This is a genomic window from Nocardioides sp. P4_G10 (assembly GCF_056401175.1).
On sequence record NZ_JBFUJV010000008.1, the window covers coordinates 1 to 113,511 of the forward strand.

Genomic DNA, 113,511 nt, shown 5'->3' on the forward strand with positions numbered 1-113,511 from the left:
GCCCTCGGCGGCCCGCTCGGAGGCGAGCGCGGCGGCAACGGCTGCCTTGTCGGCGGCGGTGGCGCGGGCCTCCGCCAGCAGCGGGGCGGCCTTCTCGCGCGCCTCGGCGCCCTTGACGGCGGCGAGCGCAGCTCCGGCAGCGGCCGCCTCGGTGGCGCGGGTGCGCCCCTCCTCGAGCAGCGGCTGGGCCTTGTCACGCGCGTCGGTCAGCGCGGGTCCGGCCTTCTCCACCGCCTGCTCCCACGCCGACTCCAGCTGGGGGACGACGGTGTCGGTGACGGTCTCCGAGAGCTGCTCCACGTAGTCGTGCGCGCGGTCCATCAGGGACTTCTTGCGGCCGAAAGGCATGCGTGACCTCCTCAGTCAGTGTGGCTCCATCTCACCACGCCCACCCTGACGCGACCAGCCCCGCCCGGGTGGGCCGGACGGACGACGTCGCGCGAGCGCCCTGCCTGGCTCGCGGGTGGGCGCGGCGTGGCAGGATCGAGGCGCACGGCAGCCGTGCCGCGCCACTTTCGACGTACGACAGACCGACAGCTGAGAGGCACATCCCATGGCCGACCCCAAGGCGACCTTCAAGACCAACCGGGGCGACATCGTCGTCAACCTGTTCCCCAACCACGCTCCCGAGACCGTCGAGAACTTCGTCGGCCTCGCCGAGGGCACCAAGGACTACCGCGACGACGCGGGCCGCTCGGGCGAGAAGTACTACGACGGCCTCGGCTTCCACCGCGTCATCGACGGCTTCATGATCCAGGGCGGTTGCCCCCTCGGCACCGGCACCGGCGGCCCGGGCTACACCTTCAAGGACGAGATCCACCCCGAGCTCGTCTTCGACAAGCCCTACCTGCTCGCGATGGCCAACGCCGGCCCGGGCACCAACGGCTCGCAGTTCTTCATCACCGTCGGCGCCACCCCGTGGCTCAACCGCAAGCACACGATCTTCGGCGAGGTGGCCGACCAGGCCAGCCGCGACGTGGTCGACGCGATCGCCACCAGCCCGACCGGCGCGATGGACCGCCCGCAGGAGCCGGTGGTCTTCGAGTCCGTCACCATCGAGCGCTGACCCACCCCGGTCCGCACACCGACCCGCGACGCGATCCACCTTGACCCAGCCACCTGACGGGCCGCCCGCGGACCAGACCGCGGCCGGGGTGCCCACCTGCTACCGGCACCCCGACCGCGAGACCTGGATCCGCTGCCAGCGCTGCGACAAGCCGATCTGCCCCGACTGCATGCGCGACGCCGCGGTGGGCTTCCAGTGCCCCGACTGCGTCAAGGAGGCCAGCAAGGGGTCGCGCCAGAACCGCGCCATGTACGGCGGCGAGCGCAGCGCCGACCCGCGGCTGACGACGTTCGTCCTCATCGGCATCAACGCGGTGGTGTGGCTGGCGATCACCATCACGGGTGGTCGCACCTCGTGGCTGACCCACCTGCTGGCGCTGCGACCCGTCGGGGTGTGCGACCCGGCCAACGGCTCCCTCTACGACATCGAGAAGCAGGTCTGCGAGGCGTCCGGCGCGACCTTCCAGGCCGGCTTCTCCGACGGGGCCTGGTGGCAGCTGGTGACAGCGGCGTTCACCCACGTCGAGATCTGGCACCTCGCGATGAACATGTTCGCGCTGTTCCTCTTCGGCCCCGCGCTCGAAGGCATCGTGGGCCGGGTGCGCTTCCTGGCCATCTATCTCATCAGCGCCGTCGCCGGATCGGTGATGGTGGTGTGGTTCAGCTACGACTTCACCTCCACCGTCGGTGCCTCCGGAGCGATCTTCGGCCTGCTGGGCGCCCTGCTGGTCCTGGCCAGCAAGGCTCGGCTCAACTCGCAGTGGCTCGTGCAGAACCTCGTCCTCGGCGTCGTCATCACCGTGGTGGGCTGGCGCTACATCTCCTGGCAGGGCCACCTCGGCGGCCTCCTCGGCGGAGCGCTGGCCGCGGCGATCATCGCCTACGCCCCGGCGTCCCGGCGCGCGCTCGTGCAGTGGGTCGGCCTGGGCCTCCTGCTGGCCGTGCTCCTCGGGCTCGCCCTCGTGCAGGACGTCGCCCTCTCCTGACGCCTGCCCGGCAGGCTCACCGGCCCCCGCCCCTCGTCGTACGACGGGGAGGCGGGGGCCGTGTCGTTGCGAGGGGGACCGGCCGCCGGGCGTCGTGCTCGATATCCCCAGCTGTGCACACAGGTGTGGATAACTACAGGCGTGTAATTCTCCACAGACGTTGTCCACAGTGGGGATATCTCCCGGGCCCGAAATCGACTCGAGCGGTGAGAGAGACGCCTTCCCTTCCCCAGGAAGGCGCCTCACTCACCGCTCGAGGCGCGAGTGCCGTGGTGACCCGGATCACCGGGCCGAGGGAGAACCTACTCCCACTTGGTCGCGAAGCTGAACCCGACCGCCATGAAGGCGATGCCGACGACGAGGTTCCACTGGCCGAGGTCGTTGAAGATCGGCAGCTTGGAGAGGTCGTCGGAGAAGATGTAGAAGGTGCAGATCCACACCAGGCCGATGAGGAAGCAGCCCAGCATGCCGACCACGACGCCGCGGCCGCGGCCGAGGGGCGTGGAAGGGTGGGCGGAGACCATCAGGCCGACCAGCAGGAGCCCGAAGCCGATGAGGTAGTTCCAGTCACCGAGGTCGGCGATGACCTTGGGCGTGCCCTCGACCGGCGGGAAGGCGAGCGGGTTGCCGCGGGCCTGGACGTAGTAGAAGACCAGCCAGCCGATGCCGGCGAGGATGAGCACCAGGGCGATCACGAACCTCGGGGTGAAGAGCGAGGTCTTCTCCGGGGAGGTGATCGTGGGGGACTTCGACACTGCTGCTCCTGGGGCTGGTCTGTCAGGGTCCCGGCGCGCTCGCAGCACCGGTCACGGGCGGTACGGTGCCCGACGGGGGGTTAGCGTAGTCGTCATGCGGTCACCGTCCCACTCGTCCCCCGGGCGTCGTCGCCTGTGGCGGGTGGCGACGCCGGTCATGATCCTGCTCATCGGGGGCCTGTTCGCGGTCAGCGCGGAGCAGAGCGACGGCTTCGACCTCCGCGGTGGACGGCTCACCGACCTCGCCTCCGTGGTCCGCGCCGAGCGCGACGAGGCGGCGCAGCTCACCGCGCAGGCCGGCTCGCTCAACGCCGAGGTGGAGGCACTCAGCACGCAGCTCGGCGACCGGTCGGTCAAGCGGGCGCAGGACGAGATCGCCACCCTCGTCGACCCCGCGGGGCTGACCGAGAAGACCGGACAGGCCGTGAAGGTCTCCCTCGACGACGCCTCCGAGGAGTCCCGGCTGGCCTACGACGGCGACCCCAACGACCTGGTGGTGCACCAGCAGGACATCCAGGCCGTCGCCAATGCCATGTGGAACGCCGGCGCCGAGGCGGTCACCATCCAGGGGCAGCGGCTGATCTCCACGACCGGCATCAAGTGCGAGGGCAACCAGGTCACCCTCCACGGCATCCCCTACTCGCCGCCCTACGTGATCGTCGGCATCGGCGACCCGGCCAAGATGGAGGCCGAGCTCACCACCGACCCCATCCTCGCGACCTACCGCGACTACACCCTCGTGCCGGGTGGCGGCGTCTCGTGGGACATGGCGCGCCTCGACTCGGCGGTCGCGCCGCCCTACGAGGGCCTGCTCGACCTCACCTACGCGACGCCGATCCCGGAGTAGTCCCCCGCGCCGACCACCGCGATCACGCCGGCGGGGTCTCCGTGGGCGTCTCGGTCGGCGTCTCGGTGGGTGTCTCCGTGGGCGTCTCGGTCGGCGTCTCGGTGGGTGTCTCGGTCGGCGTCTCGACCGGCTCCTCGTAGGCGGAGACGAAGATCGTCACGGTGCTGCCCTGGTCGGCGGTGCCGCCGGCCGGGATCTGGTCGACGACCGTGCCCTTGGGCTCGGTGGAGGCGGCGTCGGTGCGTACGTCCGGGGTGAAGCCCGCGTCGCGGATGGCCCGCTCGGCCTGGCCCTGCTTCAGCCCGCGGACGTCGGGGATCTTCTCGGGGCCGTCGGAGAACACGATCGTGATCGTGGTGCCCTCCTCGACCGACGTGCCGGCGGGCGGGTCGGTGCTGAGGACCTGGAAGCGCGGCTCGTCGGAGTCCTCCTCCTGGAAGCGCACCTTGAGGTCCTGGGCGAGCATCGCGGCCCGCGCCTCCTTGCGCAGCGTGCCGACGACGAAGGGGACCTCGACCTCGGGCTTGCCCAGGGAGAGCACGAAGTCGACCGAGCTGCCGGGGTCGGCGAAGACGTCGCGGTTGGGGTCCTGCTCGATGACCGTGTCGGGGGCCACCGTCTCGGAGGTCTCCCTGGTGATCCGGCCGACCTGGAAGCCGGCATCGGCGATCTGGAGGCGGGCCTCGTCCTCGGTGAGGCCGACGACGTTGGGCACCGGGGAACGCTCGGGCGCGTCGTCGAAGAGCATCCCGTTGAGGACGTACGCACCGCCCGCGAGCAGGGCCACGACCAGGATCCCGGCGAGGACCCACCACCCGGCGCGGCTGCGCGACGGCTCGTCGCGCTGGGGCGGCGGCGAGGCGGCCATGGTCGAGGTGGCGTCGCCCGGCGGGACCGGCGGGACGTACTGCGTCTCCGCCGGCGGCAGGACGGCGGGCGCCTGGATCGGGTGGCCGGCGAGGTAGCGCTCGATGTCGGCCTTCATCGCGGCAGCGCTCTGGTAGCGGTCCTCGACGCGCTTGGCCAGCGACTTCATCACGATCGCGTCGATCTCGGGGTCGAGCTGGTCGTCGAGGTCGGACGGCGGGGCCGCCTGCTCACGCACGTGCTGGTAGGCGACCGCGACGGGGCTGTCGCCGACGAACGGCGGCCGGCCGGTGAGGAGCTCGTAGAGCATGCACCCGGTCGAGTAGACGTCGGAGCGTGAGTCCACCGTCTCGCCGCGCGCCTGCTCGGGGGAGAGGTACTGCGCGGTGCCGACCACGGCCGCGGTCTGCGTCATCGTGGAGGAGGCGTCCGAGATCGCGCGGGCGATGCCGAAGTCCATCACCTTCACGTCGCCCGACGGCGTGAGCATCACGTTGCCGGGCTTGATGTCGCGGTGGATGATCCCGGCGCGGTGGCTGTAGTCGAGGGCCGACAGCACGCCGGCGGTGATCTCGAGCGCCCGCTCGGGAAGGATCTTGCGTCCCTCGCGCAGGATGTCGCGCAGCGTGCGCCCCTCGACGCACTCCATCACGATGTAGGGCTGGGCGACCCCGGACCCGTCGGTGGCCATCTCCTCGCCCGTGTCGTAGGTCGAGACGATCGAGGGGTGGTTGAGGGACGCGGACGACTGCGCCTCGCGGCGGAACCGGGCCTGGAAGGTGGCGTCGCTGGCGAGGTCGGTGCGCAGCCGCTTGACCGCGACCGTGCGGCCGAGGCGCTGGTCCTTGCCCTTCCGGACCTCGGCCATGCCACCTCGGCCGAGGAGCTCGCCGAGCTCGTAGCGGCCGCCGATGAGCGTCGGCTCCGGCTGCGTCATCCCTGGTCGTTCCCTTCGTCGTCTTGTCGCTGGCTCGGCGGGGTCTTGCCCCAGAAGCTGACCGTCACCTGGTCGCCGTCCTGGAGCGCGCCGCTCGGCTCGACCGAGTCCACGATGCCGTCCGGCTGGTCGCCGGGGTTGTCCAGCTCCACGGCGACCGGCTTGAGGCCGAGGTCGCGCAGCTCCTTCTCGACGTCCTTGCGGTCGCGCCCGACGTAGGCCGCGGGGTCGACCTCGACCGTGGCCGGCTCGGTCTCGGTGGGCGTCTCGGTGGGCGTCTCCGTCGGGGTCTCGCTGGGAGTCTCCGTCGGTGTGTCCGTGGGGGTCTGGCTGGGTGACTGGCTGGGTGACTGGCTCGGCGAGTTCCCGGGCGACTGCGACTGACCCTGCGAGGGCGTGTTGTCGCCCGTCGAGCCAGTGGGCTCGTCGTCGCGGGAGCCGAGCCAGACGGCCAGCAGCACGGCGACCAGCACGGCCGCGATGCCGAGGAGCAGCGGCCACGGCGTCGTACGACGACGGGCGGGCGCCGGCGCGGGGGCCGGGACCGGGGTCGGGGCGGGTGCGGGAGCAGGTGCGGCCGCCGGCATCACCTCTGTCGTGCTCCCCGTAGGTGCGACGGGCGGGGCGACGACGGTGGCGGCGCCCGCCCCGGTGACCGAGGCGGGGGAACGCAGCGCCCGGGCGAACGCGGCACCGTCGGGGAAGCGCTCCCCGGGCGACTTGGCCATCCCACGGCGTACGACGGCCGCGAGGTCGGCGGGCACCGTGTCGGGCAGGTCGGGCACCGGGTTGCGCAGGTGGGCGATGGCGGTGCCGACCGGGGTGTCGGCGACGAACGGCTTGCGTCCGGCCAGGCACTCGAAGGCCACGACGGCGAGGGAGTAGACGTCGGACGCCGCGGTGGCCGACGTGCCCTCGGCCTGCTCGGGCGAGATGTAGGCGGGCGTGCCCATGACCTCACCGGTCTGCGTCAGCGCCATCCCCTCGGCCGCGCGGGCGATGCCGAAGTCGGTCACCTTGATCCGGCGGTCGGGGGTCACGAGGAGGTTGGCGGGCTTCACGTCGCGGTGCACGATCCCGGCCGCGTGGGCGACGCCGAGGGCGTCGGCCGCCTGGGCGAGCAGCTCCTGGGTGGCGGCCGGGTCGAGCGGGGCCCCCGGTCGCAGCAGGGCGGACAGCGGCTGGCCGTCGACGAGCTCCATGACCAGGTAGGGGCGGTGGGTCGACGACCCGTCGCGGGGTGCGCCCTGTCCATAGTCGAAGACCGCGGCGATGCCGGGGTGGTGGAGCGCGGCGGCGTTGCGCGCCTCGGTCTCGAAGCGGGTGCGGAAGAGCGCGTCGTCGGCGTACTCGGCCTTGAGCACCTTGACTGCCACCGGCCGGTCCAGGACGGTGTCGCGCGCCGACCACACCTCGCCCATGCCGCCGGTGGCGATGCGCGACTCGAGGAGGTAGCGCTGGGCGTCGTCGACGTGTCCGCCCGGGGTCAGCGCCGTCACTGGTTGATCACCGCCTCCATGACCGCCTTGGCGATCGGGCCGCCGAGGCGCCCGCCGCCGATCTCCGAGCGCGAGGTGTCGCTCGACTGCACCAGCACGGCGACAGCCACCTGCGGGTTGTCGGCCGGCGCGAAGGAGACGAACCAGGCGTAGGGCGGCCGGTCGGCCGTGGACTGCGCGGTGCCGGTCTTGCCGGCGACCTGCACGCCCGGGATCTGTGCCGGGGTCGCGGTGCCGGAGTCGACGGTCGCGACCATCATCGTGGTCAGCTCCTCGGCGGTGGTGCTCGAGATCGCCTTGCTGATGCTCTGCGGGTCGGTGCGGTCGAGCACCGACAGGTTGGCCGCGCGCACCTCGTCGACGACGTAGGGGCGCATCACGTCGCCGTCGTTGGCGATCGCGGCGACGACCATCGCCATCTGCAGCGGGGTGGCGGTGACGCTCGACTGGCCGATGCCCGACAGGGCCGTCTGCGGCGGGTCGAGGTCACGCGGGTAGAGCGACTCGGCCTGGCCGCCGAGGTCCTCCAGCGAGGTGTCGTTGAAGCCGAACGCCTCGGCCTGCTCGGCCATCGCGTCGACGCCGAGCTCGTTGGCCAGGCTCATGAAGGTCACGTTGCAGGAGACCTGCAGCGCCTGGGTCAGCGTGATCCGGCGACCGCCGCAGTTGCCGCCGTCGTAGTTGCCGACCGACGTCGTGGACTGCGGCAGCTTGAAGCGGTAGCCGCCGGGGACCTGCGAGTCGGCGTCGTAGTTGCCCGACTCGATCGCGGCCGCGGCGGTGACGAGCTTGAACGTCGATCCCGGCGGCAGCGTGGTGCCGATCGCGCGGTTGATCAGCGGCTCGCGGGGGTCGGCGTTGAGCTCCTTGCTGAGGTCGGCCACGGCGCCGAAGTCGTGCGAGGCGAGCTTGTTCGGGTCGAACGTCGGCGTGGAGGCCATCGCCAGCACGCGCCCGGTCGTCGGCTCGAGCGCGACGACGGCACCCTGCGCATCGCCCGGCAGGGCCTCGAGACCCTCCCACGCGGCGTCCTGCGCGGCGGCGTTGGCCGCCAGCTGGACGTTGCCGCCCTTGGGGTCGCTGTTGCTGAGCATGTCGACGAGGCGGGTGACGAACAGTCGCGAGTCGTCGCCGGCGAGCACGGAGTTCTGGGAGCTCTCCACCCCGGTCTGGCCGTACCAGGAGAAGTAGCCGGTGATCGGGGCGTACTTCATCGGCTGCGGGTAGACGCGCTGGAACTTGTACTTGTCGTCGGACGGCACGCTGCGGGCGACGGCGTCCTTGCCGACGAGGATCGCACCGCGCTCGCGGGAGAAGGTCGCGGTGATGATCCGCCGGTTGCGGGGGTCGTCGGACAGGGTGTCCGCGCGGACGTACATCAGGTAGGTGACGTTGACGAGCAGCGCCATGAAGAGCACGAGGCAGAAGACCGAGACGACGCGGATGGGCTTGTTCATCGCAGCTTCACCACCTGGGTGGTCTCGCTGTCCTCGCCCGCGTCGTCGACCGGGTCGAGGCGGGGGGTGGGCCGGCGGGCCTGGTCGGAGATGCGCAGCAGCAGCGCGACGACGACCCAGTTGGCGACGAGCGAGGAGCCGCCGTAGGAGAGGAACGGGGTGGTCAGGCCCGTGAGCGGGATCAGGCCGGTGACGCCGCCGATGACGACGAAGACCTGGAGCGCGATGATCGTCCCGAGGCCGACGGCCATCAGCTTGCCGAAGCCGTCGCGCGAGATGAGCGCGATGCGCAGCGCCCGCTCCACGATCAGGCCGTAGCAGAGGATCACCGCCATGATCGCGGTCAGGCCGAGCTCCTCGCCGATGGTCGAGAGGATGAAGTCGGAGTAGGCGAACGGCACCCGCTCGGGGAAGCCGTTGCCGAAGCCGCGCCCGATGAGGCCGCCCCAGCCCTGGCCGAACAGCGCCTCGACGAGCTGGTAGCTGCCGGGCGAGTCGTCGTAGTAGTCCATCGGGTGCAGCCAGAAGTTGAAGCGGTTCTGCACGTTGCCGACGAACGTGTACGCCGCCAGCGCGCCGGCCCCAAACAGGAGCCCGCCGACGACGAGCCAGCCGGGCCGCTCGGTGGCGACGTAGAGCATCGCGAGGAAGAGGCCGAAGAACAGCAGCGAGGACCCGAGGTCGTTCTGCAGGACCAGGATCATCATCGACACGCCGAACATCGCCAGGATCGGGCCGAGGTCGCGCCCGCGCGGCAGGTCGACGAAGACGACCCGGCGCCCGGCGAGCGCCAGGGCGTCGCGGTGGAGGACGAGGTAGCCGGCGAACGCGATCACCAGCATCACCTTGGCGACCTCGCCCGGCTGGAAGCTGAAGCCGGCGACGTTGATCCAGATCCGGGCGCCGTTGATCTCGCGACCGACGAGGGGGAGGAAGGGCAGGATCAGCAGCGCGATGCCGAGCAGCCCCGCGGTGTAGGTGAACCGCTGGAGCACCCGGTGGTCGCGCAGCAGGACCAGCGTGACGATGAACAGGACGACGCCGAGCGTCATCCACGTCAGCTGCTGACGCGCGAAGGTGTGCGGGTCGCCCAACGACTCGTAGGTCAGGTCGAGGCGGCGCAGCACCGCGAGCCCGAGGCCGTTGAGGGCGGCCACGAGGGGCAGCAGCACCGGGTCGGCGTAGGGCGCGACGATGCGCACGGTGATGTGGGCGGCGACGATCAGCCCCGTCAGCCAGCCGCCGTAGCCGAGGATGTCTGCGGGCACGGCTCCCTCGACCCCGAGGCCGACGGCGGCGTAGGCGCCGATGCCGACCGCGAGCGCGAGGATCAGCAGGAACAGCTCCGCGCCCCGGCGGCGCCGGTGCACGAAGCCCATGAGGGTCCCGGTCTGAGTCATCGCAGTCGGCCCGTCAGTCGACTTCCTGGCGCGCGGCGTAGTTGTCCACGGTCAGCCGCGCGTCCTCCAGGTCGTCGGACTCGATGCCCTCGCGGACCTGCTCGGCGTCGATGTCGCTGAGCCGGGTGAGCTCGACGTCGGTGACCTCGTAGGGGTGGGAGAGAGATACGCCGGGCAGGCTGGCGTCGATGCCGCGGAAGATCGCGACCTTGCCGTCGTCCTCGGCGACGTAGAACTGCTGCTGGCTCCACGACCAGCCGGCGGCCAGCACGACCCAGCCCAGGCCGAGCAGCACGGCGGCCACCAGCAGCCGGCGCAGCCAGGCGTGACGACCGGGGTCGCGGGGCGCGTAGCGCGCGGCCTCGGGGTCGATCGGGTCGGCGACGTAGGCGCCCTCGGGGACGTCGTCCGGGACGGGCGGGATCTCGCCGGTGTCACCCGAGCGGTGGCCACGGAACAGCCCGCCGACCGCGCCGCCGAGCGGAAGGCGCCGGGGCAGGTCGGCGGCCGCGCCGACGAGGAGGGGGGTGAGGTCCTCGGGCGGCGCCTCCTCGGAGACGTCGGCGACGAGGCAGGTGACGTTGTCGGTGCTGCCGGCCTCGAGGCTCGCGCGGACGAGCTCCACCGCGGCGAAGTCGGGGGTTCCGGTGCCGAGGATCTCGGCCATCCGGTCGTGGGTGAGCGTGCCGCACGCGCCGTCGCTGCAGAGGAACACGCGGTCGCCCGGCTCGGCGGGGAACTCGAAGAGGTCGGGCTCCTCGTGGCGGATGCCGTCGAGCGCCTTGAGGATGAGGTTGCGGTGCGGGTGGGTCCGCGACTGCTCCTCGGTGATCCGGCCCTCGTCGATGAGCGACTGGACGAACGTGTGGTCGTGGGTGAGCTGGCGCAGCTCGCCGCGGCGGTAGAGGTAGGCGCGGCTGTCGCCGATGTGACCGACCCCGAAGCGGGTGCCGTCGAACAGCGCGACGGTGGCGGTGGTGGAGGTGCCGTTGAGGGCAGGGTCCTCCTCGACCAGCTCGGCGATCCGGTCGTCTGCACGGTGCACGGCACCGGCCACCTGGCCGAGGATGTCGTCGTCCGGCTCCTGGTCGAGCTTGCGCAGCGCCTGCACGGCGGTGCTCGAGGCGAGGTCGCCACGGACCGCGCCGCCGACGCCGTCGCAGACCGTCAGCAGCCACGGACCGGCGTAGCCGCTGTCCTGGTTCTCGCGGCGCACCCGGCCGACGTCGGAGATCGCGGAGTAGTGGAGGTACATCACTTCCGCAGCTCCAGGATCGTCTTGCCGACGCGGACCTGGACACCGAGGCCGATGGTGGTGGGCTGGGTGATGCGGACGGGACCGACGTAGGTGCCGTTGGTCGAGCCGAGGTCCTCGACGAACCACTCGTCGCCGCTCACCGCGACGCGCGCGTGGCGGGTGGAGACGTAGTCGTCGTCGAGCTTGATCGCCGCGTCGCTGCCGCGGCCGATGAGGAGCGGGGCGTCGGCGAGCTCGGCACGGGTGCCGGGGTTCTCACCCTCGACGACGAGGAGATGGGTGGGCGCACCGCGGCGCGGCTTCCTGCTGGCCTTCGCGGCCTTGCCCTTGCGGGCAGGAGCGGGCGCGCCGTTGCGCGCCGTCTCGGGGACCCGCGCGCCGAACATGTCGGAGCGGATCACCGAGATCGCGGACAGCACGAAGATCCAGAGGATGGCCAGGAACGCCATGCGGATCAGGAAGAGGGTCAGCTCAGACATTCCAGCCCCCGGCCTCGTCGCGTCCGCCGTCGATGCGGACCGTCATCTCGGTGTGTCCGATCCGGATCGTCGACCCGTCGCGCAGGCGGGCGCGAGCCACCTTCGACCCGTCGACGAGGATCCCGTTGGTCGAACCGAGGTCGACCGCCTCGACGCCGTCGATGCTCACCTCGAGCTCGAGGTGGCGCCGGCTCACGCCGGGGTCGTTGATCCGCAGGTCGGCCTCGGTGCCCCGGCCGACCACCAGGCCGGGCGGGCGCAGCGGGTGGCGGGTGCCGTTGACCTCGAGGGTGGCGTGGGAGGAGCGGGTGCGGGTCCGCTGGTCGTTGTCGGTGACGCTCGCCTGCGCCTTGGACCTGATCCGGAAGCGGCCGGTGGTCAGGTCGTCGGCGGACTCGAAGGCGATGCTGATGGGCCCCGTGAAGACGTAGCCCTGCGCGTCGGCGTGGTCCTGCAGCTGGTCGACGAGGTCCTGCTCGAGCGCGCGGCCGAGGCCGACGATGCGCTCGAGGTCGGTGGCGGACAGCTCGACGTGGAAGTCGTTGGGCACCAGTCGGCGCTGCCGGCTCAGCACCTGCGCGTTGTTGTCGCACTCGCGCTGCAGCGCGGCGGCGATCTCGACGGGCTGCACGGCACTGCGGAAGGCCCGCGCGAAGACGCCGGAGATCACGGTCTCGAGCCGCTGCTCGAAGCGCTGCAAGGGGTTCATCGTCAGGCCTCCTCTCGTCGAACCGTCGTGGTGGGCAGGCATCAACGACCGCCCGACCGGTGCGGCCGAGCGTACCGGCCGGGTGCTGCTCCGCCACGGTGGCGCCCCGGCGTCCGGCCGATTGGGAGGGCCTGTCGGGGGTGGGGTAGCCTGAGCCCGCTTCTTGCGCGAGTGGCGGAACGGCAGACGCGCTGCGTTCAGGTCGCAGTGTCCGAAAGGGCGTGGGGGTTCAAATCCCCCCTCGCGCACACAGCGATCAGGGCCCCCGACCAGACGGTCGGGGGCCCTGTGCGTTCCCCGGACGAGCGACGGAAACTACTCCGCTCTGGGTGAGGCGCCCCTCCCTGTCGACGCCTACGTTCGAGCCACGGAATCGGCGCGGCAACGTCCGACGTAGACGACAGGAGAGTCGCTGATGACGACGGAGCATGCAGTCCCTGGTGCCGCGAGCCCGACGGTCGATCCGGTCAGCGCCGACGCGGCACAGGTCGCCCAGGCGTTCGGAGTCGCGCCCGAGACCGGCCTGTCCGCGCAGGAGGCGAAGGCGCGGCTGGAGTCGATGGGCGCCAACCGTCTCTCGGAGACCGCCAAGGAGTCCGGCCTGAAGGCCTTCCTGCGGCAGTACCAGGACTTCATGCAGGTGATCCTCCTGGTGGCGGCCGTCGTCAACCAGCTCGTCACGCAGGAGACCGGGACCACGGTGCTGCTGGCCGGCCTGACCGTGTTCAACGCCGTGATCGGGCTGCGCCAGGAGTCCAAGGCGGAGGAGAGCGTCAAGGCGCTGGCCCAGATGATGAAGACGATCGCGCGGGTGCGCCGCGACGGCCAGGCCGTCGAGATCGACGCCCAGGAGCTGGTGCCCGGCGACGTCGTGCTGGTCGAGGCGGGCAACCTGATCCCCGCCGACGGCCGCGTCTACCTCGCGGCGACGCTGGAGATCGAGGAGGCGGCGCTGACCGGCGAGAGCCTGCCGGTCGGGAAGTCGGTCGAGCCCGTGATGGGCGAGGACGTGCCGCTCGGAGACCGGACGTGCATGGCGTACATGAACACCTCCGTCACCCGCGGCCGCGGCGAGATGATCGTGACGGCCACGGGCATGAAGACCGAGATCGGCCACATCGCCAACATGCTCGCCAGCGCCGAGACCAGCAAGACGCCGCTGCAGAAGCAGCTCGACTCGCTGTCCAAGATCATCGCGAGCATCGCCGGCGTGGCGCTGCTCCTCGTCCTCATGCTCGGCCTCGCCCGCGGCGAGTCCTTCGACACCCTCTTCGTCACCGGCGTCGCTCTCGCGGTGGCCGCCATCCCGACCGGGCTGCCGGCCGTGGTGACCGCCCTGCTGTCGATGGGCACCCGGGAGATCGCCAACCGCCACGCCATCGTCAAGCGGCTGCCGGCGGTGGAGACGCTGGGCTCGACCTCCGCGATCTGCTCGGACAAGACCGGCACCCTGACCCTCAACAAGATGACCGCCCGGCAGCTGCTCATCCCCGGCCAGAACCGTTACACGGTCTCCGGCGAGGGCTACAGCACGGCCGGCGACATCACCCATGTCGGCGGGCAGAACCACGACCTCGACCCCTACCTCCTGCCGATGGTGCTGTGCGCGGACGCCGTGCTCGACGGGGAGAGCCTGATCGGTGACCCCACCGAGGGCGCGCTGATCGTGCTGGGAGCGAAGGGCGGGCTGGACATCGCCGGCACCCGGTCGGCGCTGCCACGGGTCGCCGAGGTGCCGTTCGACTCCGACTACAAGTTCATGGCGACGTTCCACGAGATGACGGCGGACGACGGCCGCCCCGTCGTCCGCTGTTACGTCAAGGGCGCACCCGACGTGCTGATCGCGCGAGCGACCACCTTCCGGAGCCCCGACGGGACCCTGGTGCCGATCACCCCGGACAACCAGCACCTGGCCCTCGAGGCGAACGACAACATCGCGAACGCCGGCGAGCGCGTCATGGTCGTCGCCCAGCGCGACCTCGACCCGCAGGTCATCCAGGCCGGGGGCGACCTGATCGACCACGTCCGCGACCTCACCCTGCTCGCCATGGTCGGCATCGTCGACCCGCCGCGGGCGGAGGCGAAGGCGGCGATCGCGGAGTGTCGGGACGCCGGGATCCGGGTCCGGATGATCACCGGCGACCACGCCAGCACCGCGGCGGCCATCGCCACCGAGCTGGGCATCCCCGGTCGGGCGGTGACGGGCCACGAGTTCGCCTCGATGACCGACGAGGAGCTGCTGGGGCAGCTCGACGACATCGGCGTCATCGCCCGGGTGGCGCCGGAGGACAAGGTCCGGCTCGTGACCCTGCTCAAGCGGATGGGCAACGTGGTCGCGATGACCGGTGACGGCGTCAACGACGCGCCGGCGCTGAAGACCGCGGACATCGGTGTCGCCATGGGCATCACCGGCACGGAGGTCTCCAAGCAGGCCGCCGTGATGATCCTGACCGACGACAACTTCGCCACCATCGTCGGAGCGGTGTCCTACGGCCGGACCCTCTACGACAACCTGCTGAAGTACCTGCGGTTCCAGATGTCGACCCTGGTGGCCTACATCGCCGTCTTCCTCGCTGCCGGTGTCCTCGACATCGCCAACGGTTCACCCCTGAACCCGCTGCAGATCCTGTGGCTCAACATGGTGGTGGACATCCCCCTCGCGATCGCCCTCGGCTTCGACCAGCCGGCGCGCGGCCTGATGGCCCGCCCTCCGCGCCCCATGAGTGCGCCGGTCCTCTCGCGCGCCAACTGGATCCGCCTGTGCATCCAGGGTGCCGTGATGACCGTCGGGGCGCTGGTGGCCTACCAGATCGGCGACGCCCAGGAGGGCGCCGTGGTCGCTGCGACGATGCTGCTCACGACGCTGTCGCTGTTCCACCTGGCGGGGGCGCTGCTGTGCCGCGACCAGGTGAACACGATCTTCGACCGGGACGCACTCCCGGCCGTGACCCAGCTGCGACGCTACGGGCTCGCACTCCTGGCCATCATCCTCATCACCAGCATCGACTTCCTGCAACGCATCTTCGGCACCACCGGCCTGACCTTCGCCCAGTGGTGCATCTGCACCGGCCTCGCCGCCACGCTGATCGTCGTCGACGAGCTGATCAAGGTCATCGGCCGACGCCGCCGGCCGGCGTCCGACGTCGTGGCGCTTCCGACGCTGGTCCCCGCCCGCGCGTGAGGCACGGCACCACCGACGCCCTCGAGCACTGAGGCGTCCGGACGGTCGGCATACTCGGCCGCGTGACCGACCGCGCACCCCACCCCACCGCCGCCGGCCTGGCCGAGCCGCTGCGGTCGCGCTGGAGCCCGAGCGTGTACGACGACGCGCACCGGTTGAGCAGCACCGAGGTCGAGACCTTGCTGCGCGCGGCCCAGTGGGCGCCGAGCAAGGGCAACACCCAGCCCTGGGCCTTCTTCGTCTGCGTCCCGGGCACCCCCCAGCACGACACGCTCGTCGCGACCCTGAGCCGCGGCAATGCCGGCTGGGTGCCGCGCGCCTCGGTCGTCTTCGTCGCCACTGCCCAGGTGCGCGAGAGCAACGAGCCGGACGCGGCGCCGTACAGCGACCACGCCCTCTACGACGTCGGCCAGGCCGCGGCCCACCTGACCCTGCAGGCCGGGGCGATGGGCCTGCACACCCACCAGTTCGCCGGCTTCGACCACGACGCGCTCGCCGAGGCGCTCGGCGTTCCCGCCACCCACCGGGTGCTCACCGGCATCGCGGTCGGGGTGCCGGGCGACCCCGCCGAGGTCGACGAGCGCACCGCCGCGCGCGACCGGCGCGACCGCGCACGCAGGCCGCTGGGCGAGTGGGTGTTCGGTGAGCGGTTCGGCGAACCGTTCGTGCCGGCGTCGCTGGCAGACTCTGGGGCATGACCTCTCTCTCCGACTTCTCGGCCGCCGCGATCGACGGCACCGACACCGACCTCGCGCAGTACGACGGCAAGGTCGTGCTGGTGGTCAACACCGCCTCGCAGTGCGGGTTCACCGGCCAGTACAAGGGCCTGCAGCAGCTCCAGGACAGCTACGCCGACCAGGGCCTGGTCGTCCTCGGCTTCCCGTGCGACCAGTTCGGCAACCAGGAGCCGGGCGACGAGGCGGAGATCTCCGACTTCTGCGAGCGCAACTTCGGCGTGACGTTCCCGCTGTTCTCCAAGGTCGACGTCAACGGCGACGACGCGCACCCGCTCTTCGAGTGGCTCAAGGACTCCAAGGGCGGCCTGCTCGGCAGCAAGATCAAGTGGAACTTCACCAAGTTCCTCGTCGGCCGCGACGGCCAGGTCATCGACCGCTACGCACCGCAGACCGAGCCGGAGAAGCTGTCGGGCGACATCGAGAAGGCGCTGTGACCCGGGCCGGCGTCCTCGCCGCGGCGGTCGTCGCCGCGGTGGTGGCGTCGGCGGCGCCCGCGGGAGCGGGTCTCGTGACGGTCGCAGAGCGACCTCCTCGACCGGCGATGAGGACCGCCGACGTGGTCGTCGGCACCGGCACTCCCGCGTCGTGCACCTCAAGCGCGGTCGTGCGCGCCGTGGCCAAGGGCGGCGTGATCGGCTTCGCCTGCGGTCCCGACCCCGTGACCATCGCGATGAAGAAGACTGCCAAGGTGGTCAACACCTCCGCGCGAGTCGTCCTCGACGGCGGCGGCAAGGTGACCCTGAGCGGTGAGGGCCAGCGGCGGATCCTCTACATGAACACCTGTGACAAGTCCCAGGTCTGGACGACGTCGCACTGCAACGACCAGGCGGAGCCGCGGCTCGTGCTGAAGCGGATGCGCCTCGTCCGCGGCAACAGCACGGGGGAGACGACGGACGGCGGCGGTGGTGGCGCGGTCTTCGTGCGCGGCGGCCGGCTCACGATCGTCGACTCGACCTTCGCCGACAACCGCTGCGACCGCACCGGCCCCGACGTGGGCGGGGCAGCCGTCCGGGTGCTCGACCAGCACCGCGACCGGCCGGTCGTCGTACGCCGCTCCACCTTCACCGGCGGCCGGTGCAGCAACGGCTCGGCGCTGAGCAGCATCGGCGTCTCGTGGCGCGTCAGCGGGTCGACGTTCACGGGCAACCGCGCGATCGGGCGCGGCGCCAACCCGGCGCGACCCGGCAGCCCCGGCGGCGGGTCGGGCGGCGCGATCTACCTGGACGGCGACGACATCCACCTGACCGTGGAGGACTCCACGATCACCGGCAACCGCGCCCGCGAGGGTGGTGGCGCGATCTTCTTCGTCTCCAACGACCGCACCGGCACCCTCACCATCGACGGCTCGCGGCTGACCGACAACCCGAGCGACGGCTTCGAGACGATCCCGGGGATCTTCTTCCTCGGGGCGAGCCGGACGATCACCGACTCGGTGGTGCGCTAGCCGCGCTCGGTCGGCGGCTGGCGCCAGACGAGCGACGCCACACGCGGCGCACCGGTGGCCTGCCCGAGCAGCGCGGCGGTGGACCGGGCGTGCGCGAGGGAGAGGAGCGGGTGGTCGCGGTCGCGGAGGTAGGTGTCGTACATCGCGCGGTAGTGGGCGGTCTTGCGGTCGACGGTGCCGTCGTGGCCGAAGTGCTCGACCGGTGTGCCGCCGTCGATCGCCAGCCCGGTCATCGCGGTGTGGTCGAGCAGGACCTCGCGGCCGCCGTCCCACCGCAGCGAGGTCTGCTTGCTGCTGTCGCCGGTGTGCCAGTTGGCGCTCAGGACGCCCGCGCCCGTGGCGAAGCCGACCTCGGTGACCGAGCGCGAGCCGTCGGGCGCCGCGCTGTGCGCGCGCACCTCGCAGCCGCTCACGAACCGGGCGAGCAGGCCGAGCTGGTTGGGCCCCGAGTCGACCCACGTCGAGACGTAGCTCGCGCGGCGGGTCGGCGGCATCGTGACGTAGGGGTCGTTGAAGGTCGACACGACGACGGCGGGCTCGCCCCAGCCTCGCGCCGCCACCAGCCCGACGGCCCAGCCCACCTCGGGGGAGAACGCGAAGTGGTTGACCACCCGGACCCGGGCGGCGGCGTCTCCGCGTGGCTCGAGCGCGTCGAGCGCCACCGGGTCCTCGGTCAGCGGCTTCTCCGACAGCACGTCCGCGTCGGTGTGGCCGAGCAGCCGCTCCACCAGGTCGAGGTGCGTGCTGGTCGGGGTGGCCAGCACGAACAGGTCGGGCTCCTCGACGCCACCGGACCGCAGGTCGGCCAGCACGGCGTCGAGCCCGTCGTACGCCGGGACGCCGGCCGTCTCGCGGGCCGTCGGCGAGGGGTCGACGGCGAGGACGACGGTCGTGTCCGCCCGGGCCGCGAGGGTGCGGAGGTGCACCTGCCCGATGACCCCGAGGCCCAGCAGACCCACGGTGAGCGGGCCGGTGTGTGCGGCTGGCATGGGTCGATGGTGGTGAACGACCGGTCCGCCCGCAACCCCGGACCCGGGCCGACAGGGGCACCGGCAGACTGGCGGCATGGTGGAGCCGACCGAGGACGAGAAGTGGCTGGTCGTCGACGGCCGGAGCTGGCGGCGTACGGACCCGGCGATCCCGGCGGACGCCCTCGCGCGACTGACGTCGCACCTGGGCCGCGGCCGGTCGGGCGTGCGCACGGCGTCGTCCGAGGCCGAGCTCGAGGCCACCCGGCACCGGACCCAGCTGGCCAAGGTCGGGCTCGGCGAGCGGGGCACGCCGTGGTGGGAGCAGACCGCGTCCGAGCGCAGTGAGCGCTGGGAGTCAGCGTTGGGGGGGCTGGACGCGCTGGACGACCAGAGCTAGCCGAGCGAGGGCGCGTCGGGGCCGACGCGCTCGGCCAGCCACTGCGCCACCTGCTCCTCCGACGGTGCGAGCCCGTCGCTGATGACGTGGGGCGCGACGCGGGAGAAGTAGTCGGTGACGAGGTTGTCGGACTCCCGCACGAGCATCCCGGCGGCCTCTCCGTCGACGATCCACGACCCGAGCACCACGCGGTTGCCCTCGAAGCTCGGCAGGTCGGTGTAGGCCTGGTAGACCCAGCCCTCGGCGCCGTACCCACCGGGCATCACGACGTCCTCGAGGGTGTCGTCGAGGTGGATGCGGATGTTGTCGCCCTCGCGCCCGTGCAGCGGCTTGGCGACCCAGCGCTCGAGGTCGCGCGGCTCGTCGAAGTACGCCGGCAGCAGCAGGCGGTGGCGCGGGAACAGCTCCCACAGCACCGGCAGCAGCGCCTTGGTGCTGAGCAGCGCCTTCCACGCCGGCTCGATCCACCGCGTCGGGCGCGACTCCTGCTGCTCGACGACGTGGCGGCCGAACGGCTCGGCCAGCATCTCCTCCCAGGCGTAGAGCTTGAAGGCGTTGCGCAGCGGCTCGTCGTGGACGTCGCGGTAGTCGCGGGTCTCGGGGTTCCAGCCGACCTCGGCCATCGGGTGCGCCATCGTGATCCAGCCGGCCTGCACGGCGGCGTCCATCAGGTAGTGGACGGTCATCTCCATCTCGCCGCCGTCGTAGGAGTCCTCCTCGCCCAGGTCGTAGAGGAAGTGCATCCGGTCGCCGTCGAAGTGCCCGGACCGCCGCAGCTTGCGCCACCCGGCGACCAGCCGGTCGTGGACGGAGTTCCACTGGTCCATCTCCGGCATCACGTCCTCCATCCAGTTCCACTGGACGATCCCGGTCTCCACGAGGCCGGTGGGGGTGTCGCCGTTGATCTCGAGCATCTTGATCGACCCGTCGGCGCCGTACGCCAGGTCGAAGCGGGCGTAGAGCGCCGGGTCGTCGGCCTCGATCGAGCGTCGTACGACACCCAGCGAGCCGGGCGGGAGGCCGAGCCGCTCGTCGGTCATCGTCGTCGCCATGTGGGTGACTGCCTGCAGGCACATCGCCCACAGCTCCTCGGTGGCGGCCTCGAGCGCCTCCACCTCCTCCATGGTCACCTCGTACCAGGCGTCCTCGTTCCAGTAGGGCAGCTCGGAGCCGTCGGGCATCTTCGTGGTCGGGAAGACCAGTCCCTGCTCGACGACGGTGTCGCGCCAGCCCTCACGCGCCCGCGACCGGTGCCGCCACATCTCCTCGACCCCTGCCCGGTCAGGCGATGCTGGCGCACACGATGGCGCCGACCGAGAGGGCGACCGCCGCGGCGACCTGGGCGAGCGGGCGTACGGGCCCCGGGGCGGTGACGATCTGGCGCAGGTCGCCCGGGGTGATCGCCTCGACGGCGAAGAACATGAGGGTGTTGAGGGCGATGCCGACCGCGCCGAAGGCGACGGTCCACACCAGCGCAGAGCCGAGCGACGTCTCGCCGTTGGTCCAGATGGCGGTGAAGAGCACCGCCGCGTTGGAGACCAGCCACGCGGAGGTGACCACGCCCGCGCCCTTGGAGTGGGCGTGCACCGACTCGTTGCCGTTCTCGTCGACGCCGCGGAGGTGGGTGCCGAGGTGGCCGGGCGTGGCGAGGTCCAGCACGTAGTAGGCCACCACGAGCATCGCGCCCCCGACGAGGGCGTAGGCGACGGCGTGGAGGAGGGCGTCGAACAGGTCGGTCACGGAAGTCTCCTGGGAGTGGTGCCTGAGCGGTGCGGTGCAGTGCTGGGTGGTCGGGTGCGGGACGGTCCGGCTCAGCCGAAGCCGCGCGAGCTGCCGCCGAAGCCACCCTTGGTGGTCGCGGACTTCACGGTCGAGCCGCCGGTGGTGGGCAGGCCGCCGCGCTGCACCGTGCCGTTGAGGGTGCGGCCGTTGAAGGTGCCGCCGGTCACCGTCGAGCCGACGCCGGGGACGACCGACCTCGCGGCGAGGTAGTACCAGAAGAAGCCGGCGCCGGTCCCGTTGTAGTCGGAGTCGTCGTCGCACTGGTCGTCGGCGACGCGCTCCTCGGTGTCCGGGTCGACGCACACGGCGGCGTAGTCGGCACTGGAGGCGCACCCGGTCAGGCTGCTGGCCATCAGCGCGGTGATGCCCAGCGAGATGCTGGTCGAGCGCATGCGGCGGCGGGTGGGCGTGGTCATCGGGGTCCTCCCGGACGGTCCTGGTGGGTCGAGCTCGTCGGCGTGCGCGGTCCGGCCTACGCGGCGACGAGGTCGGCGTACTCGGGGTGCTTCTTGATGTAGGACGCCACGTAGGGGCAGTCGGGTCGCACCGTCAGCCCGCGTGAGCGGGCGTCGTCGAGCGCCGAGCGGGCGAGCGTCGAGGCGTGGCCCTGCCCGCTGAAGGCGGGCGGCACCTCGGTGTGGATCAGCCGGATCACGTCGCCGTTGAGGCGGTAGACGAGGAAGCCGACGAGCTGGTCGCCGGATCGCAGCTCGTAGCGGTGGCTGTCGGGAACGTCCACGAACTCTGTGTCCACAACCTGAGCCTAGTCGCAGGTGACTTGCCCGTAACCCCGCCCGGGGGAGAGGGTGCGGGCATGGCAGCAACCGCATCGTCGTACTCGATCACCATGCGGTTGTACACCGCGGCCGACCACAGCGTGGTCGGCGCGGTCGCGACCACCATCGCGAAGAACGGGGGCGTCGTCACCGCGATCGACGTCGCCGAGTCGCGACACGACCGCCTCACCGTCGACGTGACCTGCTCGGCCGCCGACGCCACCCACTCGCAGGAGCTCGTCGCGGCCGTGTCGGGCGTCGAGGGCGTGAAGGTGCACAAGGTCAGCGACCGCACGTTCCTGCTCCACCTCGGCGGCAAGATCAGCGTCCAGTCCAAGGTGCCGCTGCGCACCCGCGACGACCTCTCGATGGCCTACACGCCCGGAGTCGGCCGCGTGTCGATGGCGATCCACGACAACCCCGAGGACGTCCGCAAGCTCACCATCAAGGGCAACTCGGTCGCCGTCGTCACCGACGGCTCGGCAGTCCTCGGTCTCGGCAACATCGGTCCCGGCGCGGCGATGCCGGTGATGGAGGGCAAGGCCGCGCTGTTCAAGCGCTTCGCCGACATCGACGCCTGGCCGATCTGCCTGGCCAGCCAGGACACCGACGAGATCGTCAAGGCCGTCGAGATGATCGCCCCCGGCTTCGGCGGCATCAACCTCGAGGACATTGCCGCCCCGCGCTGCTTCGAGATCGAGGCCAGGCTGCGTGAGTCGCTCGACATCCCGGTCTTCCACGACGACCAGCACGGCACCGCGATCGTGGTGCTCGCCGCGCTGACCAACGCGCTGCGCTGCGTGGAGAAGCAGCTCGCCGAGGTGCGGATCGTCGTCTCCGGTGCCGGCGCTGCCGGCACCGCCATCGTCACGCTGCTCCTCGCCGCGGGCGCGAAGGACGTCGTCGTCGTCGACCGCGAGGGCGCCCTCGCCGCCGGGGACGAGTCGCTGTCCACCGCCCACGCCGAGCTGGCCGCCGCGACCAACCCGCGCCTGGCGACCGGGTCGCTGCGCGAGGTGCTCGTCGACGCCGACGTCTTCGTCGGCGTGTCCGCGCCGGGCATCCTCGACCCCGAGTGGATCCCGACCATGGCGCCCAAGCCGGTTGTCTTCGCCCTCGCGAACCCCGACCCGGAGGTCGACCCGGCCGAGGCCGACAAGTACGCCGCCGTGGTGGCCTCGGGCCGCTCCGACTACCCCAACCAGATCAACAACGTGCTGGCCTTCCCCGGCGTCTTCCGCGGCCTCCTCGACGCCGGCGCCACCGAGGTGACCGTCGACATGCTGCTGCGCGCCGCCCAGGCGATCGCCGACACCGTGAGCGCCGAGGAGCTGCACGCGGCGTTCATCATCCCGAGCGTGTTCCACCCCGACGTGACCAAGCGCGTGGCGTCGGCGATCAGCGGCCGCGAGGGCTGAGCCTGGTGTCGGAGTCCCCGCTCGAGCGGGGACCCCGACAGGCGCGGCGACGCGGCCCGGGCTCAGGTGGGCCCGACCTTCCGCGGCCACCAGAACGTGTCGCCGAGGGTGAGCGCGAGCGCCGGGACCAGCACCGTGCGGACCACGAGCGTGTCGAGCAGCACGCCGACGAAGATGATCGCGCCGAGCTGGGCGAGCACCACGAGCGGCAGCACGCCGAGCACCGCGAAGACGGCGGCGAGCAGGATGCCGGCGCTGGTGATCACGCCGCCGGTGGCGGTCAGCGCGCGGAGCATGCCGGTGCGGGTGCCGTGCTCGCGCGCCTCCTCGCGGGCCCGGGTGACGAGGAAGATGTTGTAGTCGACGCCGAGCGCGACGAGGAACAGGAACGCCAGCAACGGCACCCCGGTGTCCATCGCCTCGAAGCCGAACACCGTCTGGAAGAGCCACCACGACGCACCCATGGCCGCGGCGTACGTCGCCACGACCGTCGCGACGAGCAGCAGCGGCGCCACGATCGAGCGCAGCAGCAGGAGCAGCGCGCCGAGGACGAGCAGCAGGATGAGCGGCAGGATCACCTGCCGGTCGCTCGCGGCGTACTCCTCCGCGTCGATCGACTCGGCGTCACCGCCGCCGACGTGGGTGTCGTCGAAGTCGGCGACCGCCGTGCGGACGTCGAGCACCACCTGCTTGGCCTCGTCGCTGCCCGGGGTCGCGTCGGGCACGGCGTCGATGCGCGCGATGCCGTCACCGGTGCTGGTGATGCGCGCCGAGTCGACGCCGTCCACCTTCTCCACCGTGGCGAGGACCGTCTTCGGCTCGTCCTTGGTGAGGACCTGGACGGGGTCGCTCGTGCCTGCCGGGAACGACTCGCCCAGCCGCTCCGCGGCCGCGATGGCCTCGGGCTGCTGCAGGAACTGGTCGGCCGGGTCGAGGCCGGTCGTGATGGACGTCGCGCCGATGGACAGGACCGCCAGCCCCGCCACCGTCGCCGCGACGAAGGTCCGCGGACGGCGGGAGACGGCGTCGCCGACCCGGCGCCACACGCCGCGGGAGTCCACGAGGACGGCGTCCCCGACGTGGGGGACGCGCGGCCAGAACACCCACCGGCCGAACAGCACCAGCGCCGCCGGCAGCACGACGAGGGCGAACGTCGCGGCGATCACCACGCCGACGGCACACGCGAGACCCAGACCCCGGGTGGTCGGGATCGCCGAGAGCAGCAGGGTGAGCAGGCCGAGCACGACCGTAGTGGAGCTCGAGAGCACCGCCTCGAAGGTCCGGCTGAGCGCGTGCGCCATCGCCTCGTGCCGTGACTCGGTGGTCTTGAGCTCGTCGCGGTAGCGCGATATCAGCAACAGGGCGTAGTCGGTGCCGGCGCCGAAGACGAGCACGCTGAGGATGCCGACGGTCGACTCGTCCCACGCCACGTTGACGGCCTCGAGCACGTTGGTCGACACGATCGCGGCGAAGCGGTCGGCCACACCGACGACCGTCAGCGGCACCAGCCACAGCACGGGGCTCCGGTAGGTGATGATCAGCAGGATCGCCACGACCGCGGCGGTCGCGGCGAGCAGCCGGATGTCGGCCCCGTCGAAGACCTGCCCGATGTCGGCCTGGATGGCCGCAGGACCGGTCACCTGGACCTCCACGCCGTCGGGCGCGTCCTCGCGCAGCTGGTTGCGCAGCTCCTCGACCTTGTCGATGTTGTCGGTGTTGGAGGCGGAGACCACCGGTACGGCGACGATCGCCGCGGTCTTGTCCTCGGACACCACGACGGGGGACTGCTGCCCCTCGCCGCCACCGGGCGGTCCGCCCTGGGACCCGCCCTCAGGCCCGCCCTGGGACCCGCCCGGCTGGCCGGACGCGCCGTCCGGGGCGCCGTCCGGGGCGCCCTCCGGTGCGCCCTGTCCATCGGCCCGCTCGGCGGACTGCGAGAGCAGAGCGGTCCCCTGCTTGGTCAGCTCGTCCTGGGTCGCCTGGTCGAGCTCGCCGGAGTCGGCGGTCCACAGCACGATGGCGACCTGGCCCTCGTCGTCGGGCAGCTGTTCCTCGAGCTCGACCGCCAAGGTGCTGTCGGCGCCGACGGGCAGTGTGTCCAGGGCCGAGCTCTCACGCTCGCCCTCCGGCACGAACGCGATCACGAAGATCGCGAAGAAGATCGGCACGATCGCGAAGAACCAGGCCAGCCTGCGTCCGGCGATCGCCCGAGCGGGCGCGGGGGTGTGGTGGGAGGGCACGACGTCTCCTCGGGGAGATAGCTAGGGAGGGTGATTGCTAACTAAGTTACTTATCAAGTTATCGGTAGTATCATCCCGGGGGCAAGCCGAGACGACGACGGAGGTGGGGCGCCCGTGACGGACGACCAGCACGCTGTCGCGCCCCCGCCCTGGGTGGGCCGCGGCGAGGAACGGCCAGTGCAACCGCCGACGCTGCTCGCGCTGCGCGACCTCGTCGCGGCCGGGAGCCGGGTCAACCACGTCGTGTCGCGACGAGCCGGGCTCAGCGAGTCGGAGCTGGTGACGCTCGAGCACCTCAGCCGCGAGCAGATCGGCCCCGCGGAGGTCGCCCGACGGCTTGAGGTCTCGACCGCCGCCGCGACCGGCATCGTCGACCGCCTCGTCGCGCGCGGCCACGTCGAGCGCCGCCCCCACGAGCTCGACCGCAGGCGCACCGAGCTGCACATCACCGGCTCCGGGCGTGCGGAGATCATCGGTCACCTGATGCCGATGTTCCGCGCCCTCGACCAGCACGACGCGACCTTCAGCGAGGAGGAGAAGGCCGTCGTCCAGCGCTACCTCCGCGGCGCGACGGCGGCGTTCGAGCGGGTGCTGGACGACTGAGGGCAGCGGTGCCTGAGCCACCTTCCACGGCACCTGGAGGTGGCTGGCTCACCGCTCGTCGGCGCGTCGCCGTACGCCACGCCCGGGGGCGGTGCGCCACCCACGTTCGCCGAGCCAGGAAGGTGGCTGGGGCACCGCCCGCCAGCCCAGTCGTCGTCCGGGGTCAGTCCTCGATGCCGGCCATGCGGTGCGCCACGAGCGCGGCGCCGACGATGCCGGCGCGGTTCTGCAGCGTCGCGGGGACCATCTCGGTCTCGGCCTTGATCAGGTGGCCGAACTTGTCCCAGGACTTGCTGACGCCGCCGCCGATCACGAACAGGTCGGGGGAGAACAGCCGCTCGAGGTGGCGGAAGTAGGCCGTCAGGCGCTCCGACCACTCCTCCCAGGACAGGCCCTCGCGCTCGCGGGCGCTGGTCGCCGTGGTCGCCTCCGCGACGGCGCCGTCGAGCTCGAGGTGACCCATCTCGGAGTTGGGGACGAGCTGGCCGTCCCAGATCATCGCCGAGCCGATGCCGGTGCCGAGCGTGATGACCATGACCAGTCCGCCGCGGCCCTTCGCGGCGCCGTACTCCGCCTCGGCGAGGCCCGCGGCGTCGGCGTCGTTGACCACGTGCACCTCACGCCCGAGGGCGGCGGTGAAGATCGCGTCGGCGTCCTCGCCGATCCACGACTTGTCGATGTTGGCCGCCGAGTGCACCACGCCCCGGCGGACGATGCCGGGCACGGTGACGCCGACGGGCCGTGTGGAGGCCGGGAAGCTGTCGATGATCTGGCCGAAGACACCGGCGACCGCCTGCGGTGTCGCGGGGCGCGGGGTGTCGATCCGGATCCGGTCGTGCGCGAAGTCGCCGACCTCGAGGTCGACAGGGGCGCCCTTGATGCCGGTGCCGCCGAAGTCGATGCCGAAGGGGTGTTCCATGGCGACCAACCTATCGCCAGCCGCTCGCGGGTGTGACGGGGGCAACACCGGGCGAGACGAGCCGCCGCACCGGCTTGACAGAAAGACTGGTCTTGTCAACCGAGTTTACACATCCTATGGTCGTGTAAACCCGACGGCAGGAGGTCACGACGATGGCCGGCTACCCCACCCGACCAGCCCCCAGCGGCACCGTCCCCGACGGCACCACCGAGCTCTGGACCGACAGCAAGCGCTACCTCTGGCTCATCGGCCTGGTCGTGCCGAGCCTGGCGTTCGTCGCCTTCGGCGGCTACGTCGCGACCGGCTGGAGCGTGTGGTTCTGGGTAGGACCGATCGTCATCCTCGGCATCGTGCCGGCGATCGACCTCGTCGCCGGCCTCGACCGCTCGAACCCCCCGGACGACGTGATCGAGGCGCTCGAGCAGGACCGCTACTACCGGTGGATCACCTACCTCTTCCTGCCCATCCAGTACGCCGGCTTCCTGGGCGCGATGGCGGTGGTCGGCGGCTGGGACGTCCTCGGCGTGCTCGCCGACCAGCCGCTGTCGACGATCGACCGGGTCGGCCTGGCGATCTCGATCGGCTGCATCGGCGGCATCGGCATCAACACCGCCCACGAGCTCGGCCACAAGAAGGAGGCCCACGAGCGCTGGCTGTCCAAGATCGCGCTGGCCCAGGTCTGCTACGGCCACTTCTACATCGAGCACAACCGCGGCCACCACGTCCGGGTCGCCACCCCCGAGGACCCTGCGAGCGCCCGGCTGGGGGAGAGCTTCTATGCGTTCTGGCCGCGCACGGTCGGCGGATCACTGAGGTCCGCGTGGCGGCTGGAGAAGCGGCGACTCGCACGACGCAAGCAGTCCTCGTGGCGCCTCGACAACGACGTCCTCAACGCGTGGCTGATGACCCTCCTCCTCTGGACGGCGGTGCTGGTCGCCTTCGGCATCGAGGTGCTGCCGTTCCTCCTCATCCAGGCGGTCGTCGGCTTCTCGCTGCTCGAGGTCGTCAACTACATGGAGCACTACGGGATGCTGCGGCAGAAGGTCGGCGCGGGGGACCGCGAGCGCTACGAGCGCGTCCTGCCCGGCCACAGCTGGAACTCCAACAACATCGCGACCAACGTCCTGCTCTACCACCTGCAGCGCCACAGCGACCACCACGCCAACCCGACCCGGCGCTACCAGACGCTGCGCGACTTCGAGGAGAGCCCGGTGCTGCCGACGGGCTACGCCGGGATGATCGTGCTCGCGGCCGTGCCGGCCGTCTGGCGGCGGGTGATGGACCAGCGGGTCGTCGACCACTTCGCCGGCGACGTGTCGCTCGCCAACATCAGCCCGCGCAAGCGCGTGACGTACCTCGAGCGCTACGGCGCCACGAGTCGAGTGCGCAGCCCCGAGGGGACCACGACCGCCTCCGCACTCGACCCGGGGACGGAGGTGCTGGCGGCGCGCTGCCCGGGCTGCGAGTACGTCTACGAAGTCGCGGCCGGTGACGAGCACGAGGGCTTCGCGGCCGGTACGGCCTGGGCGGACGTCCCCGAGGACTGGTCCTGTCCCGACTGCGGGGTGCGCGAGAAGGTCGACTTCGTCCCCTGCCCGCCCCAGCGCTCGGTGGTGTGAGCCTCAGCCCACGACCTCGCGCCGGTCGTCGGCGAGGCGCCGGGTGAGCCCGGCCCGGTCGAGCCGGTCGAGCAGCGGCAGCACCAGCCGGCGCGAGGTGCCGAGGTCCTGACGGGCCGCGCTGGTGGTGAAGGGCTGCTCGAGCAGCGCCAGGCGGGCCGCCGCTGCCTCCGCCGCCCCCGGCAACAGGACGAGTCCCGGGGCGACGCGCCACAGCAGCCCCGCGCGCTCGGCCGCCCCGAGGGCGCGGTCGTCGAGGCCGAGATCGCGGAGCCGGTCGGCGGTGGGAGCGGCGAACGGCGCGGCCTCCAGCTCACGTCGTACGACGTCGACGGCGGCAGCCACGGCCGTCGGGAGGCCCGCCCCGGGCGACCTGACCCGTCCACCGACGACCTGCAGCGGCGCGCGGACCAGCGGCGCGACGAGGTCGGGGCTCGGCAGGCGGAGCCGGTCGGCCAGCACGGTCAGCGGGACGTCGGGGTCGAGTGGATGGGTGCGGGCGTGCTCCTCGACGAGGGGCACCAGTCGCTCCGCCATCGCCCCGACCAGCGCCGGGCTGACCAGCCAGGGTCCGGCCTCGAGGTGGTCGCCGGACGTCACGGGCACACCGATGCGGCGCAACCGGTCGCGGTGCGCGAGCCCACGGCGGGCGAGCTCGTCGGCCAGTCGCGGGGTGCCGTCGGCGCCGGCGAGCTGCGCGGCACGCCGCTCGGCCGCACCCCGTCGACGCAGCCGCGGTGGGTCGGGGTCGAGGACGTCGACGCGCCAGAGCCGGCGGTCGCCCGGGTCCCGCAGCAGCATCCGGTCGCCCACCCGCAGCGGCAGGGCGCGCTCGAGCGTGAGCCTGGCGATGCCGCCGCGCGGGTCGCCGAGCGGGCGGTGCCGGACCGCGACGTCCGCGGCCCCGACGTGCAGCTGCGGGGCGAGCGGAGGACCGGCGTCACCCGTGCCGGGTCCGGGACGCAGGCGTACGTCGACCACCTCGGTGTGGTGCCACGCGTCGGGGGTGGTCAGCACCGTCTCGCGCGCGATCCCGTCGACCTCCCCGGTGAGGTTGAGCGCGACGCGGGCGGTGCCGCTCACCGCGTCGGTGTCCTGCCCGAGCGCCTGCAGTCCGCGCACGCGCACCAGCCGGTCGCCGTCGGCGAGGGTGTCGCCGACCCGGACGGTGCCGGCGGGCAGGGTGCCGGTGACCACGGTGCCCGCGCCCCGCACGGTGAAGCGGCGGTCCACCCAGAGGCGTACGTCGGCGTCCGCGTCGGGTGGTGGCAGCGCGGCGAGCACGTCGGCGAGGGCGGCGCGGAGGTCGTCGAGCCCGGCGCCCGTGCGGCCGCTGACGGCGACGACCGGTGCCCCCGCCAGGCTGGTGCGGGCCACCTCGGCCGTCGCCCGAGCCACGGCGGGCCCGGGGTCGGCGAGGTCGCTGCGCGTGACGGCGACGACCCCGTGGCCGACGCCGAGGGCGTCGAGCGCGGCGAGGTGCTCGGCCGCCTGCGGCATCCACGGGTCGTCGGCCGCGACGACCAGCAGGGCCGCCGGCACCGGACCGATGCCCGCGAGCATCGTGGTGAGGAACCGCTCGTGGCCCGGGACGTCGACGAAGGCCACCTGATCGAGCTCGCCCAGGCCGGGCCACGACGTCCAGGCGTAGCCGAGCTCGATCGTCAGCCCGCGCCGCCGCTCCTCCTCGAGCCGGTCGGGGTCGGTGCCGGTGAGGGCGCGGACCAGGGTGGACTTGCCGTGGTCGACGTGACCCGCGGTCGCGACGACGTGCATCAGGCCCGGCCCGCCCCCGCAGCGCGGCGTACGGCGTCGGAGATGGCGTCGTCCTCGACGGGGTCGACCGCCAGCAGGTCGAGCAGCAGCCGGCCGCGCACCGTGCGACCCAGCACCGGCGGATCGCCGTCGCGCAGTGGTGCGGCAAGGCGCTCGGGCAGCGAGACGGCCGCGCTCGCCAGCTCCACGCCGGGTGCGCCGCCGCCGCCGACCGCGCCCGCGGAGTCGACGACCTCGGCCCCGAGGGCCGCGACCAGGTCGGCGGGCCACGCCCCGACGATCGCGCGCGCCCGTGTCCGGAGGTCCTCGACCGACCGACCGAGCGCGGCCCGCACTGGGGGCACCGGGCCCACCAGGGTCGCCTCGAGGGCGGCCAGGGTGAGCTTGTCGACGCGCAGGGCGCGGGCGAAGGGGTCGCGCCTCAGCCGCTCGACGAGGCCGGCCTCGCCGAGCAGCAGGCCGGCCTGCGGACCACCGAGGAGCTTGTCGCCCGAGGCGGTGACGAGGTCGGCGCCGTCGCGGAGGGCGCGCCCGGCGTCGGGCTCGTCGGGGAGGCGCGGGTGCTGCTCGAGCAGCCCGGAGCCGATGTCGACCACGAGCGGGACCCGTCGCCCCGCGTGCTCGAGGCCGGCGAGCTCGCGGGCCGGCACCGAGGAGGTGAAGCCGGTGACGGCGAAGTTGGAGGGGTGGACCTTGAGCACGAACGCGGTCGAGTCGTCGACCGCCGAGTCGTAGTCGGCGAGGTGCACCCGGTTGGTCGTGCCGACCTCGCGGAGCCGGGCGCCCACGGACTCCATCAGCTCGGGGATGCGGAAGCCGTCGCCGATCTCGACCAGTTCGCCGCGGGCGATGACCACGGTGTCGCGCCCGTCGTCGCCGCGCGCCAGCACCCGCGTGACGAGGGCGAGGGCGGCCGCGCCGTTGTTGACGACGTGGACCCCGCCGGCGTCCGGGACGGCGGCGGCCAGGGCGTCCAGCGCGCCGCGGCCCCGTCGTCCGCGCTGCCCGGTCGCGAGGTCCAGCTCGACGTCGGTGGCCCCGGCCGCCGTGCGGACGGCCTCGACGGCGGCGCCGGACAGCGGCGCGCGGCCGAGGTTGGTGTGGACCACCACCCCGGTCGCGTTGACCACCCGCCGGAGCGTGGTGGCCGACGCCGGGAGTGCCGCGACCGCGGCGTCGGCGACCGCAGCCGGGTCGAGCTCGCCGGCCCGGCACCGCTCCAGCGCCGCGGTGACCGCGTGCTTGACGAGGACCGGCCCCAGCCGGGTCGCGGCGGCCTGCAGGCGTACGTCGGCGAGGACGTGGTCGGTGCGGGGCGTGGCCCGGCGCGGATCTGGCACCCACCCTCCTCGTCCGACGCCCCGGCTCACGGGTGGCTCACGACTGGCTCACGACTGCTCACGACTGGCGGAGGCGGACGGGAATCGAACCCGCCCGACCCAGCTGCTGGGTCGCAACGGTTTTGAGGACCGCGTCCGTCACCAGACGAGAACCGCCTCCACGAGCCAGCCTAGTGCGTCGCGACCCGTCTCGCGGTCGCGATCTCGTCCGCCTGCACCTCCGCGACGTACGCCGACCACGCGGTGAAGCCACCCGCCAGGTCGGTCGCCCGGGGCAGGCCCAGCTGCTGCAGGGTGATGGCCGCGAGGCTCGAGCTGTAGCCCTCGTTGCAGACCAGGACGATGTGCCGGTCGGGGTCGTCGGAGACGGCCAGGCGGTACGGGCTGGTCGGGTCGAGGCGCCACTCGAGCACGTTGCGGTCGACGACGAGCGCGCCCGGCAGCTCACCGTCGCGGAGGCGCTGCTGCACCGGCCGCATGTCGACGACCAGTGCCCCGGCTGCCGCGACGGCCGCGAGGTCCGCGGGCTCGACGCGGTCGAGCGCCTGCTGGCACCGGTCCAGCATGCGAGCGATCGCGGAGTTGTCGCTGTACACGTCTCGACACTAGGCGCGCGTCACGCGCGCCGCCACGGGCAACGGGGTGAGACTGGACGCCCGTCGGCTGCCTACATTGGGCGGGTGAGCACCCGCGCGAGCACGACCGACCAGTCGATCCGCCTCACCCAGTACGCCGCCGGCGGCGGGTGCGCGTGCAAGGTGCCGCCCGGTGAGCTCGAACGCGTGCTGAGCGGGCTCGGTCGGGGACGGGCGTCCGGCGACCTGCTGGTCGGTCTCGACCACGGCGACGACGCGGCCGCCGTACGGATCGATCCGGCCCCCGACGGCACCGGCCGGGCCGTGATCGCCACCGCCGACTTCTTCACCCCGGTCGTCGACGACGCCTACGCCTTCGGGCGCATCGCCGCCACCAACGCGATGTCGGACGTGTGGGCGATGGGCGGCACCCCGGTGGTCGCGGTCAACCTGCTCGGCTGGCCGCGCGACCGGATCCCCTTCGACGTGGCGGCCGAGGTGCTGCGCGGCGGCGACGACGCGTGCACCGAGGCGGGGGCGTTCCTCGCCGGCGGGCACAGCATCGACGACCCCGAGCCGAAGTACGGCCTGGCCGTCACCGGCCTCGCCGACCCCGAGAAGCTGCTGCGCAACGACGCGGCGCAGGTCGGGATGCCGCTGACGCTGACCAAGCCGCTCGGCCTCGGCGTGCTCAACAACCGCCACAAGGCGACCGGCGAGTGGTTCGAGGAGGCGGTCGCGGTGATGACCGAGCTCAACCGCGACGCCAGCCGCGCGGCCGTCGACGCCGGGCTCCGCGCGGCGACCGACGTCACCGGCTTCGGCCTGCTCGGCCACCTGATGAAGATGATGCGAGCGAGCGGGACGACGGCCGTGGTCGACGCGGCAGCGGTGCCGTACGTCGCGGGCGCGCGCACCTCGCTGGCCGACGGCTTCGTGCCGGGCGGCAGTCGCCGCAACCTCGACTGGGTGCGCCCGCACCTCGACGCGTCCGTCGACGAGGACGAGCTCGTGCTGCTCGCCGACGCCCAGACCTCCGGCGGCCTGCTGGTGGTCGGCGAGCTGCCCGGCCACCCGGTGGTGGGCGAGGTCGTGGCTGCCGGCGAGCACGCGATCGTCGTCCGCTGACACGCCCACCCCTCGGGCGGTGGACGCACGTCGTGAGGCGTCCGTAGTCTCATCAGCCACACACACGCGGAGGTGACGGCATGGCGGAGTCGAGGTCCCTCCTCCCGTGGCCCGTGCTCCGCCAACTGACGAGTGGTGACCTCCTCGGACGCGGCAAGGCCGTGCGCTCACGCCGCACCGACGAGGTCGAGCCGCGCACCACGACCGCCGACCGCGTCGCCCGCAGCGTGTGCCCCTACTGCGCCGTCGGGTGCGGGCAGAAGATCTTCGTCAAGGACGAGAAGATCGTGCAGATCGAGGGCGACCCCGACAGCCCGGTCAACCGCGGCCGGCTCTGCCCCAAGGGCTCGGCCAGCAAGAACCTCGTCACGAGCAGCCTGCGCGAGACCACGGTCAAGTACCGCCGGCCCCACGGCACCGAGTGGGAGGAGCTCGACCTCACGACCGCCATGGAGATGGTGGCCGACCGGGTCCTGAAGTCGCGGCGCGACGCGTGGCAGGAGCTCGACGAGAAGGACCGGCGGGTGCGCCGCACCATGGGCATCGCCAGCCTGGGTGGAGCGACGCTCGACAACGAGGAGAACTACCTCATCAAGAAGCTCTTCACCGCGATGGGCGCCATCCAGATCGAGAACCAGGCGCGTATTTGACACTCCGCCACCGTCCCCGGTCTGGGGACCAGCTTCGGACGCGGCGGCGCCACCGGCTACACGGCTGACCTCGCCAACGCGGACTGCATCATCATCCAGGGCTCCAACATGGCCGAGGCCCACCCGGTGGGCTTCCAGTGGGTGGTGGAGGCGCAGCAGCGCGGCGCCAAGGTGATCCACGTCGACCCGCGGTTCACCCGCACCAGCGCGGTCGCGGACAARCACGTCCCGATCCGCGTCGGCAGCGACATCGCGTTCCTCGGCGGCATCATCAGCCACGTCCTGGAGAACGGCCTCGACTTCCGCGACTACGTCGTCAACTACACCAACGCCGCGACGCTCGTCAGCGACAGGTTCGAGGACACCGACGACCTCGACGGGCTCTTCAGCGGCTTCGACCCCGACAAGCGCACCTACGACCCCAGCAGCTGGCAGTACGACGTCGAGGACGGCCCGGGCGAGCAGAGCGCGGCGCAGGCCGACGACTCCGAGGAGACCCACGGACAGCGCGAGTCCGCGGCGGGCCTGCAGCACGAGGCCCACGGCATGCAGGTGGAGGGCAAGCCCCGGCGCGACGAGACGCTGCAGCACCCGCGCTGCGTCTACCAGGTGCTGCGTCGCCACTTCGCCCGCTACACGCCCGAGATGGTGGAGCAGACCTGCGGCGTCAGCCAGGCGGACTTCCTCGAGGTGTGCCGGGCGTGGACGGAGAACTCCGGACGCGAGCGCACCACGGCGCTGGTCTACAGCGTGGGCTGGACCCAGCACAGCGTCGGCGTGCAGTACATCCGCACCGGCGCGATCCTGCAGCTCCTGCTCGGCAACATGGGGCGCCCGGGCGGCGGGGTGATGGCGCTGCGCGGCCACGCGAGCATCCAGGGCTCGACCGACATCCCCACCCTGTTCAACATCCTCCCGGGCTACCTGCCGATGCCCAACCCCGACCAGCACCCGACGCTGACCGACTACGTCGACAGCATCCGCCACCCCGGCAGCAAGGGCTTCTGGTCCAAGGCCGACGCCTACACGGTGAGCCTGCTCAAGGCCTACTGGGGCGACGCGGCGACCCCCGACAACGACTTCTGCTTCGACTACCTGCCCAGGATCACCGGCGACCACGGCACCTACCGCACCGTGCTCGACATGATCGACGGCAAGGTCTCCGGCTACTTCCTGCTCGGGCAGAACCCCGCGGTCGGCTCGGCCCACGGCCGGGCCCAGCGGCTCGGCATGGCCAACCTCGACTGGCTCGTCGTGCGCGACCTCTTCGAGATCGAGAGCGCGTCGTTCTGGAAGGACTCGCCCGAGGTCGCGACCGGCGAGATCGTGCCGGAGGAGTGCCGCACGGAGGTGTTCCTCTTCCCGGCGGCGTCCTACGCCGAGAAGGAGGGCACGTTCACCCAGACCCAGCGGATGCTGCAGTGGCGCGAGAAGGCGGTCGACCCGCCGGGCGACTGCCGCTCGGAGCTGTGGTTCTTCTATCACCTGGGCCGGATGGTGCGTGAGCGCCTGGCCGGCTCCACCGACGAGCGCGACCGGCCCGTGCTCGACCTGGCGTGGGACTACCCCGTGCACGACGAGGGCGTGCTCGGCACCGAGGGCGCGCAGGCCTGGGGCGAGCCCAGCGCCGAGGCGGTGCTGAAGGAGATCAACGGCTTCGAGGTCGCGACCGGCCGCCCGCTGTCGTCGTTCGTGGAGATGAAGGCGGACGGCTCGACGGCCGGCGGCTGCTGGATCTACACCGGCGTCTTCGCCGACGGCGTCAACCAGGCCAACCGCCGCAAGTCGCGCCACGACCAGTCGTTCGTCGCGCCCGAGTGGGGCTGGGCGTGGCCGTTGAACCGCCGCATCCTCTACAACCGCGCGTCGGCCGACCCCGACGGCAAGCCGTGGAGCGAGCGCAAGGCCTTCGTCTGGTGGGACCCGGAGAAGGGCGAGGCGGGGGAGTGGACCGGGCAGGACGTCCCCGACTTCGAGAAGACGAAGCCGCCGTCCTACCGGGCTCCCGAGGGGTCCGAGGGCGTCGAGGCCATCGAGGGCGTCGACCCGTTCATCATGCAGGGCGACGGGAAGGGTGCGCTCTACGTGCCGCAGGGCCTCATCGACGGACCCATGCCCACCCACTACGAGCCGGTCGAGTCGCCGTTCCGCAACCCCCTCTACGGGCAGCAGGCCAACCCGACGCGCAAGCAGTACCGCCGCAACGACAACCAACTGAACCCGGCGCCCCCGGAGGAGCACAGCGACGTCTTCCCCTTCGTCTTCACCACCAGCCGGCTCACCGAGCACCACACGGCCGGTGGCATGAGCCGCTACCTCGAGCACCTCGCCGAGCTGCAGCCCGAGATGTTCGTCGAGGTGTCGCCGGCGCTGGCGCAGGAGCGCGGCCTCGAGCACATGGGGTGGTGCCACGTCGTGACCGCCCGCTCGGCCGTCGAGGGCCGCGTGATGGTGACGGAGCGGCTGCGGCCGCTGCGGATCGAGGGTCGTACGGTTCACCAGGTGTGGATGCCCTACCACTGGGGCGGCGGTGGCCTCGTCACCGGCGACTCGGCCAACGACCTGTTCGGCATCTCGCTCGACCCCAACGTCCTCATCCAGGAGAGCAAGGTCGGCACCTGCGACGTACGTCCGGGGCGGCGGCCCACCGGTGCCGCGCTGCGCGAGCTCGTCACCGACTACGCCCGACGGTCCGGGATCAGGGACGACGTCCACCCCCGGGTCGTCACCGCGTCAGCAGACGCCCAGGCGCGGTCGCTCGCGGCCGCCGAGACCAGCGACGACGACCAGGAGGGCCAGTGATCGGCCGCAACAGTCTCTTCGGGCCGCTCGACCCGGCGCCCGACGCCGGCTACACCGACGCGCCCAAGCGCAAGGGCTTCTTCACCGACACCAGCGTCTGCATCGGCTGCAAGGCCTGCGAGGTGGCGTGCAAGGAGTGGAACGACGTCCCGGAGAACCTCTTCGAGATGCTCGGCACGTCCTACGACAACAGCCACTCGCTCAACGCCAACCAGTGGCGCCACGTCGCGTTCATCGAGAAGCCCGCGTCGAAGCCCGCCGTCGACCTGGGGATGCCCTCGGTCGGCGCGCCGGTGAGCGACGTGCACGAGGACGACAAGCCCGACTTCCAGTGGCTGATGTCGTCCGACGTGTGCAAGCACTGCACGCACGCCGCCTGCCTCGACGTGTGCCCGACGGGGTCGCTCTTCCGCAGCGAGTTCGGCACCGTCGTGGTGCAGGACGACATCTGCAACGGGTGCGGCTACTGCGTCGCCGCCTGCCCCTACGGCGTGATCGACCGCCGCCGCGGGCCCGAGGGCGACCCCAAGGTGGGCATCGCGCAGAAGTGCACGCTCTGCTACGACCGGCTCACCGACGGCCAGCGGCCCGCCTGCGCGGCGGCGTGCCCGACCGAGTCCATCCTGTACGGCGACGTCGAGGAGCTGCGCGAGCGCGCCAACGCGCGGGTGGAGCTGCTCCACGAGCGCGGTGTGATGGACGCCCGGCTCTACGGCAACGACCCGGAGGACGGTGTCGGCGGCACCGGGGCGATGTTCCTGCTGCTCGACGAGCCGGAGGTCTACGGCCTGCCGCCCGACCCCGTCGTGACGACCAAGGACCTGCCCCGGATGTTCACCCGGGCCGGGATGGCGGGCACCGCGCTGCTGGTCGGCGCGGCCCTGTCCTTCGTGAGGAGGCGACCGTGAGCGAGTCGACGGACCGCCACGGCTCCGGAGCCGAGGTCCAGCACGGCGGCAGCCCCGGCCGCTCGCGGGGCAGCTCGCGCGGCGGCGACCGGGTGATGGTGCCCGAGGCCGACTTCACCTCCTACTACGGCCGGCCGATCGTCAAGGCCGCCCCGTGGGAGCGCGACATCGCCTACTACCTCTTCACCGGCGGCGTCGCCGCCGGCTCCTCGCTCCTCGCGGGCGGGGCCGACCTGACCGACCGACCCGGGCTGCGACGTGCGGGCCGGATCGGCTCGCTCATCGCGCTGCTGCTCAGCGTCGTCGCCCTGGTGCACGACCTCGGCAAGCCCAGCCGGTTCCTCAACATGCTGCGCGTGGTCAAGCTGACCTCGCCGATGTCGGTCGGCACCTGGATCCTGTCCCTGCACGCACCCTTCGCCGGCCTGGCGTCCGCGGCCGAGCTGGTGGGGATGCTGCCCACCCGCTGGCACCGCGGGCCGGTGCGCCTGTTGCTGCGCGTCGGACGTCCGGCCGGCCTGATCGGGGCCGTGACGGCCCCGCCGGTGGCGGCGTACACCGCGGTGCTGCTCTCCGACACCGCCACCCCGGCGTGGCACTCGGCCTACGAGGAGCTCCCCTTCGTCTTCTGCGGATCCGCCGCTGCGGCGTCGGGCGGGTGGGCGATGGCCACGGCGCCCGTCGCCGAGGCCGGACCGGCCCGCGCCTTCGCCGTGGGCGGTGCCGCCGTCGAGCTGGTGATGGCCCACCGGATGGAGTCCTCGATGGGCCTGTCCGCCGAGCTGCTGCACACCGGGAAGGCCGGCACGCTGATGCGCGCCAGCAAGGTGCTGACCGCGGCCGGTGCCGCCGGCGCCATTCTCGGCGGCCGCAGCCGGCTGCTCTCCGTCGTCTCGGGCACCGCGCTGATGGCCGGCTCGCTCTGCACCCGCCTGGGCGTCTACGAGGCCGGGATGGCCTCGGCCAGGGACCCGAAGTACACGGTGGTGCCGCAGCGCGAGCGGGTCGAGCGCGGCGAACAGGTGCGCTACCAGGGCTGAACCGCAGGTCGTCCCGGGCAGGCGGCCGCCAGGATGTCGGCCGGGCCGGGACGGCGACCACACCTGACCTGCGAGACTTCCGGCATGCCGACCACGACCCGCGAGCGCATCGTCGCCGCGGCCGTGGAGATGACCACCTCGTCGGGCTGGGCGGCGGTGACGATGGGCCGGCTCGCCGACGCGGCCCGGGTGAGCCGGCAGACCGTCTACAACGAGGTCGGCTCCAAGCCGGCGCTGGCCGAGACGATGATCCTCGAGGAGCTGACGCGGTTCCTGCAGGTCGTCGAGCAGGCCTTCGACGCCGAGCCCGACGACCTCACCCGCGCCATCGAGCGCGCGGTCACCGACGTGCTGACCTACGCCAGCGCCAACAAGCTGCTGCACGCCGTCGTCAGCGCGACCCACGGCGCCGACACCGAGCTGCTGCCCCTGCTGACGACCAACGCCGGCTCGCTGCTCGGCGCGGCCAAGGAGGTCATCACCGCACGCGTGACGCCGTACGCCCCCGGGATCGATGCCGAGCGCCTCGACCCGGCCATCGACATGGTCGTGCGCGTCGTGCTGAGCCACGTCATGCAGCCGTCCGGATCGCCCGAGCGCACGGGCGCCGACATCGCCTGGCTGGCCGGTCAGGTCCTGCGCGGCTGAGCGCTCCGCGACGTCGCCGAGCCCTAGGGTGGGCGCGTGAGCGGAGTCGTCTGGGGTACGCCGACCGCGCGGGGGATCGTGGCTGCGGCCACCCTCGGATCGGGGCTGACGCTGCTCGACGGCACGGTGGTCAACGTGGCGCTGCGGTCGATCGGCGCCGACCTCGACGCGTCGCTGGCGCAGCTGCAGTGGATCACCAACGGCTACTTCCTCTCGATGGCCTCGCTGATCCTGATCGGGGGGTCGCTCGGCGACCGGCTCGGCCGGCGGCGGGTCTTCGTCATCGGCACGATCTGGTTCGCGCTGGCGTCCCTGATGTGCGGCGTGGCGCCGAACGCCGAGGTGCTGATCGCGGCCCGGGTGCTGCAGGGCATCGGCGGCGCGCTCCTCACGCCCGGCAGCCTGGCGATGATCCAGGGAGCGTTCCGCTCGGAGGACCGGAGCCGGGCCATCGGCGCCTGGTCGGGCCTCGGCGGCATCGCCGCGGCGCTCGGACCGTTGGTCGGCGGGCTGCTCGTCGACCACGCGTCCTGGCGCTGGATCTTCCTGATCAACCTCCCGCTCGCGGTCCTGACCGTGTGGCTGGCGCACCAGTGGGTACCCGAGACGCGCGACCCCCGCACGCAGGGGCGCTTCGACATCCCCGGGGCGACGCTCGCCTCGCTCTCGCTCGCCTGCCTCACGTGGGCGCTGACCGATGCCGGAGGGCCGGTGACGCTGTGGGCGGCCGGCGGGGCGCTGGTCTCGGCGGTCGCGTTCGTCGTGGTCGAGCGCCGCTCGCGCGGGCCGATGGTGCCGCTCGGCCTCTTCCACGACCGCACCTTCAGCGCGGCCAACCTGATGACGCTGCTCGTCTACGCCGCGCTCGGCGCCATCTTGTTCTTCCTCGTGCTGCAGCTGCAGACCGTCGGTGGCTACAACGCCCTCGAGGCCGGGCTGGCCACCCTGCCGATCACCATCTGCATGCTCCTCCTCGCCTCGCGCGGCGGCGCCCTCGGCGAGCGGATCGGACCGCGGATCCCGATGACGTTCGGTCCGCTGGTGATGGCGGTCGGGACGTTGTGGCTGCTCCGCGTCGGTCCCGACGTCTCGTGGTGGCGCGACGTCGCTCCGGGGCTCACCGTCTTCGGGCTCGGCCTCGCGCTCATGGTCGCCCCGCTCACCGCGACCGTCCTGGCCGCCGCACCCGACGAGGAGGCCGGCATCGCCAGCGGCATCAACAACGCCGTCGCCCGCGCCGGCTCCCTGCTCGCGGTCGCGGCGCTGCCCACGGCGGTCGGCCTCGCCGGCGACGACTACCGCGACCCGGCGGCGTTCGACACGGCGTACGCCACCGCGATGATCGCCTGCGCGGCGCTCCTCACCCTGGGCGGGCTGATCTCGTGGTTCACCATCCCCAGCCGCGTCCAGACACCGGTTGCCTAGGGTCGGAGCGTGGGCGTACGACGAGGGGCGGGGGTGGCGGCGACAGCCGTCCTGCTCGTGCTGCTCGCCGCGTGCAGCGAGCCGGCCGCGCGCGAGGAGCCGGACCCGGCGCCGAGCCCGACCGCCACGCCGACCGGCAAGGCCTCGACGGTGCCCGTGGCCGACCCCGCCCACGCGGTCGACCCGCCCGGTGAGCGCGACGGGCGGCTGTGGAGCGCCGACATCCTCGTGCAGTGGGACAAGACGATCGACGACGAGCTGCTCGAGAAGATCGAGGGGCTCGAAGGCGTGGCCCACACCGAGCGCATCGGGCTGGGCCAGGTCAGCCTGGAGAACCGCGTGCTCACCGTCGCCTCGGTCGACCCGGGCCGCTACCGCAACTTCACCCAGGCGCAGGTCGCCGACTTCCAGGAGGCGTGGGACCGCGTCGCCGGCGGCGAGCTGGCCATCGACCGCACCGTGGCCAAGCGGCTGGCCGACAAGGCGGGGATGATCCGGCTCGGGCCCGAGGACGACGCGCCGGAGCTGCACGTGGGTGCGTACACACCGCAGGTCCCGACCATCGACATGGTGGTCAACACCGCGTGGGCCGACGACATCGAGATGGCCACCGACAACGGGCTGCTGATCTCCACCGACCGCAAGACGCCGGCGAGCATCCGCAAGCCGCTCGAGCGGCTGGTCGGCAAGGACGCGTCGGTGCAGATGCTCGACGTCGCCTCCCGCATCGGCCTCGACCCCGACGCGAAGCTCACCGCCGTCCCGACCGGCGGCACGCTCGGCAGCGTCGTCGGGACCTTCCGCTACCGCGTCCTCGGCGGCGGCCGCATCGCCCCCGACCCGGCGTGGGTGTCGGCCAACATCCGCACCGAGGTGGTGCCGATCCTCGGCAGCGTCACCTGCCACAAGGACCTCTTCCCGCAGCTGCGCGCGGCGCTGCTCGAGGTGCAGCAGCGGGGGCTGGCCGACGCGATCGACCCCGGCCAGTACGCCGGCTGCTACTACCCGCGCTTCATCGCCGACACGACCACGCTCTCCAACCACTCGTTCGGCCTCGCCCTCGACCTCAACACCCGCGGCAACCAGCGCGGCACGGTCGGCGAGATCGACCGCGACGTGGTCGCGGTCTTCAAGACCTGGGGTTTCGCCTGGGGCGGCGACTGGCGCTGGACCGACCCCATGCACTTCGAGCTGGCCGAGGTGAAGCGGGCCGGCTGAGCGGGACTTGTCGGCCGAAGCTCCCGCTTGGGTGCTGATGCTTCGGCCGACAAGCGGGAACTTCCCCGGATATCCGGGGATCGCAGCGATGGCTAGGGTCGGCGCATGCGCGCAGTCCAGGTCGTCACGCTCACCGGTCCGTCCGACGTCGAGGTGCGCGAGGTCGACCCGCCCACCCAGGGCCACAACGACGTCCTGGTCGAGGTGCACAGCGTCGGTGTCGCGTTCCCCGACCTGCTGCTGAGCCGCGGCGAGTACCAGTTCAAGCCCGAGCCGCCCTTCACTCTTGGCGTCGACTTCGCCGGCGTCGTCCTCGACCCGGGCTCCCCGGAGTCGAGCGCGTTCACCGTCGGTCAGCGGGTGGCCGGGGTGAACCTCAGCGGCGGGGCGGCCGAGCAGGTCGCGAACCCGGCGATCTTCACGTTCGCGCTGCCCGACGCGGTGTCGTACGACGAAGGGGCGGCGCTGCCGATGAACTACCTGACCGCCCTCTTCGCGCTCGAGGAGCGCGGGGGCGTGCGCGAGGGCGAGACGGTCCTCGTCCACGGCGCCGCCGGCGGGGTCGGCACCGCCACCCTGCAGGTCGCCAGGGGCCTCGGCGCGCGGACGATCGCGGTGGTCAGCACCGAGGAGAAGGCAGCGTTCGCGCGGGCCGCGGGCGCGGACGAGGCCGTGGTCGGGCCTGACTTCAAGGACGCCGTCAAGGAGCTCACCGGCGGCCGCGGGGTCGACGTCGTCCTCGACGTGGTGGGCGGCGACGCCTTCACCGACTCCCTCCGCTGCCTTGCCGAGCAGGGCCGGATCCTGGTTGTCGGCTTCGCCTCCGGGCAGGGCATCCCGGAGGTCAAGGTCAACCGGCTGCTGCTCGGCAACACCGACGTCCGCGGCGTCGGCTGGGGGGCGTACGCCATGACCCGGCCCGGCTACATGCAGCAGCAGTGGCACCGCCTGGTCCCGATGATCGAGTCGGGTGTCGTGAAGCCGCCGGTCGGCGCGACGTACGACCTGGCCGGCTTCGGCCGGGCGCTGGTCGACATGGACGAGCGACGCACGCTCGGCAAGTCGGTCGTGCACGTGCGCTGAGGCTGGGACCCCAGCGTTAGGGTCGACCGCGTGACGATCCTCGACGCCGCGCGCGACGGCATGAACCCGGACATCCGACCGCAGGACGACCTCTTCGGCCACGTCAACGGTCGCTGGCTCGACGAGACGGAGATCCCGTCCGACAAGTCGAGCTGGGGCGCCTTCATCGCGCTCGCCGACGCCGCCGAGCAGCAGGTGCGCGACATCATCACCGAGCTGGCCAACCGTCCGGGCGACGAGCTCGCCAGCGATGGACAGAGTGACGCGCGCAAGGTCGGCGACCTCTACGCGTCCTTCATGGACACCGAGACCATCCAGGCCTTGGGCCTCGGCCCGGTCCAGGGCCTGCTCGACCGCGCCCACGGCGTCACCGACCTGACCGAGCTGGCCGCCTTCCTCGGCATGTTCGAGCGCATCGGCGGCCCCGGGCTGTTCGGCTCCTACATCACGCCCGACCGCGGCGACGCGTCGAAGAACATCGTCTACCTCGCGCAGGGCGGCCTCGGCCTGCCCGACGAGTCCTACTACCGCGAGGACAAGTTCGCCGAGATCCGCGAGAAGTACCTCGCCTACCTGACGACGCTGCTCACCCTCAGCGAGCACGACGACCCGGCAGGCGCGGCCGCGCGCGTGCTGGCGTACGAGTCCCGGCTGGCCGAGGGTCACTGGGAGGCCGCCGAGACCCGCGACGTCCAGAAGACGACCAACCACCTGAGCCTCGAGGAGCTGCGCGAGCTCTGCCCGGCCTTCGACTGGATCACCTACGTCACCGGCCTCGGCGGCACCGAGGAGACGCTGCGGCGCTCGATCGTCATGCAGCCCGACTTCTTCTCCCACCTGTCGACGGTGCTGGAGGAGACGCCGATCGAGACCTGGCGCGAGATCCTCCACGTCCGCATCGTGCGGAGCTCCGCGCCCTACCTGCCCGACCCGTTCGTCGAGGCCAACTTCGACTTCTACGGCCGCACCCTCAACGGCACCCCGGAGCTGCGCGCCCGCTGGAAGCGCGGCGTCGACTTCGTCGAGGGCGCCATCGGCGAGGCCGTCGGCAAGGTCTACGTCGAGCGGCACTTCCCGCCGACGTCGAAGCAGATGATGGACGAGCTCGTCGCCAACCTGGTCACGGCCTACCGGCGCTCGATCGAGGCGCTCGACTGGATGGGCGAGGACACCAAGCAGAAGGCGTACGACAAGCTCGACCGCTTCTACCCGAAGATCGGCTACCCGACGGAGTTCCGCGACTACTCCTCGCTGACCGTCTCGGCCGACGACCTGATGGGCAACGTCGCGTCGGCCTCGGCGTTCGAGACCGACCGCCAGCTCGAGAAGGTCGGCCAGCCGGTCGACCGCGACGAGTGGCTGATGCTCCCGCAGACCGTCAACGCCTACTACCACCCGGGCACCAACGAGATCTGCTTCCCGGCCGCCATCCTCCAGCCGCCCTTCTTCAGCCCCGACGCGGACGACGCCGAGAACTACGGCGGCATCGGCGCGGTCATCGGCCACGAGATCGGCCACGGCTTCGACGACCAGGGCGCGCAGTACGACGGCGACGGCAACCTCCAGGACTGGTGGACCGCCGACGACAAGGCCGCCTTCGAGGGCAAGTCGCAGGCGCTCATCGCGCAGTACGACGCCTTCGAGCCACGCAACCTGCCGGGCGAGCACGTCAACGGCAGCCTCACCGTCGGCGAGAACATCGGCGACCTCGGCGGGCTGACCATCGCCCACAAGGCCTACGTCATCAGCCAGGGCGGCGAGGCCTCCCTCGACGACCGGCGCACGCTGTTCCTCAACTGGAGCCACGTCTGGCGCACCAAGCGCCGCAAGGAGCAGGAGCTCCAGTACCTCACCATCGACCCGCACAGCCCCGCCGAGTTCCGCGCCAACATCGTGCGCAACCTCGACGAGTTCCACGAGGTCTTCGAGACCCAGCCGGGCGACGGCCTGTGGCTCGAGCCCGAGGGGCGCGTCCGGATCTGGTGACCACGGTGGGGCCGGGTGATCGGGACCTTCGACCCCTGTCGCCCGGCACGCCGGCTTCCTACGATGGAGCATGGTCCGGAAAGAAGCCAACATCACCGGTGGGATCGTCGTCGGGCACGACGGCTCGCGCGCATCGGGCGCCGTCGTACGTCGCGCGGGTGACCTCGCCAAGCGCCTCGGAGTGACGCTCCACGTCATCCGCGTGTGGAACCTCGCGACCGCACCGAGGCCCGACTCGATGGTCGGCGGCTACGTCCCGCCGTTCGCGGAGTTCGAGCAGGCGGTCATCGCCGACCTCAAGGACGACTGCGCGGCGGCCGGGCTGGGTGACGACGTCGAGATCCAGCTGTACGCGCTGCGCGGGCAGGCCACGGAGTGCCTCGTCGCAGCGGCGTCGAAGGCTGAGATGCTCGTGGTCGGCGCCCGGGGCGCCGGCGGGTTCAAGGGTCTCCGCTTCGGCTCGACGGCCACCCAGGTCGTGCGCCACTCACCCGTCCCGGTGCTCGTGGTGCCCAACATCCCGGACTGACCGGCCGCCGTGTTGGGCGAGCGCCCCACCGGGGCTGTTGAATGGCTCGCGTGACGCTGCCCGGGCACGACCAGTCGACCTACCGGCTCCGCATGGAGTGGGGGCCGACCGGCGCCGAGGCGGTGCCGGCGGACTTCGCCGTCGTGGTCGACGTCCTGTCGTTCACGACGACGCTCAGCGTCGCGCTCGAGCGCGGCATCGAGGTCTTCCCGTTCCGCTGGAAGGACTCCCGCGCCGCCGAGCACGCCGTGCGCCACGGCGCGACGCTCGCCGTCGGCCGGTTCGAGGCCCTCTCGCGCGGCGACGCCCGCCACGTCTCCCTCTCGCCTGCCAGCCTCGCGGAGGTCGACGGTGTCGAGCGCCTCGTCCTGCCCTCGCCCAACGGGTCGACCATCGCCTTCGCGCTCGCCGAGTCCGGCGCCCAGGTCGTCGGCGCGTGCCTGCGCAACGCCGGCGCGGTCGCCCGGTGGCTGGGGCCGCGGGTCGCGGACGGCGCCAGCGTGGTCGTCGTACCCGCGGGGGAGCGGTGGCACGACGACACGCTCCGGCCGGCCGTCGAGGACCTCTGGGGCGCCGGAGCGGTCCTTGCCGCACTCGACGCCGAGGCCGAGGCCGGAGCGAGCCCCGAGGCGCGGATGGCGATCGCCGCCTGGCACGCGGCGGTGCTGCCCCACGACCTGCTCCACTGTGCCGGCGGCCGCGAGCTCACCGAGGCCGGCTTCGTGGCCGACGTGGAGATCGCGGCGCAGCGCGACGTCAGCGAGGTCGTGCCGGTGCTGGTGGGGGAGTCGTTCCGCGACGCCGCCTCGCTGCCGCCGGCCGGCGCCCGGCTGCGGCGCGTCGGCGACTGACCGCCGGAAGGAAACTGACCGATCGGTCTGGTGGAGCGGTCCGACCTGTCCCTAGTGTGATCGAGGCCACACTCGGGTGGCTCTTCTCGGACAGGACCGATCAGATGAATCGAACGACCCGCCTCGCCGTGCTCGGCACCGCCCTCGCCGGACTGCTCACCCCGTTGCTGCTGCAGCCGGCACAGGCCGCCGCCCCGGCCTACGTCGCCCTCGGCGACTCCTACGCCTCGGGCACCGGCACCCGCTCCTACATCGCGGACGGCACCAGCTGCCAGCGCTCCACCTCGGCCTACCCGAGCCTGATCGCCGCGGCCCGCGGCTACGCGCTCAACTTCCGCGCCTGCTCCGGCGCGACCGTCGCCGACGTGACCAACACCCAGCTGTCCGCGCTGACCTCCGCGACGACCTACGTGTCGATCTCGGTCGGCGGCAACGACGCCGGGTTCGCCGAGGTGCTGACCGAGTGCGCTCAGCCGGGCTGGATGAGCAGCTGCGACGGCGCGATCAACACCGCCCAGTCCTTCATCAACGCCACCCTGCCCTCGCGTCTCGCCACCCTCTACTCCGGCATCCGCAGCCGCGCGCCCTACGCCAAGGTCGTCGTCGTCGGCTACCCGCGCATCTTCAACGGCGAGGACTGCAACGCCTTCACCTGGTTCTCCCCGGCCGAGGAGTCGCGCCTCAACCAGACCGCCGACCTGCTCAACTCGCGGCTGGCCACCGCCGCGTCGGGCGCCGGCTTCTCCTTCGCCAACCCCACCAGCCGCTTCGTCGGCCACGCCGTCTGCGACTCCGACGAGTGGATCAACGGCCTGTCCAACCCGATCAGCGAGAGCTACCACCCCAAGGCCACCGGGCACGCGGGCGGCTACACGCCCACCGTGAGCCCGCTGCTGACCGGCGCCACCGTGGCCGTCACCGCCGACGTCGTCGCCGCCTCGTCCGCGAGCGCAGGTGAGCAGGCCGCGCTCCAGCAGCAGTACGTCGACGCCGACCGAACGATCGAGCAGGAGATCTTCGTCGCCCCCGACCTCACCACCCCCGCGGCGCGCCGGGCCGCGCGGAAGGCCGGCGTGGACATCGACCGCTTCATCGCCCGCAGCAACCGCTGACCCGCCGACCCTCCTGGGGTAGTCCACCGGGAAACGGTCGTGCCCGTGGCGTCGGGACGACCGCAAGCCGGTGGACCACCAGGGCGGGTGCCTGTGGATGCGACGGTGCAGCCGTCGGTGCCGGTTGGTAGACAGGGGCCATGAACACCCCACGACGTTCGTCTCCTGCGCTGCGCTCCCCCGAAGAACGCCGCGGGGACCCCGTATGAGCACTGCCACCGGCGCGACCGACGACGTACGCCTCTCCGCCCGGGAGGCCGCGGAGCGGCACCTGCGTGCGCTGGTCGGGCGCGACGACGCGCGACTCCGCGAGGACCAGTGGGCGGCCATCGAGGCGCTGGCCGTCGACCACCGGCGCGCGCTGGTCGTGCAGCGCACCGGGTGGGGCAAGTCGGCCGTCTACTTCGTGGCCACCAAGCTGCTGCGTGAGGCCGGCGCCGGGCCGACGGTGATCGTCAGCCCGCTCCTCGCGCTGATGCGCAACCAGATCGCCGCGGCCGAGCGGGCCGGCATCCGGGCGGTGACGATCAACTCCACCAACATCGATCAGTGGCAGCCGATCCACGACCAGATCCACGCCGGTGAGGTCGACGTGCTGCTCGTCAGCCCCGAGCGGCTCAACAACCCCGGCTTCCGCGACGAGGTGCTCCCGCGCCTGGCAGCGACCTGCGGCCTGCTCGTCGTCGACGAGGCCCACTGCATCTCCGACTGGGGCCACGACTTCCGCCCCGACTACCGGCGCCTGCGCACGTTGCTCGCCGAGCTGCCGTCGGGCATCCCGGTCCTCGCGACCACCGCCACCGCCAACGCCCGGGTGACCGACGACGTCGCCGAGCAGCTGGGGGTGCACGCGCCCTCCTCGGACGAACCGGACTCCTCGACCGACGAGGGTGTCCTCGTCCAGCGCGGCACGCTCGACCGCGAGTCGCTCCGGCTGGGCGTGGTCCAGATGAAGACCCCCGAGCAGCGGCTGGCCTGGCTGGCCGACCACCTTGCAGAGCAGCCCGGCTCCGGCATCGTCTACTGCCTCACCGTCGCCGCCACCCAGGAGGTCGCCGGCTACCTCCGCGACCGTGGCCTCGAGGTCGCCGCCTACTCCGGTCAGACCGAGGCCGACGAGCGGCATGCCCTGGAGCAGGCGCTCGTCGACGGCCGCGTCAAGGCGCTGATCGCCACGAGCGCCCTCGGCATGGGCTTCGACGCCAGCCTCGGCTTCGTCATCAACCTCGGTGCGCCGGCGTCGCCCGTCGCCTACTACCAGCAGGTCGGTCGTGCCGGCCGCGGCACCGACGAGGCCACGGTGGTCCTGCTGCCCCAGATCGAGGACCGCGACATCTGGGCCTACTTCGCCTCGCTCGGCTTCCCCCGCGAGGAGCAGGTGCGCGAGACCCTGGCCGCCCTCGCCGATTCCGAGCGTCCGCTCTCGACGGCCACCCTCGAGACCCGCGTCGAGCTCGGGCGCAACCGGCTCGAGTCGATGCTCAAGGTCCTCGACGTCGACGGTGCCGTCCAGCGGGTGCAGGGCGGCTGGGTCGCGACCGGGCGCCCCTGGTCCTACGACGCCGATCGCTACGCCCGGGTCGCCGAGGCCCGCGAGCGCGAGCAGCAGGCGATGCTCGGCTACCTGCGCACCACCGAGTGCCGGATGCGCTACCTCCGCGAGCAGCTCGACGACCCCGAGGCGACCGACTGCGGCCGCTGTGACAACTGCGGCGGGCTGACCCTGTCGGCGTCGGTCAGCGAGGCGGCTGTCGCCGAGGCCGGCCAGCGGCTGTCCCGCCCCGGCGTCGTGCTCGAGCCGCGGCGCATGTGGCCGACGGCGCTGTCCAACCTCGGCCTCGACCTCAAGGGCAAGATCTCCGCCGGCGCCGAGCCCGGCCGGACGGTCGCCCGCCTCACCGACCTCGGCCACGGCCAGGCGCTGCGCGCGCTGTTCCGGGAGGACACCCCCGACGGGCCCGTGCCGCCGGGCCTCGCGCAGGCCGTGATGGACGTGATGAAGGACTGGTCGCCGGAGTGGACCTCGCGTCCCGACGTGATCGTCGTCGTCGAGTCGGCCACCCGCCCCACCCTGGTGCGCGACCTGGCTGACGGCCTGTCCCGCGTCATGCAGGTCCCGGTGGTCGGCACCTGGGCGATCCGCGACGCCTCCGTCCCGCCGCGTGCCGGCCAGTCCAACTCCGCGCAGCGCGTCGCCGCCGTACGTCGTCGCGGCGGGCTCGACGCCGACGTACCCGCCGGGGCGACCGTCCTGCTCGTCGACGACCAGGTGGCGACCGGCTGGACGCTCACCGTGGCCGCGACCGCGATCCGCGCGGCCGGCGCGTCCGCGGTGCTGCCCCTCGCCCTCGCCGCCCAGGGCTGACCTGCCAGCAGCTTCCAGCCTGACTCCGCCTGGACGAGATATCTGAGGACGTGACGGACGTGGATCGGCGCGAGGTCGGTCCGCCACCTCCTCAGATGTCGCGCGGTCGTCAGGATCCGTCGTCGAGGGGGCGTCGGTGGAGTCGCGTGGCCAGCAGCCGCCGTTCGGCGTCGTTCGTCGTGAGCTCGAGCGCGCGCCGGTTCGCCACCGCTGCCTCGTCATCGCGACCGACGGCGGTGAGGAGCTCGGCGCGAGTGGCGTGGAAGAGGTGGTACTCCCCGAGCGGTTCGGCGAGCCCCTCGAGGCGGGAGAGGGCGTCGACGGGGCCGACGACCTGCGCGTGCGCGACGACCTGGTTGAGGCGTACGACGGGCGACGGGTCGTGGCGAGCGAGCTCGTCGTAGAGCAGGGAGATCTGGAGCCAGTCGGTAGCGGCCCAGCTCGCGCCGGTCGCGTGCACCGCGGCGATCGCGGCTTGCAGCTGGTAGCGCCCGGGCCGCCGGAGCGAGGCGGCGCGCTCGATCAGCCGCTCACCCACGGCGATCGCGTCGTGGTCCCACAGGCTCCGGTCCTGGTCGCGGAGCAGCACCAGGTCACCCTCGGCGAACCGCGCCCGGCTGCGGGCGTGCTGGATGGTGAGCAGGCCGGCGAGGCCCCACGCCTCGGCCTCGTCCGGTAGCGACGCGGCGATGACGTCCGCGAGCCAGACCGCGTCGGCCGCGAGGTCCCGGTCCTGTGTTGGCCCGGTCGACGAGACGAAGCCCTCGTTGAACATGACGTAGACCACCGCCAGCACGTCGTCGAGCCGCGACGTGAGGTCCGCCTGCGTGGGGACGGTCAGGGCGATGCCGACGGAGACGATCTTCCGCTTCGCGCGGACGATGCGCTGGGCGAGCGTCGACTCGTGGACGACGAACGCGCGCGCGATCTGCGGGGTGGTGAGGCCCACGACCGCACGCAGGGTGAGCGCCAGCCGGGCGTCGGGTGAGAGCGCGGGGTGACAGCAGGCGAAGAGCAGCGCGAGCCGGTCGTCGGTCCCCTCGCCGGCCTCGTCGGTGGTCGGTACGTCGGCCCGCGCGGCGAGCGCCCGCTGGCGGTCGCGGTACCGCATGCCGTCCATCGCGTTGCGGGTCGCGGCGACCTGGAGCCAGGCGCCGGGTCGCTGCGGGGGACCGTCGCGACGCCACGACGTCAGTGCCTCGACGACCGCTCCCTGCACCGACTCCTCGGCCAGGTCGAAGTCGCCGAACCGGCGTGAGAGCCGGGCCACCAGCGGGCCGGCCTCCTCGCGCAGGGTCCGCGCAAGGAGGTCGTCCGTGGTGGTCGGCCGCCGGCTCGTCATCCCTCCATGTGGGAGTAGTCCTCGACCATCGGCCGGATCTCCACCGCCACGCCCGGCAGGTCGAGCATCGGCCAGCTCTTCACCACCGCGATCGCGGCGTCCATGTCGGCCACGTCGATGACGCTGAACCCGCCGATGACCTCCTTGGCCTCGTTGAACGGGCCGTCGACGACGACCGCGCCGTCAGCGCCGTGCTTGACGGTGGTGGCGGTCTCGACGCCGAGCAGCTCGGCGCCGGAGTCGGCCATCACGCCGGCGTTCTCGCCGAACCACTCGTAGACCCGCTTGTAGATCGCCTGCGCGGCCTCGGTGTCGGTCTCCCCGGCCAGGTCGGGGCGGGAGGTGTACATCAGGACGTACTTCATGGTCGTGCCTCTCTGTCTCGGCCCCGCTTCTCGGGGCTCGTCACCACCTCGTCGCCGACGACCCCGGGAAATCGACAGCCTCCGCGAGCTTCTCCGCACCATTCTGACCCGGCAGGCACGACAGCGGCCCGCCCTCCGAGCAGGAGGACGGGCCGCGTACGACGTACGACGTCGGGTCAGTGAACCATCATCGCGGTCGGGTCGACCGGGGCGACCTTCTTGCGGGGCAGGAAGGCGGCCGGGATGAGGCAGCAGGCAACCAGGATCGTGGCGACGATGAAGACCGTGCCGAACGCGTCGGCGAGAGCTACCTGGCCCGAGGCGAGCACGGCCTGGAACTGGTCGAGCGGCAGTCCGAACCTCGCCGCCAGCGCGGTGAGGGCCGAGGGATCGCCATCGGCCGACTGAGCCGCCAGGTAGGCCTGGGCGGACTTGCTGCCCGTGATCTCGTTGGTCAGGATCACCGAGAAGAGCGCGGTGCCGATGGAGGCCGCCACCTGCTGGGTGATGTTGAGCAGCGTCGAGCCGCGGGCCACGTTGTGCGCGGTCAGCGTCGCGAGCGCGGCGGTCATGATCGGCATCATCGTGCCGCCCATGCCGAGACCCATGATGAAGAGCGCGCCGAGGATGTAGACGTAGGACGTGTCGGCGCCGATCTGGGTGAACATCGCCATGCCGACGGTGATCACGGTGATGCCGACGAGGACGATCTTGCCGGGGCCGATCTTGTCGGCCAGGATGCCGGCGATCGGCATGGTGATCATCGCGCCGACGCCCTGGGGGGCGAGCAGCCAGCCGGTGGCGAGCGTGCCCTCGCCGCGCACCTGGATGAAGTAGAGCGGGAACAGCAGCGAGGCGCCGAAGAACGCGATCGCGAAGAGCGTCATCGCGATGATCGCGACCGTCAGGTTGCGGTTCTGGAACAGCCGCAGCTCCACCAGCGGGTGGATGTTGCGCTTGGCCAGCGCCCACGGCACGAACGCGGCGATCAGGACGGCACCCAGGATCATCGGGACCAGCACCTTGGGGGCCATCGCGGTGCCCTCCTCGGGGATGGAGCTGACGCCGAAGAGGAACGCGGCAAGACCCGGGGAGAGCAGCAGCATGCCCAGCCAGTCGAAGGTCTCCGACGGCTCGACGTTGTCCTTGGGCAGCACGATCCAGGCGTAGACGATCGCGGCGATGCCGATCGGCAGGTTGATCAGGAAGATCCAGTGCCACGAGGCGCTCTCGATCAGCGCGCCACCGAGGATGGGGCCGAAGATCGGGCCGAGGAGCATCGGGATGCCGAGCACGGCCATCACACGACCGACCCGCTCCGGACCAGCGGCCCGGGTCAGGATCGTCATGCCGAGCGGCATCAGCATGCCGCCGCCGAGACCCTGCAGGACCCGGAAGAGGACCAGCATCTCGAGCGAGGTCGCCGCCGCGCAGAGCACGGAGCCGGCGGTGAAGAGCGCGACCGCGAGGAGGTAGAGGCGCTTCGTGCCGAAGCGGTCAGCGGCCCAGCCGGTCAGCGGGATCACGCTGGCGAGAGCCAGCGTGTAGGCGGTCATCGTCCAGGCGACCTCGGCGGCCGTGGCGTTGAACTCTTCCTGGAAGGTGTTGAGCGCGACGGAGACGACGGTGATGTCGAGGATCGACATGATCGCCCCCAGGACGACCACGCCGGCCACCATCAGGACGCCCTTGTCGAGCTTGTCGGAGTGCTCCGGCTGGGTGGCGCCGGGCTGGGTCTGGGTGTCGGTCACCCGCCAACGGTATTGGTTGCGTCCGACAACGGAGCAATCGTTTTCGCGGTGGCCTGCGTCACCCTCACGGGTGGAGGGGCCTCGGGACAGCGGGTACGCCGTCCAGGTCCTCGATCCGGGCCAGGCTGGGGCCGCGCACGGACTGCAGGTCCGCGGCCACCGCCTCGACGTCGCGCAGCACGCGCAGGGTGTTGCGGCAGGTGAGCCGGGCGAGGTCGTCGGCCGACCACCCGCGCCCGGCCAGCGCCCCCAGCAGGGCGGGATAGGTCGAGACGTCCTCGAGTCCGTCAGGGAGGGTCTCGACCCCGTCGTAGTCGCCGCCGAGGCCGATGTGGTCGATCCCGGCGACCTCGCGCACGTGCTCGCAGTGCGCCACCACGTCGGCGAGGGTGGCCCGCGGCTGGGGATGGTCGAGCGACCAGGTCCGCTCGAAGGCCCCGAACCGTACGCCGTCCGCCTCGGCGATGCCCTCCTGCGCCGCTGCCGCCACGAGCTCGCGGTGGGCGTCGGCGCAGGCGGCGTTCACGAACTTGGGCACGAAGGTGACCATGCACACGCCCCCGCCGCGGGCCATCGCCTCCAACACGTCGTCGGGGGCGTTGCGCGGGCTGTCGGTCACCGCCCGTGCCGAGCTGTGGCTGAAGATCACCGGCGCCTCGGCGACCGTGAGCGCGTCGCGCATCGTGTCGGCCGAGACGTGGGACAGGTCGACCATCATCCCGACCCGGTTCATCTCCCGCACGACCTCGCGGCCGAACGCCGTCAGCCCGCCCGCGACCGGCCGGTCGGTGGCCGAGTCGGCCCAGGGAGTGTTCGCGTTGTGGGTCAGCGTCAGGTAGCGCACCCCGAGTGCGTGCAGCTGGCGGAGCGTGCCGAGGGAGCTGTTGATCGAGTGCCCGCCCTCCGCGCCGGCGAGCGAGGCGATCCGGTCCGCGGCCCAGGCCTCCTCGACCTCGTCGGCGGTCGTCGCCCACGCCAGCTGGTCGGCGTACCGCTCGGTGAGCAGGCGCGCGGCGTCGACCTGCTCGAGGGTGGCGCTGACCGCGTCGTCCCCGGTCAGCCGGGTCGGCACGTAGACCGACCAGAACTGCGCGCCCATCCCGCCCGCGCGCATGCGCGGCAGGTCGGTGTGGGTCGCGGTGCCGCCCGCACCGACGTCGAGGCGGGCGAAGTCGTACGCCGCCTGCTCGCGCGCCTCCCACAGGAGGTCGTTGTGGCCGTCGATCACGGGGTGCGCGGCGAGCAGCGCGGGGACGTCGACCGGGAGGTCGGCGGGGGTGTCGGCGGGGGTGTCCATGACGCACGACCGTAGTCGCCCGGGAACTCCGTGTCGGTGCGAGGCGTTACCGTCCCTGTGCCCGCTGCCGAGCGAGCCAGAAAGGTGCCCATGAGCGAGCGGAGCGAGCGAATCATTCAGCGCCGTGCGACTCGTGCCTCATGCGCGCACGGAGCGAAGCGAGTACGTGCATGAGCTTTGTCCCGGTCACCGGTCCCGCCAGGTTGCTGGTGGGGGAGCCGCCCCGGGAGGGCTCGGTCGAGTTCACCGACGAGCGCCGCACCATCGTGATGCCGATCCGCGGCGCGTTGCCGGTGCTCGGCAAGGTCCGCGACCAGACCGACGTGCATCCCTCGGTCGCGCTGCTCGCCGGGGCTGCGCTGATGGGCCTCCAGCTGGTCGCCTCGGGCCGCTTCGCCCCCGACCCCGAGGGTCGGCACTGGCAGGTCGCGGGGCTCGACGCCGCCGACGAGCGCCGCATCGCCGAGCTGGCGCGCTCCCGGGCCTGGGACGGCTTCGACGAAGCGACCGCCGAGGGCATGGTCCGCGGCCTGCTCGACGCCGTGGTCGACACCATGCCCCGCACCACCCCGGGCCGCTCGCGCCACCGCGGCCCGATCCCCGTCGCTCCCCCGCCGTCGGAGCCGCGCAGCCCCGACGCGTTCAGCGACCAGCTGCAGCAGCGGATCGCCCGCATCCGTGCGCGCGGGCGCGACGACCGGCCGCACCTGGTGTCCATCTCGTTCCGCGTCGAGGCCGACGAGGAGGAGCTGGTCGCCGGCGACGTACGACTGGTGCTGCAGGTCCACGCCGTCGACAACCCCGCCCACCTCGCCGACGCCTCCGAGCTGTGGGCCGAGTCCGGTCCGGAGGCGGCCCACGGCTTCGGCGAGCGGGCGCGCACCCACGCCGCCATAGCGCTGCGCTCCGCGGCCGACGCCTGGCCGGTCCTCGACCGGCTGCTCGACCTGCGGGTCCCCGACGAGATCACCCTCGACTCCGACGAGATCCTCTCGCTCCTCGACGGTGGCGCCGCGGCGCTGACCGAGGCGGGCCATCCGGTCATGTGGCCGAAGTACCTCGACCGCGAGGTCACCCAGCGGGTCGAGCTGGGCCGACGTTCCCCCGCCGGCACCCGCGAGGAGCCCCTGCAGGACGGCCTCTTCGGGCCGCAGGCGCTGTTCGGCTTCGAGTGGCAGCTCTCGTTGCACGGCGAGGAGCTGAGCGACGAGGAGATGGACGAGCTGGCCCGCACCACCAGCCCGATCATCAAGCTGCGCGACAACTGGGTCGCGGTCGACTCCGCGGTGATCAAGCGCGCCCGCAAGCGGCTGATCCGCACCGTCACCCCGGTCCAGGCGCTGGCAGCGACGCTCACCGGTGTCGTCGACATCGAGGACTCTCCCTACGAGGCGGTCGTCGGGGCGAGCCTCCTGGCGGTGCGCGACCGCGTGCGCGAGGCCGCGTCGGGCGAGCTCGTCGAGGTCCCGACCGCGTTGCAGGCCGAGCTCCGCGACTACCAGCGCCGCGGGCTGTCCTGGCTGGCCGAGCTCACGGGGCTCGGCCTCGGCGCCTGCCTGGCCGACGACATGGGGCTCGGCAAGACGATCACGCTGATCGCTCTCCACCTGCACCGCGGTGGCGGGCCGACCCTCGTCGTCTGCCCGGCGTCGCTGCTCGGCAACTGGGAGGCCGAGATCCGGCGCTTCGCGCCGGGCGTCGCCGTACGCCGTCACCACGGCAGCGCGCGCGACCTCGACGGCGTCACCGGCGGCTTCGTGCTCACGACCTACGGCACGATGCGCAACGACGCGGCCCTCCTCGGCGAGGTGTCGTGGGACCTGGTCGTCGCCGACGAGGCCCAGCACATCAAGAACTCGCGATCGGCCGCAGCCCGGGCGCTGCGCACCATCCCGGGCACCGCCCGCGTGGCGCTGACCGGCACCCCGGTGGAGAACGACCTCACCGAGCTCTGGTCGATCCTCGACTGGGCCGTGCCCGGTCTGCTCGGCAGCCGCAACGCCTTCCGCAAGGTCTGGGCCGGCCCCATCGAGTCGGGGCTCGAGCCCACCAAGGCCCGGCAGTTCGCCGACCTCATCGGCCCGTTCCTGCTGCGGCGGCGCAAGTCCGATCCCGGGGTCGCCCCGGAGCTGCCGCCCAAGACCGAGACCGACCACCTCCTCGGCCTGACCCGCGAGCAGGTCGTCCTCTACGAGACGCTCGTGCGCGAGTCGATGCGTCGCATCGAGGAGGCCGACGAGGAGACCCGCCGCGGCCTGGTGCTCAAGCTGCTCACCGGCCTCAAGCAGATCTGCAACCACCCCGCCCACTTCCTCCGCCAGCCCAACCCCAAGCTCCGCGGGCGCTCGGAGAAGATCGAGCTCCTCGACGAGCTCGTCGGCACGGTCATGGCCGAGGACGGTGCCGTCCTCGTCTTCACCCAGTACGTCGCCATGGCTCGGCTCCTCGAGCGCCACCTCGCCGCCGCGGGGGTCCCGCACCAGTTCCTGCACGGCGGCACCCCGGTGCGCGAGCGCGACGCGATGGTCGCCCGCTTCCAGGCGGGCGAGACCCCGGTCTTCCTGCTCTCGCTCAAGGCCGGCGGCACCGGGCTCAACCTGACCCGCGCCGACCACGTGATCCACCTCGACCGCTGGTGGAACCCCGCCGTCGAGGACCAGGCGACCGACCGGGCCTACCGGATCGGCCAGACCCGGCCGGTGCAGGTCCACCGGTTCATCACCCAGGGGACGATCGAGGAGAAGATCGCCGAGCTGCTCGCCCGCAAGCGCTCGCTGGCCGACTCCGTGCTGTCGCGTGGCGAGACGGCGCTCACCGAGCTGTCCGACAGCGAGCTCCGCGACCTTGTCGAGCTGCGGCGATGATCACCCCCGAGGCATCGGCGACCACCCACCCACGGCTCCCTGCCCGCCGCGGCGGTGGGTCCGGCACCTGGTGGAGCAAGGCGGTGCTCCGGGCGGTGGAGGAGGCCGCCTTCGGCGAGAAGGACCTCCGCGTCGGCCGGCGGCTCGCCCGGGCAGGGGCGGTCGGCGCGATCACGGTCAGCGAGGGCGGCGCGGTGGCGGCCGTCAGCGACGGTCAGGACGCCTTCACCGTCGAGGTCACCGTCCCGGTGCTCGACGCGGCCGACGCCGCGGCGTTCGTCGAGCTGGTCGCGGCCGAGTCGGGGCGGATCGGCGCGCTGCTCGCCGGCCAGCTGCCGCACTCGTTCGTCGAGGCGGTGGAGGAGGCGGGCGTCGAGCTGTTGCCCTACGGGGGCGAGCTGGGCTCGGCCTGCTCGTGCGACGCCTGGCTCGACCCGTGCCCGCACGCGCTGGCGGTGCTCACCCAGCTGGCCTGGCTCATCCAGGCCGATCCGTTCGTCCTGATCCACCTGCGCGGGCTCGCGCGCGAGCGGGTGCTGCGCGACCTCCACCGGCTGGTCCGGCCGCCGGCGGGCGACGCTGAGTCTCCGGGAGACTCAACCCCCAGCGGGCCCGACGACGTCGACGACCTGGTCGTCGCCGAGGACGCCGCCGTGCGCGCCGCCCGGCTCCTGCGGCTGGAGAGCCCGTTCGACGCCTGGTGACCGGCGCGACCTGCGGTCGGGCGCGACTCAGGAGAGCCCGAGGGCTCCGTGGGCCATGTCGCGCAGCACGTCGTGCATCTGCGGGTCGGGCAGCCGGCCGCTGTGCGGCGTGGAGTTGAGCAGGCCGAACAGGACGTGGGCGCGGGTGCGCGAGGCCTCCGGGCTGAGGGTGGCGTCGTGGCGGCGGATCTGCGCGGCCCACTCGTCGACGTAGGCGCGCTGCAGGGCGCGGACCCGTTCGCGGGCCTCGTCGGGCAGGCTGCTCCAGTCGCGGTCCTGGACCACGATCAGCGCCCGGTGCTCGAGGGCGAACTCGATGTGCCACTCGACGAGCGCCTCGAGGGCCTCGCGCGGGCCGTCGGCGGTCGCGACCCGTGAGCGTCCCTCGGCGAGGAGCGTCTCGCTGATGGTCACGAGCATCTCGGCGAGCATCGCGTCCTTGGACTGGAAGTGCTTGTAGAGCGCGGGGCCGGAGACGCCGCACGCCGCGCCGAGCTCAGCGACCGAGACGCCGTGGAACCCCCGCGAGGCGAAGAGGTCGGCCGCGATGTCGAGGATCTGTTGGCGGCGGGGAGTCACGACGCCGAGGTTAGTGCCTGCTAACCCCCACGGAGCCCGTGGTCCGGGGAGCGGCATGAGGCGCTCGGGCGCCTCCGAGACTGCAAGCGGAATCATTTCGTGCCTCCCCGTACGTCTGGTGCTGCAGTGGGCCGCACCCCGGCAGCGGCCCACTGATCCCCCGATCCGTGCACCCGACTTGATCGTAGATCCTAGGCGCTACACCCTTTGGAGTGAGTGGTGCCAGCACCACCATCCAGCAAAGGAACCGTCGTCACGGCGTGTCACGACGACGGATTCATGGGCCGAGGGTGTACGGCGCCACGCGTCGGGTGGTGCCAGCCCTACCGACGCCCGGTCGGGCCGTGGTTACAGTGCGCGCATGTCCCGCATCCGCGTCGTCCTCGCCGAGGACGGCGACCTGCTCCGGGCGGGCGTGATGGCGCTGCTCGACGGCGACGACGACATCGAGGTCGTGGCGACGGCGACCAACCTGCCCGAGCTGCTCGCCGCGGTCGAGGAGCACCGTCCGGACGTGGTGCTGACCGACATCCGGATGCCTCCCGACTTCACCGACGAGGGCATCCGGGCGGCCGGTGAGCTGCGGCACACCCACCCCGGGATCGGGGTGGTGGCGCTGACGCAGTACTCCGACGTCGAGTACGCACTGGACCTGGTGCGCGAGGGCAGCGACGGCCGCGGCTACCTGCTCAAGGAGCGGGTGGCCGACGTCGACGAGCTCGTGGCCGCGCTGCGAACGGTCGCCGCCGGGGGCTCGGTCATCGACCAGATCGTGGTCGACGCGCTCGTCGCGACCGGCACCCGCCGCCACGACTCGGTGCTCGACCGGCTGACCCCGCGCGAGCTCGAGGTGCTGGGCATGGTCGCGCGCGGGATGACCAACGCCGCCATCGCGGGCGAGCTCGTCGTCACCGACCGCGCCGTCGAGAAGCACATCAACTCGATCCTGACCAAGCTCGACCTGCCCTCCGACGCACCGGTGCACCGCCGGGTCGCGGCCACGCTGGTCTTCCTCAGCGAGGCTGGTGTCGGTGGCGGCGTCTCGCCCCTCCGATGACGGGCCGACGAGGCGGGGGCGGATGGACGAGTCGATGAGCTCCACCCGGTGAGGGGGATCCTGGCGGGCTGGGACGCCCTGGATCCCGCGCTGCGCTGGCTGATGCGGATCAACCTGATCGCGCTGACCACCGCCACGCTGCTGCTCGCATCGGCGTACGTCCTCGGCTTCCGGCACACCTCGGTGGAGGTCGACCTCGGCGTGATGGCCGTGTCGATCGTGCTGATGCTCGTCACCCCGCCGCTGTGCCGGCGCTACGGCGCGCCGGCGGCGATCGTGGGACTCACGCTGTCCGCCCTCCTCTTCGCCGTCGGGGGCACGTGGGCCACGCCCAACCTCAGCCCGCTGACCGCGCTGTTGACGATGGTGCCGCTGCTGGTGGGCTTCGCCTACCTGGGGCGGTGGTGGATCCAGGTGCTCAGTGTCGTCGCGGTGGCCGGCAGCGCGGGCGTGGCCGCCCTCGCCGAGTGGCGTCGTACGGAGGCGGTCAGCGAGGAGTGGTGGGTGAACGCCGTGGTGATCGCCGCGTCCCTGCCTGCCGGCGTGCTGGTCGTGGTGTTCCTGGTGCGCAGCGCCTACGCCCGCCTCCAGGGCCAGTCGGCCGAGCTCGTCGAGTCGCGTCGCCGGGTCGTCGAGGTGGCCGACGCCGCCCGGCGCAGCCTGGAGCGCGACCTGCACGACGGCGCCCAGCAGCGGCTGCTGGCCTCGAGCGTGACCATCGAGCGGGCCCGCAAGGAGCTGAAGGCCGGGCGACACGAGTCGGCGGCCGACCTGCTCGACCAGCTGGCCGCCGACAACCGGGAGATCGTCACCGAGCTGCGCGAGCTGGCCCGCGGCATCTACCCACCGCTGCTCACCGAGCGCGGTCTCGTCGCCGCCCTGCAGTCGACGGCACGACGCTCGGCGGTGCCGGTGACGCTGGACGTCGCCGACGTGGAGCGGACGGACCCGCAGGTCGAGGCGGCGGCGTACTTCTGCATCCTCGAGGCGCTGACCAACGCCGCCAAGCACTCCGGGGCCACCGAGGTGCACGTGACCCTGCGCGGTCGCCCGCACCTGTCGTTCACCGTCAGTGACGACGGCCGGGGGTTCGACCGCGACGCGGTGGACGCCGGGGGACTCCTGGGGATGGAGGCGCGGGTCGCCGCGGCCGGCGGCCGGCTCACCCTCGACACCAGCCCGGGACGCGGGACGGTCCTGCGCGGGGAGTTCGCGCCGTAGTCGTCGATGGACACCGCAGGTTAACGATCGCTAACCTGACGGGGTGTCCGAGCACCAGACCCCGACGGCAGGGGCGACCCCCACCATGCGCGAGCTCGTCGACGACCTGCGTTCCCGGCTGGCCCGGGTCCGCCAGGGCGGGTCGGAGAGCGCGCGGAAGAAGCACACCGACCGCGGCAAGCTGCTGGTCCGCGATCGCGTGGACCGGCTGCTCGACCCGGGGAGCCCGTTCCTCGAGCTCGCGCCGCTGGCGGCGTACGGCATGTACGGCAGCGGGTCCGCCGACGGGGACGACTACGCGGTCCCGTCCGCCGGCGTCGTGGCCGGCATCGGGCGCGTGTCGGGTCGTGAGTGCGTGATCGTGGCCAACGACGCGACGGTCAAGGGCGGCACCTACTACCCGATGACGGTCAAGAAGCACCTGCGCGCGCAGACCATCGCTGCGGAGAACCACCTGCCGTGCCTCTACCTCGTGGACTCCGGCGGCGCGTTCCTGCCGCTGCAGGACGAGGTGTTCCCCGACCGCGAGCACTTCGGCCGGATCTTCTTCAACCAGGCCAACCTGTCCGCGGCCGGGATCCCGCAGATCGCGAGCGTGATGGGCTCGTGCACGGCCGGCGGCGCCTACGTGCCGGCGATGTCCGACGAAACGGTCATCGTGCGCGACCAGGGCACGATCTTCCTCGGCGGCCCGCCGCTGGTGAAGGCCGCGACCGGTGAGGTCGTCACGGCCGAGGACCTCGGCGGCGGTGACGTGCACGCCCGCACCTCGGGGGTGGTCGACCACCTCGCCGAGGACGACGCGCATGCACTGGCGATCGTCCGCTCGATCGTCGACACCCTGCCAGCCGCGACCCCGGCCCGGGCGCCGCGCGCGGAGGTCGAGGAGCCGCACGAGCCGGCGGAGTCGCTCTATGACGTGGTGCCCACCGACACCCGCACGCCGTACGACGTGCGCGAGGTGATCCGCCGCCTCGTCGACGGCAGCCGGTTCCACGAGTTCAAGAAGCTCTACGGCGACACGTTGGTGTGCGGGTTCGCGCGGATCGACGGCTACGAGGTCGGGATCGTCGCCAACAACGGCATCCTGTTCAGCGAGTCGGCGCTCAAGGGCGCCCACTTCATCGAGCTGTGCAACCAGCGCGGGATCCCGCTGGTGTTCCTGCAGAACATCACCGGCTTCATGGTCGGTCGCGAGTACGAGAACAAGGGCATTGCCCGCGACGGCGCCAAGCTCGTCACCGCGGTCGCGTGCAGTGTCGTGCCGAAGTTCACCGTCGTCATCGGCGGCTCCTTCGGTGCCGGCAACTACGGCATGTGCGGGCGTGCCTACGACCCGCGCTTCCTGTGGATGTGGCCCAACGCGCGCATCTCCGTGATGGGTGGCGAGCAGGCCGCCTCGGTGCTCGCCACCGTCCGCACCGACCTCGAGGACGACGCCGCGGTCGAGGCGTTCAAGGCCCCGATCCGCGAGCAGTACGAGACCCAGGGCTCGCCCTACTACGCCAGCGCCCGGCTGTGGGACGACGGCGTCATCGACCCCGCCGACACCCGGCGGGTGCTGGGCATGGCGCTGGCCGCGACGTCGTACACCCCCATCCCCGAGCCGTCCTACGGCATTTTCAGGATGTGAGGCGCGCAGTGACGAGCGAGGAACGAGCGCGTCGCGTGGGCGCGACCAGGTTGAGCAAGCCCTGCGGCCGAGGCACGAGGTCGCAGCGGGCGCGTCGAAACCCCTTGATGGGAAAGAACTCATGAGAACGCTACTGATAGCCAACCGCGGCGAGATCGCCCTGCGGGTCATGCGCACGGCGCAGCGCCTGGGGTGGCGGACCGTCGCGATCCACACCGACCTCGACGCCGGTGCCCCGCACACCCGTGGGGCGGACCGGGTGGTGCGGGTGGAGTCCTACCTCGACGTCGACGCCGTCGTCGCGGCCGCGCGCGAGTCGGGCGCGGGCTACGTGCACCCCGGTTACGGCTTCCTGTCCGAGCGGGCGCCGTTCGCGCGCGCGCTCGCCGAGGCGGGCATCACGCTGGTCGGGCCGTCGGGCGACGTGATGGACGCGATGGGGCGCAAGGACGCCGCCCGGGAGGTCGCGGTGGCGGCCGGGGTGCCGGTCGTGCCGTCGTACTCCCTCACCGGATCCGAAGCCGTCGACCCGGCCACCTTCTCCTACCCCGTGCTGGTGAAGGCTGCCGCCGGTGGCGGCGGCAAGGGGATGCGCGTCGTGCGGAGCGCGGGCGACTACGACGAGGCCTTCGCCGCGGCGCAGCGCGAGGCGCGGTCCTCGTTCGGCGACGACACGATCCTGGTCGAGAAGTACGTCGAGTCCGGCCGCCACATCGAGGTGCAGGTCATGGGCGACACCCACGGCACGGTGCTCCACTTCTTCGAGCGCGACTGCTCCACCCAGCGCCGTCACCAGAAGGTGCTGGAGGAGGCGCCCGCCCCGACGATCAGCGAGGAGCAGCGCGCGGCGATCACGTCGTCGGCCGTGGCGCTGGCCGAGCAGTGCGGCTACACCGGCGCCGGCACGGTCGAGTTCCTGCTCGACAACGCCACCGGGGAGTTCTTCTTCCTCGAGATGAACACCCGCCTCCAGGTCGAGCACCCGGTCACCGAGGAGGTCGTGCGGGTGCGCGACGAGCGGGTCGACCTCGTCGGGCTCCAGCTCCGCGTCGCGACCGGCGAGCCGCTCGGCATCGCTCAGGGAGACATCACGCTCGAGGGCCACGCGATCGAGGCCCGCGTCTACGCCGAGGACTCCTTCAACGGCTTCCTGCCCCAGGCCGGCCGCACGTCCGTCGTGAGGTGGGCGTCCGGTGACGGCGTCCGTGTCGACCACGCCCTCGAGCCCGAGCAGGAGGTCAGCACGTCCTACGACCCGATGCTCGGCAAGGTCATCGCCTGGGCGCCGACCCGCGACGAGGCGATCGGCGTCCTGGCCGACGCCCTCGGCGAGACCGCCATCCTGGGCATCACCACCAACACGGGCTTCCTGCGCGCGCTGGTGTCGTCCGACGACTTCCGCGGGGCGACGATCGACACCGCCTGGCTGGACCGCAACGAGGTGCCGGCGCCCGACCCGGCCCTGGCGCGCGTGTTCGCCGCCTGGACCGAGGTGCTGCTCGACACCATGCCCGCCCCGGCGAGCAGCCCCGGCCCGTGGCGGGCCGACGGCTGGCGGATGGGAGCCGACCCGGCCCCGGACACGGTGGTCCTCGGCGACGACCTGGTGGTGGTCGACCGGCACCGCGGGCAGGTCACCCACGCCGGCGCCACCCACGACGTACGCCTGGTCTCCGCCGCCGACCACACCGTCCACCTCCTCGTCGACGGCCGTCCCGAGCACGCGGTGCTCAACGTCCAGCGCGGCGCCGTCGACGTCGTGCACCGCGGCCAGCGGTGGGCGTGGGAACGGCCCGACCCGTTCGGCGACCACGCCGTGGCAGCCGGCGACGGCACCCTGCTCGCGCCGATGCCCGGCACGGTCCTGGCGGTCAACGTCACCGAGGGCCAGGACGTGGCCGAGGGTGAGACGCTGGGGGTGATGGAGGCGATGAAGATGGAGCTCGCGCTCAAGGCGCCCTTCGCCGGCACGGTCACCACGGTCGGTGCGACCACCGGCGACCTCGTCAAGCTCGGTGCCGTGCTGTTCACGGTGGAGGAGTCCACATGAACGACCTGCCGATGACCGTCCGCGCGGACGGCCTTCCCGAGCGCGTGACGATCTACGAGGTCGGTCCCCGCGACGGCCTGCAGAACGAGCAGGCGATCGTCCCGGTGGCGGTCAAGGCCGAGTTCGTACGACGCCTCGTCGCGGCCGGCCTCCCGATCGTGGAAGCGACCAGCTTCGTGCACCCCCGCTGGGTGCCGCAGCTCGCCGACGCCGCCGAGCTGATGACCGAGCTCGGTGACGAGGGCCGCGACCTCCCGGTGCTCGTGCCCAACGAGCGCGGCCTCGACCGGGCCCTCGAGCTGGGCCTGCGGCACGTGGCGATCTTCGGCAGCGCGACGGAGACCTTCGCCGGCAAGAACCTCAACCGCACCTTCGACGAGCAGTTCACGATGTTCGAGCCGACCGTGGCGCGCGCCCGGGAGGCCGGTCTCGACGTGCGGGCCTACGTCTCGATGTGCTTCGGCGACCCCTGGGAGGGCGCCGTCCCGATCGAGCAGGTCGTCACCGCCGGCACCCGGCTGCTCGACCTCGGCGCGAGCCAGCTCAGCCTCGGCGACACCATCGGCGTCGCGACCGCGGGCCACGTCACGGCGCTCGTCGCGGCGTTCGCCGACGCGGGCGTCGGCACCGACCGGCTCGCCATGCACTTCCACGACACCTACGGGCAGGCGCTCGCCAACACCTTCTCGGCGCTGCAGGCAGGCATCACCACCTTCGACGCCAGCGCCGGCGGGCTCGGCGGCTGCCCCTACGCGAAGTCGGCCACCGGCAACCTCGCCACCGAGGACCTGGTGTGGATGCTGACCGGCCTCGGGATCGAGCACGGCGTCGACCTCGACGCCATGGTGGCCACCAGCACGTGGATGGCCGCGCAGCTCGGCCGCCCCAGCCCCAGCGCCGTCGTACGCGCCCTCGGCGGGGCCAGCGCGGCGGGGTAGTCCAGTGACGAATGGTCGTCCCGGACGCTCTTCGGCAGCCACTTTCCACTGGACTACCCCGGCTCGGGCACAATCAGCGACATGAGCCGTGTCGTCCACCTGCACATCGGCGCCCCGAAGACCGGCACCACCTACATGCAGGACCGGCTGCGGCTCAACACCGCCGCGCTGGGCCGCCACGGGGTCACCGTCCCGGCAACGCGTTCGGGACGCTCGGACATGTTCCACTTCCGGGCCGCGCTCGACCTGCTCGACCAGGACTGGGGCGGCCGACCCGGGCACGCCAAGGGCGCCTGGGACGCGATGGTCCGACGCGTCGACCGCGCGCAGGACAACGTGGTGATCAGCCACGAGATCCTCGCCGGCGCCAAGCCCGACAAGATCGCCAAGGCGCTCAACGACCTCGCCGGCAACGAGGTGCACATCGTCTACTCCGCGCGCGACCTCGGCCGCCAGCTGCCCGCGGCGTGGCAGGAGTCGATCAAGCAAGGCCGCAAGTGGCCCTTCCGTCGCTTCCTCGACCGCTACGAGTCCGGCACGTCGTTCTTCTTCCGGCAGGCGTTCGACCTGCCCGCCGTCCTGGGCGCGTGGGGCGCCAAGCTCCCGCCCGAGCGGCTCCACGTGGTCACGGTGCCGCACGACCGGGGGCCCAACGGCGACGAGCTGTGGCTGCGTTTCTGCCGGGCGTTCCGGATCGACCCGGCGTGGGCGCCGCTCGACTCCGAGCGCGACAACCGGTCGCTGGGGATCGCGGAGACCTCGCTGCTGCGCAAGCTCAACCGGCGCCTCGAGCTGGGCGTGTGGCGCGACCCCGTGTACGACGCCCTCATCCGCGAGCTGCTCGCCCAGGAGGTGCTGGTCGCCCGCGACGCCGTGCCCGTCCGCCTCCCACCCCACCGCTTCGACTTCGCCGAGCAGGAGGGCGAGGTCTGGATCGACTGGATCAAGAGCAGCGGCATCGACGTGGTCGGTGACGTGGACGACCTCCGCCCGCGCCGCCCCGCCGAGGACGAGAAGTGGAAGGACCCGGACCGGGTGCGCGCCAAGCTCGAGCTCGGAGCCGCCCTCGACGCGTTGTCCGAGATGACGCAGGAGGCCGCCAGCCGGGCCTCGACCGACACGGTCGCCGGCCGGCTCCGCGGCACCGCCCGTCGGCTGCGGGACCGGTGACCGCCCCCTCGAGCGCCACCCGACCGGCGGCATCGGTGCACGGCTGGGTCGCCCACCTCCGTTCCGGGGGTACGACGCCGTGGCTGGAGTGGACCGACCCCGGTGCCGGCGACGAGCCGGCGGGTCGCGCGCTGCCCGGGGCCCAGCAGCTCGAGCTCCTGCGCCGCATCAACCTCGCCCGGCCGTCGAGTGCGCGGCCCCGTGGCGATGACGACCGCGAGCGCACTCGACTCGCGGACCGGGTGCTCGCCGCGCCCGCCGCCGGTCGTGGCAAGGCCGACCTCCCCCTGATCGGCGCCGGGACCACCGGTTTCGGCGCGCGGCCCGTCGACCCCTCCTCGGTCGACGCCCACGAGCTGCTCCGGGTCGCGAGCACGCTGCTCGCCGACGACCTCGTCGCGCTCGGACCGGACCCGGTGCGCCGGGGGATGCCGCGGCCGTGGCGGCGACGCTTCCGACTCGTCGGCGACCCGGTCGTCGCCACCGCAGCCCGCGAGCACCTGCTGGGCCGCGGTCGTCCCGAGGGCGGCCCGCGCCCCTTCGTCGTGGCGGTCGGCGGCCCGCTCGACGACCTGCTCGCCCACACCTGGACGCAGCGCTGCTTCGAGCACGGCAGCAGGCCGTGGGGCGACTGGCTGCGCTTCTGGCGCGAGCGCGACCAGCTGCCGGCCCGCGTGGACCTCGACGACTCCGTACGCCGCTGGGGCGGGCGTCGGCCGTTCGTCCGGATCGTCACCGACCTCGACCGCCTGCCCGAGCACCTCGGGGTCCGTCGGCTGCCGCCGGTGCAGGTGCCCGGCGCCGACCAGGCCGAGCTGGCCAGACGGATCTCGGCCGTCGTCGGCATCCGGGTCCCGGTCGCCGAGCGGCCCGCGCTGATGCGGACGCTGCAGACCCGGATGCCCGACAGCGGCGTCGCGCCCGTCGTCGTACCCGCAGCGGAGCACGAGTGGGTCGCGACGTCCGCGGCACGCATGGAGCGGCGACTGACCCGCGCTGGCTACCCTGTCGTCGGCGACCTCGCCGACCTCGCGCCGCGCGCCGCGGCGGACCGACCCGGCCCGTCCCGGCCGGCCGGGCAGGCGGGGGTGGACGGCCAGCAGGTGCTGGACCTGGCGATCCGGATGATCGTCGACCCGGGCTGGCGCACGGGCCGGGAGAGGAGCGTGGAGCAGTGAGCAGGCGAGTGCTGCTGCACGTGGGCTGCCCGAAGACGGGCACGTCCTACCTCCAGGACGTCCTCTTCCGCAACCAGCCCGTGCTGCGCGAGCACGACATCCTCTACCCCGCCGACCGGTTCGACGCTCACTTCCTCGCCGCGCTCGACCTGATGACGCTGCCGTGGGGCGGCATCGAGACCGAGGCCGTCGGTGCCTGGGACCGGCTCGCCGCCGAGGTGCGGGACTGGCACGGCACCTCGATCGTGAGCCACGAGATCTTCGCCCGGGCCACGCCGACGCAGGTCGAGCGGGCACTCGCCTCCCTCGGGGACGCCGAGGTGCACCTCGTGCTGTCGGTGCGCGACCTGGTGCGCCAGATCCCCGCCGAGTGGCAGGAGAACGTCAAGCACCGCAGCCACATCACGTACGCCAAGTTCCTGCGCACCATCCGCGACCCGGCCCGCGACTCCCGCATCGGCTCGTGGTTCTGGGCGGTGCAGGAGATCCCCGACATCCTCGAGCGGTGGGGCTCCTCGCTGCCGCCCGAGCGCGTGCACCTGGTGACGCTGCCCCCGCCCGGCGCCGACCGCGGCGAGCTGTGGCGCCGGTTCTCCCGGACCTTCGGGCTCGACGGGCTGCCCCTCGACCTGACCGCCGAGCGCGAGAACCCGTCCCTCGGCGTCCCGGAGACCTCGCTCCTGCGCACCATCAACGAGCGGGTGACCTCGATCATCGCGCCCCCCGACTACCGACCCCTGGTCCGCGAGACGCTGGCCCACCAGACGCTGTCGCGCAGCGTGGCGTCCGCACGGCTCGGCCTCGCGCCCGAGGACCACGCCTGGGCACGCGAGCTGTCGGAGCGCTGGATCGAGGTGCTCGCCGCGCGGGGGTACGACGTCGCCGGCTCGCTCGACGACCTGCTCGGGCCCGACGCCGGCACCTTCGCCGACCCGGACTCCGCGACGGCGGACGAGCTGCTGCCGCCCGCCCTCGACGCGATCAGCGCGCTGCTCGTGGAGGCTGCGCGGCTGCGGGCGGTGGAGGAACGGCTGCACGGCGAGGTGCGCGAGGCTCGCGAGGAGCTCGACCGGGCGCGTGCGACCCCGGCCTACCGCGCCCGGCGCAAGGTGGTCACGACCCTCGAGAACAGCCCCGCCGGCAGGGGCTCGCTCGACGCCTACCGGCGACTGCGCGGGCACAAGGACTGACCCCGGGCCGCCCGGTTCGCCCGCCGAGGGCGACGGGTCGAGGCCAGGACTACCGCCGACGCGGCAGCATCTCGCGGTCGGCGTAGCGACCGATGCGCCAGGTCGCGTAGCCGTCGGCGCCCATGCCGACCACGCCGCCGACCACGGGGATCTTCCGACCGAGGGTGGTTGCCAGCCGCTTGCCGGCGACCCTCGCGACGATGTCGGTCGCGACGACCGCAGAGATCACCCGGTCGATGGTCGGGTCGTGGACCGGGGCCGTGGCGATCGCCATGGGCGTGCTGGGCAGCTTGCGCTTCCCGACCAGCTCGTGCACCTGCTCCTCGCCCAGCAGGAGGGAGAGGATGGCGTTGCGGACGCGCGGGTCGGCGAGGTCGTGGCCGCGGAGGTGGGCGATGCCGGCGACCATCCGGCACTGGATGATCGCGAGCCCGGTGACGTTGGCGGGGATCATCACCGCCATGGTGATCATGCCGCCGACGTTGGTGGCGAAGCCCTGCGCGCCGGCGATCCGGACGTTGTTCTCGATCACCTCGTGGATCGCCCGCTCGACGTTGCCGCGCTGCTCGTGCAGCTGCTTGTCGGCCGCCTGCGCGGCCGGGGCGAGCGGGCCCACGCCGTCGATCGCACGGTTGAGCGCCTCGCGCACGAACCCGCCGGTCAGGGTGGGTGCGATCTCGGTGATCCGCGGGGCGAGCTGTCGCTCGACGGTCTCCTTCAGGCCCATGCCACCGATCGTACGGGCGCCCGGGCGAGATCCCCCGCCCTTGGGTCCGAGGAAGGTCGGACCGGAGACGGCGGTCCCGGGCGGTTGGGTTGTTCGCTAGCGTGCGAAGGGTGCCCATCGCCCCCGCTCCGACGCCCTGGGCCTTCCCGGCGTGCTCGACGTGGGACCCCGACGACGACCTCGTCGCGCTGGGCGCCGACCTGGAGCCGGGCACGCTGGTCACCGCCTACGGGCTGGGCCTGTTCCCGATGCCGGTGACCCTCGACGGCGAGGAGCACCTCGGCTGGTTCTCCCCCGTGGAGCGGGGCGTGCTGCCGCTCGACGGGCTGCGGGTGTCCCGGTCGCTGCGGCGTTCCGCGCGCGAGTTCGAGATCCGCATCGACACCGTCTTCGACGAGGTCGTCGGCGCGTGCGGCAGCCCGGACCGGGCCGACGGCTGGATCACGCCGGAGTTCCGGCACGCCTACGGCCGCCTGCACCGCCTCGGGTGGGCCCACTCCGTCGAGGCCTGGCGCGACGACCGGCTCGCGGGCGGGCTCTACGGCGTGAGCGTCGGCGGGCTCTTCGCTGGGGAGTCGATGTTCCACCGCGAGCGCGACGCCTCGAAGGTCGCGCTGCTGGCGCTCGTCGATCTCCTCAACGACCGGTACGCCGACCGGAGGCTGCTCGACGTGCAGTGGCAGACCCCCCACCTCGAGTCGCTGGGCGTCGTACGACGTCCGCGCGCGGACTACCTCGACTCGCTCAGGCGCAGCCTCGACGTGCCGCTGCCGGATCCCTTCCGAGTGGACGACTAGGGACGCCTCACGGGAGGGTGGGCGCGATCGCGACGTGGTCCCGACGGGGGACGCGTCCCACCAGAGGGGGATCCCATGACCATCCGTGCCCGCTTGACCCTGACCAGCGCCGTGCTGCTGGTCGGCACCGTCACCTCGGCCTGCGGAGGAGGCGGCGGCGCGCCGAGCGACGCGAGCAAGGACGGCTTCTGCGATGCGGCCAACAGCCTGATGTCCGACCTGATGCCCGAGGACCTGAGCACCGCCGAGCTGCCCAGCGACCAGGACATGGCCAAGGCGGTCAAGGACTGGGGGTCGCGGATGGAGGAGGTCGGCACGCCCGAGGACATCTCCGACGACGCGCGCAAGGGATTCGAGTCGGTCGTCGACCAGGCCAAGGAGATCGACGCCTCGGACTTCTCGATGGACAACCTCGAGGACCTCGAGAAGGGCGGCGCCGACGCGTCGGCGGAGGAGAAGAAGCAGGCCGAGGCTTTCGGCACCTACCTCACCGACACCTGTGGCAACCCGATGGACGACATGGAGATGCCGGAGCTGCCGGAGATCCCCGAGTCGACCAACTGACGGTTCGCCGCGCCTCCCCGGCGCGGCGCCAGTCGGCGACGTACGATGGCGGGCGGTGCTGCAGAGGGAGGACGCGCCAATGGCGATCACGCGCGAGGGCAGGATCTGCTCCTTCTGTGGCGAACCCGGAGGACCGGGCACCGAGCTGCGCCTGATCGGCGGTCTGGGCGCCCAGGTGTGCGAGCGGTGCGTCGACGACTTCCACGGCATCCTCCACGACGAGGCCACCTACGCGGCGGTCCGCGGGCCGTTCCCGTGGGAGCGGATGGACGACGCCGAGCTGCTGGCGACGCTGCCGCAGATCCTCGCGTCTGCGGAGCAGAACACCGCGTTCGCCCACGAGTGGGTCGACCTGCTCCGCAGCCGCAACATCTCGTGGGCGGAGATCGGGCGCGCGCTCGGCGTCTCGCGCCAGGCGGCCTGGGAGCGGTTCTCGCGCCGGTCGTCGGGCGACAAGGGCGCCACTGCGTGAAATCAGCAGCGTTGTCAGGGTAGGCTTGACGGGCGAGGCGCTGGCCGGGCTGTCACGGGGGTGAGCCCAGCCGGCGCCTCCGCCGTGTCCGGCTCGGTCGGCAGCTACTTCAGCAGCTTGGACATCCGCCGGTCGGCCAGGGGCTTCCCGCCCGTCTGGCACGTCGCGCAGTACTGCAGGCTGGAGTCCGCGAACGACACCTCGCGCACCACGTCGCCGCACACCGGGCACTTCTGGCCGGTGCGCCCGTGCACGGCGAGGTTGCTCTTCTTCTCGCCCTTCAGCTCGCTGGCGGCGAGCCCGCTCGAGCGCTGGACCGCGTCGCCCAGCGTCGTGCGCACGGCGTCGTACAGCGTCTGCAGGTCGGCCTCGTCGAGGCTGTTGGACGGCTTGAACGGCGACATCCGCGCGGCGTGGAGGATCTCGTCGGAGTAGGCGTTGCCGATGCCGGCGACGATCGACTGCATCCGCAGCACGCCCTTGATCTGCTTGCGCCCCTCGCGCTCGAGGATCTGCTGGAGCACCTCGCGCGTGAAGTCGTCGGAGAGCGGGTCGGGGCCGAGCCGGGCGATGCCCTCGACCTCCTGCGGGTCGCGGACGACGTAGATCGCGAGGCCCTTGCGGGTGCCGGCCTCGGTGACGTCGAGGCCGGGTCGGGTCTCGAGGTCGGGGTCGTCGATGACGATGCGGGCGGCGAGGGGGTTCTTGGTGCTGGGCTTGGCCGGCAGCGCCGGCACCTCGTCCCGCCACCGGATCCAACCGGCCCGGGCGAGGTGGATGACGAGGTGCACCCCGCTCGCGTCGATGTCCAGGAACTTGCCGTGCCGGGTGACGTCGTCGACGAGCGTCCCGTGGAGGGCGTGAAGCGGCGGGTCGAAGGTCTTGAGCGCGCTGAAGGCGGCCAGGTCGATACGGCTGATCGCCCGACCCACGAGGCGACCGCGAAGGTCCTGGGCGAGGGCTTCGACCTCGGGCAGCTCGGGCACGGATCAGAGTCTAGGCAGGAACTTGTGGGGCGGGTCACAATGGGACATGGCCCGTCAGCACCTTCCTCGCACCGGAGCGGTCTTCCTCGACCCCCGCGGTGAGGACCGGTCGCTGCGCGTGACCTGGCACCACGACCAGCAGCTGGTGGTGCTGTCGCTGTGGCGCGACAACGTCTGCGCCGGCACCTTCCGGCTCGGTGCCGACGAGGTGCCCGACCTCATCGCACTGCTGCGGCGTGGGCTCGACGAGGCCTACGACGCCGCCCGCGAGCGCGTCGAGCGGCTCGACCGGCCGAGCGAAGCGGGCTGACTCGCCGACTATCCGGCAATCTAGGGCGCGACCTAGATTGCTGAATAGGGTCTGATCGTGGACCCGATCCGGAACCCCTATGCCCCCGGCGCCGGGCAGCGCCCGCCCGAGCTCGCCGGCCGCGACGAGCAGCTCGCCGCGTTCGGCGTCGTCCTGGAGCGGGTCGCCAACGGCCGTCCCGAGCGCAGCCTCGTGCTCACCGGGCTGCGTGGCGTCGGCAAGACCGTCCTGCTCAACGCGCTGCGGGGTGCGGCCGTGCGCAAGGGCTGGGGGACCGGCAAGCTCGAGGCCCGACCCGGCCAGGGGCTCCGTCGTCCGCTGAGCAGCGCGCTGCACCAGGCGGTGCGCGAGCTCGGGCACCGCGACGAGGACTCGGTCGACCACGTCCTCGGTGTCATCAAGTCCTTCGCGCACCGCGACTCCGGCGCGGGGGCCAGGCTCAAGGACCAGTGGAGCCCCGGCATCGACGCCGCCGCCGTTCGCGGTCGTGCCGACTCCGGCGACATCGAGATCGACCTCGTCGAGCTCTTCACCGACCTCGGCGGACTCGCCGCCGACGTCGGCAAGGGCATCGGCATCTTCATCGACGAGATGCAGGACCTCGGCCCCGACGACGTGTCCGCGCTGTGCGCCGCCTGCCACGAGCTCAGCCAGTCGGGCCTGCCCGTCATCGTCGTCGGCGCCGGCCTCCCGCACCTGCCCGCCGTGCTGAGCGCGAGCAAGTCCTACAGCGAGCGGCTCTTCCGCTACCAGCGCATCGACCGGCTCTCCCGCGAGGCCGCCGACCGCGCGCTCGAGGCGCCCGCCGCGGACGAGGACGCCGCGTACGAGGCCGACGCACTCGCCGCGATGTACGACGCCACCGGCGGCTACCCCTACTTCATCCAGGCCTACGGCAAGGCCGTGTGGGACCTCGCGCCCCGCTCGCCGATCACCGCCGCCGACGTCGCTGTCGCCGCGCCCGAGGCCGAGTCCGAGCTCGCCGTCGGCTTCTTCGGCTCACGCTACGAGCGCGCGACGCCGGGGGAGCGCGACTACCTGATGGCGATGGCCGACGTCGCGCTGCGCCAGGCCGGTGCCGGCGGCGACGAGGACTCCGTCCCCAGCTCCGACGTGGCCGCGTCCCTCGGCAAGAAGCCCCAGTCGCTCTCCCCTGCCCGCGACTCGCTGCTGAAGAAGGGCCTCGTCTACTCCGGGGAGCGGGGCCGGATCGCCTTCACCGTCCCCCACTTCGGGCGCTACCTCCGCGAGCGCGGCTGAGCGCTCCTCTGCTGGCCGGCGATCCCCGGTCAACCGGGGATCGCTGAGGTTGTCGGCCCGTGCAAGGCCTGACAAGTTCAGGGAGTGCCGGTCAGCCGGGGATCGCTGAAGACGCGAACAGTCAGGCGGGCGGGGGAGTCCGGAAGGACGGCGGCAGCTCCTCGAGGAGCCGGAGCCAGAGCTCCGAGGCGGTGGGGTACGACGGCACGGCGTGGCGCAGCACGTGCACCGGCACGCCGCCGGTGATCGCCACGGTCGCCGCGTGGAGCATCTCCCCGGCACCGGGGCCGACGAAGGTGGCGCCGAGCAGCAGGCGGGTGTGGGCGTCGACGACGAGCTGGGACTCGCCGGCGACGTGGTCGCGCAGCAGGCTGGTGCCGGCGGCCGAGCTGGTCGGGACCCGGGTCACCACCACCTCGTGACCCTCGTCGCGGGCCTGGGCCTCGGTGAGCCCGACGCTGGCGACCTCGGGCTCGGCGAAGACGACCTGGGGCACCGGCGCCTCGCGGTCGGGCTCCCACGCGACCTCGCCCGCGGCGCGGGCCGCGATCCGGGCCCCGACCACCCGGGCCTGGTGCTTGCCCCAGTGGGTGAGCGGCGGGCCGCCGGTGGCGTCGCCGACGGCGTACAGCCACTCGGGCAGCCGGCCCCCGGTGACGTGGTCGGCTGTCAGGTCGACCGACGACAGGCCGAGGTCGTCGAGCCGCGGGCTCCGGCCGATGGCGAGCAGCACCTCGTCGGCCTCCAGCTCGCCGTGGGTGGTGGTCAGTGTGACGGGGCCGCCGTGGATGCGCCCGGTGCCGGTGGCATCGGGGTCCGAGCGGCGTACGTCCTCGACGGAGGTGCCGAGGAGGACGGTCACGCCGCGCTCGCGCAGCCCGGCGAGCACGGCCTCGCCGGCGAAGGGCTCGGTCCGGCTCAGCAGCTGGTGGCCGCGCACGACCAGGGTCACCGACGATCCGAGCGCGGCCATCCAGGTCGCCGCCTCGCAGGCCACGACTCCGCCGCCGACGACGACCAGGCGCTCGGRCACGTCGACGACACCGGTGGCGTCGCGCGAGTCCCACGGGAGCGCGTCGGCGTACGCCTCGGGGACGTGCGCGGCGCTGCCGGTGGCGATCACCACGGCCCGCCGCGCCCGGACGACGACGTCGCCGTCGGCCGAGGAGACGCGCACCGTCCGCTCACCGGTGATCCGGGCGTCGCCGCGCAGCACCGCGAGACCTGCACCCTTCGCCCAGTCGGCCTGGCCGGAGTCGTCGTAGTGGGAGACCCACGTGTCGCGGCGCTCGAGCAGCGCCTTGGGTGCGACGTGCGCCGTCGAGACGCCCGGGAGGTCGGCGGTCACGTCGGCGACCGCGATCGGGCGCAGCAGCGCCTTGCTGGGGATGCACGCCCAGTAGCTGCACTCGCCGCCGAGCAGCTCGCGCTCGATCAGGACCGCCGTCATGCCGGTGCCCTCCACGGCGTACTGCGCGGCGTTCTCCCCGGCGGGGCCGGCACCGATGACCACGACGTCGTACTCGAAGGTCTCCATGCCGGGACCCTACGGGTGCGGGACACCGATGCGGGCTCCGCTTGCCCGTTCAACTAAACTCTGCCGCGAGGGGAGTACCCCACCAACCTCCGTCGGTCACTACGGCGCCTCAGCAGGCGCCCCGGCGGGGACCGGCGCCAGCACGCGGAGCCGGCGGGAGAGACCTCAGGAATTCACACCTGAGGAGATCCATGTCGTCCATCGCGTCCCCCACCCTGTGGTTCGTCACCATCGGAGTGGTGCTCGCCCTGCTCGTCGTCGACTTCATCGCCACCCGCCGTCCGCACGAGGTCTCGATGAAGGAGGCCATCGGCTGGTCGGCGTTCTACGTCGCGCTGCCGCTGGCCTTCGGCCTCTACGTCTGGAACGTCCACGGCGGCGACCGCGGGCTGGAGTACTACACCGGCTACCTCGTCGAGAAGACGTTGAGCGTCGACAACCTGTTCGTCTTCATGCTGCTCCTCGCCGCCTTCGCGGTGCCCGAGGTGCTCAAGCAGCGGGTGCTGCTCTACGGCATCATCGGCGCGCTCGTGCTGCGCGGCATCTTCATCGCCCTCGGCGCCGCCGCCCTGTCCCGCTTCGACTGGGTGTTCCTGATCTTCGGCGCGGTTCTGCTGCTCACTGGCGTCAAGCTGCTGCGTGACGCGATCCGCGGCCAGGAGCACGACGTCGACGTGGCCGAGATGCGCATCGTCAAGCTGCTGCGCCGCTTCATGCCGGTCAGCGACGAGTACGACGGCGCGAAGCTCACCGTGGTCAAGAAGGGCGTGCGGATGCTGACGCCCTTCGCGCTCGTGACCGCCGCCGTGTTCGCCACCGACATCGTGTTCGCCGTCGACTCGGTGCCGGCGGTCTACGGCATCACCGGCGACCCCTACCTCGTCTTCGTCACCAACGCGTTCGCCCTGCTCGGCCTCCGGGCGCTCTACTTCGTGCTCGAGGGCGCACTCAGCGCCCTGGTGCACCTGAGCTACGGCCTGGCCGCGATCCTGGGCTTCATCGGGTTCAAGCTGGTGCTGCACTGGGCGCACCTGGTGTGGCCGTCGGTCCCCGACGTGCCGACCCTCGCCTCGCTGTTCGTGATCGTCGGCATCCTGGCCGTCACGATCACCACGAGCCTGGCCGCCAGCCGCCGGCAGAAGGCGCGCGAGCTGGAGTCCGTGGGCTGACCTCGTCGCGACCCGGCCTCACCACCAGGGCTACTCGACGGCGAGCATGGTCGCGCCGAGGCCGACCATCATCGTGCCGCCGGTGGCGCTGAGCGTGTCGAGCCGGGTGGGACGGCGCGCGAACCACGTGCGTGCCGTCCCCGCGGCGATCGCCCACGTGCTGTCGGACACGACGGCCAGGACCCCGAAGACGAGGCCGAGCAGCATCGTCTGCAGCGCCACCGGCCCGCTCGGGTCGGTGAACTGCGGCAGGAAGGCCACGAAGAACACGATGGTCTTCGGGTTGGTCGCCCCGACGGTGAAGCCGATCCGCACGGGGTGCCCGCGCCGGACCGGCGCCTCGGCGGCCATCGAGAGCCGGGCGTCGCTGCGGTGCCGGATCGCCTGCACGCCGAGCCACACGACGTACGCCGCGCCGAGGACTTTCACCGCGGTGTACGCCGTCGCGCTCGCGGCCACGACGGCACCGAGCCCGACCGCGACCAGGACGACCTGGGCCACCAGCCCGAGGGCGTTGCCGACGACCGAGAGCAGCGCCTCGCGCCGGCCGACGGTCAGTGCGCGGCCGATGGTGAAGAGGAGGCTCGGGCCCGGCACCTGGATGAACAGGATCGAGGCGACGAGGAAGGCGGCCCACTGGTTCGACGACGGCATGGCCACAGTGTGGGGCCGCGATGGTGCGAGGGGAAAGTGCTTTGCCGTGGCCGGTGAGTCTCTGGGAGACTCAGGGCACAGGGCGCCGTCCACCGCCCAGCCCGACGCGCCGGCCCCAGTCCGCGCACACGGCGAAGGGGAGCAGATCCTCGGGCAGCCACGAGTCAGGTTCGTCGACGCCCGCTGCAGCGGCGTACTGGGGGCGCAGCGCAGTCGAAGGTGATCGAGCCATGACCAGGAACAGTGACTTCAAGCAGGTCGTCCGCGCCCGCATGGCCGCGACCGGCGAGGGCTACACAGCCGCGCGTGCGGCGCTGGAGCAGGAGGCGTACGACGCCGCCCGTGCCGAGCAGGAGCGACTCGTCGGCCGGCTCTTCACCGACGGGCGCATCGAGCGGGTGCCGGCCAAGCGCAAGGTGCGCGCGGCCGTGCTGCTCGAGGTGCTCAGCCGCTTCGAGCCCGGCCGCGACTACTCCGAGCCCGAGGTCAACGAGGTGCTGCTCGGGGTGCACGACGACTTCGCCTACCTGCGCCGCGAGCTGGTGAACTACCGCTACCTCGAGCGGGCGGACGGTCGCTACCGGACCGTCGCGCAGGCACCGGCGCGCTCGGTGATCGAGCGGCAGGAGATCCCGGCCTGGGAGGCGCACTGGCTCCCCGGCTTCCTCGCGGGGGACTTCCGCCGCGAGGGGTGACGCGGCAGGCTGGGGCCATGACGGCAGGCATCGATCCAGAGGCAGGCCCCTCGGGCACCGGGTGCAAGGAGTGCGACAACGCCGGTGGCTGGTGGGTGCACCTGCGCCGGTGCGCCCAGTGCGGGCACATCGGGTGCTGCGACTCCAGCCCCTCCCAGCACGCGACCGCGCACTACGAGGCGACCGGTCACCCGGTGATGCAGAGCTTCGAGCCGGGCGAGGACTGGTTCTGGGACTTCAGCCGCTCCGTGGGCGTGTCCGGCCCCCGGCTGGCCGACCCCCAGAGCCGGCCCGACGACCAGACCGTGCCGGGGCCCGTCGACCGGGTGCCGGACGACTGGCGGGACCACGTCCACTAGGTTTTTCCGTCCCCTGGGGTGCCGTGTCGCGCGCCCCGCGCATGTCAAGGTGTGCCCATGCGACGTACGCCGCGCGCCCGCCGCGACCGTCCGGTCGTGGACCGACCGCAGGTCGTGGCCCACCGTGGCAGCAGCCACGAGACCGCCGAGCACACGCTCGGCGCCTACGTGAAGGCGCTCGACGAGGGTGCCGAGGCACTGGAGTGCGACGTCCGGCTGACCGCCGACGGGCACCTCGTGTGCATGCACGACCGCAACCTGAGGCGTACGACGGCCACGCCCGGGATCGTGTCGACGATGAACCTCGCCGAGCTCGACGAGCTCGACTTCGCCTCGTGGAAGAACCCGTGGGCCGAGCTCGACGACGACGCCCCCGCCCGCGACCCGGAGGCCGGGAAGGTGCTCACGCTGCGCAAGCTCCTGGAGACGGTGGCCGACTACGACCGCCGCGTCGAGCTGGCCGTGGAGACCAAGCACCCCACCCGCTACGGCGGGCTGGTCGAGCGGCGCCTCGTCGAGGTGCTCGGCGACTTCGGGTGGGACCGGGCCGGGTCGCCGGCGCGGGTGATGAGCTTCTCGCTCAGCGCCGTGAACCGGGTGCGCCGGCTCGCGCCGGAGCTCGACGTCGTGATGCTGGTCGAGAAGGCGCACCACTGGCCCGTGCTGCGCCCGGTCGTCGGTGACGACTGGGTCATCGGCCCCGGGATCAAGGAGCTGCGCGAGCACCCCGGGCTGGGGCGGCACCTGGTCAAGGAGGGGCGCGAGATCCACGTGTGGACGGTCAACACCGCCGAGGACCTCGACCTCTGCCTCGACCTCGGCGTCACCGCGGTCATCAGCGACCGGCCCGGCTACATGCTGGAGCTGCTGGGGAGCTGATGCCTCGCTGGCCGCCCTCGGCGGCCCGAGGGGCGGACAACTAGGGTTCGGCCATGGCCAAGAAGTCCCGCAACCGCACCCAGTCCGCACCCGCCGCCGGCGAGGTCGGCCCCCGCCAGCCCTGTCCGTGCGGCTCGGGCAAGCGCTACAAGGCCTGCCACGGTGCGGCCGGCGGCGCAGCACCCACCTTCGTCGCCCGTCCCTTCGAGGGCATGCCGAGCGAGTGCGACGTGATCGCGCTGCGCGAGCTGGTCCCGGCCGCCACGGCCCCCCTCACGCTGAAGGAGGGCGACCGGACCGTTCGCCTCGCCACCCTGCTGCCCGGCGCCGCGCCGGCGATGGTGCGCGAGTCGGGCGACATCTGGCTCGGCCTGCAGGTCCAGCACTCCTACGGCAACCCGGCCCGCGACCTGGGCGCCGTCCTCGAGGCCGCGCTGGCCACCGAGGAGCCGGGCATCGTCGGCCTGATGACCGCGCCCGGTGACGGCCCCAGCATCCAGGACCTGATCAGCGACTCCAGCCTCGACATCACCGTGCACGACGGCTTCGAGTACTGGATCGACGACATCCCCGATCGTGACGCGACCATGGAGGCGGCGCTCGAGCAGGCCAACGACGGCGTGATGCCGACCAGCCGGTTGACGTCGGTCGAGGCGGCGTACTGGACCAACGTCGGCACCAAGGAGCACCTGCGCTGGGTGATGCCGCACCCCGAGGACGAGCTGCTCGACGCGCTCGCCCGCCTGCACGCCGCCGGTCAGGATTCCGTGGCCGAGGACTCCCGGTTCGTCGGGATGTTCCGCGCGCACGGTCTCCTCGCGCCCGTCTGGGACCTCCCGGTCGGCACCGGCGCCGAGGTGCTGGAAGGGCCGGCCGCGACGTTCGCCGCGGACCTGGACGAGGCGCTGAAGGGCGGGGAGCTGAGCGCAGCCGAGCGGTCTGCGCGTGCAGGACTCGCCAACCGTCAGGTGACGATCCGGTAAGTCCCGGTCCACCATCTGACCACGGCTCGAACACAACGGATTCAACGGTTGTGCCCGCCCTTCCGGGCGGAGTAGATTCGCCTCTGCCCGGTCGTTGTTGTTTCCCCCGTCAACAACGACCGGGCTTCTATTTCCCGGGGTCACCAGGCCGCATGTCGGCCGGCCCCGCTCAGGCGCCGGGTGATCGCCGAGCCCCACCAGACGATCGCTGCGAGCAGGGCGGCGACCACCCACGCCCGGATGTCGTACGTCGCCAGGACGAAGGCGACGATCGCTCCGCAGCCGCCCGTCGACGAGCACGGGGTGCGTGCCGGTCAGCGCCGGGTGCACGTGGTCCCGGCCGGTGGTGTCCGACAGGGCCACGATGGTGCCGTCGACCCGGTGGGCGACTCAGTCCGCCGAGCGAGCCCGGACGCGCCAGGCCTCGAGGTGGGTGAACCCCTTGGCCGTGATCCGGCGAGCGCGGCGGAAGCGCCACGGCGCCTCGCCGTCGTCCTCCGCGATGTCCTCGCTGCCGTTCTTGCCGTCGAGCGCCTCGTGGACGCCCGCGTCGACCAGCACGCTGCCGGGCCGGGCGGCCGACGTCAGGCGGGAGGCGGCGTTGACCGTCGAGCCGAACACGTCGCCGAGGCGTCGTACGACGGCCCCGTGGGCGATGCCGGCCCGCACCGCCGGGAAGGGGTCGTCCTCGTCGGCTCCCCGGGAGGCGAGCTCGAGCGCGACCGCCACGGCGGCGGCCGGGTCGGCGACGGTGAACAGGACCTCGTCGCCGATCGTCTTGATGACCTGCCCGCCGTGGTCGACGACGACCGCGGTGGTCCCCTGCTCGAAGCCGTCCACCCACTGCACGAGCGCGGCGCCGTCGAGGCTGCGGCTCTGGGTGGTGTAGCCGACGATGTCGACGAAGCAGACCGACAGCTGCGACTCGGTGGCGGTCAGGGTGCTGGCGTCGTCGAGCAGGTGCTCCGCCGCGCTGGCGAGGTGCCGGCGCCAGACGTAGCTCTGCAGTGCCTCGACGCGGGGGAGCACGTCGCCGGCGAGGTCGGCCAGTCCGCCTGCCGGGTCGGCCGGGTCGCCGCCGTCGGCGACCAGCCCGGCGAGCAGGCTGGTCTGCCACTCGGCGAGCCGGGCGTAGCTGCGACCCCAGGTGCGGACGAGCGCGGCCTGCGAGTCCGGCGGCAGGATCCCGATCCGGACGAGCTCGGCCGACAGCCGCAGCGCCTCCACGTCAGCCTCGACGAACGCGACGTCGTCGTCGGCCCGGTGCGGGAAGCCGAGCTGGTGCCAGAGCGTGATCGCGAGGTCGAGCGGCACACCGGCGCGCTCGGCCACCTCGACGCGGGTGAGGCCCGGCTCCTCGCCGAGCAGGAACGCGCCCAGCGCGCGTCCGGTGTCGGGCCCGGCGTCTGGATCGGCTTCGCCCACCCGGTCAGCCTCCCTCGAGGCGCCCCGCCGCGGCGGCGCGGAGCGCGGTGCCGAAGGACGGGACCTGCTCGACGAGGTCCTCGATCGTGTCGCGGGTGAAGTGGACGACCTTGAGCGGCGTCAGCGCGACGACGCTGGCCGACCGGAGGGTGCGGTTGACGATCGCACCCTCACCCACGACGGACCCGGGGCCGAGGATGGCGATCTCGACGCCGCCCTTGCGGACCGACACCTCGCCCTCGGTGATGAGGTACGCCTTGTCGGCGGGGGTGCTCTCGGCGATGGGCGACCAGCCCTGCGGGAGCGTCAGCGCGCGACCCGCTGCGAGCACCCGCCGGGCGTCGGCGGGGTCGAGGGCGTCCAGGATCGATTCGGTCATGCCCCCTCAACGATCCACGGGCGTGAACGTGATGCCTCCGCGGACGATCGGGTCAACGGGTGTGCACCGAGCGCACACCCCGGCCCGGGTCAGTCCTCGTGCAGCGGCTCGCGCGAGACCGGGCAGCTCATGCAGCGCGGGCCACCGCGACCCGACCCGAGCTCCGAGCCGGCGATCCGGACGACCTCGATGCCGGCGTCCTCGAGCCGGTCGTTGGTCTCGTCGTTGCGCTCGTAGGCGACCGCCACCCGCGGCGCCAGGGCCAGGGTGTTGTTGCCGTCGTCCCACTGCTCGCGCTCGGCGGTGACCGGGTCGAGGCCGGTGTCGATCTGGTGGAGGGTGTCGATCTGCATCGCCTTGGCCGCAGCGACGAGGAAGGGCTCGGAGTCGCTGACGCTCAGGGTGAGGTCTGACTCGCCCGAGCCCGGGTCGTCGAGCGTCACCGTCACGGCGCGGAGGTTGTCGGCGACGTTGGGGTACATCACGACCTTGTCGACGTCGACCATCGTGCAGACGGTGTCGAGGTGCATCGTCGCCCGCTCCTGGGCGATCGGCACCGCGAGCACCGTGTGGGCGAGGTCGGCGTGGAAGACCTGGCGGGCGAGCCGCTCGACGCCGGCGGGCGTCGTACGCTCCCCGACGCCGACGGCGATCACGCCCGGCGCCAGGAGCAGGACGTCGCCGCCCTCGACGTGCTCGTTGTGCCAGCCGTGGATCTTGCGGGTGCCGGCGAAGCGCGGGTGCTCGGTGTAGATCAGCTCGGTCAGCTGGGTCTCGCGCTTGCGCGCCGGCATCGCGAGGCTGGTGACGGCCACGCGGTCGCGCACCCACACGCTGGAGTCGCGGGTGAAGAGCAGGTTGGGCAGCGGGTCGATGAGGAAGTCGTGCGGGTCGAGCAGGCTGGTGACCAGGCCGTGCCCGCCCTTGACCTCGTCGTTGCGGATGCCCGCGGTCAGCACGTCGGTCAGCTCGGCCGGCGAGAGGTCGCGCAGCGCCTGCGCGAGGTAGCGCCGCATGGTGTCACCGAGGTGCAGCCCCGACAGCGCGCTCGTGATCGCGTGGTTGCGGGCCATCTCGCTCTCGAGCGTCTCGGTGAGCAGCTCGGTCAGGTAGAGCACCTCCACGCCACGGGTGCGCAGCGTCTCCGCGAACGCGTCGTGCTCCTCCTGCGCCCGGCTGACCCACGGGATGCCGTCGAAGAGCAGGCGGTCGTTGTTGCGGGGCGTGAGCCGCTTCAGCTCGTTGCCGGGGCGGTGGAGCATGACGGTGGCCAGGCGGCCGACCTCGCTGTCGGCTCCGTGCGGGGTGGTGACCATAGGCGGGACTCTAGCGCTCGCCCGAGGCTCCGACGTACGCGGAAGCAGCGGCCGCAGGCCGGTCAGGACTGCCCGCGCCACTCCTCGCGGAGGAGGGCGTACTCGTAGGAGTCGGTCCACCGGCCCTTGGACCAGAAGTCCCCGAGCCGATGGGTCTCGCGGCGCATGCCGAGGCGCTCGCAGAGGGCGGCGGAGCGGTCGTTGCGGGCGTCGAGGTTGGCGACGATGCGGCGCAGGCCGTAGTGCTCGAAGCCGAGGTGGAGCACGGCCCGCGCCGCCTCGGTGGCGTAGCCGCGACCGGCATGCTGGGGGAGGATCGTCCAGCCGATCTCGCCCTCGCTGAGGCCGGTGCCCTGGAGGATGAGGATCGAGTCGCCGACGACCTCGCCGTCGTGCTCGACGACCAGCCCGACGAAGTGCCCGTCGCCCGGCTGGGTGCGGCGGCGCACCATCTCGCGCACCTCGGACTCGTTCATCGTGCGGGTGAGCAGGAGGCTGGCGTAGCTCTCGTCGGCCCACGCGTCGATGAAGGCGTCGCCGTCGCGCGGCTCGAAGGGGCGCAGCACCAGCCGTTCCGTGCGCAGCGGCCAGACGGGCGGGACCGGCGTCAGGTACTCGGCACGGGGGGCGTCGACCCACCGTTCGCGCGACGTGGGGCCACCGAACCGCAGCCGGTCGTACGCCGTCATCGGCAGCAGGAGGGAGTCGAGGCCCGGCACGGCCAGCACGCCGTCGACGGCCTGGCCGAGCAGGCCGCGCCCGATCGGGTCGTGCGGGTCGTCGCGCAGGATCTCGATCGCCTCCGACGCCTCGGCGACGCGCTCGGTCTTCTGCCGGATCCGCACCGGCGAGACCTCCTCGAGGCAGACGTACTGCCCGGACAGGTACGCCGCCCACTCCTGCTCGCCGACGTCGGGCTCGCCCTCCCAGAACGCGACGAACCACCTCCGCAGCCGGTCGATCCCGCCGGCGACCTCCGCGAGCTCGCCGTGTGCGGCGGGCACCATCGGTGTGCCGTCGGAGAGGACGTACGACGGCAGCGGCAGGCGGCCGGCCAGCATCTGCTCCAGCGCTGCGGGCGTGGCCTCGACGAAGTGCTCGCGGACGTAGGCGTCGTCCTCGGCGGTCATCGGGTGGTCACCGTTGACGGCGACGAATCGGTCCCGGACAGCCGCGACCAGAGGGCCGCTCAGCGCGTCATCTCCCACACGGTCAAGGCTGCCATGAAGACGCACACGGCCGCACCCACGTAGTGCAGGACCGAGAGCCTGATCCGCTGGAGGAGCAGCCGGCCGACGATGACGGCCAGGCCGGAGAYGGCGAGCAGCGCGCCCCAGGCGCCGAGGAACACCGACACCGGGTCGTCGTACTTGGCGACCAGGGAGATGGTCAGCAGCTGCGACAGGTCGCCCCACTCGGCGGCGAAGAGGACCAGGAAGGAGGTCACCACGACCTTGAGGCCGTGGGCGGCGGAGTCGGACTTGGCGGCGAACTCGTCCTCCTGGGCGGCCTCGTCGGCGTCGGCGGTGCGCGCGGCGCGGAAGAGGATGATCGCGCCGATCACGAACATCACGGCGGCGACCGTGTGGATCAGCTGCTCGGGCAGGAACGACGCGGCCTTGCCGATGCCGACCGCCACGGCCGTCTGGACCATGAAGGCCAGCCCGACGCCGATCCAGACGAAGAGCGGCCGCATCTTCGTCGACATCACCAGGGTGGCGATGAAGGTCTTGTCGGGGAGCTCGACGACGAAGATGGCGCCGAAGGCGAGGGCCACCACGAGGGGATCGATCACCGGCTGAGTGTCGCAGTCAGCCGCCGCGAGCTCTCAGTCGGCCCGGAAGGCGTCGGCGGGGTAGACGCCGAGGACCTTCACCTCGGTGGTGAAGAACGCCAGCTCCTCCAGCGCGTTGCGCACGCCCGGGTCGTCGGGGTGGCCGTCGACCTCGGCGAGGAACTGGGTGGCGGTGAAGTGCCCGCCGACCATGTAGCTCTCCAGTTTGGTCATGTTGACGCCGTTGGTCGCGAAGCCGCCGAGCGCCTTGTAGAGCGCGGCGGGGAGGTTGCGCACGTTGAAGATGAACGTCGTCACGACCGGACCGTTGCCCGCAGGCGCCTGCTCGAAGTCGCGGGACAGCACCACGAAGCGGGTGGTGTTGTGGTCCTCGTCCTCGATCTCCTCGCGCAGCACCTGCAGGCCGTAGATCCCGGCGGCCAGCGGCGGGGCGATCGCCGCCTGGGTCGGGTCGCCGGACTCCGCGACCTCGCGGGCGGCCCCCGCGGTGTCGCCCGCCACGACGGGCGTCAGGCCGAGCTCGCGGATCACGCCGCGGCACTGGCCGAGGGCGTGGACGTGGCTGTGCACGGTGCGCAGCGAGTCGAGGCTCGCCTCCGGCAGCGCCATGAGGGAGAACTGGATGCGCAGGAACCGCTCGCCCACGATGTGCAGGTCGGAGGTCGGCAGGAAGTGGTGGATGTCGGCCACCCGCCCGGCGATCGAGTTGTCGATCGGGATCATCGCCAGGTCGGCCTCGCCGCCCTCGACGGCCGCGAAGGCGTCCTCGAACGACGCGCACGGCAGCGGCTCCCAGTCGGGGTAGGCCTGCTGGCACACCAGGTGGGAGTTGGCTCCGGGCTCTCCCTGGTAGGCGATGCGTCGAGTCACGTCGGCGAGTGTGTCACCTCCGGCCGTGTCCGCCGGGCCGTGACCAGTCGCCGAACATAGGGTCAGCCCATGCTCGATGTGGTCGCTGTCGTCCTTGCTGCCGTCGCCTGCGCGCTCGCCGCGCTCGCCCTCCGTCGTACGACGACACGCACGGGCGGCGAGGGGGTCGACGCGCTGCCCGAGGACGTGCACGGCCTGCGGCAGGAGGTCGCGGCCCTCAAGGCGGAGAGCGCCGACGCGCTGAGGCACCTCTCGGTCGTTCGCTACGACGCGTTCGGCGACGTCGGCGGGCACCTGAGCTGGAGCCTGGCGGTGCTCGACGACGCGGGTCACGGGGTCGTCCTGACGTCGATCCACGGCCGGAGCGAGGCCCGCACCTACGCCAAGTCCATCTCCTCCTGGTCGTGCGAGCAGCAGCTCTCGCCCGAGGAGGAGGAGGCGATCGAGCACGCCCGCCCCTGACGGGTCAGCGAGGGCGCGACAAGTGGGCGTCAAGGGCCGCTAAGACGGCGTCAAGACCGGCCCGGGGAGCCCGGCACGGGCTGAGGCTGGAGGCATGTCCTTCCCCAGCAGCCTGCTCGTGGTCGCGGTGGTCGTCATCGCGCTCTACGTCCTCGCGGCCCTGATCTTCCCGGAGCGCTTCGAGTGAGCGACACCGCCTCCGGCCTCCTGACCATCGCGGCCCTGGTCGCACTCCTCGCCGCGGCCTACGTCCCGGTGGGCGACTTCATGGCGCGCGTGTGGACCAGCACCCACCACCTCCGCGTCGAGCGCGCCGTCTACCGCCTCACCGGTGTCGACCCCGACGCCGAGCAGGGCGCCCGGTCCTACGCCACCAGCGTGGTCGGCTTCAGCCTCGTGGGGGTCGTGGTGCTGATGGCTGTCCAGCTCGGCCAGGCCGCGCTGCCGATGGATCGGGGGCTGCCGGGCGTGCCGTTCTGGATGTCGTTCAACACGGCCGTCTCCTTCGTCACCAACACCAACTGGCAGTCCTACGCGGGCGAGTCGACGCTCGGTTTCACCACCCAGATGGCCGGCCTCGCCGTGCAGAACTTCCTCTCCGCCGCGGTCGGGATGGCCGTCGCCGTGGCTCTGATCCGGGGGTTCGTCCGCTCGCGCAGCGCCACGCTGGGCAACTTCTGGGTGGACCTGACCCGGGGCACGATCCGGGTCCTGCTGCCGCTGTCGTTCGTCGCGGCGGTCCTGCTGGTCGCCGGTGGGGTGGTGCAGAGCTTCGCCGACTCCACGATGACCACCCTGGCGGGCCACTCGCAGGTCCTCACCGGCGGACCGGTGGCCAGCCAGGAGGCGATCAAGGAGCTCGGCAACAACGGCGGCGGCTTCTTCAACGCCAACTCCGCCCACCCCTTCGAGAACCCGACCGGGCTCACCAGCTTCTTCGAGGTCTTCCTCATCCTGCTGCTCCCGGTCGCGCTGACCCGCACCCTCGGCACGATGCTCGGCAACCGCCGGCAGGGCCTGGCGGTCCTCGGCGTGATGGGCGTGCTCTGGTCGGTGGCGCTGGCCGTCACGACCTGGGCCGAGGTCGGCGCCCACTCGGCCGCGGCGCAGGCGGCCGGCGCCGCGATGGAGGGCAAGGAGACCCGCTTCGGCGAGTGGGCCTCGGCCCTCTTCGCCGTGGCCACGACGGGTACGTCGACGGGTGCGGTCAACGCGTCCCACGACTCCCTCACCCCGGCCGGCGGCGGCACGGTGCTGGTCAACATGATGCTCGGCGAGATCGTGCCGGGCGGCGTCGGAGCCGGCATCTACGGGATCCTGGTGATGGCGATCCTGGCCGTGTTCGTCGCCGGCCTCATGGTCGGCCGCACGCCGGAGCTGCTCGGCAAGAAGATCAGCGCCCGGCAGATGACCTACGTCGCCCTCTACACGCTGACCACCCCGGCCCTCGTCCTCGTCGGCACCGGCGTCGCCATCGGCCGCGGCGAGACCGCCGACGCGATGGGCAACGCCGGGGGCCACGGCTTCAGCGAGGTGCTCTACGCCTACACCTCCGCGGCCAACAACAACGGCAGCGCCTTCGGCGGCCTCACGGTGACCTCGGACTTCTTCCAGGTCACGCTCGCCCTGGCGATGCTGCTCGGCCGCCTGCTGCCCATCGTGCTGGTCCTGCTGCTCGCCGGGTCGCTGGCCCGTCAGGGAACGGTGCCCGTCACCGCGGGCACGCTGCCCACCCACACACCCCTGTTCGTCGGGATGCTCGTCGGCGTCATCGTGGTGATGACCGGCCTCACCTACTTCCCGGCGCTCGCCCTCGGACCGATCGCAGAGGCACTCGCATGAACACCCCACGACGTTCTTCTCCTCCGCTGCGCTCCGACGAACAGCGCCGCGGGGACCCCGCAGGACACGCGCTCCTCACCCAGGCCGGGCAGCAGCTGCCCCAGGCCCTCCGCAAGCTCGACCCGCGTCACCTGTGGCGCTCGCCGGTGATGTTCCTGGTGCTCCTCGGCTCGGTCGCGACGACGGCGGCCGCGGTCGCCGATCCGAGCGTCTTCACCGCCTCGATCGCCGTCTGGCTGTGGCTGACCGTGCTCTTCGGCAACCTCGCCGAGGCCGTCGCCGAGGGCCGCGGCAAGGCCCAGGCCGCCTCGTTGCGGGCCACCCGCACCGACACCGTCGCCCGCCTCATGACCGGCGACGGCGAGACCCCGGTGCCGGCCACCCGGCTCCGCGTCGGCGACCTCGTGGTCGTCGAGGCCGGCGAGGTCGTCCCCGGCGACGGCGACGTGGTCGAGGGCATCGCCTCGGTCGACGAGTCGGCGATCACGGGCGAGTCCGCGCCGGTGATCCGCGAGGCCGGCGGCGACCGCAGCGCCGTCACCGGGGGCACGCGCGTGCTGTCCGACCGCATCGTCGTACGCATCACCGCCGCGGCGGGCGACACCTTCCTCGACAAGATGATCGGGCTCGTCGAGGGCACCTCACGGCGCAAGACCCCCAACGAGATCGCCCTGTCGATCCTGCTCGCCAGCCTCACCCTGGTCTTCCTCGCCGCCGTCGCGACCCTCGCCCCGATGGCGACCTACGCCGGCGCGCCGCAGGACCTCGTCGTCCTGGTCGCGCTGCTCGTCTGCCTGATCCCCACCACGATCGGCGCCCTGCTGTCGGCGATCGGCATCGCCGGCATGGACCGGTTGGTCCGCGTCAACGTGCTCGCCATGTCGGGCCGCGCGGTCGAGGCGGCCGGGGACGTCAGCACGCTGCTGCTCGACAAGACCGGCACCATCACGTACGGCAACCGGCAGGCCAGCCGGTTCGTCGCGGCGCCGGGCGTCGGGCAGGACCTGCTGCGAGACAACGCCCGTCTGTCCAGCCTCGCTGACCAGACGCCGGAGGGTCGCTCCATCGTGGCGCTGGCCCTCCAGCGGGGCGCTGACGACCACGACCTGCCCAGAGGGGCGACCTTCGTGGAGTTCACCGCCCAGACCCGGATGTCGGGCGTCGACCTCGCCGACGGCACCCGGGTCCGCAAGGGCGCGGGCTCGGCGATCGGCGCCTGGCTGGGCATCGAGCAGCCGCCGGAGGTGCGCGACACCGTCGACGCGATCGCCCGCGACGGAGGTACGCCGCTCGTCATCGGCCGCAAGGACTACGCGGGCTGCGGCAGCGTGCTCGGCGTCGTCCACCTCAAGGACGTCGTCAAGGAGGGCATGGCCGAGCGGTTCGCCGAGCTGCGGTCGATGGGCATCCGCACGGTGATGATCACCGGCGACAACGCCCTCACCGCCGAGGCCATCGCCGCGGAGGCGGGGGTCGACGACTTCCTCGCCGAGGCCACGCCCGAGGACAAGATGGCCTACATCCGGCGGGAGCAGGAGGGCGGCCGGCTCGTCGCGATGACCGGCGACGGCACCAACGACGCGCCGGCACTGGCCGCCGCCGACGTCGGCGTCGCGATGAACAGCGGCACGGCCGCCGCCAAGGAGGCCGGCAACATGGTCGACCTCGACTCCGACCCGACGAAGCTCATCGACGTCGTCGAGATCGGCAAGCAGCTGCTCATCACCCGCGGCGCCCTGACGACCTTCTCCATCGCCAACGACGTCGCGAAGTACTTCGCGATCATCCCGGCGATGTTCGTCGCGGCCTACCCTTCGCTGGACCGGCTCAACGTGATGGGGCTGTCCTCGCCGCAGTCCGCGATCCTCTCGGCGGTCGTCTTCAACGCCCTGGTGATCGTGGCCCTCATCCCGCTGGCCCTGCGCGGCGTGCGGTTCCGCGCGGCGTCGGCGACGTCGGTGCTGCGCCGCAACATCCTCGTCTTCGGCCTCGGCGGCCTCGTCGTGCCGTTCGTCGGCATCAAGCTCATCGACCTGCTCGTCTCGACCGTCCCGGGCCTGAGCTCCTAGAAAGGGGATGCGCCATGACCCACCTGCTCACCGACCTCTACCGCCAGTCCCTCGCCGGGCTCCGGCTCCTGCTCGTGATGACCGTCCTGCTGGGCGTCGGCTACCCGGCCGCCGTCTGGGCTGCCGGCCAGGCCTTCGGCGACCGCGCCGACGGCCAGCCCGTGCGGCTCGACGGCCGCGTCGTCGGCTCCCGGCTGATCGGCCAGGACTTCCGCGGCGACCAGTGGTTCCACTCCCGGCCCTCGCCCCACGGGTACGACACCCTGGCCTCGGCCCCCAGCAACCTCGGGCCCAGCAGCCCCGAGCTCCTCGCCGCCATCGCCGACCGGCGGGCCGAGGTCGCGGCGCGCGAGGGCGTCGACCCCGCCGACGTACCCCCCGACGCGCTCACCGCGTCCGGCTCCGGCCTCGACCCGCACATCTCACCCGCCTACGCCGAGCTGCAGGTGGCCCGCGTCGCGGCGGCCAACGGGCTGTCGGCGAGGGCGGTCGAGCGGCTGGTCGCGGAGCACACCGACGGCCGCAGCCTCGGCTTCCTCGGCGAGCCGGGTGTCGACGTGCTCGAGCTCAACCTCGCGGTCGCGACCGCTGGTGGAGACTGACGCCATGCCCCTGCCCACGGATCGCGGACGGCTGCGCGTCTACCTGGGCGCGGCGCCCGGCGTCGGCAAGACGTTCGCCATGCTCGACGAGGGGCACCGGCGTCTGGAGCGCGGCACCGACCTCGTCGTGGGGTACGTCGAGACGCACGGCCGCGCGAAGACCGAGCGGGCCGTCGACGGGCTCGAGGTGGTGCCGCGACGGCTCCTCGCACACGGCGGAGCGAGCCACGAGGAGATGGACCTCGAGGCGGTCCTGGCGCGCAGGCCCGAGGTGGTGCTGGTCGACGAGCTCGCGCACACCAACGTGCCCGGCAGCACGCACGCGAAGCGGTGGCAGGACGTCGAGGCGCTGCGCGACGCGGGCATCGAGGTCGTCACCACGGTCAACATCCAGCACCTCGAGTCGCTCAACGACGTGACCGAGGCGATCACCGGGGTCCGGCAGCGGGAGACCGTGCCCGACCACGTCGTCCGTTCCGCCGACCAGATCGAGCTGGTCGACATGAGCCCGCAGGCCCTCCGTCGACGGATGGCGCACGGCAACGTCTACGCCGCCGACAAGATCGACGCGGCCCTCTCGCGCTACTTCCGCGAGGGCAACCTCACCGCGCTGCGCGAGGTCGCCCTGCTCTGGCTGGCCGACCGGGTCGACGAGGGGCTCGAGCGCTACCGGGCGCAGCATGACATCGAGGCGACCTGGGCGACGCGCGAGCGGGTCGTCGTACCCGTCAGCGGTGGCCCCGAGTCGGCGACCCTGATGCGACGGGCCGCGCGGATCGCGAGCCGGCGGTCCGGGGGCGAGTGGCAGGCGTTGTACGTCACCCGGCAGGACGGGCTGCGCAGCACGTCACCCGACGGCCTCGCCGCCATGGCGACCAAGGCCGAGGAGCTCGGCGGCACCTTCCACACCGTGGTCGGCGACGACCCGGCCGACGCGATCCTCGCCTTCGCGCGTGCCGAGAACGCCAGCCAGGTCGTCATCGGTGCCAGCCGCCGCGGCCGTGTCTCGACAGTGCTCCGGCCGGGGGTGGGGGAGCGGGTCGTCGCCGGATCGGGTGACATCGACGTCCACATCGTCTCGCACGAGCACGCGCGCCGGCGGTCGGCGAGCCGCCGGCCCGTCACCCACGACCTCGGCCGGCGGCGCCGGCTCGCGGGCTTCGTCGTCGGGCTCGCGGTGCCGGCGGTGGTGAGCCTGCTGCTCTACGCGACGCAGGACCTGCACGGCCTGCCCATCGAGGCGATGTCCCTGATGATGGTCGTCGTCGCGACCGCGCTCGTGGGTGGGCTCGCGCCGGCGGTCGTGTCGGCGCTGGCGAGCGCGCTGCTGCTCAACTACCTCTTCACGCCGCCGCTCTACACGCTCACCGTCGCCGAGCCGGAGAACGTCGTCACCATCGCGATCTTCGTGGCGGTGGGCATCGCCGTCGCGTCGGTCGTCGACAACGCGGCCCGCCGCACGGCCGAGGCGCGGGCCGCGCGCGCCGAGGCCGACGCGCTGACGGTGCTCGCGCACAGCCTGCTCACCTCCGGCGACGACCTCGACGGCCTGCTGTCCTCGGCCTGCCGGCTCTTCCGGGCCGACGGCGCGGCCGTGCTCCGGCGCGAGGCGGCGGAGGAGGTCGTGGTGGCGAGCTGCGGCACCCCGCCCGCGTCGGTCGAGGAGGCCGACATGTCCGCGGCGATCGACGAGCACAGCACGCTGGTCCTCGGCGGCGCGACCCTGCCGGCCACGCAGCGCGGCCTGCTCAACGCGTACGCCGCCTATGCCAAGGTGATGGAGGAGCGCCGCGTCGCGACCGTGGCCGAGCTCGAGCGCCTGCGGTTGACCGAGCTCGACCGCACCCGGACCGCGCTGCTGGCCGCGGTCTCCCACGACCTGCGCAACCCGCTCGCGGCGATGAAGGTGTCCGTCGACAGCCTGCGCAGCACGGACGTGACCTGGTCGCCCGAGGACGAGGACGAGCTGCTCGCCACCATCGAGGAGTCGACCGACCGGCTCACCGCGCTGGTCACCAACCTGCTCGACATGAGCCGGATCAGCACCGGTTCGGTGCGCGTGGTCCTGCGCGACGTCGGCCTGGCCGACGCCGTCCGCACGAGCATCACGCCGCTGCCCGGCGGCGAGCGGATCGAGGTCGACGTCGACCCCGAGCTGCTGGTGCTCGCGGACGCAGGGCTGCTCGACCGGGTGCTGGCCAACATCTGCGAGAACGCCCTCAAGTACACGCCCGTCGACGCCCGCGTGCGCATCGACGCGGCTGCGGACGGCGACGGGGTCGTCGTACGCATCGCCGACTCCGGGCCCGGCGTGGCAGACCAGGACCGGGACCGGCTGTTCGCGCCGTTCCAGCGGTTCGGCGACGTGCCGCAGCAGGACGGCGTCGGGCTCGGGCTGGCCGTGGCGCACGGGCTGACCGAGGCGATGAGTGGGACGATCGCCACCGAGGAGACCCCCGGCGGTGGGCTCACGTTCGTGCTGGAGCTGCAGAGGGGCAAGGGGGCCTGATGACGTTCGTCCTGGTCGTCGACGACGACCCCGCGATGCGGCGCACGCTCTCGATCAACCTCCGCGCCCGCGACTACGAGGTCGAGACGGCGGGCGACGGCCGGTCGGCCTTGCAGGTCGTCGACGAGCGGATGCCCGACCTGGTCCTGCTCGACCTGGGGCTGCCCGACCTCGACGGGGTCGCGGTGCTCACGCAGCTGCGGTCCTTCACGCAGGTCCCGGTGATCGTGGTCTCGGCCCGCACCGAGTCCGACGACAAGGTCGAGGCGCTCGACCTCGGCGCGGACGACTTCATCACCAAACCGTTCTCGATCGAGGAGCTGCTGGCGAGGATCCGGGCCACCTCGCGCCGGGCGGGCCGCGAGGAGCCCGACCTGGTCGTCGAGGCCGGCGGGCTTCGCCTCGACCTCACCGACTCCCGTGCCACCCGCGACGGCGAGGAGGTCCACCTGACGCCGACCGAGTGGCGGATCGTCGACGTGCTCGTCCGCCGGCGCGGCCGGCTGGTCCGCCAGGCCGAGCTGCTGACCGCCGTGTGGGGACCGGCGTACGACACCCAGACCAACTACCTCCGGGTCCACATGGCCAGCATCCGGCGCAAGCTCGAGGCCGACCCGGGTCGCCCGGTGCTCTTCCTCACCGAGCCGGGGATGGGCTACCGGTTCACAGCCGGGGGCTGACCGCTCAGCGCGGGACGCGGACCAGCAGCCGCCCGTGGATGCACTCCATCCGCAGCTCTCGGCCCTCGCCGATGGAGTCGCCGTCGAGCTGGCGGGGGGTGTCGGTGGCGGCCTTGATCCGGACCCGTGACCCGGTGCGGCGGTCGATGAGCTCGTCGACGGTCTGGCTCTTGGCCAGCACGCGAACGGCGAGCGGGATCCACGACAGGAACTTGCGGGGGTGCAGGATCACCACGTCGAGGACGCCGTCGTCGATGGTGGCGTCGGGCAGCAGCGGCATGCCGGCCTGCAGGAAGCCGACGTTGCCGACCAGGACCGTGCGCGCCCGGTGGACCGTGGGATCGTCGTCGTCGATCTGGATCTCGACCCTGACCGCGGGGAACATCAGCGACTTCAGCCCCGAGATGACGTAGGCGACCCAGCCGATCTTCTTCTTGATGTCCTCGTTGACGCCCTCCATGATCGCGGCGTCGAAGCCCATGCCGGCCATCACCATGAAGTGGGTGTCCTCGATGCCGTCGCCACCGACCTCGACCATGTCGATGGCCCGGTCCTGGCCGTTGAGGGCGATGTCGATCGCCGAGCGGATGTAGAGCGGGATGCCGAGGTTGCGGGCGAGCAGGTTGCCCGTGCCTGCCGGGATGATGCCCACCGGGATGCCGGTGCCGGCGAGCTCGGCGCACACCTCGCGCACGGTGCCGTCACCACCGCAGACGATGACCAGGTCGGCCCCGGACACGGCGGCGCGCTCGGCCATGCCCGTGCCGGGGTCCTCGACGGTCGTGTACTGCCACGTCGGCTCGGACCAGCCTGACTCCATGGCCATCGAGGCGACGAGCGAGCGGAACTGGCCGACGTCCTCGACCTTGATCGGGTTGAGGATGACGGCGAGCCGCTTCTCCGAGGCGTACACCTCCGGGAGCGGCTCCGACTTCGCCGCGATCGATCGTGGGCGGGGGTCGATGAAGGCGAGGGCGAGGAAGAACACCGCCAGGCCCAGCAGCGAGCCGGCGATCACGTCGGTGGGGAAGTGCCGGCCCAGGAGCACCCGGTCAAGGCAGACCAGCAGCCACCACCCGACGACGACCGCGATGCCGAGGCGGCGCAGGCTCGTGCGACGTACGAACAGGACGAGCAGCATGACGAGGAGCGCGGCGAAGGCCGCCGTCGACGAGGCGTGGCCGGACGGGAAGCTGAAGTTGCGGTGCAGGCCGAGCGTGTCCTGCCAGTCCGGCCGGTCGCGACCCAGCCAGACCTTGAGCCCCGTGGTCGCGATCGAGGTCACCGACATCACGACGACGACCAGCAGGGCCGCCCAGCGGTGCCGGCGGAGCAGCAGCACGCCCGCCAGGACGATGGTGAGGACGGTCATCCCGATCGTCCCGAAGGCGGCCTCCACGAACCGCAGGACGTCGATCAGCACGGCGTGGTCGTCGGCCCAGTCCTCCAGCTGCCGGCCCTCGGTGTCGAAGGCGTCGAGGGGAGCCCGGTCGCGGGTCACGAAGAAGGCGAGCACCGCGAAGAGGGCGGCCGAGATGGCTGCCCCGCCGAGGGCGCGGTTGCGGGAGGCGGGAGTCACCTGCGCAGTATGCCCACACCGGAACTGGCCCCCCACGCCCGGACGGATAGCCTTGCGTCGTGATAGATCCGCGCCTGCTCCGTGACGACCCCGACCGCGTCCGCGCCGCCCAGGCGAAGCGTGGTCTGTCCGACGACGTGGTGGACACGGCGCTGGCCGCGGACTCCGCCCGCCGGCAGGCGATCGCCGACTTCGAGACCAAGCGGTCCGAGCAGAAGGCCAGCGGCGCGCTCGTCGCCAAGGCGCAGGGCGAGGAGAAGCAGGCCCTGCTCGCGCAGGTCAAGGAGCTGGCCGCGAGCGTGAAGGAGGCCGAGGCCGCCCGCAACGCCGCCGAGGCCGAGTGGGACGAGGCGATCAAGGCCATCCCCAACATCGCCGCCGACGAGGCACCCGCCGGTGGCGAGGACGACTTCGTCACCCTCGAGCACGTCGGTACGCCGCGCGAGTTCGACTTCGAGCCCCGCGACCACATCGAGCTCGGCAGGATGCTCGGGGCCATCGACCTCGAGCGCGGCGCCAAGGTCAGCGGCTCGCGCTTCTACTTCCTCACCGGCGTCGGCGCGCAGCTCGAGTTCGCGCTCGTCAACCTGGCGATGGACCAGGCCCGCAACGCCGGCTTCACCCAGGTGATCGCCCCGTCGCTGGTCAAGCCGCGCGCCATGGAGGGCACCGGCTTCCTCGGCCAGGCCGCCGACGACGTCTACCGGATCGAGGGCGAGGACCTCTACCTCGTCGGCACGAGCGAGGTCGCGATGGCGGCCTACCACTCCGACGAGATCCTCGACGCCGGCACGCTGCCGCGCCGCTACGCCGCCTTCAGCCCGTGCTTCCGCAAGGAGGCCGGCAGCCACGGCAAGGACACCAAGGGCATCATCCGGGTGCACTGGTTCGACAAGGTCGAGATGTTCGTCCACACGACCGTCGAGGAGTCGTACGCCGAGCACCAGCGGCTGCTGGCCTGGGAGAAGGAGTTCCTCGACAAGCTCGAGCTCGCCTACCGCGTGATCGACACCGCCGCGGGAGACCTCGGCCTCAGCGCCCAGCGCAAGTTCGACTGCGAGGCGTGGATCCCGACGCAGGGGAAGTACCGCGAGCTCACCTCGACCTCCAACTGCACCGACTTCCAGGCCCGCCGCCTCGACATCCGCACGCGCGACGGGAAGGGCCAGACCGTGCCGGTCGCGACCCTCAACGGCACTCTCACGGCGATCCCGCGGGCCATCGTCGCGATCCTCGAGACCCACCAGAACGAGGACGGCTCGGTCACCGTGCCGCAGGCGCTCCGCCCCTACATGGGCGGACTGGAAGTGCTGAAGCGCGTTGGCTGACTGGACTCCCCGGGTCGTCGCGCTGGACATCGACGGCACGCTGCTCAAGTGGGTCGACGGGCAGACCGAGGACTACGAGACCATCACCGAGCCGGTGCACGACGCCGTGCACCGTGCGCTCGACGCCGGCGCCCACGTCGTGCTGGCGAGCGGTCGCTCGCCCCACGGGATGACGACCATCGCCGACCTCCTCCACCTCCCGCGTGAGAACGCCGACCGGCTCTGGGTGGTCGCGTCCAACGGAGCCGTGGTCTTCCGCTACCCGCCGATGGAGGTCGTCCACGAGGAGACCTTCGACGCCGCTCCCGCGGTCGCCGCGGTGCTGGAGCACCACCCGCGCGCGCTGGTCGCGGTCGAGGAGCGCGAGGTCGGCGGCTACCGCGTCAACCGCGTCTTCCCCGACGGCGAGCTCTCCGGTGAGCAGCTGATCACCCACGTCGACGACATCGTCGGCGAGCCCGTGAGCCGCGTGATCGTCCGCGACCCCGAGGCCACCGCCGACGACTTCATCGAGCTCGCGGCCAACCTCGGCCTGCACGGCACCGACTACGTCGTCGGCTGGACCGCCTGGCTGGACCTCTCCCCGGTGGGCGTCTCGAAGGCGTCGGGCCTCCAGCACGTCTGCGACAAGCTCGGTCTCACCGCCGCCGACGTGCTCGCGATCGGCGACGGCCGCAACGACATCGAGATGCTGCGCTGGGCCGGGCGCGGCGTGGCGATGGGGCAGGCCGTCGAGGAGGTCATCGCCGCCGCCGACGACGTGACCGCCACCGTCAACGACGAGGGCGCCGCCGTCGAGATCTCGCGCTGGTTCCCGCAGGACTCCTGACCGTGGACGAGGGCGTCACCTTCACCGCCGAGCTGTGGCGGTGGACGGCGCGCAAGGAGTCCACCGACGCGGGCGCGTGGTGCTTCGTGACCCTGCCGGTGGACCTCGCCGACGAGGTCCGCGAGCGCGCCGGCGAACCGCGGGGCTTCGGCTCGGTGCGGGTGCGTGCCCGTGTCGGATCCACCACCTGGGACACCAGCGTCTTCCCCGACGCCGGCTCCGGCAGCTTCGTGCTCCCGGTCAAGAACGCGGTGCGCACGGCCGCGGGAGTGACCGAGGGTGACCTGCTGACCGTCACCGTGTCTGTCCGGGATTCCTCGTGAGCGCGCCACGGCTGGTGGCCACCGACCTCGACGGCACGCTGCTCGACTCGGAGGGGCGGGTCTCGGCGCGCACCCGCGCGGTGCTCGACGAGCTCGACGCCGCCGGCGTACCCGTCGTCTTCACCACCGGTCGCCCCATCCGCTGGATGGAGGAGCTGTGGGAGGCGGTCGGCGGGCACGGCCTCGCGATCTGCAGCAACGGCGGGATCGTGTACGACGTCGCGCGCCGGGAGGTGCGCACCGCCCGGACCATCCCGGCCGACGTGCTCCTCGCGGTCGCGGCGCGGCTGCGCGCGGGCCTGCCGGGCACCGTCTTCGCGCTCGAGAAGACCACCGGCTTCGCCAAGGAGCCCGACTTCATGCCCCGCCTGGCGGTCAACCTCGCCCGCGACGTCCCGACGGCCCCCCTCGAGGAGCTCGTCGACGACGACGTCGTCAAGCTGCTCGCCCGCCACGAGGACCACGAGCCCGAGCCCTACTGGGAGCTCGTGGCCGGACTCCTCGGCGAGCAGGTCGTCACCACCTGGTCGTCGGTCGGCACGCTCGTGGAGATCAGCGCGGCAGGCGTCACGAAGGCGTCGACATTGGCCACCGTCGCGGCCGGGATGGGCCTGGGCCCCGACGACGTCGTGGCCTTCGGCGACATGCCCAACGACCTGCCGATGCTCGAGTGGGCGGGCACCTCCTACGCCATGGCCAACGCCCACCCGACCGTGCGCGAGCTCGCCGACCACCTCGCGCCCCACCACGACGAGGACGGGGTGGCCACGGTGCTCACCGAGCTCTTCGACCTCTCTCGCTAGGCTTCCCGCCATGATTCGCGCCGTCCAGCTCGCCGCCGCACTGCTCCTCGGGTGCCTCGGCCTCGTGACGACGGTCCAGGCCCCGGCCGCCGCGGCCGACTGCACCTGCAAGCAGAGCGGTCAGCTCGAGCAGCAGGTGAAGCGCGCCGACGCCGTCTTCATCGGCACGGTCGACAACGTGGAGGTCGCCGACAACGACCACACCTACGACGTGACCGCGTCGCGGGCCTACCAGGGCTCACCCGAGCGCTCCACGCAGGTCTTCTCGGCCGGTGGCAAGAACGCCTGCGGCCTCGGCGAGCTGGCCGTCGGCACCTCCTACCTCTTCCTCGCCACCGGCACCGAGGCGCCCTTCGAGGCCGACACGTGCGGTGGCACCAGCGTGGCCAACCCGACCAAGGTCGCCAAGATCGAGGCCCTCCTCGGCGAGGGCACGTCAGTCGAGCCGCCCCCGCCCCCGACCGCCCAGCGCACGCTGGTCGAGGAGTCGCCGCCCGCCGGCTTCGCCCGCGCGGCGGCCCCCGGTGCGGCCGTCGCGATCATCAGCCTCCTGGGCCTCGTCGTCGTACGACGCCTCGCGCGCTGACGTCGTGCTCGCCCGCCTGCTCGCCGTCCCGGCGGTGCTGGCGGTGCTGGCCAGTGGCCTGGTGCTCGGGCCGGGGGCCCCGGCCGCGGCCTGCAGCTGCGTGACGAACGACCCCGTCGAGCTCGCCGACCACGCCGACGTCGCCTTCGTGGGCGTGCTGACCAGCCAGCGCTCGGACGCCGAGGTCGTCGCCCACCTCTTCACGGTCGTGGACGTCCTCGCCGGCGACGTACGCCGCGGCCAGGACGTCGTCACGCCCAACGCCGGCCAGGCGTCCTGCGGCGTCGAGTGGGCGACCGGGACGACGATGGTGGTGCTGGGGCGGTTCGACGAGCGCGGCAGGGTCGCCTCCGACCTGTGCAGCGGCTCGTTGCCTGCCGACGCTGCGGCGTACGACGCCACGGTGGAGGCGCTGGGCGAGCCCCGGGACCCGCTGCCCGGACGGTCGATGGTCGCCCTCGACCCGGCGGACGCTCAGGACGTGCTGTGGGCGGCCGCGCTGGTCGGTGTCGTCGGCGCGCTCGGGATGGTCGTCGTACGACGCCTCACGCGCCGGATGAGCTGAGGGTCAGAGGTACATGCCGCCGCGCGTGCCGGCGGGGTCGTCCTCGCCRCCCCCGGGGCTCGGCATGTTGGGCATGCCGGTCGGCGGCTGCGGGGCGTGGCCGCTGTGGCCGGCCGGGAGCGCCCGACGCATCTGCTCGAGCTGGGCGCGCGAGGCCATCTGCTGGGCGTAGATCGCGGTCTGGATGCCGTGGAAGAGGCCCTCGAGCCAGCCCACGAGCTGGGCCTGCGCGATCCGCAGCTCGCCCTCGGACGGCGTGCCCTCCTCGGTGAACGGCAGCGACAGCCGCTCGAGCTCCTCGACCAGCTCGGGAGCGAGACCGGTCTCCAGCTCCTTGATCGAGGCGGCGTGGATGTCCTTGAGGCGGTTGCGGCTGGCCTCGTCGAGGGGCGCGGCCTTCACCTCCTCCAGGAGCTGGCGGATCATGCTGCCGATCCGCATCACCTTGGCCGGCTGCTCGACCAGCTCGGTGATGTGGCGCTCACCGTCGCCGTCCTCGTCGTCACCGTCGCCCGCGGCCTGCGTCATCGCCGGCAGCGCGCTCGCCGGGATGGTGCCGATGGGCTGGCCGTCGGGACCGACGACCACGACCTGGTCCTCGACCTCCCCCTGGCTGCTGGGGCCGCCGGTGGGCTCGGGCTGCTGCTGGTCGGTCATGGCCCCAACCCTATGACGCTCCCGGTGGTGGTCCTGTGGCGAGCGGTGGCTGAGCCACCATCGCCGCCTGCCGAATGTGGGTGGCGCACCGCCCGCGGGCGTGCCGGCGGGGACGCGCCGTATGGGCGGTGGCTGAGCCACGGTCCGGGCGAGCGGAATGTGGGTGGCGCACCGCTCGCCGGAAGCTCAGAGGGTGAGGACGATCTTCCCCGCGCGCCCGCCGTCCTCCATCAGCTGGTGGGCGCGGGCGACGTCCTCGAGGGGGAGGGTGGTCTCGACGATGGGGCGGACCTGGCCGGAGGCGACGAGGGGCCAGACGTTCTCGACGACCCCGCAGCAGATTTGGGCCTTCTCGACGAGGGGCCGCGCCCGGAGCGAGGTCGCCGTCACCGACGACCGCTTGCGCAGGAGCGCGTTGATGTCGAGCTCGCCCTTGGAGCCGCCCTGCATCCCGATGATGACGAGGCGCCCGGCGGTGGCCAGGGCGGAGACGTTGCGGCCGAGGTAGGTCGCGCCCATGTTGTCGAGGATCACGTCGGCACCGCCGGCCTCCTTGAGGACCTCGACGAAGTCCTCGTCGCGGTAGCTGATCGCCCGCGCCGCACCCAGCGACCGGCACAGCTCGAGGGTCTCCGGGGAGCCGGCGGTCGTGTAGACCTCTGCGCCGCGGGCGGCCGCGAGCTGGATCGCCATGGTGCCGATGCCGCCACCGCCGCCGTGCACGAGGAACCGCTCACCCGTGTCGAGGTGGGCGGTCATGAAGACGTTGGACCAGACCGTTGCCGCGACCTCGGGCAGGCAGGCCGCCTCGAGGAGGGAGACGCCGGACGGGACCGGCATGACCTGCCCGACCGGCACGGCCACGCGGGCGGCGTAGCCCCCGCCAGCCAGCAGGGCGCAGACCTCGTCGCCGACCTTCCAGCCCTCGACGCCCTCGCCGAGCTCGGCGATCCGGCCGCTGCACTCCAGCCCGAGGATCTCGGAGGCGCCGGGCGGGGGCGGGTAGAAGCCCTGCCGCTGCAGGGTGTCGGCCCGGTTGACGGCCGTGGCGACGACGTCGAGCAGCACCTCCCCGGCGGCCGGGCGCGGGTCGTCGACCTCGCCGACGGACAGGACGTCGGGTCCACCGGACCCGGTGGTGACGGCAGCGCGCACGTGATCAGTCCTCGTAGAGGTCGCTGGAGTGGTCGACCGACGAGTCGTCGGGCACCTCATCGTCCACGTCGTCGGGATCCTTCGCGTCGGCGGGCCGGTCCCAGCTCTCGGCCAGCTGCTGGGCGCGTGCGGCGAGCCGCTCGACCTGCTCGGGGTTCGCGTCCCCCGCGCCGACGGCGACACCAAGGAGGTAGGTGGTGATGGGCGCCGCGGTCTTCTGCACGTTCTGTGCGGCCACGCGGGCGAGGTCGAGGAGCAGGCCCTCGTCGACCTCGGTCTCGACGTCGAGCACGTCGGCGAGCTCGTCGATCCAGTCGTGGAGGTTCACGTAGCCAATGTCTCGCACCCCACCCGGGTGCGGCAAGGGAGCCGACGTCAGGGGCGGAGGTCCCGCAGGTCGGCCCACGAGTCGACGTCGACGGCCTCCTCGCCGCTCGCCGGCACCTCGGCGAGGTCGAGGGGTGCGAGCAGGCGGTGCAGCGCCATCCCGTGCTGCCCCTCCAGGTCAGGACGTACGCCGTCGAGCCGGGCCGCGTCGAGCACCCCGGCCAGTTGCCGCCGGCCGTCGCCGTCGACCAGGAACGCCCCGTCCCGGCCCACTGCCGCCTCGCGCAGGCGCCGCATCGTCGACGCGGTCACCCGCGGCATGTCCACCGCCAGCACGCCGAGGAGGCGCGGCGCGCGCAGGAGCGCGTCGACGCCGGTGAGCAGCCCGGCCACCGGCCCGCCGCGGGGCGGGTCCTCGACCACGAAGGTCACCGGCCGCGCGGTCCGCACGGCCGGTCCGACGACCACGACCTCGTCGGCGTCGAGGAACGCGTCGACGGCGTACTCCAGCAGCGTCCGGCCGGCCAGCTCGACGGACGCCTTGTCGATCCCGTCCATCCGCGCGGCCGTGCCGCCGGCGAGGACCACGCCGCAGAAGCCACCGGCGGTGAGGTCGAGGTCCATGCCGGCATCCTCGCAGCCGCACTCGTGCCGGACCGCGGCCGCCGCGTGGCCGCTCTAGGCTGGGTGGCATGGACTCCACCCCACGGCGGACCGACCGGCTGCGTGTGCGCGTCCACCAGTGGGCGAGCGGCCTCGACACCGACGACAACCGCGCCCGCCTCGCCGAGGTGGCGCCGGGGGCCGACCTGGTGGTCCTGCCGGAGGCCTTCGCCCGCGACTTCGGCCAGGCCGGGTCCGACGTCAGCCCCTTCGCCGAGCCGGTCGACGGCCCGTTCGCCCGCGAGGTGGCCCGCGTGGCCGACGCGACCTCGTCCACCGTGGTGGCGGGGATGTTCGAGGTCGCCGACGACCCCGCCCGGCCGTACAACACCCTCGTCGCCGGCGGTCCCAGCTCGGCGACGTACCGCAAGATCCACCTCTACGACTCCTTCGGCTACCGCGAGTCCGACCGCCTGACCGGCGGCCCGGTCGAGCCGGTGGTCGTCGACGTGGCGGGCTGGCAGGTAGGGCTGATGACCTGCTACGACCTGCGGTTCCCCGAGCTCGCGCGGCGTCTGGTCGACGCCGGGGCCGAGGTCCTCGTGGTGCCGGCGGCGTGGCTGCCCGGTGACCGCAAGGTCGCGCACTGGCGCACCCTGCTCGCCGCCCGGGCCATCGAGAACACCTGCTTCGTCGTAGGCGCCGGGCAGCCCGAGCCGCGCTACGTCGGGCACTCCGCGGTGATCGGCCCGCTGGGTGACGTCCTCGCCGAGGCCGACGGCGCCGAGCAGGTCATCGACGCCGTCCTGGACCGTGCCGACCTCGACGAGGCCCGCCGCACCAATCCGTCGCTGGCCAACCGTCGGCTGTAACCTCCTCCGTCGTGCCTTCCTCCTCCGACAGCCCCCGCGGGTCCTCCCGCGGCAAGCGGGCTGCCGAGCGCCCGCCCTCGCGGCTGAGGCTGAAGCGGAAGGCGCAGGGGCCCGACGCGGCGCCACCCCCGGAGCAGGACGAGACCGCTGCCCCGACCTCGGCCGCTTCGGTCGCTCCCGCTCCGCCCGCCACGACGCGTACGCCGGTCACGGAGCCGACTCCAGAGCGGGCTCCCGAACCAGCTCCCGAACCAGCTCCCGAGCCGACCGTCGCCCCCTCGGCATCCGAGGCGGCCCCCCGTCCCACCGAGCAGCCCGAGCAGCCCGAGCAGGTCGCGCGCGCCGCGCCTGCCGAGCCGGACGAGACCGCCCCCGACGGGCCGCGCCGGTCGCTGCTCGCCTTCTGGTTCGGTGTCCTGCTCCTCGGCGCGGCAGCCCTGGGCTGGTCGGCACTGAGCGGCACGTTGAGCGACATCCCGGCCGTGGGCGACACCGGCACCGCGCCGGCGTGGCTCGACGGCGTCGGCGCGGCCGCCGTGGTCACCGCGCTCTCTTGGTTCCTGGCGACCCGGACCGCGGGTCGGGCGCTCGTCTCCGCCGGCCTCGCGCTGGTGCTGGCCGTGGCCAGCCTCCTCGTCGGCGGGCGGGTGCTCCCGACGGGCGCGGCCGTGATGACCTGCGTGGTCGGCAGCGTCTACGCCGTCATGGTGACCGTGCCGGCGGTCACCGGCTGGAAGGCGATGCGAGAGGCGCTGATCGCCGTGCTGGTCGCCGCGGTCACCGCTTTCGCTGCGGTGGGTTTCGAGCCCACGGTCGCGACCGAGCGCTTCGAGATCGTCACGCTCCTGCTCGCGCTCGGCCTCGTGCTCGCGATCGTCTACCGCCTCGGCGCCGGCCTGCACGGCCTCGGACGTCGCGGGATGATCGTCGTCGCCATCGGCCTCGGCGTCCTCTTCGCGACGCTGGCGTACGCCGAGCTGCTCCGGCGCTACGGCGCCCAGAGCTTCGTGTCGTCGGTCCTCGACTTCGCCGACTGGACCTCCGCCCGCATCGGCGCGTTCCCGCGGCCGCTCGTGGTCCTGCTCGGCATCCCGGCGCTGGTGTGGGGCACCCACGTGCGCGCCCGCCGGCGCCAGGGGTGGTGGTTCTGCGCCTTCGGCGTCGCCGCCACCGTGCCGCTCGCGACGGGCCTCGTCTCGCCGGACACCTCCTACCTCGAGGCCGGGCTGCGGGCGGCGTACTCCCTCGTCCTGGGCCTGCTCATCGGCTGGCTGGTGATCCGGGCCGACCTGGCCCTGACCGGGCCGAAGGGTCGTGGCGGTCGCCGTGCCGAGGAGGCCGGACCGCACCGGCCCGAGCCGCGTCGCTTCGCCGAGCTCTGAGGCGGCTGCGGGTCGGCGTCGCGATCAGCGGCTACGCCCGGGTAACCGATAGCGTCGGGGCCATGGCCCGCCCCACCTCCCTCGAGATCGTCTCCGAGCTGGTCGCCAACGTGCTCTCCATCGAGGTCGCCGAGGGTGACCGCGTCGAGGCCGGCGACACCGTCGTGCTGCTCGAGTCGATGAAGATGGAGATCCCGATGCTCGCCGAGCGGGGTGGCACCGTCACCGCGATCAAGGTGACGGCGGGTGACGTCGTGCAGGACGGCGACGTCCTGGTCGTCCTCGACTGAGCATCTGCAAGGTGGGCGGGAGCCCTACGCTCCAGCCATGACTCGCGAGCGCGCCCGGGCGGTGCACCTGGTTGTGGCCGTCGTCGCGTGGTTCGCGCTGGTCCTGCAGCTCATCCTGGTGCTCCAGGGCGGACGGGTCCTCGACGAGGTCGATCCTCCCGGGCTGGTGGCGCGGATCTACCGCTACTTCGCGTACTTCACGATCCAGAGCAACATCCTCGTCGCCGCCACCTCGACCATGCTGGCGCGCGACCCGGCCCGTGACGGCCCGGGCTTCAGGGTGGCCCGCCTGGCCGCGCTCGTCGGCATCACAGTCACCGGCCTCGTCCACTTCGTCCTGCTCCGACCGCTGCTGGACCTGCAGGGCGCGGACTGGATCTGCGACAAGCTGCTGCACATGGTCGTGCCTGTGGCGGCCGTCGCTGCCTGGGCCCTGGTCGGTCCCCGCCCGCGCGCCGGCCTCCGCGTGGCGGCGTACGCCCTCGCCTGGCCGGTGGCGTGGCTGGGCTGGACGCTCGTGGTCGGCCAGGTGGACGGCTGGGTGCCCTACCCGTTCCTCGACGCCGGCGAGGAGGGCTGGGGAGCGGTCGGGATCGCCTGTGCCGGGATCACCATTCTCTTCCTCCTGCTCGTCGCGCTCTACGCGTGGCTCGACCGGAGGCTGCGCCCGGCGCCTCGCTAGTGTCGGAGGAATGGAATTCCGATACCTCGGCAACAGCGGACTGAAGATCTCCGAGATCACCTACGGCAACTGGCTCACCCACGGCTCCCAGGTCGAGAACGACGTCGCCACGCAGTGCGTGCGCGCCGCGCTCGACGAGGGCATCTCGACCTTCGACACCGCGGACGTCTACGCCAACACCGCGGCGGAGACCGTGCTCGGCGAGGCGCTGAAGGGCGAGCGCCGTGAGTCGCTGGAGATCTTCACGAAGGTCTACTGGCCGACCGGACCGAAGGGCAAGAACGACACCGGCCTGTCGCGCAAGCACATCATGGAGTCGATCAACGGCTCGCTGCAGCGGTTGCAGACCGACTACGTCGACCTCTACCAGGCGCACCGCTACGACGTGGAGACCCCGCTCGAGGAGACGATGCAGGCCTTCGCCGACATCGTCAGGCAGGGCAAGGCGCTCTACATCGGCGTCAGCGAGTGGACCGCCGACCAGATCCGCGACGGCGTCGCGCTGTCGAAGGAGCTCGGCTTCCAGCTGATCTCCAGCCAGCCGCAGTACTCCATGCTCTGGCGCGTCATCGAGGACGAGGTGGTGCCGACGTCGAAGGAGCTCGGCGTCTCGCAGATCGTGTGGAGCCCGATCGCGCAGGGTGTGCTGTCCGGCAAGTACAAGCCCGGCCAGGCCCCGCCGGAGGGCTCGCGCGCCACCGACACCAAGGGCGGCGCCGACATGATCTCGCGCTTCATGCGCGACGAGGTGCTCACCGCCGTGCAGGACCTCGAGCCGGTCGCCAAGGACTGCAACCTCACGATGGCCCAGCTCGCGATCGCCTGGGTGCTGCAGAACGACAACGTCGCCGCCGCCCTCGTCGGCGCCTCCCGCCCCGAGCAGGTCGCCGACAACGTCAAGGCCGCCGGCGTGAAGCTCGACGCGGACGTGATGTCCCGCATCGACGACGCCCTCGGCTCCGTCGTCGTACGCGACCCGGGGAAGACCGCCGAAGGCACGCCGAAGACCCGCGCCGTCTGAGGCGACCGCCGCACGCGCGGCGGATGGTGCCCTTGATCCGTCGATTCGAGGGCCACATCCGCCGCACGTGCGCACGTGTCCGTGAGATCGCCCTCGCAACCCGCGATCAGGGGCCGTTTCCCGGACACGTGTCCGAGCCGAGGTCTCAGACCGCGACCCGGGTCACCCGGTAGCGCACGAAGGCGGGCACGGCGAGCGCGGCGAGGACGGTGCCGATGATCACGAGCACCCCGCCACCGGCGGCTGCGACGGCGGCGCCGGTCACCGCGGCTGTGGCGCCGTGGAGGACGTCGGCGACGCGGGGGCCGCCGGCGACCACGACGATGAAGATCCCCTGCAGCCGCCCGCGCACGGAGTCGTCGGCCGCGGCCTGGAGCATCGACGTACGGAAGGCGGCGGACGCCATGTCGGCGGCGCCGCCGATCGCGAGCATCAGCACCGCGATGCCGAGGAACAGGGCCGGTGCGAGCGGCGCGAGCATGGCGGCGACCCCGAAGCCGACCATCGCGGCGCCCCACACGAGGATCGCCACGATCACTGCCAGGCCCTGCCGCTCGACCCGCGACACCCAGCCGGACAGGACGCCACCCACGACGGCGCCGGCCGGGATCGCCGCGAAGAGCAGCGCGAACGCGACGCCGCCCTCGTTGGGACCGCTGAAGGCGACGTCGGCGAGCTCGGGGAACAGCGCCCGCGGCATGCCGAAGACCATGGCGATGATGTCGACGACGAACGACATCATCAGCACCGGTTTCGTACGCAGGTAGCGGAAGCCGTCGATGACCGCCCCGATCCCCGGCGTCACGGTGACGCCCAGGATCGGCAGGGGTGGGAGGCGTACGACGGCGCCGAGGGTCGCGAAGAGCGTGATCGTGTCGAGCAGGTAGAGCCACGAGAAGCCCATGAGCGGGATCAGCGCGCCGCCCACCAGCGGCCCCGCGATGCCGCCGGCCTGCATGACGGTCATGTTGAGCGAGTTCGCCGCGGGCAGGAGCTCCTCGTCGAGGAGGCGTGGCAGCAGCGCCGACCGGGTGGGCTGGTTGACCGCGAAGAACGCCTGCTGGACCGCGAACAGGGACAGCAGCAGCCACACGTCCTCGGCGCCGAGCACGGCCTGGAGCCAGAAGCCGGCGCTCGTCGCGATGAGGCCGCACGTGGTGATCAGCAGCAGGGTCCGGCGGTCGAAGACGTCGGCCAGTGCGCCGCCCCACAGCCCGAAGACGACCAGCGGGACGAGGCCGAAGATGCCGGTGAGCCCGACGTACGCCGACGAGCCGGTCATCGCGTAGATCTGGGCGGGCACCGCCACGACGGTGAGCTGCGCTCCGACGACCGTGACGATGTTGGCGCGCCACAGCCGCTTGAAGTGCGGGTTGGCGAGGGGGCGGGTGTCCGCCAGCAGTCGCCTGTCCACCCGCGCAGGCTAGGTCAGGTGGGTCGGGTCCCCCTCCGGGTGGTGTCCGTCGGTCGGACGAGGAACTGCGGTCAGGCACGTCCGGTCGGGTCAGGACGGGACAGCGGGCAGGTACGGCGATCGGCTCAGGAGCCGGGTGACGATGACGCCGGTGATGGTCATCGCCAGTGCGATGCCGGCGAGCACGACGAGCTGGAACTGCGCCGCGACCGCCGGACTGGCGCCACCGAACAGTGCGCCGACGAAGGCGCCGGGCAGGGTGACGAGACCGGTCGAGCGGGTCTGGTCGAGGTTCGGCAGCAGCGACTCGCGCACGGCCTCCTGCCCGATCTCGAGGTGCGCGCGGGACGGCGACGCGCCCAGGGACAGCCACGCCTCGACCTCGTCGCGGCGGTGCCGGACACCCCGCAGGAAGTTGCGCCCCGACAGCGTCGCCGCGCTCATGGCGTTGCCGATGATGATGCCGGCGACCGCCACGAGGTAGCGCGGCTCGAGGGCGACCAGCTGCAGGACGAACACCAGCGACAGGGCGACGCCCGCGCCCGCCACCACGCCGATGATGGCCGCCCGGCGGCCGTGCCAGAGCTCGCTGAGCCGTCCGGACGCGGTGACGGACGCCGTCGTGAGCATCAGTGCGAGGAAGGCGACGACCGTCCACGGGACGGCCAGGATCCCGCGGAGCAGGAGGGCGACGATGCTGAGCTGGACGACCGCGCGGGCCAGCGACGTCAACGGCGTCCAGCCGAGGCCGATCCCTGATCGCCAGGCGAGCAGCACCGTCGCGAGCACGACGACCAGCAGGCCGGCGCCGAAACGGGCGTAGTCGAGGACGTCGTGCACCACGCGGCCGACGGTAGCCGGGCGGGGGCCGCCTACGGCTAGCATCGTCGGGTGGCGATGAGATCGGAGGCGACCGGGCTGGCGGCCGAGGCGGCCCTGTTCCATGCCCTGTCCGACCCGTCGCGGCTGCTGATCGTGCGGCACCTGTCGCTGGGCGAGCACCGCGTCGTCGACCTCACCGCGCACCTCGGGTTGGCGCAGAGCACGGTGTCGAAGCACCTGGCCTGCCTCAAGGACTGCGGCCTGGTGGCCTCGCGCCCCGAGGGCCGGGCGTCGGTGTGGTCGCTGACCCGCCGCGAGGAGCTGCTCGAGGTGGTCGCGACCGCCGAGCGCCTGCTGGCGCTCACGGGGGTCGGCCCGGAGCACCACTACGAGGAGCGGCACCCCTGAGCCGCGGTATTCAGAGCAGCGTCGACCAGTAGGACCAGAAGCGCTCGAGGACCAGCAGCAGGACCACCAGGTAGGTGCCGAACACCAGCGGGCCGCGCCAGTCGCGCAGGCCGTCCGCGAGCCGTCCGTCCGGACCGGCCCCGAGCGCCCCCGCGGCGACGTTGCGCGCCGTGACGTACCAGAAGAGCGGGATGACGACGGCCCACACGACCATGCAGTAGGGGCACAGGGCGCCGATGCGGTAGAGGCTCTGGAAGACCAGCCAGCAGATGAACGCGAAGGCCGTGGTCACCCCGGCCTGCAGCCCGAGCCAGTACCACCGCGCCAGCCGGCCGCCGGCGAGCAGCGCCGCGCCCGTCGTGACGATCACCGGGAAGGCGGCGACACCGATGATCGGGTTGGGGAAGCCGAGCAGGGCCGCCTGCGCCGACTCCATCACGTTGCCGCAGCTGAGGACCGGGTTGATGCTGCAGGTCGGCACGTAGTCGCTGTCCTCCGCGAGCCGGATCCGCTCGACGAGCAGCACGGCCGAGGCCACGAAGCCGATGAGCCCGCCCACCAGCAGTCCGAACGCGAGCAGACGCTCCTGTGGCTCGGCGACGCCGGCAGGGTCGTCGACGGTGGAAGGGGTGCTCATGGCGGGTGTCTCCTGGGGACGGGGCAGGTCGGGCCCATCCTCCGGCATCACCCAACCGTCCCAGGAGACCGGGTTTGACCCGGCATCGCCAATTGGCGATGATGTGGACGGACGACGATGGAGGTACGCCATGGGTGCGGGACACGGGCACGGCCACGCAGGCGCCCGGCACAGGTGGCGGCTCGCCGTCGCCTTCGGCCTCGTCGCCGGCTTCTTCGGCGTCGAGCTGTCGGTCGGCCTGGCGACCGGATCGCTCGCGCTGATCTCCGACGCGGGCCACATGGCCGCGGACGTGGTCGCGCTCGGCGCCGCGCTCGTCGCCACGAAGATCGCCACCCGCCCCGACGGCACGGGCCGGCGCACCTACGGCTCCTACCGCGCCGAGGTGTTCGCCTCGGGCCTGACCGTCCTGATCATGCTGGGGGTCTCGGCCTACGTCGTCGTCGAGGCCGTACGCCGCATCGGCGAGACCGTCGAGGTCTCCTCGGGCCCGCTCCTGGTGGTCGGCGCGATCGGGCTGGTCGTCAACCTGGTCTGCCTGGTCCTGCTGCGCGGCGGCGCCTCGGAGTCGATCAACGTCAAGGGTGCCTACCTCGAGGTGATGGCCGACGCCGCCGGCAGCGTCGGCGTCCTGGCCGCCGGGCTGCTCGTCCACCTCACGGGCGACGGCTGGTGGGACACCGTCGTCGCCGTGGCGATCGGCGTCTTCGTGGCCGTCCGGGCGCTCGTGCTCGGCCGCGAGGTGCTKGCCGTGCTCGGCCAGCACGCGCCCCACGACGTCGACCTCGAGGCCGTCGTCCGCGACCTGGAGGCGGTCTCCGGCGTGGCCGAGGTCCACGACCTGCACGCCTGGACGCTGACGTCCGGGATGAACGTCGCCACCGCACACCTCGTCCTGCGGGTGGGTGCCGACGCCCAGGTCGTGCTCGCCGCGGCCGGCGCCGCGCTCCGTGAGGGCCACGGCATCGAGCACGCAACCCTGCAGGTCGAGGCACTGCCCGCCCAGGAGTGCCACGCGGCCACCTGGTGAGCGTGCCGGGCGCTGCTGACACACTGGCCCCGGCCGCCCGACCGTCGAGGCGCCGAGGATGGGGGACCGGGTGACCGAGGCAGCAACGATCGAGCACCCGCTGACGCCCACACTGGCCAAGACGGCCAACGTCCTCGCGAAGGGCGCGCTGGTCCTGCTGCTGGTCTTCGCAGTCATCTATCCCGACCAGGCCAACCTGCGCGACAAGGCCGCTGGCATGCGCGCCGTGGGCTACCCGCTGATCTCGTTCACCGTGCCGGTCCTGTGGTGGGCGCTGTGGCGCGACCGCATCTCGTTCCCGTGGCTGCCGGACCTGCTCATCACCATCACCTGCTTCACCGACATCCTCGGCAACCGGATGGACCTCTACGACACGGTCGTGTGGTTCGACGACTGGATGCACGTCATGAACACCGGCCTCCTCGCGGCGGCGTTCATCCTGCTCACCCTGCCGCGTGACGTCGGGTTCGGACGCGTCCTGGAGCGGGCGCTCGCCTTCGGTGCGACCTCAGCGATCGCGTGGGAGGTCGCGGAGTACTTCGCCTTCATCAGCCGCTCGACCGAGCGCGAGTTCGCGTACGCCGACACGCTGGGCGACCTGTCGCTCGGCACCGCCGGGGCCGTGCTCGCGGCCGTCGTCCTCCACCGCGCGTGGCGGCACGGGTACCTCGTGCACCCGCGGCCGCTCACCTCGGAAGGTCGGCCGGCGGCGGCTGCGACCGCCTGAGGGCATAGTCGAGCGCGCCGCTTGACTTAACGGCCGCGACGCGGTTCGGTGCTGCCATGTCCGCCTCCACCGGGACTTCGCGCGACGTCATCCCGCTGCGCGAGGCCGCCAAGGCCTGGTTCGCCATCTCGCTGCAGACCTTCGGCGGACCGGCGGGCCAGATCGCCGTCATGCAGCGCACCCTCGTGGAGGAGAAGCGCTGGATCGGGCAGCAGCGGTTCCTGTTCGCGCTGTCCTACTGCACGCTGCTGCCCGGGCCGGAGGCGCAGCAGCTCGCGACGTACGTCGGCTGGCTCCTCAACGGCGTCAGGGGCGCCCTCGTCGCGGGCATCCTGTTCGTGCTGCCCGGCGTCGCCGCCCTCCTCGTCCTGTCGGCGGTCTACGTCGCCTACGGCGACACCACCCTCGTCGAGTCGCTGTTCCTCGGCCTCGCCCCCGCGGTCATCGCGATCGTGGTCCAGGCGGTCGTCCGTGTGGGCCGGAAGGGGCTGGGCCATCCCGCGCTGGTCGCGCTGGCCGTCACGTCGTTCGTCGCCCTGACCTTCTTCGGCGCACCGTTCCCGGCCGTCGTGCTCGTCGCGGCGCTCGCAGGGTGGGTGCTCGGCCGCCACCTCCCCGGGCTGACCAGGCCGCCGAGGTCGGCCGTCGACGACGGACCGCCACCGCTCATCAGCGACGACCAGCTCCACACCGAACGACCGTCCGGCCGTCGGGCCGCGCTCACCCTCGTCGTCGGTCTGGTGGTGTGGTTCGCCCCGGTCGCCGGCGCGGCGCTCCTGTTCGGCCGGTCGAGCACGTTCGTCGACCAGGGCCTGTTCTTCTCGGGCGCCGCCGTCGTCACCTTCGGCGGTGCCTACGCCGTCCTGGCCTACGTCGCGCAGCAGGCCGTGGAGGTCTACCACTGGCTGCTGCCGGGCGAGATGGTCCGCGGCCTCGCGCTCGCCGAGACCACCCCCGGGCCGCTGATCATGGTCGTCCAGTTCGTCGCCTTCGTCGGCGCCTACCGGGC

General features: G+C 72.5%; 108 protein-coding genes, 2 tRNA genes and 1 pseudogene (1 of these 111 only partly in view). 68 read left to right on the top strand and 43 right to left on the bottom strand.

Annotation, left to right across the window (positions count from 1 at the left end):
• A partial coding sequence (locus tag AC1DP1_RS10595; RefSeq protein ID WP_477506830.1) for a hypothetical protein occupies window positions 1-348 on the bottom strand: 348 nt, incomplete at its 3' end.
• A 205-nt stretch (window positions 349-553) separates the two neighbouring features.
• On the opposite strand from AC1DP1_RS10595, the gene AC1DP1_RS10600 reads away from it, so the two are divergent.
• A complete protein-coding gene (locus AC1DP1_RS10600) occupies window positions 554-1,066 on the top strand; it encodes a peptidylprolyl isomerase (RefSeq protein WP_191193831.1) in 513 nt (170 codons plus the stop codon).
• A gap of 40 nt (window positions 1,067-1,106) precedes the next feature.
• Complete coding sequence (locus tag AC1DP1_RS10605; protein WP_477506831.1) at window positions 1,107-2,051, top strand: rhomboid family intramembrane serine protease; 945 nt, start codon at window positions 1,107-1,109, stop codon at window positions 2,049-2,051.
• Between the two features lie 302 nt (window positions 2,052-2,353).
• On the opposite strand, the gene AC1DP1_RS10610 is transcribed toward AC1DP1_RS10605, so the two are convergent.
• Entirely contained in the window at window positions 2,354-2,806 is a 453-nt protein-coding gene (locus AC1DP1_RS10610; RefSeq protein WP_477506832.1) for a cell division protein CrgA, read from the bottom strand.
• Window positions 2,807-2,900: 94 nt separating this feature from the next.
• Between AC1DP1_RS10610 and AC1DP1_RS10615 the strand changes: the two genes are divergently transcribed.
• Window positions 2,901-3,653, top strand: a complete 753-nt coding sequence (locus AC1DP1_RS10615; RefSeq protein WP_457186296.1) for a DUF881 domain-containing protein — start codon at window positions 2,901-2,903, stop codon at window positions 3,651-3,653.
• 22 nt (window positions 3,654-3,675) lie between these two features.
• On the opposite strand, the gene pknB is transcribed toward AC1DP1_RS10615, so the two are convergent.
• Genes pknB through AC1DP1_RS10650 form a run of 7 tightly spaced genes read right to left on the bottom strand, consistent with a single transcriptional unit; the run spans window position 3,676 to window position 12,259 of the window.
• Window positions 3,676-5,457, bottom strand: coding sequence for a Stk1 family PASTA domain-containing Ser/Thr kinase (pknB, locus tag AC1DP1_RS10620; RefSeq protein WP_457186298.1), 1,782 nt, complete (start codon window positions 5,455-5,457; stop codon window positions 3,676-3,678).
• Window positions 5,454-6,956 (bottom strand): serine/threonine protein kinase, encoded by a 1,503-nt coding sequence (locus AC1DP1_RS10625; RefSeq protein ID WP_477506833.1) that lies wholly within the window; start codon window positions 6,954-6,956, stop codon window positions 5,454-5,456. Before AC1DP1_RS10625 ends, pknB begins: the two co-directional genes overlap by 4 nt.
• Entirely contained in the window at window positions 6,953-8,413 is a 1,461-nt protein-coding gene (locus AC1DP1_RS10630; RefSeq protein ID WP_477506834.1) for a peptidoglycan D,D-transpeptidase FtsI family protein, read from the bottom strand. The genes AC1DP1_RS10625 and AC1DP1_RS10630 overlap by 4 nt, the downstream gene beginning before the upstream one ends.
• Window positions 8,410-9,813 (bottom strand): FtsW/RodA/SpoVE family cell cycle protein, encoded by a 1,404-nt coding sequence (locus AC1DP1_RS10635; protein WP_477506835.1) that lies wholly within the window; start codon window positions 9,811-9,813, stop codon window positions 8,410-8,412. The genes AC1DP1_RS10630 and AC1DP1_RS10635 overlap by 4 nt, the downstream gene beginning before the upstream one ends.
• Before the next feature lie 13 nt (window positions 9,814-9,826).
• Entirely contained in the window at window positions 9,827-11,068 is a 1,242-nt protein-coding gene (locus AC1DP1_RS10640) for a PP2C family protein-serine/threonine phosphatase (protein ID WP_477506955.1), read from the bottom strand.
• Window positions 11,068-11,550: an FHA domain-containing protein FhaB/FipA gene (locus AC1DP1_RS10645; RefSeq protein WP_457186307.1), complete on the bottom strand. Its 483-nt coding sequence runs from the start codon at window positions 11,548-11,550 to the stop codon at window positions 11,068-11,070. The genes AC1DP1_RS10640 and AC1DP1_RS10645 overlap by 1 nt, the downstream gene beginning before the upstream one ends.
• A complete protein-coding gene (locus tag AC1DP1_RS10650; protein ID WP_378546155.1) occupies window positions 11,543-12,259 on the bottom strand; it encodes an FhaA domain-containing protein in 717 nt (238 codons plus the stop codon). The genes AC1DP1_RS10645 and AC1DP1_RS10650 overlap by 8 nt, the downstream gene beginning before the upstream one ends.
• Before the next feature lie 165 nt (window positions 12,260-12,424).
• Between AC1DP1_RS10650 and AC1DP1_RS10655 the strand changes: the two genes are divergently transcribed.
• The 5 genes from AC1DP1_RS10655 to AC1DP1_RS10675 all read left to right on the top strand — a co-directional run bounded on the left by AC1DP1_RS10655 (window position 12,425) and on the right by AC1DP1_RS10675 (window position 17,621).
• Window positions 12,425-12,507: transfer RNA gene (locus AC1DP1_RS10655), tRNA-Leu, on the top strand.
• A 167-nt stretch (window positions 12,508-12,674) separates the two neighbouring features.
• The gene (locus tag AC1DP1_RS10660) at window positions 12,675-15,440 is read left to right on the top strand and encodes a cation-translocating P-type ATPase (protein WP_477506836.1); all 2,766 of its coding nucleotides are present in this window, start codon (window positions 12,675-12,677) and stop codon (window positions 15,438-15,440) included.
• 62 nt (window positions 15,441-15,502) lie between these two features.
• Entirely contained in the window at window positions 15,503-16,138 is a 636-nt protein-coding gene (locus AC1DP1_RS10665) for a nitroreductase family protein (RefSeq protein ID WP_477506837.1), read from the top strand.
• On the top strand, window positions 16,135-16,611 hold the full coding sequence (locus tag AC1DP1_RS10670; protein ID WP_300053792.1) for a glutathione peroxidase: 477 nt from the start codon (window positions 16,135-16,137) through the stop codon (window positions 16,609-16,611). The genes AC1DP1_RS10665 and AC1DP1_RS10670 overlap by 4 nt, the downstream gene beginning before the upstream one ends.
• The gene (locus AC1DP1_RS10675; protein ID WP_477506838.1) at window positions 16,608-17,621 is read left to right on the top strand and encodes a right-handed parallel beta-helix repeat-containing protein; all 1,014 of its coding nucleotides are present in this window, start codon (window positions 16,608-16,610) and stop codon (window positions 17,619-17,621) included. The genes AC1DP1_RS10670 and AC1DP1_RS10675 overlap by 4 nt, the downstream gene beginning before the upstream one ends.
• Here AC1DP1_RS10675 and AC1DP1_RS10680 read toward each other — a convergent pair.
• Window positions 17,618-18,610, bottom strand: a complete 993-nt coding sequence (locus AC1DP1_RS10680; RefSeq protein ID WP_477506839.1) for a Gfo/Idh/MocA family protein — start codon at window positions 18,608-18,610, stop codon at window positions 17,618-17,620. The genes AC1DP1_RS10675 and AC1DP1_RS10680 overlap by 4 nt on opposite strands.
• Window positions 18,611-18,686: 76 nt before the next feature.
• On the opposite strand from AC1DP1_RS10680, the gene AC1DP1_RS10685 reads away from it, so the two are divergent.
• On the top strand, window positions 18,687-18,989 hold the full coding sequence (locus tag AC1DP1_RS10685) for a hypothetical protein (RefSeq protein WP_477506840.1): 303 nt from the start codon (window positions 18,687-18,689) through the stop codon (window positions 18,987-18,989).
• Here AC1DP1_RS10685 and AC1DP1_RS10690 read toward each other — a convergent pair.
• The 4 genes from AC1DP1_RS10690 to AC1DP1_RS10705 all read right to left on the bottom strand — a co-directional run bounded on the left by AC1DP1_RS10690 (window position 18,986) and on the right by AC1DP1_RS10705 (window position 21,525).
• Window positions 18,986-20,251, bottom strand: coding sequence for a glutathionylspermidine synthase family protein (locus AC1DP1_RS10690; RefSeq protein ID WP_477506841.1), 1,266 nt, complete (start codon window positions 20,249-20,251; stop codon window positions 18,986-18,988). The genes AC1DP1_RS10685 and AC1DP1_RS10690 overlap by 4 nt on opposite strands.
• Window positions 20,252-20,270: 19 nt before the next feature.
• A complete protein-coding gene (locus AC1DP1_RS10695; RefSeq protein ID WP_477506842.1) occupies window positions 20,271-20,729 on the bottom strand; it encodes a DUF350 domain-containing protein in 459 nt (152 codons plus the stop codon).
• 71 nt (window positions 20,730-20,800) lie between these two features.
• Window positions 20,801-21,187: a hypothetical protein gene (locus AC1DP1_RS10700; protein ID WP_477506843.1), complete on the bottom strand. Its 387-nt coding sequence runs from the start codon at window positions 21,185-21,187 to the stop codon at window positions 20,801-20,803.
• A 56-nt stretch (window positions 21,188-21,243) separates the two neighbouring features.
• Window positions 21,244-21,525, bottom strand: coding sequence for a GNAT family N-acetyltransferase (locus AC1DP1_RS10705; protein ID WP_477506844.1), 282 nt, complete (start codon window positions 21,523-21,525; stop codon window positions 21,244-21,246).
• A gap of 60 nt (window positions 21,526-21,585) precedes the next feature.
• Here AC1DP1_RS10705 and AC1DP1_RS10710 point away from each other — a divergent pair, with 60 nt between their 5' ends.
• Window positions 21,586-22,965 carry an NAD-dependent malic enzyme gene (locus AC1DP1_RS10710; protein WP_477506845.1) on the top strand — a complete coding sequence of 460 codons (1,380 nt, stop codon included), beginning with the start codon at window positions 21,586-21,588 and terminating at the stop codon, window positions 22,963-22,965.
• Window positions 22,966-23,027: 62 nt separating this feature from the next.
• Here the strand turns inward: AC1DP1_RS10710 and AC1DP1_RS10715 are convergent, their stop codons facing one another.
• Window positions 23,028-25,205 (bottom strand): MMPL family transporter, encoded by a 2,178-nt coding sequence (locus AC1DP1_RS10715; RefSeq protein ID WP_477506846.1) that lies wholly within the window; start codon window positions 25,203-25,205, stop codon window positions 23,028-23,030.
• A 177-nt stretch (window positions 25,206-25,382) separates the two neighbouring features.
• Here AC1DP1_RS10715 and AC1DP1_RS10720 point away from each other — a divergent pair, with 177 nt between their 5' ends.
• Window positions 25,383-25,808 carry a MarR family winged helix-turn-helix transcriptional regulator gene (locus AC1DP1_RS10720; protein ID WP_477506847.1) on the top strand — a complete coding sequence of 142 codons (426 nt, stop codon included), beginning with the start codon at window positions 25,383-25,385 and terminating at the stop codon, window positions 25,806-25,808.
• Window positions 25,809-25,971: 163 nt separating this feature from the next.
• Here AC1DP1_RS10720 and ppgK read toward each other — a convergent pair whose 3' ends face one another.
• Window positions 25,972-26,727, bottom strand: coding sequence for a polyphosphate--glucose phosphotransferase (ppgK, locus tag AC1DP1_RS10725; RefSeq protein WP_477506848.1), 756 nt, complete (start codon window positions 26,725-26,727; stop codon window positions 25,972-25,974).
• Window positions 26,728-26,879: 152 nt separating this feature from the next.
• Between ppgK and AC1DP1_RS10730 the strand changes: the two genes are divergently transcribed.
• On the top strand, window positions 26,880-28,346 hold the full coding sequence (locus AC1DP1_RS10730; RefSeq protein WP_477506849.1) for a fatty acid desaturase: 1,467 nt from the start codon (window positions 26,880-26,882) through the stop codon (window positions 28,344-28,346).
• Between the two features lie 3 nt (window positions 28,347-28,349).
• Here the strand turns inward: AC1DP1_RS10730 and AC1DP1_RS10735 are convergent, their stop codons facing one another.
• From AC1DP1_RS10735 to AC1DP1_RS10750, 4 genes are all read right to left on the bottom strand, one after another.
• Window positions 28,350-30,122, bottom strand: a complete 1,773-nt coding sequence (locus AC1DP1_RS10735) for a SelB domain-containing protein (RefSeq protein ID WP_477506850.1) — start codon at window positions 30,120-30,122, stop codon at window positions 28,350-28,352.
• Window positions 30,122-31,462 (bottom strand): L-seryl-tRNA(Sec) selenium transferase, encoded by a 1,341-nt coding sequence (gene selA / locus AC1DP1_RS10740; protein ID WP_477506851.1) that lies wholly within the window; start codon window positions 31,460-31,462, stop codon window positions 30,122-30,124. The genes AC1DP1_RS10735 and selA overlap by 1 nt, the downstream gene beginning before the upstream one ends.
• Window positions 31,463-31,527: 65 nt before the next feature.
• A tRNA-Sec gene (locus tag AC1DP1_RS10745) sits at window positions 31,528-31,622 on the bottom strand.
• A gap of 10 nt (window positions 31,623-31,632) precedes the next feature.
• The gene (locus AC1DP1_RS10750; RefSeq protein WP_457186346.1) at window positions 31,633-32,058 is read right to left on the bottom strand and encodes a rhodanese-like domain-containing protein; all 426 of its coding nucleotides are present in this window, start codon (window positions 32,056-32,058) and stop codon (window positions 31,633-31,635) included.
• 84 nt (window positions 32,059-32,142) lie between these two features.
• On the opposite strand from AC1DP1_RS10750, the gene selD reads away from it, so the two are divergent.
• The 14 genes and pseudogenes from selD to AC1DP1_RS10820 all read left to right on the top strand — a co-directional run bounded on the left by selD (window position 32,143) and on the right by AC1DP1_RS10820 (window position 49,782).
• Complete coding sequence (selD, locus tag AC1DP1_RS10755; RefSeq protein ID WP_477506852.1) at window positions 32,143-33,165, top strand: selenide, water dikinase SelD; 1,023 nt, start codon at window positions 32,143-32,145, stop codon at window positions 33,163-33,165.
• Between the two features lie 80 nt (window positions 33,166-33,245).
• On the top strand, window positions 33,246-33,815 hold the full coding sequence (locus tag AC1DP1_RS10760; protein WP_477506853.1) for a hypothetical protein: 570 nt from the start codon (window positions 33,246-33,248) through the stop codon (window positions 33,813-33,815).
• Window positions 33,816-33,827: 12 nt separating this feature from the next.
• Window positions 33,828-36,617: pseudogene (gene fdh / locus AC1DP1_RS10765) on the top strand (formate dehydrogenase); the annotation flags it as partial.
• Complete coding sequence (locus AC1DP1_RS10770; protein ID WP_477506854.1) at window positions 36,614-37,525, top strand: 4Fe-4S dicluster domain-containing protein; 912 nt, start codon at window positions 36,614-36,616, stop codon at window positions 37,523-37,525. The pseudogene fdh and the gene AC1DP1_RS10770, both read left to right, overlap by 4 nt.
• Window positions 37,522-38,565, top strand: a complete 1,044-nt coding sequence (gene nrfD, locus AC1DP1_RS10775) for an NrfD/PsrC family molybdoenzyme membrane anchor subunit (protein WP_477506855.1) — start codon at window positions 37,522-37,524, stop codon at window positions 38,563-38,565. Before AC1DP1_RS10770 ends, nrfD begins: the two co-directional genes overlap by 4 nt.
• An 84-nt stretch (window positions 38,566-38,649) precedes the next feature.
• Entirely contained in the window at window positions 38,650-39,213 is a 564-nt protein-coding gene (locus AC1DP1_RS10780) for a TetR family transcriptional regulator (RefSeq protein WP_477506856.1), read from the top strand.
• Between the two features lie 36 nt (window positions 39,214-39,249).
• Window positions 39,250-40,638 (top strand): MFS transporter, encoded by a 1,389-nt coding sequence (locus tag AC1DP1_RS10785; protein WP_477506857.1) that lies wholly within the window; start codon window positions 39,250-39,252, stop codon window positions 40,636-40,638.
• Between the two features lie 9 nt (window positions 40,639-40,647).
• Entirely contained in the window at window positions 40,648-41,856 is a 1,209-nt protein-coding gene (locus AC1DP1_RS10790; protein WP_477506858.1) for a M15 family metallopeptidase, read from the top strand.
• A 105-nt stretch (window positions 41,857-41,961) separates the two neighbouring features.
• The gene (locus tag AC1DP1_RS10795; RefSeq protein ID WP_477506859.1) at window positions 41,962-42,939 is read left to right on the top strand and encodes an NADPH:quinone oxidoreductase family protein; all 978 of its coding nucleotides are present in this window, start codon (window positions 41,962-41,964) and stop codon (window positions 42,937-42,939) included.
• Window positions 42,940-42,969: 30 nt separating this feature from the next.
• On the top strand, window positions 42,970-44,925 hold the full coding sequence (locus AC1DP1_RS10800; RefSeq protein ID WP_477506860.1) for a M13 family metallopeptidase: 1,956 nt from the start codon (window positions 42,970-42,972) through the stop codon (window positions 44,923-44,925).
• Between the two features lie 70 nt (window positions 44,926-44,995).
• Window positions 44,996-45,454: a universal stress protein gene (locus AC1DP1_RS10805; RefSeq protein ID WP_457186366.1), complete on the top strand. Its 459-nt coding sequence runs from the start codon at window positions 44,996-44,998 to the stop codon at window positions 45,452-45,454.
• Between the two features lie 50 nt (window positions 45,455-45,504).
• Window positions 45,505-46,305, top strand: a complete 801-nt coding sequence (locus AC1DP1_RS10810; protein WP_457186368.1) for a 2-phosphosulfolactate phosphatase — start codon at window positions 45,505-45,507, stop codon at window positions 46,303-46,305.
• 104 nt (window positions 46,306-46,409) lie between these two features.
• Window positions 46,410-47,417, top strand: a complete 1,008-nt coding sequence (locus AC1DP1_RS10815) for an SGNH/GDSL hydrolase family protein (protein WP_477506861.1) — start codon at window positions 46,410-46,412, stop codon at window positions 47,415-47,417.
• A 205-nt stretch (window positions 47,418-47,622) separates the two neighbouring features.
• Window positions 47,623-49,782, top strand: coding sequence for a RecQ family ATP-dependent DNA helicase (locus tag AC1DP1_RS10820; RefSeq protein WP_477506862.1), 2,160 nt, complete (start codon window positions 47,623-47,625; stop codon window positions 49,780-49,782).
• 109 nt (window positions 49,783-49,891) lie between these two features.
• On the opposite strand, the gene AC1DP1_RS10825 is transcribed toward AC1DP1_RS10820, so the two are convergent.
• The 4 genes from AC1DP1_RS10825 to AC1DP1_RS10840 all read right to left on the bottom strand — a co-directional run bounded on the left by AC1DP1_RS10825 (window position 49,892) and on the right by AC1DP1_RS10840 (window position 54,537).
• Entirely contained in the window at window positions 49,892-51,124 is a 1,233-nt protein-coding gene (locus tag AC1DP1_RS10825; RefSeq protein WP_477506863.1) for an RNA polymerase sigma factor, read from the bottom strand.
• Window positions 51,121-51,489 (bottom strand): YciI family protein, encoded by a 369-nt coding sequence (locus AC1DP1_RS10830; RefSeq protein ID WP_457186376.1) that lies wholly within the window; start codon window positions 51,487-51,489, stop codon window positions 51,121-51,123. Before AC1DP1_RS10830 ends, AC1DP1_RS10825 begins: the two co-directional genes overlap by 4 nt.
• 176 nt (window positions 51,490-51,665) lie before the next feature.
• Window positions 51,666-53,240 (bottom strand): DHA2 family efflux MFS transporter permease subunit, encoded by a 1,575-nt coding sequence (locus tag AC1DP1_RS10835; protein ID WP_477506864.1) that lies wholly within the window; start codon window positions 53,238-53,240, stop codon window positions 51,666-51,668.
• A gap of 64 nt (window positions 53,241-53,304) precedes the next feature.
• A complete protein-coding gene (locus AC1DP1_RS10840) occupies window positions 53,305-54,537 on the bottom strand; it encodes a dipeptidase (RefSeq protein ID WP_477506865.1) in 1,233 nt (410 codons plus the stop codon).
• 170 nt (window positions 54,538-54,707) lie between these two features.
• Here AC1DP1_RS10840 and AC1DP1_RS10845 point away from each other — a divergent pair, with 170 nt between their 5' ends.
• Together AC1DP1_RS10845 and AC1DP1_RS10850 are read left to right on the top strand one after the other, a co-directional pair.
• Window positions 54,708-57,401, top strand: coding sequence for a DEAD/DEAH box helicase (locus AC1DP1_RS10845; protein WP_477506866.1), 2,694 nt, complete (start codon window positions 54,708-54,710; stop codon window positions 57,399-57,401).
• Window positions 57,398-58,105 carry an SWIM zinc finger family protein gene (locus AC1DP1_RS10850; protein WP_477506867.1) on the top strand — a complete coding sequence of 236 codons (708 nt, stop codon included), beginning with the start codon at window positions 57,398-57,400 and terminating at the stop codon, window positions 58,103-58,105. The genes AC1DP1_RS10845 and AC1DP1_RS10850 overlap by 4 nt, the downstream gene beginning before the upstream one ends.
• 27 nt (window positions 58,106-58,132) lie before the next feature.
• Here the strand turns inward: AC1DP1_RS10850 and AC1DP1_RS10855 are convergent, their stop codons facing one another.
• Complete coding sequence (locus AC1DP1_RS10855) at window positions 58,133-58,684, bottom strand: SACE_7040 family transcriptional regulator (RefSeq protein WP_477506868.1); 552 nt, start codon at window positions 58,682-58,684, stop codon at window positions 58,133-58,135.
• A gap of 361 nt (window positions 58,685-59,045) precedes the next feature.
• Between AC1DP1_RS10855 and AC1DP1_RS10860 the strand changes: the two genes are divergently transcribed.
• The 8 genes from AC1DP1_RS10860 to AC1DP1_RS10895 all read left to right on the top strand — a co-directional run bounded on the left by AC1DP1_RS10860 (window position 59,046) and on the right by AC1DP1_RS10895 (window position 69,121).
• The gene (locus tag AC1DP1_RS10860; RefSeq protein WP_477506869.1) at window positions 59,046-59,741 is read left to right on the top strand and encodes a response regulator transcription factor; all 696 of its coding nucleotides are present in this window, start codon (window positions 59,046-59,048) and stop codon (window positions 59,739-59,741) included.
• A gap of 48 nt (window positions 59,742-59,789) precedes the next feature.
• Complete coding sequence (locus AC1DP1_RS10865; protein WP_477506870.1) at window positions 59,790-60,962, top strand: sensor histidine kinase; 1,173 nt, start codon at window positions 59,790-59,792, stop codon at window positions 60,960-60,962.
• 43 nt (window positions 60,963-61,005) lie between these two features.
• On the top strand, window positions 61,006-62,595 hold the full coding sequence (locus tag AC1DP1_RS10870) for a carboxyl transferase domain-containing protein (protein WP_477506871.1): 1,590 nt from the start codon (window positions 61,006-61,008) through the stop codon (window positions 62,593-62,595).
• 121 nt (window positions 62,596-62,716) lie between these two features.
• The gene (locus AC1DP1_RS10875) at window positions 62,717-64,645 is read left to right on the top strand and encodes an acetyl/propionyl/methylcrotonyl-CoA carboxylase subunit alpha (RefSeq protein WP_477506872.1); all 1,929 of its coding nucleotides are present in this window, start codon (window positions 62,717-62,719) and stop codon (window positions 64,643-64,645) included.
• Window positions 64,642-65,583, top strand: coding sequence for a hydroxymethylglutaryl-CoA lyase (locus AC1DP1_RS10880; protein ID WP_477506873.1), 942 nt, complete (start codon window positions 64,642-64,644; stop codon window positions 65,581-65,583). Before AC1DP1_RS10875 ends, AC1DP1_RS10880 begins: the two co-directional genes overlap by 4 nt.
• Before the next feature lie 81 nt (window positions 65,584-65,664).
• On the top strand, window positions 65,665-66,753 hold the full coding sequence (locus AC1DP1_RS10885) for a hypothetical protein (protein WP_457186398.1): 1,089 nt from the start codon (window positions 65,665-65,667) through the stop codon (window positions 66,751-66,753).
• Window positions 66,750-67,931, top strand: a complete 1,182-nt coding sequence (locus AC1DP1_RS10890; protein ID WP_477506874.1) for a hypothetical protein — start codon at window positions 66,750-66,752, stop codon at window positions 67,929-67,931. Before AC1DP1_RS10885 ends, AC1DP1_RS10890 begins: the two co-directional genes overlap by 4 nt.
• On the top strand, window positions 67,928-69,121 hold the full coding sequence (locus AC1DP1_RS10895; RefSeq protein ID WP_477506875.1) for a hypothetical protein: 1,194 nt from the start codon (window positions 67,928-67,930) through the stop codon (window positions 69,119-69,121). The genes AC1DP1_RS10890 and AC1DP1_RS10895 overlap by 4 nt, the downstream gene beginning before the upstream one ends.
• Before the next feature lie 49 nt (window positions 69,122-69,170).
• Here the strand turns inward: AC1DP1_RS10895 and AC1DP1_RS10900 are convergent, their stop codons facing one another.
• On the bottom strand, window positions 69,171-69,848 hold the full coding sequence (locus tag AC1DP1_RS10900; protein ID WP_477506876.1) for an EcsC family protein: 678 nt from the start codon (window positions 69,846-69,848) through the stop codon (window positions 69,171-69,173).
• 110 nt (window positions 69,849-69,958) lie between these two features.
• Between AC1DP1_RS10900 and aat the strand changes: the two genes are divergently transcribed.
• The 3 genes from aat to AC1DP1_RS10915 all read left to right on the top strand — a co-directional run bounded on the left by aat (window position 69,959) and on the right by AC1DP1_RS10915 (window position 71,681).
• The gene (gene aat / locus AC1DP1_RS10905) at window positions 69,959-70,645 is read left to right on the top strand and encodes a leucyl/phenylalanyl-tRNA--protein transferase (protein WP_457186406.1); all 687 of its coding nucleotides are present in this window, start codon (window positions 69,959-69,961) and stop codon (window positions 70,643-70,645) included.
• Between the two features lie 75 nt (window positions 70,646-70,720).
• Window positions 70,721-71,209, top strand: a complete 489-nt coding sequence (locus tag AC1DP1_RS10910; RefSeq protein WP_457186408.1) for a hypothetical protein — start codon at window positions 70,721-70,723, stop codon at window positions 71,207-71,209.
• Between the two features lie 79 nt (window positions 71,210-71,288).
• Window positions 71,289-71,681, top strand: coding sequence for a ClpX C4-type zinc finger protein (locus tag AC1DP1_RS10915; RefSeq protein WP_300053908.1), 393 nt, complete (start codon window positions 71,289-71,291; stop codon window positions 71,679-71,681).
• Between the two features lie 104 nt (window positions 71,682-71,785).
• Here the strand turns inward: AC1DP1_RS10915 and AC1DP1_RS10920 are convergent, their stop codons facing one another.
• The gene (locus AC1DP1_RS10920; RefSeq protein ID WP_477506877.1) at window positions 71,786-72,667 is read right to left on the bottom strand and encodes an Fpg/Nei family DNA glycosylase; all 882 of its coding nucleotides are present in this window, start codon (window positions 72,665-72,667) and stop codon (window positions 71,786-71,788) included.
• Window positions 72,668-72,713: 46 nt separating this feature from the next.
• On the opposite strand from AC1DP1_RS10920, the gene AC1DP1_RS10925 reads away from it, so the two are divergent.
• The gene (locus AC1DP1_RS10925) at window positions 72,714-72,977 is read left to right on the top strand and encodes a hypothetical protein (RefSeq protein ID WP_457186412.1); all 264 of its coding nucleotides are present in this window, start codon (window positions 72,714-72,716) and stop codon (window positions 72,975-72,977) included.
• Between the two features lie 57 nt (window positions 72,978-73,034).
• Window positions 73,035-74,237 carry an ATP-binding protein gene (locus AC1DP1_RS10930; RefSeq protein WP_477506878.1) on the top strand — a complete coding sequence of 401 codons (1,203 nt, stop codon included), beginning with the start codon at window positions 73,035-73,037 and terminating at the stop codon, window positions 74,235-74,237.
• Between the two features lie 121 nt (window positions 74,238-74,358).
• On the opposite strand, the gene AC1DP1_RS10935 is transcribed toward AC1DP1_RS10930, so the two are convergent.
• Window positions 74,359-75,774: a dihydrolipoyl dehydrogenase family protein gene (locus AC1DP1_RS10935; protein ID WP_477506879.1), complete on the bottom strand. Its 1,416-nt coding sequence runs from the start codon at window positions 75,772-75,774 to the stop codon at window positions 74,359-74,361.
• Window positions 75,775-75,965: 191 nt separating this feature from the next.
• Here AC1DP1_RS10935 and AC1DP1_RS10940 point away from each other — a divergent pair, with 191 nt between their 5' ends.
• Entirely contained in the window at window positions 75,966-76,943 is a 978-nt protein-coding gene (locus AC1DP1_RS10940; protein WP_477506880.1) for a TerC family protein, read from the top strand.
• A 30-nt stretch (window positions 76,944-76,973) separates the two neighbouring features.
• On the opposite strand, the gene AC1DP1_RS10945 is transcribed toward AC1DP1_RS10940, so the two are convergent.
• Window positions 76,974-77,597 (bottom strand): LysE family translocator, encoded by a 624-nt coding sequence (locus AC1DP1_RS10945; protein WP_477506881.1) that lies wholly within the window; start codon window positions 77,595-77,597, stop codon window positions 76,974-76,976.
• Window positions 77,598-77,827: 230 nt separating this feature from the next.
• Here AC1DP1_RS10945 and AC1DP1_RS10950 point away from each other — a divergent pair, with 230 nt between their 5' ends.
• The 4 genes from AC1DP1_RS10950 (at window position 77,828) to AC1DP1_RS10965 (ending at window position 80,513) form a co-directional block, all read left to right on the top strand.
• Window positions 77,828-78,292 (top strand): DUF2087 domain-containing protein, encoded by a 465-nt coding sequence (locus AC1DP1_RS10950; protein WP_477506882.1) that lies wholly within the window; start codon window positions 77,828-77,830, stop codon window positions 78,290-78,292.
• 17 nt (window positions 78,293-78,309) lie between these two features.
• A complete protein-coding gene (locus AC1DP1_RS10955; protein ID WP_457186426.1) occupies window positions 78,310-78,651 on the top strand; it encodes a UBP-type zinc finger domain-containing protein in 342 nt (113 codons plus the stop codon).
• Window positions 78,652-78,747: 96 nt separating this feature from the next.
• Window positions 78,748-79,530 carry a glycerophosphodiester phosphodiesterase family protein gene (locus AC1DP1_RS10960; RefSeq protein ID WP_477506883.1) on the top strand — a complete coding sequence of 261 codons (783 nt, stop codon included), beginning with the start codon at window positions 78,748-78,750 and terminating at the stop codon, window positions 79,528-79,530.
• 53 nt (window positions 79,531-79,583) lie between these two features.
• Window positions 79,584-80,513, top strand: a complete 930-nt coding sequence (locus tag AC1DP1_RS10965) for a DUF5926 family protein (protein ID WP_457186430.1) — start codon at window positions 79,584-79,586, stop codon at window positions 80,511-80,513.
• Window positions 80,514-80,903: 390 nt separating this feature from the next.
• Here the strand turns inward: AC1DP1_RS10965 and AC1DP1_RS10970 are convergent, their stop codons facing one another.
• The 6 genes from AC1DP1_RS10970 to AC1DP1_RS10995 all read right to left on the bottom strand — a co-directional run bounded on the left by AC1DP1_RS10970 (window position 80,904) and on the right by AC1DP1_RS10995 (window position 86,298).
• On the bottom strand, window positions 80,904-81,938 hold the full coding sequence (locus tag AC1DP1_RS10970; protein WP_477506884.1) for an adenylate/guanylate cyclase domain-containing protein: 1,035 nt from the start codon (window positions 81,936-81,938) through the stop codon (window positions 80,904-80,906).
• A 4-nt stretch (window positions 81,939-81,942) separates the two neighbouring features.
• The gene (locus AC1DP1_RS10975) at window positions 81,943-82,317 is read right to left on the bottom strand and encodes a cyclic nucleotide-binding domain-containing protein (protein WP_457186436.1); all 375 of its coding nucleotides are present in this window, start codon (window positions 82,315-82,317) and stop codon (window positions 81,943-81,945) included.
• 89 nt (window positions 82,318-82,406) lie between these two features.
• Window positions 82,407-83,633 (bottom strand): arginine deiminase, encoded by a 1,227-nt coding sequence (locus AC1DP1_RS10980; protein ID WP_477506885.1) that lies wholly within the window; start codon window positions 83,631-83,633, stop codon window positions 82,407-82,409.
• 62 nt (window positions 83,634-83,695) lie between these two features.
• Complete coding sequence (locus AC1DP1_RS10985) at window positions 83,696-84,841, bottom strand: GNAT family N-acetyltransferase (protein ID WP_477506886.1); 1,146 nt, start codon at window positions 84,839-84,841, stop codon at window positions 83,696-83,698.
• A complete protein-coding gene (locus AC1DP1_RS10990; protein WP_477506887.1) occupies window positions 84,823-85,428 on the bottom strand; it encodes a TMEM165/GDT1 family protein in 606 nt (201 codons plus the stop codon). The genes AC1DP1_RS10985 and AC1DP1_RS10990 overlap by 19 nt, the downstream gene beginning before the upstream one ends.
• A gap of 33 nt (window positions 85,429-85,461) precedes the next feature.
• Entirely contained in the window at window positions 85,462-86,298 is an 837-nt protein-coding gene (locus AC1DP1_RS10995) for a prephenate dehydratase (protein ID WP_457186444.1), read from the bottom strand.
• 69 nt (window positions 86,299-86,367) lie between these two features.
• Between AC1DP1_RS10995 and AC1DP1_RS11000 the strand changes: the two genes are divergently transcribed.
• The 7 genes from AC1DP1_RS11000 to AC1DP1_RS11030 all read left to right on the top strand — a co-directional run bounded on the left by AC1DP1_RS11000 (window position 86,368) and on the right by AC1DP1_RS11030 (window position 94,462).
• Entirely contained in the window at window positions 86,368-86,760 is a 393-nt protein-coding gene (locus AC1DP1_RS11000; protein ID WP_299930552.1) for a DUF4446 family protein, read from the top strand.
• Window positions 86,761-86,854: 94 nt separating this feature from the next.
• Window positions 86,855-86,947 (top strand): potassium-transporting ATPase subunit F, encoded by a 93-nt coding sequence (locus AC1DP1_RS11005; protein ID WP_477506888.1) that lies wholly within the window; start codon window positions 86,855-86,857, stop codon window positions 86,945-86,947.
• Entirely contained in the window at window positions 86,944-88,602 is a 1,659-nt protein-coding gene (kdpA, locus tag AC1DP1_RS11010) for a potassium-transporting ATPase subunit KdpA (RefSeq protein WP_477506889.1), read from the top strand. Before AC1DP1_RS11005 ends, kdpA begins: the two co-directional genes overlap by 4 nt.
• Window positions 88,599-90,671 carry a potassium-transporting ATPase subunit KdpB gene (gene kdpB, locus AC1DP1_RS11015; protein ID WP_477506890.1) on the top strand — a complete coding sequence of 691 codons (2,073 nt, stop codon included), beginning with the start codon at window positions 88,599-88,601 and terminating at the stop codon, window positions 90,669-90,671. The genes kdpA and kdpB overlap by 4 nt, the downstream gene beginning before the upstream one ends.
• 14 nt (window positions 90,672-90,685) lie before the next feature.
• Window positions 90,686-91,273, top strand: coding sequence for a potassium-transporting ATPase subunit KdpC (gene kdpC / locus AC1DP1_RS11020; RefSeq protein WP_477506891.1), 588 nt, complete (start codon window positions 90,686-90,688; stop codon window positions 91,271-91,273).
• Between the two features lie 4 nt (window positions 91,274-91,277).
• Complete coding sequence (locus AC1DP1_RS11025; RefSeq protein ID WP_477506892.1) at window positions 91,278-93,782, top strand: DUF4118 domain-containing protein; 2,505 nt, start codon at window positions 91,278-91,280, stop codon at window positions 93,780-93,782.
• Window positions 93,782-94,462, top strand: coding sequence for a response regulator (locus tag AC1DP1_RS11030; RefSeq protein WP_477506893.1), 681 nt, complete (start codon window positions 93,782-93,784; stop codon window positions 94,460-94,462). The genes AC1DP1_RS11025 and AC1DP1_RS11030 overlap by 1 nt, the downstream gene beginning before the upstream one ends.
• A gap of 4 nt (window positions 94,463-94,466) precedes the next feature.
• Here the strand turns inward: AC1DP1_RS11030 and AC1DP1_RS11035 are convergent, their stop codons facing one another.
• Entirely contained in the window at window positions 94,467-96,041 is a 1,575-nt protein-coding gene (locus AC1DP1_RS11035) for a bifunctional phosphatase PAP2/diacylglycerol kinase family protein (protein WP_477506894.1), read from the bottom strand.
• Window positions 96,042-96,100: 59 nt separating this feature from the next.
• On the opposite strand from AC1DP1_RS11035, the gene serS reads away from it, so the two are divergent.
• The 6 genes from serS to AC1DP1_RS11065 are packed head-to-tail and all read left to right on the top strand — an operon-like array spanning window position 96,101 to window position 100,475.
• On the top strand, window positions 96,101-97,369 hold the full coding sequence (gene serS / locus AC1DP1_RS11040) for a serine--tRNA ligase (RefSeq protein ID WP_477506895.1): 1,269 nt from the start codon (window positions 96,101-96,103) through the stop codon (window positions 97,367-97,369).
• The gene (locus AC1DP1_RS11045) at window positions 97,362-98,198 is read left to right on the top strand and encodes an HAD family hydrolase (RefSeq protein WP_477506896.1); all 837 of its coding nucleotides are present in this window, start codon (window positions 97,362-97,364) and stop codon (window positions 98,196-98,198) included. Before serS ends, AC1DP1_RS11045 begins: the two co-directional genes overlap by 8 nt.
• 2 nt (window positions 98,199-98,200) lie before the next feature.
• Window positions 98,201-98,521: a DUF1905 domain-containing protein gene (locus AC1DP1_RS11050; protein ID WP_477506897.1), complete on the top strand. Its 321-nt coding sequence runs from the start codon at window positions 98,201-98,203 to the stop codon at window positions 98,519-98,521.
• The gene (locus AC1DP1_RS11055) at window positions 98,518-99,324 is read left to right on the top strand and encodes an HAD family hydrolase (protein ID WP_477506898.1); all 807 of its coding nucleotides are present in this window, start codon (window positions 98,518-98,520) and stop codon (window positions 99,322-99,324) included. The genes AC1DP1_RS11050 and AC1DP1_RS11055 overlap by 4 nt, the downstream gene beginning before the upstream one ends.
• A 10-nt stretch (window positions 99,325-99,334) precedes the next feature.
• Complete coding sequence (locus AC1DP1_RS11060; protein WP_477506899.1) at window positions 99,335-99,910, top strand: hypothetical protein; 576 nt, start codon at window positions 99,335-99,337, stop codon at window positions 99,908-99,910.
• 4 nt (window positions 99,911-99,914) lie between these two features.
• Complete coding sequence (locus tag AC1DP1_RS11065; RefSeq protein ID WP_477506900.1) at window positions 99,915-100,475, top strand: hypothetical protein; 561 nt, start codon at window positions 99,915-99,917, stop codon at window positions 100,473-100,475.
• Window positions 100,476-100,478: 3 nt separating this feature from the next.
• On the opposite strand, the gene AC1DP1_RS11070 is transcribed toward AC1DP1_RS11065, so the two are convergent.
• From AC1DP1_RS11070 to mobA, 4 genes are all read right to left on the bottom strand, one after another.
• Entirely contained in the window at window positions 100,479-101,132 is a 654-nt protein-coding gene (locus AC1DP1_RS11070; protein ID WP_477506901.1) for a bacterial proteasome activator family protein, read from the bottom strand.
• A gap of 186 nt (window positions 101,133-101,318) precedes the next feature.
• Window positions 101,319-102,287, bottom strand: a complete 969-nt coding sequence (locus tag AC1DP1_RS11075) for an NAD(P)H-quinone oxidoreductase (protein ID WP_477506902.1) — start codon at window positions 102,285-102,287, stop codon at window positions 101,319-101,321.
• 4 nt (window positions 102,288-102,291) lie between these two features.
• A complete protein-coding gene (locus tag AC1DP1_RS11080; protein WP_191193917.1) occupies window positions 102,292-102,615 on the bottom strand; it encodes a DUF6457 domain-containing protein in 324 nt (107 codons plus the stop codon).
• A 47-nt stretch (window positions 102,616-102,662) separates the two neighbouring features.
• On the bottom strand, window positions 102,663-103,238 hold the full coding sequence (mobA, locus tag AC1DP1_RS11085) for a molybdenum cofactor guanylyltransferase (RefSeq protein ID WP_477506903.1): 576 nt from the start codon (window positions 103,236-103,238) through the stop codon (window positions 102,663-102,665).
• 68 nt (window positions 103,239-103,306) lie between these two features.
• Here mobA and AC1DP1_RS11090 point away from each other — a divergent pair, with 68 nt between their 5' ends.
• The 5 genes from AC1DP1_RS11090 (at window position 103,307) to AC1DP1_RS11110 (ending at window position 107,464) form a co-directional block, all read left to right on the top strand.
• Complete coding sequence (locus AC1DP1_RS11090) at window positions 103,307-104,089, top strand: carbon-nitrogen hydrolase family protein (RefSeq protein ID WP_477506904.1); 783 nt, start codon at window positions 103,307-103,309, stop codon at window positions 104,087-104,089.
• Window positions 104,090-104,100: 11 nt separating this feature from the next.
• Window positions 104,101-105,471: a hypothetical protein gene (locus AC1DP1_RS11095; RefSeq protein WP_477506905.1), complete on the top strand. Its 1,371-nt coding sequence runs from the start codon at window positions 104,101-104,103 to the stop codon at window positions 105,469-105,471.
• A gap of 62 nt (window positions 105,472-105,533) precedes the next feature.
• A complete protein-coding gene (locus AC1DP1_RS11100; protein ID WP_477506906.1) occupies window positions 105,534-105,761 on the top strand; it encodes a biotin/lipoyl-binding carrier protein in 228 nt (75 codons plus the stop codon).
• A gap of 37 nt (window positions 105,762-105,798) precedes the next feature.
• Complete coding sequence (locus AC1DP1_RS11105) at window positions 105,799-106,443, top strand: Pr6Pr family membrane protein (RefSeq protein WP_477506907.1); 645 nt, start codon at window positions 105,799-105,801, stop codon at window positions 106,441-106,443.
• Between the two features lie 10 nt (window positions 106,444-106,453).
• Window positions 106,454-107,464 carry an aldo/keto reductase family protein gene (locus AC1DP1_RS11110; RefSeq protein ID WP_477506908.1) on the top strand — a complete coding sequence of 337 codons (1,011 nt, stop codon included), beginning with the start codon at window positions 106,454-106,456 and terminating at the stop codon, window positions 107,462-107,464.
• Between the two features lie 145 nt (window positions 107,465-107,609).
• Here AC1DP1_RS11110 and AC1DP1_RS11115 read toward each other — a convergent pair whose 3' ends face one another.
• Window positions 107,610-108,878, bottom strand: coding sequence for an MFS transporter (locus AC1DP1_RS11115; RefSeq protein WP_477506909.1), 1,269 nt, complete (start codon window positions 108,876-108,878; stop codon window positions 107,610-107,612).
• A 90-nt stretch (window positions 108,879-108,968) separates the two neighbouring features.
• The gene (locus tag AC1DP1_RS11120) at window positions 108,969-109,721 is read right to left on the bottom strand and encodes an ABC transporter permease (RefSeq protein WP_477506910.1); all 753 of its coding nucleotides are present in this window, start codon (window positions 109,719-109,721) and stop codon (window positions 108,969-108,971) included.
• A gap of 54 nt (window positions 109,722-109,775) precedes the next feature.
• Here AC1DP1_RS11120 and AC1DP1_RS11125 point away from each other — a divergent pair, with 54 nt between their 5' ends.
• Window positions 109,776-110,108, top strand: coding sequence for an ArsR/SmtB family transcription factor (locus AC1DP1_RS11125; RefSeq protein ID WP_300054216.1), 333 nt, complete (start codon window positions 109,776-109,778; stop codon window positions 110,106-110,108).
• 10 nt (window positions 110,109-110,118) lie between these two features.
• Here the strand turns inward: AC1DP1_RS11125 and AC1DP1_RS11130 are convergent, their stop codons facing one another.
• Window positions 110,119-110,745 carry a vitamin K epoxide reductase family protein gene (locus AC1DP1_RS11130; RefSeq protein WP_477506911.1) on the bottom strand — a complete coding sequence of 209 codons (627 nt, stop codon included), beginning with the start codon at window positions 110,743-110,745 and terminating at the stop codon, window positions 110,119-110,121.
• A gap of 130 nt (window positions 110,746-110,875) precedes the next feature.
• Between AC1DP1_RS11130 and AC1DP1_RS11135 the strand changes: the two genes are divergently transcribed.
• From AC1DP1_RS11135 to chrA, 3 genes are all read left to right on the top strand, one after another.
• Window positions 110,876-111,775, top strand: a complete 900-nt coding sequence (locus tag AC1DP1_RS11135; protein WP_477506912.1) for a cation diffusion facilitator family transporter — start codon at window positions 110,876-110,878, stop codon at window positions 111,773-111,775.
• A gap of 70 nt (window positions 111,776-111,845) precedes the next feature.
• A complete protein-coding gene (locus tag AC1DP1_RS11140) occupies window positions 111,846-112,502 on the top strand; it encodes a DUF2238 domain-containing protein (protein WP_477506913.1) in 657 nt (218 codons plus the stop codon).
• Between the two features lie 56 nt (window positions 112,503-112,558).
• A protein-coding gene (gene chrA / locus AC1DP1_RS11145; protein ID WP_477506914.1) for a chromate efflux transporter crosses the window boundary here: on the top strand, window positions 112,559-113,511 show its 5' portion. It continues 412 nt past the right edge of the window; only the first 953 of its 1,365 coding nucleotides appear in the window; the start codon lies at window positions 112,559-112,561; its stop codon lies beyond the right edge, outside the window.

Coding starts and splice junctions, on each gene's coding strand:
- AC1DP1_RS10885 (WP_457186398.1), top strand. CDS start 65,665: ATGAGCCGTGTCGTCCACCTGCACATCGGCGCCCCGAAGACCGGCACC.
- AC1DP1_RS10795 (WP_477506859.1), top strand. CDS start 41,962: ATGCGCGCAGTCCAGGTCGTCACGCTCACCGGTCCGTCCGACGTCGAG.
- AC1DP1_RS10635 (WP_477506835.1), bottom strand. CDS start 9,813: ATGACTCAGACCGGGACCCTCATGGGCTTCGTGCACCGGCGCCGCCGG.
- AC1DP1_RS10830 (WP_457186376.1), bottom strand. CDS start 51,489: ATGAAGTACGTCCTGATGTACACCTCCCGCCCCGACCTGGCCGGGGAG.
- AC1DP1_RS10940 (WP_477506880.1), top strand. CDS start 75,966: ATGTCGTCCATCGCGTCCCCCACCCTGTGGTTCGTCACCATCGGAGTG.
- AC1DP1_RS10980 (WP_477506885.1), bottom strand. CDS start 83,633: ATGGTCACCACCCCGCACGGAGCCGACAGCGAGGTCGGCCGCCTGGCC.
- AC1DP1_RS11025 (WP_477506892.1), top strand. CDS start 91,278: ATGCCCCTGCCCACGGATCGCGGACGGCTGCGCGTCTACCTGGGCGCG.
- AC1DP1_RS11110 (WP_477506908.1), top strand. CDS start 106,454: ATGGAATTCCGATACCTCGGCAACAGCGGACTGAAGATCTCCGAGATC.
- AC1DP1_RS10880 (WP_477506873.1), top strand. CDS start 64,642: ATGAACGACCTGCCGATGACCGTCCGCGCGGACGGCCTTCCCGAGCGC.
- AC1DP1_RS10640 (WP_477506955.1), bottom strand. CDS start 11,068: ATGTACCTCCACTACTCCGCGATCTCCGACGTCGGCCGGGTGCGCCGC.
- AC1DP1_RS11090 (WP_477506904.1), top strand. CDS start 103,307: ATGGACTCCACCCCACGGCGGACCGACCGGCTGCGTGTGCGCGTCCAC.
- AC1DP1_RS10685 (WP_477506840.1), top strand. CDS start 18,687: ATGGTGGAGCCGACCGAGGACGAGAAGTGGCTGGTCGTCGACGGCCGG.
- AC1DP1_RS10825 (WP_477506863.1), bottom strand. CDS start 51,124: ATGACGAGCCGGCGGCCGACCACCACGGACGACCTCCTTGCGCGGACC.
- AC1DP1_RS10780 (WP_477506856.1), top strand. CDS start 38,650: ATGCCGACCACGACCCGCGAGCGCATCGTCGCCGCGGCCGTGGAGATG.
- AC1DP1_RS10910 (WP_457186408.1), top strand. CDS start 70,721: ATGACCATCCGTGCCCGCTTGACCCTGACCAGCGCCGTGCTGCTGGTC.
- AC1DP1_RS10645 (WP_457186307.1), bottom strand. CDS start 11,550: ATGTCTGAGCTGACCCTCTTCCTGATCCGCATGGCGTTCCTGGCCATC.
- mobA (WP_477506903.1), bottom strand. CDS start 103,238: ATGGACCTCGACCTCACCGCCGGTGGCTTCTGCGGCGTGGTCCTCGCC.
- kdpB (WP_477506890.1), top strand. CDS start 88,599: ATGAACACCCCACGACGTTCTTCTCCTCCGCTGCGCTCCGACGAACAG.
- AC1DP1_RS10730 (WP_477506849.1), top strand. CDS start 26,880: ATGGCCGGCTACCCCACCCGACCAGCCCCCAGCGGCACCGTCCCCGAC.
- ppgK (WP_477506848.1), bottom strand. CDS start 26,727: ATGGAACACCCCTTCGGCATCGACTTCGGCGGCACCGGCATCAAGGGC.
- AC1DP1_RS11000 (WP_299930552.1), top strand. CDS start 86,368: ATGCTCGATGTGGTCGCTGTCGTCCTTGCTGCCGTCGCCTGCGCGCTC.
- kdpC (WP_477506891.1), top strand. CDS start 90,686: ATGACCCACCTGCTCACCGACCTCTACCGCCAGTCCCTCGCCGGGCTC.
- AC1DP1_RS11130 (WP_477506911.1), bottom strand. CDS start 110,745: ATGAGCACCCCTTCCACCGTCGACGACCCTGCCGGCGTCGCCGAGCCA.
- AC1DP1_RS10600 (WP_191193831.1), top strand. CDS start 554: ATGGCCGACCCCAAGGCGACCTTCAAGACCAACCGGGGCGACATCGTC.
- AC1DP1_RS10840 (WP_477506865.1), bottom strand. CDS start 54,537: ATGGACACCCCCGCCGACACCCCCGCCGACCTCCCGGTCGACGTCCCC.
- AC1DP1_RS11100 (WP_477506906.1), top strand. CDS start 105,534: ATGGCCCGCCCCACCTCCCTCGAGATCGTCTCCGAGCTGGTCGCCAAC.
- AC1DP1_RS11005 (WP_477506888.1), top strand. CDS start 86,855: ATGTCCTTCCCCAGCAGCCTGCTCGTGGTCGCGGTGGTCGTCATCGCG.
- AC1DP1_RS10950 (WP_477506882.1), top strand. CDS start 77,828: ATGACCAGGAACAGTGACTTCAAGCAGGTCGTCCGCGCCCGCATGGCC.
- AC1DP1_RS10965 (WP_457186430.1), top strand. CDS start 79,584: ATGGCCAAGAAGTCCCGCAACCGCACCCAGTCCGCACCCGCCGCCGGC.
- AC1DP1_RS10875 (WP_477506872.1), top strand. CDS start 62,717: ATGAGAACGCTACTGATAGCCAACCGCGGCGAGATCGCCCTGCGGGTC.
- AC1DP1_RS10700 (WP_477506843.1), bottom strand. CDS start 21,187: ATGACCACGCCCACCCGCCGCCGCATGCGCTCGACCAGCATCTCGCTG.
- AC1DP1_RS10900 (WP_477506876.1), bottom strand. CDS start 69,848: ATGGGCCTGAAGGAGACCGTCGAGCGACAGCTCGCCCCGCGGATCACC.
- AC1DP1_RS10820 (WP_477506862.1), top strand. CDS start 47,623: ATGAGCACTGCCACCGGCGCGACCGACGACGTACGCCTCTCCGCCCGG.
- AC1DP1_RS10975 (WP_457186436.1), bottom strand. CDS start 82,317: ATGACCGAATCGATCCTGGACGCCCTCGACCCCGCCGACGCCCGGCGG.
- AC1DP1_RS10760 (WP_477506853.1), top strand. CDS start 33,246: ATGGCGGAGTCGAGGTCCCTCCTCCCGTGGCCCGTGCTCCGCCAACTG.
- AC1DP1_RS10690 (WP_477506841.1), bottom strand. CDS start 20,251: ATGTGGCGGCACCGGTCGCGGGCGCGTGAGGGCTGGCGCGACACCGTC.
- AC1DP1_RS10615 (WP_457186296.1), top strand. CDS start 2,901: ATGCGGTCACCGTCCCACTCGTCCCCCGGGCGTCGTCGCCTGTGGCGG.
- AC1DP1_RS11030 (WP_477506893.1), top strand. CDS start 93,782: ATGACGTTCGTCCTGGTCGTCGACGACGACCCCGCGATGCGGCGCACG.
- AC1DP1_RS10650 (WP_378546155.1), bottom strand. CDS start 12,259: ATGAACCCCTTGCAGCGCTTCGAGCAGCGGCTCGAGACCGTGATCTCC.
- AC1DP1_RS10860 (WP_477506869.1), top strand. CDS start 59,046: ATGTCCCGCATCCGCGTCGTCCTCGCCGAGGACGGCGACCTGCTCCGG.
- AC1DP1_RS10805 (WP_457186366.1), top strand. CDS start 44,996: ATGGTCCGGAAAGAAGCCAACATCACCGGTGGGATCGTCGTCGGGCAC.
- AC1DP1_RS10845 (WP_477506866.1), top strand. CDS start 54,708: ATGAGCTTTGTCCCGGTCACCGGTCCCGCCAGGTTGCTGGTGGGGGAG.
- AC1DP1_RS10955 (WP_457186426.1), top strand. CDS start 78,310: ATGACGGCAGGCATCGATCCAGAGGCAGGCCCCTCGGGCACCGGGTGC.
- AC1DP1_RS11125 (WP_300054216.1), top strand. CDS start 109,776: ATGAGATCGGAGGCGACCGGGCTGGCGGCCGAGGCGGCCCTGTTCCAT.
- AC1DP1_RS10735 (WP_477506850.1), bottom strand. CDS start 30,122: ATGCACGTCGTCGCGACCGCGGGTCACGTCGACCACGGCAAGTCCACC.
- pknB (WP_457186298.1), bottom strand. CDS start 5,457: ATGACGCAGCCGGAGCCGACGCTCATCGGCGGCCGCTACGAGCTCGGC.
- AC1DP1_RS10710 (WP_477506845.1), top strand. CDS start 21,586: ATGGCAGCAACCGCATCGTCGTACTCGATCACCATGCGGTTGTACACC.
- AC1DP1_RS10680 (WP_477506839.1), bottom strand. CDS start 18,610: ATGCCAGCCGCACACACCGGCCCGCTCACCGTGGGTCTGCTGGGCCTC.
- AC1DP1_RS10915 (WP_300053908.1), top strand. CDS start 71,289: ATGGCGATCACGCGCGAGGGCAGGATCTGCTCCTTCTGTGGCGAACCC.
- AC1DP1_RS10945 (WP_477506881.1), bottom strand. CDS start 77,597: ATGCCGTCGTCGAACCAGTGGGCCGCCTTCCTCGTCGCCTCGATCCTG.
- AC1DP1_RS10660 (WP_477506836.1), top strand. CDS start 12,675: ATGACGACGGAGCATGCAGTCCCTGGTGCCGCGAGCCCGACGGTCGAT.
- AC1DP1_RS11105 (WP_477506907.1), top strand. CDS start 105,799: ATGACTCGCGAGCGCGCCCGGGCGGTGCACCTGGTTGTGGCCGTCGTC.
- AC1DP1_RS10670 (WP_300053792.1), top strand. CDS start 16,135: ATGACCTCTCTCTCCGACTTCTCGGCCGCCGCGATCGACGGCACCGAC.
- AC1DP1_RS11060 (WP_477506899.1), top strand. CDS start 99,335: ATGATTCGCGCCGTCCAGCTCGCCGCCGCACTGCTCCTCGGGTGCCTC.
- AC1DP1_RS10850 (WP_477506867.1), top strand. CDS start 57,398: ATGATCACCCCCGAGGCATCGGCGACCACCCACCCACGGCTCCCTGCC.
- AC1DP1_RS10815 (WP_477506861.1), top strand. CDS start 46,410: ATGAATCGAACGACCCGCCTCGCCGTGCTCGGCACCGCCCTCGCCGGA.
- AC1DP1_RS10925 (WP_457186412.1), top strand. CDS start 72,714: ATGGCCCGTCAGCACCTTCCTCGCACCGGAGCGGTCTTCCTCGACCCC.
- AC1DP1_RS10630 (WP_477506834.1), bottom strand. CDS start 8,413: ATGAACAAGCCCATCCGCGTCGTCTCGGTCTTCTGCCTCGTGCTCTTC.